The organism is Burkholderia sp. MSMB2157WGS (assembly GCF_001532755.1).
GTDB lineage: Bacteria > Pseudomonadota > Gammaproteobacteria > Burkholderiales > Burkholderiaceae > Burkholderia.
In genome coordinates, this window is record NZ_LPJG01000021.1 from 57,672 (window position 1) to 172,160 (window position 114,489).

98 protein-coding genes, 1 tRNA gene and 4 pseudogenes (1 of these 103 cut by a window edge) are annotated in these 114,489 nt (G+C 67.4%); 52 read left to right on the forward strand and 51 right to left on the reverse strand.

Translation table 11 applies throughout. The features are described 5' to 3' along the window. Positions 1-338: 338 nt before the first annotated feature. Positions 339-989, reverse strand: coding sequence for a hypothetical protein (locus tag WT53_RS32340; RefSeq protein ID WP_080747629.1), 651 nt, complete (start codon positions 987-989; stop codon positions 339-341). 784 nt (positions 990-1,773) lie between these two features. On the opposite strand from WT53_RS32340, the gene WT53_RS13780 reads away from it, so the two are divergent. The 5 genes from WT53_RS13780 to WT53_RS13800 all read left to right on the forward strand — a co-directional run bounded on the left by WT53_RS13780 (position 1,774) and on the right by WT53_RS13800 (position 6,746). Next, on the forward strand, positions 1,774-2,892 hold the full coding sequence (locus tag WT53_RS13780) for a branched-chain amino acid ABC transporter substrate-binding protein (protein WP_034204312.1): 1,119 nt from the start codon (positions 1,774-1,776) through the stop codon (positions 2,890-2,892). Positions 2,893-3,065: 173 nt separating this feature from the next. After that, positions 3,066-3,992 (forward strand): high-affinity branched-chain amino acid ABC transporter permease LivH, encoded by a 927-nt coding sequence (gene livH / locus WT53_RS13785; protein WP_034204313.1) that lies wholly within the window; start codon positions 3,066-3,068, stop codon positions 3,990-3,992. 11 nt (positions 3,993-4,003) lie between these two features. Further along, a complete protein-coding gene (locus tag WT53_RS13790; RefSeq protein ID WP_034204314.1) occupies positions 4,004-5,275 on the forward strand; it encodes a high-affinity branched-chain amino acid ABC transporter permease LivM in 1,272 nt (423 codons plus the stop codon). Further along, complete coding sequence (gene livG / locus WT53_RS13795) at positions 5,272-6,045, forward strand: high-affinity branched-chain amino acid ABC transporter ATP-binding protein LivG (protein ID WP_034204315.1); 774 nt, start codon at positions 5,272-5,274, stop codon at positions 6,043-6,045. The genes WT53_RS13790 and livG overlap by 4 nt, the downstream gene beginning before the upstream one ends. After that, positions 6,045-6,746 (forward strand): ABC transporter ATP-binding protein, encoded by a 702-nt coding sequence (locus tag WT53_RS13800; protein ID WP_011694813.1) that lies wholly within the window; start codon positions 6,045-6,047, stop codon positions 6,744-6,746. Before livG ends, WT53_RS13800 begins: the two co-directional genes overlap by 1 nt. A 99-nt stretch (positions 6,747-6,845) precedes the next feature. On the opposite strand, the gene WT53_RS13805 is transcribed toward WT53_RS13800, so the two are convergent. Beyond that, positions 6,846-7,697, reverse strand: coding sequence for a LysR substrate-binding domain-containing protein (locus tag WT53_RS13805; protein WP_060260248.1), 852 nt, complete (start codon positions 7,695-7,697; stop codon positions 6,846-6,848). A 153-nt stretch (positions 7,698-7,850) separates the two neighbouring features. Here WT53_RS13805 and WT53_RS13810 point away from each other — a divergent pair. Then, positions 7,851-8,762, forward strand: a pseudogene (locus tag WT53_RS13810) (DMT family transporter); the annotation flags it as partial. Positions 8,763-8,830: 68 nt separating this feature from the next. After that, positions 8,831-9,181 (forward strand): VOC family protein, encoded by a 351-nt coding sequence (locus tag WT53_RS13815; protein ID WP_034204317.1) that lies wholly within the window; start codon positions 8,831-8,833, stop codon positions 9,179-9,181. Positions 9,182-9,225: 44 nt separating this feature from the next. Here WT53_RS13815 and WT53_RS13820 read toward each other — a convergent pair whose 3' ends face one another. From WT53_RS13820 to WT53_RS13830, 3 genes are all read right to left on the reverse strand, one after another. After that, complete coding sequence (locus WT53_RS13820) at positions 9,226-9,633, reverse strand: DUF2000 domain-containing protein (protein WP_034204318.1); 408 nt, start codon at positions 9,631-9,633, stop codon at positions 9,226-9,228. Positions 9,634-9,677: 44 nt separating this feature from the next. Then, complete coding sequence (locus WT53_RS13825; protein WP_034204319.1) at positions 9,678-10,535, reverse strand: AraC family transcriptional regulator; 858 nt, start codon at positions 10,533-10,535, stop codon at positions 9,678-9,680. Positions 10,536-10,608: 73 nt separating this feature from the next. Then, a complete protein-coding gene (locus tag WT53_RS13830) occupies positions 10,609-11,586 on the reverse strand; it encodes an AraC family transcriptional regulator (RefSeq protein WP_060260253.1) in 978 nt (325 codons plus the stop codon). A gap of 41 nt (positions 11,587-11,627) precedes the next feature. On the opposite strand from WT53_RS13830, the gene WT53_RS13835 reads away from it, so the two are divergent. After that, positions 11,628-12,377 (forward strand): SDR family oxidoreductase, encoded by a 750-nt coding sequence (locus WT53_RS13835; protein ID WP_034204321.1) that lies wholly within the window; start codon positions 11,628-11,630, stop codon positions 12,375-12,377. A gap of 93 nt (positions 12,378-12,470) precedes the next feature. Here the strand turns inward: WT53_RS13835 and WT53_RS13840 are convergent, their stop codons facing one another. Continuing rightward, on the reverse strand, positions 12,471-13,772 hold the full coding sequence (locus WT53_RS13840; RefSeq protein ID WP_060260255.1) for an aspartate aminotransferase family protein: 1,302 nt from the start codon (positions 13,770-13,772) through the stop codon (positions 12,471-12,473). Between the two features lie 78 nt (positions 13,773-13,850). Here WT53_RS13840 and WT53_RS13845 point away from each other — a divergent pair, with 78 nt between their 5' ends. Next, entirely contained in the window at positions 13,851-14,735 is an 885-nt protein-coding gene (locus WT53_RS13845) for a LysR family transcriptional regulator (RefSeq protein ID WP_059823291.1), read from the forward strand. Positions 14,736-14,917: 182 nt separating this feature from the next. On the opposite strand, the gene WT53_RS13850 is transcribed toward WT53_RS13845, so the two are convergent. Continuing rightward, entirely contained in the window at positions 14,918-16,159 is a 1,242-nt protein-coding gene (locus WT53_RS13850) for an MFS transporter (protein WP_060260260.1), read from the reverse strand. Between the two features lie 139 nt (positions 16,160-16,298). Between WT53_RS13850 and WT53_RS13855 the strand changes: the two genes are divergently transcribed. Then, positions 16,299-17,171, forward strand: a complete 873-nt coding sequence (locus tag WT53_RS13855) for a LysR family transcriptional regulator (protein ID WP_060260263.1) — start codon at positions 16,299-16,301, stop codon at positions 17,169-17,171. A 76-nt stretch (positions 17,172-17,247) separates the two neighbouring features. On the opposite strand, the gene WT53_RS13860 is transcribed toward WT53_RS13855, so the two are convergent. Beyond that, positions 17,248-17,332: transfer RNA gene (locus WT53_RS13860), tRNA-Leu, on the reverse strand. A gap of 142 nt (positions 17,333-17,474) precedes the next feature. On the opposite strand from WT53_RS13860, the gene WT53_RS13865 reads away from it, so the two are divergent. Continuing rightward, on the forward strand, positions 17,475-18,788 hold the full coding sequence (locus WT53_RS13865) for a leucine-rich repeat-containing protein kinase family protein (RefSeq protein ID WP_060260266.1): 1,314 nt from the start codon (positions 17,475-17,477) through the stop codon (positions 18,786-18,788). A 15-nt stretch (positions 18,789-18,803) separates the two neighbouring features. On the opposite strand, the gene WT53_RS13870 is transcribed toward WT53_RS13865, so the two are convergent. From WT53_RS13870 to WT53_RS13900, 8 genes are all read right to left on the reverse strand, one after another. Further along, entirely contained in the window at positions 18,804-19,433 is a 630-nt protein-coding gene (locus WT53_RS13870; protein WP_059786092.1) for a LysE family translocator, read from the reverse strand. Positions 19,434-19,531: 98 nt separating this feature from the next. Then, positions 19,532-19,705, reverse strand: coding sequence for a hypothetical protein (locus WT53_RS33850; RefSeq protein ID WP_006486739.1), 174 nt, complete (start codon positions 19,703-19,705; stop codon positions 19,532-19,534). 32 nt (positions 19,706-19,737) lie between these two features. Continuing rightward, entirely contained in the window at positions 19,738-20,181 is a 444-nt protein-coding gene (locus WT53_RS13875) for a copper chaperone PCu(A)C (protein WP_060260270.1), read from the reverse strand. An 83-nt stretch (positions 20,182-20,264) separates the two neighbouring features. After that, positions 20,265-20,630 carry a copper resistance protein CopC gene (locus WT53_RS13880; protein WP_059786086.1) on the reverse strand — a complete coding sequence of 122 codons (366 nt, stop codon included), beginning with the start codon at positions 20,628-20,630 and terminating at the stop codon, positions 20,265-20,267. A 299-nt stretch (positions 20,631-20,929) separates the two neighbouring features. Beyond that, positions 20,930-21,307, reverse strand: coding sequence for a DUF2946 domain-containing protein (locus WT53_RS13885; RefSeq protein WP_060260273.1), 378 nt, complete (start codon positions 21,305-21,307; stop codon positions 20,930-20,932). Between the two features lie 92 nt (positions 21,308-21,399). After that, a complete protein-coding gene (locus tag WT53_RS13890) occupies positions 21,400-21,894 on the reverse strand; it encodes an SRPBCC family protein (RefSeq protein WP_060260395.1) in 495 nt (164 codons plus the stop codon). 59 nt (positions 21,895-21,953) lie between these two features. Further along, positions 21,954-22,256 (reverse strand): 2Fe-2S iron-sulfur cluster-binding protein, encoded by a 303-nt coding sequence (locus WT53_RS13895; protein WP_059502422.1) that lies wholly within the window; start codon positions 22,254-22,256, stop codon positions 21,954-21,956. Between the two features lie 82 nt (positions 22,257-22,338). Continuing rightward, positions 22,339-24,234 (reverse strand): sigma-54-dependent Fis family transcriptional regulator, encoded by a 1,896-nt coding sequence (locus WT53_RS13900; RefSeq protein ID WP_060260275.1) that lies wholly within the window; start codon positions 24,232-24,234, stop codon positions 22,339-22,341. A 185-nt stretch (positions 24,235-24,419) separates the two neighbouring features. Between WT53_RS13900 and WT53_RS13905 the strand changes: the two genes are divergently transcribed. Both WT53_RS13905 and WT53_RS13910 read left to right on the forward strand, forming a co-directional pair. Then, complete coding sequence (locus tag WT53_RS13905) at positions 24,420-24,695, forward strand: DUF2964 family protein (RefSeq protein ID WP_249189237.1); 276 nt, start codon at positions 24,420-24,422, stop codon at positions 24,693-24,695. A gap of 241 nt (positions 24,696-24,936) precedes the next feature. Next, positions 24,937-25,224, forward strand: coding sequence for a DUF1488 domain-containing protein (locus tag WT53_RS13910; protein ID WP_006480750.1), 288 nt, complete (start codon positions 24,937-24,939; stop codon positions 25,222-25,224). Positions 25,225-25,470: 246 nt separating this feature from the next. Here the strand turns inward: WT53_RS13910 and WT53_RS13915 are convergent, their stop codons facing one another. Next, positions 25,471-26,772 (reverse strand): NCS2 family permease, encoded by a 1,302-nt coding sequence (locus WT53_RS13915; protein WP_034204332.1) that lies wholly within the window; start codon positions 26,770-26,772, stop codon positions 25,471-25,473. A gap of 799 nt (positions 26,773-27,571) precedes the next feature. Here WT53_RS13915 and WT53_RS13920 point away from each other — a divergent pair. Continuing rightward, positions 27,572-27,850, forward strand: coding sequence for a hypothetical protein (locus WT53_RS13920; RefSeq protein WP_034186190.1), 279 nt, complete (start codon positions 27,572-27,574; stop codon positions 27,848-27,850). 170 nt (positions 27,851-28,020) lie between these two features. Here WT53_RS13920 and WT53_RS13925 read toward each other — a convergent pair whose 3' ends face one another. The 9 genes from WT53_RS13925 to WT53_RS13965 all read right to left on the reverse strand — a co-directional run bounded on the left by WT53_RS13925 (position 28,021) and on the right by WT53_RS13965 (position 37,631). Further along, positions 28,021-28,395, reverse strand: coding sequence for a DUF2917 domain-containing protein (locus WT53_RS13925; protein ID WP_034204333.1), 375 nt, complete (start codon positions 28,393-28,395; stop codon positions 28,021-28,023). A gap of 251 nt (positions 28,396-28,646) precedes the next feature. Continuing rightward, positions 28,647-28,934 (reverse strand): hypothetical protein, encoded by a 288-nt coding sequence (locus tag WT53_RS13930; protein WP_059502430.1) that lies wholly within the window; start codon positions 28,932-28,934, stop codon positions 28,647-28,649. Positions 28,935-29,036: 102 nt separating this feature from the next. Next, complete coding sequence (locus tag WT53_RS13935) at positions 29,037-29,942, reverse strand: metal-dependent hydrolase (protein ID WP_034204335.1); 906 nt, start codon at positions 29,940-29,942, stop codon at positions 29,037-29,039. 35 nt (positions 29,943-29,977) lie between these two features. After that, positions 29,978-31,765: an SDR family oxidoreductase gene (locus WT53_RS13940; protein ID WP_060260278.1), complete on the reverse strand. Its 1,788-nt coding sequence runs from the start codon at positions 31,763-31,765 to the stop codon at positions 29,978-29,980. Between the two features lie 43 nt (positions 31,766-31,808). Then, complete coding sequence (locus WT53_RS13945) at positions 31,809-32,708, reverse strand: M24 family metallopeptidase (RefSeq protein WP_060260281.1); 900 nt, start codon at positions 32,706-32,708, stop codon at positions 31,809-31,811. Between the two features lie 283 nt (positions 32,709-32,991). Next, positions 32,992-34,038 (reverse strand): YhcG family protein, encoded by a 1,047-nt coding sequence (locus WT53_RS13950; RefSeq protein WP_060260284.1) that lies wholly within the window; start codon positions 34,036-34,038, stop codon positions 32,992-32,994. 134 nt (positions 34,039-34,172) lie between these two features. Further along, entirely contained in the window at positions 34,173-34,946 is a 774-nt protein-coding gene (locus WT53_RS13955; RefSeq protein ID WP_060260287.1) for a slipin family protein, read from the reverse strand. Next, positions 34,943-36,475 carry a nodulation protein NfeD gene (locus tag WT53_RS13960; RefSeq protein WP_034204340.1) on the reverse strand — a complete coding sequence of 511 codons (1,533 nt, stop codon included), beginning with the start codon at positions 36,473-36,475 and terminating at the stop codon, positions 34,943-34,945. Before WT53_RS13960 ends, WT53_RS13955 begins: the two co-directional genes overlap by 4 nt. Before the next feature lie 121 nt (positions 36,476-36,596). Next, positions 36,597-37,631, reverse strand: a complete 1,035-nt coding sequence (locus WT53_RS13965) for an AraC family transcriptional regulator (RefSeq protein WP_034204341.1) — start codon at positions 37,629-37,631, stop codon at positions 36,597-36,599. A 137-nt stretch (positions 37,632-37,768) separates the two neighbouring features. On the opposite strand from WT53_RS13965, the gene WT53_RS13970 reads away from it, so the two are divergent. From WT53_RS13970 to WT53_RS13995, 6 genes are all read left to right on the forward strand, one after another. After that, positions 37,769-38,902: an acyl-CoA dehydrogenase family protein gene (locus tag WT53_RS13970; protein WP_060260290.1), complete on the forward strand. Its 1,134-nt coding sequence runs from the start codon at positions 37,769-37,771 to the stop codon at positions 38,900-38,902. 200 nt (positions 38,903-39,102) lie between these two features. Then, a complete protein-coding gene (locus WT53_RS13975; protein ID WP_060260293.1) occupies positions 39,103-40,809 on the forward strand; it encodes an AMP-binding protein in 1,707 nt (568 codons plus the stop codon). Positions 40,810-40,921: 112 nt separating this feature from the next. After that, positions 40,922-42,451 carry a CoA-acylating methylmalonate-semialdehyde dehydrogenase gene (locus WT53_RS13980; RefSeq protein ID WP_034204344.1) on the forward strand — a complete coding sequence of 510 codons (1,530 nt, stop codon included), beginning with the start codon at positions 40,922-40,924 and terminating at the stop codon, positions 42,449-42,451. A gap of 18 nt (positions 42,452-42,469) precedes the next feature. Further along, entirely contained in the window at positions 42,470-43,369 is a 900-nt protein-coding gene (gene mmsB, locus WT53_RS13985) for a 3-hydroxyisobutyrate dehydrogenase (RefSeq protein WP_034204345.1), read from the forward strand. Then, complete coding sequence (locus WT53_RS13990) at positions 43,369-44,160, forward strand: enoyl-CoA hydratase (protein ID WP_034204346.1); 792 nt, start codon at positions 43,369-43,371, stop codon at positions 44,158-44,160. The genes mmsB and WT53_RS13990 overlap by 1 nt, the downstream gene beginning before the upstream one ends. Then, positions 44,157-45,296, forward strand: coding sequence for an enoyl-CoA hydratase/isomerase family protein (locus WT53_RS13995; protein WP_034204347.1), 1,140 nt, complete (start codon positions 44,157-44,159; stop codon positions 45,294-45,296). The genes WT53_RS13990 and WT53_RS13995 overlap by 4 nt, the downstream gene beginning before the upstream one ends. 37 nt (positions 45,297-45,333) lie before the next feature. On the opposite strand, the gene WT53_RS14000 is transcribed toward WT53_RS13995, so the two are convergent. Then, positions 45,334-46,263, reverse strand: a complete 930-nt coding sequence (locus tag WT53_RS14000) for a LysR family transcriptional regulator (protein WP_034204348.1) — start codon at positions 46,261-46,263, stop codon at positions 45,334-45,336. Between the two features lie 179 nt (positions 46,264-46,442). On the opposite strand from WT53_RS14000, the gene WT53_RS14005 reads away from it, so the two are divergent. Continuing rightward, the gene (locus WT53_RS14005; protein WP_034204349.1) at positions 46,443-47,981 is read left to right on the forward strand and encodes an MFS transporter; all 1,539 of its coding nucleotides are present in this window, start codon (positions 46,443-46,445) and stop codon (positions 47,979-47,981) included. Positions 47,982-48,011: 30 nt separating this feature from the next. Here WT53_RS14005 and WT53_RS14010 read toward each other — a convergent pair whose 3' ends face one another. The 7 genes from WT53_RS14010 to WT53_RS14035 form a co-directional block, all read right to left on the reverse strand. Continuing rightward, a complete protein-coding gene (locus tag WT53_RS14010; protein ID WP_034204350.1) occupies positions 48,012-49,391 on the reverse strand; it encodes an efflux transporter outer membrane subunit in 1,380 nt (459 codons plus the stop codon). A gap of 6 nt (positions 49,392-49,397) precedes the next feature. Continuing rightward, a complete protein-coding gene (locus tag WT53_RS14015) occupies positions 49,398-51,449 on the reverse strand; it encodes a MacB family efflux pump subunit (protein WP_034204351.1) in 2,052 nt (683 codons plus the stop codon). A 2-nt stretch (positions 51,450-51,451) separates the two neighbouring features. After that, entirely contained in the window at positions 51,452-52,642 is a 1,191-nt protein-coding gene (locus tag WT53_RS14020; protein ID WP_034204352.1) for an efflux RND transporter periplasmic adaptor subunit, read from the reverse strand. 328 nt (positions 52,643-52,970) lie between these two features. After that, positions 52,971-53,729: a DsbC family protein gene (locus tag WT53_RS32365; protein WP_080747632.1), complete on the reverse strand. Its 759-nt coding sequence runs from the start codon at positions 53,727-53,729 to the stop codon at positions 52,971-52,973. Continuing rightward, complete coding sequence (locus WT53_RS14025) at positions 53,719-54,675, reverse strand: DUF3658 domain-containing protein (RefSeq protein ID WP_257127839.1); 957 nt, start codon at positions 54,673-54,675, stop codon at positions 53,719-53,721. Before WT53_RS14025 ends, WT53_RS32365 begins: the two co-directional genes overlap by 11 nt. An 881-nt stretch (positions 54,676-55,556) precedes the next feature. Beyond that, positions 55,557-56,138, reverse strand: coding sequence for an HD domain-containing protein (locus tag WT53_RS14030; RefSeq protein WP_034204353.1), 582 nt, complete (start codon positions 56,136-56,138; stop codon positions 55,557-55,559). A gap of 78 nt (positions 56,139-56,216) precedes the next feature. Continuing rightward, positions 56,217-56,783 (reverse strand): helix-turn-helix transcriptional regulator, encoded by a 567-nt coding sequence (locus tag WT53_RS14035; RefSeq protein WP_034204354.1) that lies wholly within the window; start codon positions 56,781-56,783, stop codon positions 56,217-56,219. Between the two features lie 246 nt (positions 56,784-57,029). Between WT53_RS14035 and WT53_RS14040 the strand changes: the two genes are divergently transcribed. The 3 genes from WT53_RS14040 (at position 57,030) to WT53_RS14050 (ending at position 59,958) form a co-directional block, all read left to right on the forward strand. Continuing rightward, on the forward strand, positions 57,030-58,433 hold the full coding sequence (locus WT53_RS14040; protein ID WP_034204355.1) for an HdeD family acid-resistance protein: 1,404 nt from the start codon (positions 57,030-57,032) through the stop codon (positions 58,431-58,433). A gap of 94 nt (positions 58,434-58,527) precedes the next feature. Then, positions 58,528-59,100 (forward strand): hypothetical protein, encoded by a 573-nt coding sequence (locus tag WT53_RS14045; protein WP_034204356.1) that lies wholly within the window; start codon positions 58,528-58,530, stop codon positions 59,098-59,100. 126 nt (positions 59,101-59,226) lie between these two features. After that, positions 59,227-59,958, forward strand: coding sequence for a ribonuclease T2 (locus WT53_RS14050; RefSeq protein WP_034204357.1), 732 nt, complete (start codon positions 59,227-59,229; stop codon positions 59,956-59,958). Between the two features lie 282 nt (positions 59,959-60,240). Here WT53_RS14050 and WT53_RS14055 read toward each other — a convergent pair whose 3' ends face one another. Then, the gene (locus tag WT53_RS14055) at positions 60,241-60,876 is read right to left on the reverse strand and encodes an isochorismatase family cysteine hydrolase (protein ID WP_034204358.1); all 636 of its coding nucleotides are present in this window, start codon (positions 60,874-60,876) and stop codon (positions 60,241-60,243) included. A 288-nt stretch (positions 60,877-61,164) separates the two neighbouring features. On the opposite strand from WT53_RS14055, the gene WT53_RS14060 reads away from it, so the two are divergent. Beyond that, positions 61,165-61,647: a cupin domain-containing protein gene (locus tag WT53_RS14060; RefSeq protein ID WP_034204359.1), complete on the forward strand. Its 483-nt coding sequence runs from the start codon at positions 61,165-61,167 to the stop codon at positions 61,645-61,647. A gap of 134 nt (positions 61,648-61,781) precedes the next feature. Here WT53_RS14060 and WT53_RS32370 read toward each other — a convergent pair whose 3' ends face one another. The 3 genes from WT53_RS32370 to WT53_RS14070 all read right to left on the reverse strand — a co-directional run bounded on the left by WT53_RS32370 (position 61,782) and on the right by WT53_RS14070 (position 64,199). Further along, positions 61,782-62,156 (reverse strand): cytochrome c, encoded by a 375-nt coding sequence (locus tag WT53_RS32370; RefSeq protein WP_080747633.1) that lies wholly within the window; start codon positions 62,154-62,156, stop codon positions 61,782-61,784. A gap of 190 nt (positions 62,157-62,346) precedes the next feature. Further along, positions 62,347-63,162 carry a hypothetical protein gene (locus WT53_RS14065; protein ID WP_155294364.1) on the reverse strand — a complete coding sequence of 272 codons (816 nt, stop codon included), beginning with the start codon at positions 63,160-63,162 and terminating at the stop codon, positions 62,347-62,349. A 122-nt stretch (positions 63,163-63,284) separates the two neighbouring features. Next, the gene (locus tag WT53_RS14070; RefSeq protein WP_034204361.1) at positions 63,285-64,199 is read right to left on the reverse strand and encodes a glutaminase; all 915 of its coding nucleotides are present in this window, start codon (positions 64,197-64,199) and stop codon (positions 63,285-63,287) included. A 221-nt stretch (positions 64,200-64,420) separates the two neighbouring features. Here WT53_RS14070 and WT53_RS14075 point away from each other — a divergent pair, with 221 nt between their 5' ends. Both WT53_RS14075 and WT53_RS14080 read left to right on the forward strand, forming a co-directional pair. Beyond that, positions 64,421-65,131, forward strand: coding sequence for a response regulator (locus WT53_RS14075; protein ID WP_034204362.1), 711 nt, complete (start codon positions 64,421-64,423; stop codon positions 65,129-65,131). 64 nt (positions 65,132-65,195) lie between these two features. After that, a complete protein-coding gene (locus tag WT53_RS14080) occupies positions 65,196-66,326 on the forward strand; it encodes an ATP-binding protein (RefSeq protein WP_034204363.1) in 1,131 nt (376 codons plus the stop codon). Between the two features lie 100 nt (positions 66,327-66,426). Here the strand turns inward: WT53_RS14080 and WT53_RS14085 are convergent, their stop codons facing one another. Continuing rightward, positions 66,427-68,829 carry a patatin-like phospholipase family protein gene (locus WT53_RS14085; protein ID WP_034206128.1) on the reverse strand — a complete coding sequence of 801 codons (2,403 nt, stop codon included), beginning with the start codon at positions 68,827-68,829 and terminating at the stop codon, positions 66,427-66,429. A gap of 273 nt (positions 68,830-69,102) precedes the next feature. On the opposite strand from WT53_RS14085, the gene WT53_RS14090 reads away from it, so the two are divergent. From WT53_RS14090 to WT53_RS14105, 4 genes and pseudogenes are all read left to right on the forward strand, one after another. Next, positions 69,103-70,137, forward strand: coding sequence for a rod shape-determining protein (locus WT53_RS14090; protein WP_034204364.1), 1,035 nt, complete (start codon positions 69,103-69,105; stop codon positions 70,135-70,137). Between the two features lie 94 nt (positions 70,138-70,231). After that, positions 70,232-70,589 (forward strand): annotated as a pseudogene (locus WT53_RS14095) (autotransporter outer membrane beta-barrel domain-containing protein); the annotation flags it as partial. Positions 70,590-70,747: 158 nt separating this feature from the next. Continuing rightward, complete coding sequence (locus tag WT53_RS14100) at positions 70,748-72,970, forward strand: amylo-alpha-1,6-glucosidase (RefSeq protein WP_034204366.1); 2,223 nt, start codon at positions 70,748-70,750, stop codon at positions 72,968-72,970. A 96-nt stretch (positions 72,971-73,066) separates the two neighbouring features. After that, positions 73,067-73,318: a hypothetical protein gene (locus WT53_RS14105; protein ID WP_006482135.1), complete on the forward strand. Its 252-nt coding sequence runs from the start codon at positions 73,067-73,069 to the stop codon at positions 73,316-73,318. 483 nt (positions 73,319-73,801) lie between these two features. On the opposite strand, the gene penR is transcribed toward WT53_RS14105, so the two are convergent. Beyond that, positions 73,802-74,692, reverse strand: a complete 891-nt coding sequence (penR, locus tag WT53_RS14110) for a beta-lactamase transcriptional regulator PenR (protein ID WP_034204367.1) — start codon at positions 74,690-74,692, stop codon at positions 73,802-73,804. A 135-nt stretch (positions 74,693-74,827) separates the two neighbouring features. On the opposite strand from penR, the gene blaPEN-B reads away from it, so the two are divergent. Then, the gene (gene blaPEN-B, locus WT53_RS14115) at positions 74,828-75,766 is read left to right on the forward strand and encodes a PEN-B family class A beta-lactamase (RefSeq protein ID WP_034204368.1); all 939 of its coding nucleotides are present in this window, start codon (positions 74,828-74,830) and stop codon (positions 75,764-75,766) included. Positions 75,767-76,236: 470 nt separating this feature from the next. Here blaPEN-B and WT53_RS14120 read toward each other — a convergent pair whose 3' ends face one another. The 4 genes and pseudogenes from WT53_RS14120 to WT53_RS14130 all read right to left on the reverse strand — a co-directional run bounded on the left by WT53_RS14120 (position 76,237) and on the right by WT53_RS14130 (position 79,400). Next, a complete protein-coding gene (locus WT53_RS14120; RefSeq protein ID WP_034204369.1) occupies positions 76,237-76,437 on the reverse strand; it encodes a membrane protein in 201 nt (66 codons plus the stop codon). A gap of 582 nt (positions 76,438-77,019) precedes the next feature. Beyond that, positions 77,020-77,217: pseudogene (locus WT53_RS34115) on the reverse strand (antibiotic biosynthesis monooxygenase); the annotation flags it as partial. 147 nt (positions 77,218-77,364) lie between these two features. Then, positions 77,365-78,732 carry an ATP-binding protein gene (locus WT53_RS14125; RefSeq protein WP_373558448.1) on the reverse strand — a complete coding sequence of 456 codons (1,368 nt, stop codon included), beginning with the start codon at positions 78,730-78,732 and terminating at the stop codon, positions 77,365-77,367. Between the two features lie 5 nt (positions 78,733-78,737). After that, positions 78,738-79,400: a response regulator gene (locus WT53_RS14130; protein WP_034204371.1), complete on the reverse strand. Its 663-nt coding sequence runs from the start codon at positions 79,398-79,400 to the stop codon at positions 78,738-78,740. 234 nt (positions 79,401-79,634) lie between these two features. On the opposite strand from WT53_RS14130, the gene WT53_RS14135 reads away from it, so the two are divergent. The 7 genes from WT53_RS14135 to WT53_RS14165 all read left to right on the forward strand — a co-directional run bounded on the left by WT53_RS14135 (position 79,635) and on the right by WT53_RS14165 (position 86,113). Further along, positions 79,635-79,988 carry a YgiW/YdeI family stress tolerance OB fold protein gene (locus WT53_RS14135; RefSeq protein WP_034204372.1) on the forward strand — a complete coding sequence of 118 codons (354 nt, stop codon included), beginning with the start codon at positions 79,635-79,637 and terminating at the stop codon, positions 79,986-79,988. Positions 79,989-80,042: 54 nt separating this feature from the next. Further along, positions 80,043-80,903: a MurR/RpiR family transcriptional regulator gene (locus tag WT53_RS14140; protein ID WP_034204373.1), complete on the forward strand. Its 861-nt coding sequence runs from the start codon at positions 80,043-80,045 to the stop codon at positions 80,901-80,903. Between the two features lie 54 nt (positions 80,904-80,957). After that, on the forward strand, positions 80,958-81,383 hold the full coding sequence (locus WT53_RS14145; protein WP_034204374.1) for an N-acetyltransferase: 426 nt from the start codon (positions 80,958-80,960) through the stop codon (positions 81,381-81,383). A gap of 183 nt (positions 81,384-81,566) precedes the next feature. Then, a complete protein-coding gene (locus tag WT53_RS14150) occupies positions 81,567-83,234 on the forward strand; it encodes an ankyrin repeat domain-containing protein (RefSeq protein WP_034204375.1) in 1,668 nt (555 codons plus the stop codon). Between the two features lie 145 nt (positions 83,235-83,379). Then, entirely contained in the window at positions 83,380-84,240 is an 861-nt protein-coding gene (locus tag WT53_RS14155) for an oxaloacetate decarboxylase (RefSeq protein WP_034204376.1), read from the forward strand. Between the two features lie 344 nt (positions 84,241-84,584). Beyond that, complete coding sequence (locus WT53_RS14160; protein WP_034204377.1) at positions 84,585-84,851, forward strand: YodC family protein; 267 nt, start codon at positions 84,585-84,587, stop codon at positions 84,849-84,851. Positions 84,852-84,952: 101 nt separating this feature from the next. Beyond that, positions 84,953-86,113 (forward strand): cytochrome P450, encoded by a 1,161-nt coding sequence (locus WT53_RS14165; protein ID WP_034204378.1) that lies wholly within the window; start codon positions 84,953-84,955, stop codon positions 86,111-86,113. Between the two features lie 15 nt (positions 86,114-86,128). Here WT53_RS14165 and WT53_RS14170 read toward each other — a convergent pair whose 3' ends face one another. Together WT53_RS14170 and WT53_RS14175 are read right to left on the reverse strand one after the other, a co-directional pair. Beyond that, positions 86,129-86,455 (reverse strand): superinfection immunity protein, encoded by a 327-nt coding sequence (locus tag WT53_RS14170; RefSeq protein WP_034204379.1) that lies wholly within the window; start codon positions 86,453-86,455, stop codon positions 86,129-86,131. Between the two features lie 90 nt (positions 86,456-86,545). Next, entirely contained in the window at positions 86,546-86,965 is a 420-nt protein-coding gene (locus WT53_RS14175) for a rhodanese-like domain-containing protein (protein WP_034204380.1), read from the reverse strand. Between the two features lie 114 nt (positions 86,966-87,079). Here WT53_RS14175 and ftrA point away from each other — a divergent pair, with 114 nt between their 5' ends. From ftrA to WT53_RS14200, 6 genes and pseudogenes are all read left to right on the forward strand, one after another. Beyond that, entirely contained in the window at positions 87,080-88,042 is a 963-nt protein-coding gene (gene ftrA, locus WT53_RS14180; RefSeq protein WP_034204381.1) for a transcriptional regulator FtrA, read from the forward strand. An 84-nt stretch (positions 88,043-88,126) separates the two neighbouring features. Further along, positions 88,127-88,235 (forward strand): annotated as a pseudogene (locus tag WT53_RS34310) (2-nitropropane dioxygenase); the annotation flags it as partial. A gap of 113 nt (positions 88,236-88,348) precedes the next feature. After that, positions 88,349-89,803 carry a M20 family metallopeptidase gene (locus WT53_RS14185; protein ID WP_034204382.1) on the forward strand — a complete coding sequence of 485 codons (1,455 nt, stop codon included), beginning with the start codon at positions 88,349-88,351 and terminating at the stop codon, positions 89,801-89,803. Positions 89,804-89,863: 60 nt separating this feature from the next. Then, complete coding sequence (locus WT53_RS14190) at positions 89,864-90,973, forward strand: malate/lactate/ureidoglycolate dehydrogenase (RefSeq protein WP_034204383.1); 1,110 nt, start codon at positions 89,864-89,866, stop codon at positions 90,971-90,973. After that, complete coding sequence (locus tag WT53_RS14195) at positions 90,970-91,533, forward strand: TfoX/Sxy family protein (RefSeq protein ID WP_034206129.1); 564 nt, start codon at positions 90,970-90,972, stop codon at positions 91,531-91,533. Before WT53_RS14190 ends, WT53_RS14195 begins: the two co-directional genes overlap by 4 nt. A gap of 265 nt (positions 91,534-91,798) precedes the next feature. Then, a complete protein-coding gene (locus WT53_RS14200) occupies positions 91,799-92,377 on the forward strand; it encodes an NnrU family protein (protein ID WP_034204384.1) in 579 nt (192 codons plus the stop codon). A 33-nt stretch (positions 92,378-92,410) separates the two neighbouring features. Here WT53_RS14200 and WT53_RS14205 read toward each other — a convergent pair whose 3' ends face one another. Further along, complete coding sequence (locus WT53_RS14205) at positions 92,411-93,790, reverse strand: amino acid permease (RefSeq protein WP_034204385.1); 1,380 nt, start codon at positions 93,788-93,790, stop codon at positions 92,411-92,413. Positions 93,791-94,079: 289 nt separating this feature from the next. After that, positions 94,080-94,817, reverse strand: coding sequence for a sulfite exporter TauE/SafE family protein (locus WT53_RS14210; RefSeq protein ID WP_034204386.1), 738 nt, complete (start codon positions 94,815-94,817; stop codon positions 94,080-94,082). A 1,134-nt stretch (positions 94,818-95,951) separates the two neighbouring features. On the opposite strand from WT53_RS14210, the gene WT53_RS14215 reads away from it, so the two are divergent. After that, positions 95,952-102,914, forward strand: a complete 6,963-nt coding sequence (locus WT53_RS14215; RefSeq protein WP_060260299.1) for an Ig-like domain-containing protein — start codon at positions 95,952-95,954, stop codon at positions 102,912-102,914. A gap of 168 nt (positions 102,915-103,082) precedes the next feature. On the opposite strand, the gene WT53_RS34120 is transcribed toward WT53_RS14215, so the two are convergent. Continuing rightward, positions 103,083-103,550, reverse strand: coding sequence for a hypothetical protein (locus WT53_RS34120; RefSeq protein WP_236872769.1), 468 nt, complete (start codon positions 103,548-103,550; stop codon positions 103,083-103,085). Between WT53_RS34120 and WT53_RS14220 the strand changes: the two genes are divergently transcribed. From WT53_RS14220 to WT53_RS14230, 3 genes are read left to right on the forward strand one after another with little or no spacing between them, the layout of a single operon-like run. Next, on the forward strand, positions 103,432-104,859 hold the full coding sequence (locus WT53_RS14220; RefSeq protein WP_230624870.1) for a TolC family protein: 1,428 nt from the start codon (positions 103,432-103,434) through the stop codon (positions 104,857-104,859). The two genes, WT53_RS34120 and WT53_RS14220, sit on opposite strands and share 119 nt — an antisense overlap. After that, positions 104,852-107,053, forward strand: a complete 2,202-nt coding sequence (locus tag WT53_RS14225) for a type I secretion system permease/ATPase (RefSeq protein ID WP_060260301.1) — start codon at positions 104,852-104,854, stop codon at positions 107,051-107,053. The genes WT53_RS14220 and WT53_RS14225 overlap by 8 nt, the downstream gene beginning before the upstream one ends. Continuing rightward, positions 107,050-108,222, forward strand: coding sequence for an HlyD family efflux transporter periplasmic adaptor subunit (locus tag WT53_RS14230; protein WP_059780661.1), 1,173 nt, complete (start codon positions 107,050-107,052; stop codon positions 108,220-108,222). The genes WT53_RS14225 and WT53_RS14230 overlap by 4 nt, the downstream gene beginning before the upstream one ends. Before the next feature lie 120 nt (positions 108,223-108,342). On the opposite strand, the gene WT53_RS14235 is transcribed toward WT53_RS14230, so the two are convergent. Together WT53_RS14235 and WT53_RS14240 are read right to left on the reverse strand one after the other, a co-directional pair. Continuing rightward, the gene (locus WT53_RS14235; protein ID WP_060260304.1) at positions 108,343-109,281 is read right to left on the reverse strand and encodes an NAD(P)-dependent oxidoreductase; all 939 of its coding nucleotides are present in this window, start codon (positions 109,279-109,281) and stop codon (positions 108,343-108,345) included. A 167-nt stretch (positions 109,282-109,448) separates the two neighbouring features. After that, the gene (locus tag WT53_RS14240) at positions 109,449-110,702 is read right to left on the reverse strand and encodes a LysR family transcriptional regulator (protein ID WP_034204391.1); all 1,254 of its coding nucleotides are present in this window, start codon (positions 110,700-110,702) and stop codon (positions 109,449-109,451) included. Between the two features lie 474 nt (positions 110,703-111,176). Between WT53_RS14240 and WT53_RS14245 the strand changes: the two genes are divergently transcribed. The 3 genes from WT53_RS14245 to WT53_RS14255 all read left to right on the forward strand — a co-directional run. After that, positions 111,177-111,716: a hypothetical protein gene (locus tag WT53_RS14245; protein ID WP_034204392.1), complete on the forward strand. Its 540-nt coding sequence runs from the start codon at positions 111,177-111,179 to the stop codon at positions 111,714-111,716. Positions 111,717-111,794: 78 nt separating this feature from the next. After that, on the forward strand, positions 111,795-113,099 hold the full coding sequence (locus tag WT53_RS14250) for a gallate dioxygenase (protein WP_034204393.1): 1,305 nt from the start codon (positions 111,795-111,797) through the stop codon (positions 113,097-113,099). Between the two features lie 132 nt (positions 113,100-113,231). Then, positions 113,232-114,489 carry the 5' portion of an aromatic acid/H+ symport family MFS transporter gene (locus WT53_RS14255; protein WP_034206132.1) on the forward strand. Its footprint extends 92 nt past the window's final position, so the window shows 1,258 of its 1,350 coding nt (coding positions 1-1,258); its start codon is at positions 113,232-113,234; its stop codon lies off the right edge, out of view.

Consider the following 114,489-nt stretch of genomic DNA (forward strand, 5'->3'; position numbering starts at 1 on the left):
ATTGACCGTCAAATCGTGGTTCGATCCAGGCCGTACATTGCTTCGCCCGGATCAACCTGATAGGCGAGTCGCGCGAGGCGCTGCAGATAAGATTCCAGCCAATCATGGACAACTCTATCAAAAGAGAGACACATTCTGCCAGCTTAATTGGCCGAAGATCTGACTCTGATGTGTTGGTTAATCGACAATGTTTAACTGATGATGATTGAGTGTGCGCCGTGCACGCGGAACGATGCGCTGCACGCCAACGCCGCAGGATGCGGCCGCGCTGCGCGACATCGCGCAGCGCGCCGGACAGGGTAGAGCAGCCGCAAGCGGCAGCCACCCGAAACCCCGCATCACCAAGCGATATCGCAAGACGACCGCGACGTCCCCGCACCGCCGGTAGCCGTGCATTTCGTCCCCGATCCGTTGTCGTAGAACGTCCGCGTCTCCGGTTGTGGCACCGACGGATCGAACGGATTCGGCATCCCGTGCGGACCATGCGGCGCGTCGTACGGCCGCTGAGGCGCATACGCACCACCACTCCCAACTGACCGAGAGCCGTTCGCGCGCAGGTATTCGTTCCAGTTCTGCTCGCGCTGCTCATACGCGGGCACTACGCGACCCAAACTATCGCTCCCGCCCGCGCCGAGCGCGACGCGGTTCGGAGCCGAGACAAAATCGGGTTCGTGTTTAAAAGAAGGCGGCGATGCCACGAGCGCATCGCTTGTCACCCGCACCGGCCGCGTATCCGGCGTATCGAACGGGCTTCGTTCGACAGGCGCGGCGAACTGCACGCGTCGGCGGCTCATCCGCGCCGCATGCCCATCCTCCCGAGCAGCCGCACGCCGCTCCGAGCGAAACACGTTGGCACTGGCCGACCGATCGGTCAGCGTATCGCGTCCCGAAGCACGGGCAGCAGAAACAGAGAGCGCGCACGCGATCGCGGCGGCGGAATACAGGCGGACGGGGCAATTCATGGGCGATCCGAAGCAGGCGATGTGCATTGAACAAAACGGCAGATCACTGGCTGGCTGCTGGGCGACGAGCGGGTGTCGGCGCGGCCCTGAAGCGATTGCGAGGCGCGGCGGGCGCGACTTGCACGAAGGCTGGCTGGATTGCGGAAACGAGTTCGCATTATTTCACGGATATATCAAGAAGCTTTCAGCTTGTTTAGTTTTTTAGATAAACGGAAATTTTTCCCGCCTCGCGCAGCGCCCGGTCCTGGTGCGCACGCCCACAATCATCAGTCGATTGATTTCCAGCGCCCGGGACGCCGGCAGCTCGAAAAATGCACCGGCGCGAATCCCCCATCGCTGAAAACCCCGCCCAGCAAGGAATCCGCCCCGATCCCCGTACCGAATAGCAACCCGATTGCACTCGAAGCAAACGTTCTCGCCCCGCCGAGGTTGCGCCGCAGTCGCTACCCACCCATCTCGAAAACGTACGTGTTTTCCCTCAATCGACAGGCATTTTTGACAGACGATTGAAAAACGCCCATATAATTTCGGCTGCCTTGCCAACAGCTGTCGGACCATCCCTCCGAGCCAGCGATTTGGCAAGCGGGGCAGGCGAAACGCTTGCGCAATGCAAGACGCATCACGATGTCTTTCCGAACCAGACGTCCCCTTCGGGGACTGCAAGAGCCGGGCCCCGCTACGCAACATTCCGCCGGAGTTCCGTCTTCTATGTGTCTCGGGCGTGTCCCATGTCCTCGCCCCGGGTGCTGTTCGATTGCGCAAGTCATGCCGCCTTTGCCCGTATGACTAAACAACATCGAGGAGCTCCCAGATGACGCTGTCCCGTCTTACGTCCATTTCCGTCGCCGCCGTGCTGTTCGCCGCGGGCGCCGCCGCCGCGCAAGCGGAAACCGTGAAGATCGCCATCGCTGGTCCGATGAGCGGCTCGGTCGCCCAATACGGCGACATGGTGAAGGCCGGCGCGCTGACCGCGATCGAACAGATCAACGCGGCAGGCGGTGCGGGCGGCAACAAGTTCGAAGTCGTGCTGATGGACGACGCGTGCGAACCGAAGCAGGCCGTCGCCGTCGCCAACAAGATCGTCAGCCAGAAGATCAAGTACGTGATCGGCCACGTGTGCTCGGGTTCGACGATTCCCGCGTCGGACATCTACGAGAACGAAGGCATCGTGATGGTCACGCCGTCGGCCACCGCGCCGCAGCTGACCGAAGGCAAGAAGCGTCACTTCATCTTCCGCACGATCGGTCGCGACGACCAGCAAGGCCCGGCCGCCGCGCACTACATCATCAACAACGTGAAGCCGAAGAAGGTCGCGGTCCTGCACGACAAGCAGTCGTACGGCCAGGGCATTGCGTCGTCGGTGAAGAAGGACCTCGAAGCCGCGAAGATCCCGGTCGTGCTGTTCGAAGGCATCAACGCCGGCGATTCGGACTACTCGGCGATCATCACGAAGCTGAAGTCGCAAGGCGTCGATTTCGTCTACTTCGGCGGCTACCACCCGGAAATGGGCCTGCTGATGCGCCAGGCGCGCGAGCAGGGCGTGAAGGCGACGTTCATGGGGCCTGAAGGTGTCGGCAACAAGGACGTGACGGCGATCGCCGGCCCGGCTTCGGAAGGCATGCTGGTCACGCTGCCGGCCGACTTCTCGGCCGATCCGGCCAACGCGGCGCTCGTGAAGGCGTTCGCGGACAAGAAGCGCGATCCGAACGGCCCGTTCCAGATGCCGTCGTACGCCGCGGTGAAGATCATCGCCGACGCGATCGCGGGTGCGAAGACGACCGACCCGACGAAGGTCGCCGCGTACATGCACAAGACGACGTTCGACACACCGATCGGCAAGGTCGCGTATGACGCCCAGGGCGACCTGAAGGCGTTCAAGTTCGTCGTCTACACGTGGCACAAGGACGCGACGAAGACCGCCGCCAAGTAATACGGAGTACCCGCCCCGCACACGCGCTCTGCCCGTCACCCGGGCGGAGCGCGTGCGCATTTGGCCGTTGCGCGGCCGACGGGCGGCCCGAGACGACACCGTGCGTTGCGCGCGGCCGACAGCCGTGATCCGGCGCAGGCATGCGACACAGCGCCAACGGGAGCTTCCCGCACATGACTGACTTCTTTCCTCAATTCGCCCAGCAACTGGTCAACGGCCTGACGCTGGGTGCGATCTATGCGTTGATCGCCATCGGCTACTCGATGGTCTACGGCATCATCGGCATGATCAACTTCGCCCACGGCGAGATCTACATGATCGGCGCCTACGTGGGCCTCGTGACCCTGACCGCAATCGGCATCTCCGCCGGCTATCCGCTGCCGCTCGTGCTCGGCGCCGCGCTGATCGTGTCGGTGATCGTCACGGGCCTGTACGGCTTCGCGGTCGAGCGCGTCGCGTATCGGCCGCTGCGCGGCGGCCCGCGGCTCGTGCCGCTGATCTCGGCGATCGGCATGTCGATCTTTCTGCAGAACTACGTGCAGATCGGCCAGGGCGCGCGCGACGTGTCCGTGCCGGTGCTGATCTCCGGCGCATTCGACATCCATCTCGGCGGCGACTACGACGTGACGATTCCGTATGCGCGGCTGTTGATCGTCTGCGTGACGCTCGTGCTGATGATCGCGCTCACGCTGTTCATCTCGCATTCTCGGATGGGCCGTGCGTGCCGCGCATGCGCCGAGGACATGAAGATGGCGAACCTGCTCGGCATCGACACGAACCGCGTGATCTCGTTCACGTTCGTGCTCGGCGCGATGCTGGCGGCCGTCGGCGGCGTGCTGATCGGGCTGACGATCGGCAAGCTGAATCCGTATATCGGCTTCGTCGCGGGCATCAAGGCGTTCACCGCCGCGGTGCTGGGCGGGATCGGCAGCATCCCGGGCGCGATGCTCGGCGGCGTGCTGCTGGGGCTGGCCGAAACCTTTGCCGCGGGCTACATGCCGGCCGAGTACAAGGACGTCGTCGCGTTCGGCCTGCTCGTGCTGATCCTGCTCTTCCGCCCGACCGGCCTGCTCGGCAAGTCGGACATCGAAAAGGTTTGAGGGAGACGCAGATGAGTCAAGTCATTTCCGTTCGCCGCCCGGCCGCCGATGCTTCGATCGGCCAGGCGTTGAAGAATGCGGTGGCCGCCGCGATCCTGACGGCGATCCTCACGATTCCGGTGCTCGGGCTGCAACTGAAGCTCGACGGCTACCAGGTCGTGCTGACGCCGCACTGGCGCCCGGTGTGGATCGCCGTGGCGGCGGTATTCCTGTTCCAGTTGTTCAAGCCGTGGCTGATGCGCGCGAAAGCGGCCGTGAAGCTGCCGGCGGCGCCTGCGATGGGCGCGCGGCAGCAGCGCGCGATCATCTGGGTGCTGCTCGCGGTGGGGCTCGTGTGGCCGTTCTTCGGCTCGCGCGGTGCGGTGGACGTCGCGACGCTCGCGCTGATTTACGTGATCCTAGGCCTCGGGCTGAACATCGTGGTCGGTTTCGCAGGGCTGCTCGATCTCGGCTATGTCGGGTTCTATGCGGTCGGCGGCTATACGTACGCGATGCTGAACCAGTATTTCGGGCTGTCGTTCTGGGAGTGTCTGCCGATCGCGGCGATCGCCGCGGCGACGTTCGGCTTCCTGCTCGGCTTCCCGGTGCTGCGCCTGCGCGGCGACTACCTCGCGATCGTCACGCTCGGCTTCGGCGAAATCATTCGCCTGCTCGCGAACAACCTGACGAGCCTCACCGGCGGCCCGGACGGCATCTCGAGCATTCCGAAGCCGACGGTATTCGGCTTCGAGATGGCGCGCTCGGCGAGCGTCGAAGGGGCGAAGACCTTCCATGAACTGATCGGGCTGGAATACAGCGGCGAGCACATGGTGATCTTCCTGTACCTGATCGCGCTGCTGCTGGTGGGCTTCACGCTGTTCGTGACCAGCCGCCTGATCCGCATGCCGATGGGCCGCGCGTGGGAAGCGCTGCGCGACGACGAGATCGCGTGCCGTTCGCTCGGCCTGAACCCGACACGCATCAAGCTGTCGGCGTTCACGCTCGGCGCGGCGTTCGCGGGTATCGGCGGCGCGTTCTTCGCGGCGCGTCAGGGCCTCGTGAATCCCGAATCGTTCACCTTCATCGAATCGGCGCTGATCCTCGCGATCGTCGTGCTCGGCGGGATGGGCTCGCAGCTCGGCGTGATTCTTGCGGCGATCTTGCTGACCGTGCTGCCGGAAGTCGCGCGCGGGTTCGCCGAGTACCGGATGCTGATCTTCGGTCTGGTGATGGTGTTGATGATGATGTGGCGTCCGCAGGGCCTGCTGCCCGCGAGCCGTCCCCACGTGGAGCTGCCGCAATGAGCGCGAATGCAGAACTGTTGAAGGTCGCCGGGCTGCAGATGCGCTTCGGCGGGTTGCTCGCGGTGGACGGCATCGATTTCGACGTGCGCCGCGACGAGGTGTTCGCGATCATCGGGCCGAACGGCGCGGGCAAGACCACGGTGTTCAACTGCGTCGGCGGCTTCTACAAGCCGACCGGCGGCGACGTCGTGCTCGACGGCCACGCGATCGCGGGGCTGCCGAGCCACAAGATCGCGTTGAAGGGCCTCGTGCGGACGTTCCAGAACATCCGCCTGTTCAAGTCGCTGACCGTCGTCGAGAACCTGCTCGTCGCGCAGCACCGCAAGGTGAAGGCGGGGCTGCTGCACGGGCTGTTCGCGACGCCCGCGTATCGTCACGCCGAGAAGGAAGCGCTCGAACGCGCGGCCGTGTGGCTCGACCGGATGGGGCTGACGTCGGTCGCCAACCGGCCGGCGGGCACGCTGTCGTACGGGCACCAGCGGCGCCTGGAAATCGCGCGCTGCATGATCACCGAGCCGCGCCTGTTGATGCTGGACGAGCCGGCGGCCGGTCTCAACCCGCAGGAAAAGATCGAGCTGCAGCATCTGATCGACAAGCTGCGCCGCGAGTTCGGCGTATCGGTGCTGCTGATCGAGCACGACATGAGCCTCGTGATGGGCGTGTCGGACCGCATCCTCGTGATGGAGCACGGCCGGCCGATCGTGATCGGCACGCCGGAAGCGGTCCGCAACGACCCGCGCGTGATCAAGGCGTATCTGGGGGAAGAGTGATGCTGAAGCTGGAACAGGTCCATACGCACTACGGCGCGGTCGAGGCGCTCGCGGGCGTGTCGATCGAGGTGAACAAGGGCGAGATCGTCACGCTGATCGGCAGCAACGGCGCCGGCAAGACGACGCTGATGATGACGGTATGCGGCACGCCGCGCGCGTCGTCGGGCCGCGTGCTGTTCGAAGGCAACGACATCACCGCGATGTCGACGCACCAGATCATGCGGCAGGGGATGGCGATCTCGCCCGAAGGGCGGCGCGTGTTCCCGAGCCTGACGGTGCTCGAGAACCTGAAGATGGGCGGCTTCTTCGCGAGCCGTCACGAGATCGACGACGGCATCGAGCACGTGTTCAAGCTGTTTCCGCGCCTGAAGGAACGCGCGACGCAGCGAGCCGGCACGATGTCGGGCGGCGAGCAGCAGATGCTGGCGATCGGCCGCGCGCTGATGAGCAAGCCGCGTTTGCTGCTGCTCGACGAACCGACGCTCGGCCTCGCGCCGCTCGTGATCGCGCAGATCTTCGACATCATCCGGACGATCCGCGACGAAGGCGTCACGGTGTTCCTGGTCGAGCAGAACGCGAACAAGGCGCTCGGCGTGGCCGATCGCGGCTACGTGCTCGAAACGGGGCGCGTGGTGCTGGCCGACACGGGCGCGAACCTGCTCGCGAACGACCGGATCAAGCAGGCGTATCTCGGCGGTTGACGCAGGAAAGCCGCCGGCCTGCAACGGGCCGGCGGCGGTTTGCCTGGCTGTTCGCGTCCGCTTGCAATCGCTTGCAAGACCGGTTCCCGGCCTTTTTCCCTATCCGATCCTGAACGTGCTTTTCAGCACGTCGCGCAGATGCCGCGCGGCGCGATTGCTGTCGTCGGTCAGCACCGTGACCAGGTGCGGCGGCAGATCGGGCAGCACGATGCCGGCGACGCGGCTCGTCAGGTTGCCCGACACGCGCTCATGCTCGATCAGGCCGACCGCGAGGCCGCTCGCGATGCACGCTTCGACCGCCGGCGAACTGGCGCTTTCGAGCAGCAGCCGATGTGCGATCTTCGCCTTCTTCAGTGCACTCAATGCGACGTCGCGGTACGGGCAGCCCTGTAGTTGCACCGCGATCGGCAGCGGCGCGTCGGGATCGAACTTGAACGTGCGCGCGGCGACCCACACCGGATGGGTCTTGCCGAGCAGCTCGGCGTGCGGCGGCGCTTTCGGTACCACGGCGATCGTGATGTCGAGCTGGCCGCGCGCGAACAGCTGCTGCAACTCGTCGCTGGAGCGCGCTTCGACCGTCAGTTCGAGCAGCGGCCGGTCGGCGGCGAAGCGTGGCAGGAATTCCGCCATGAAGTGCGCCGCGTAGGAATCGGGGATGCCGAGCCGCAGCTTGCCGGTCAGCATCTGCGGCGACAGCGACTCGACGAGCCGGTCGTGGCTCAGCAGAAATTCGGTGGTGTCGCTCAGCAGCTTGTGGCCGAACTGCGTAAGTTCGACCGCCTGGTTGTTCCGCGTGAATAGCCGCTGCGCGACCATCTCCTCGAGCTTCTGAATCTGCGCGGTGACCGACGACGGGCTGCGGTTCACATGAACGGCCGCATCCTTGAAGCGGCCGAGCTTCGCGACGGCGTGGAAGGTGCGCAGCAGGTCGACGTCCAGGGTACGCGGCATGATTTGGTTTTTCCGAATCGATGATTCATGTAATGTCGATTGACGGAATTATCGAGCGCCCCATATTCTCGGGTCAACGGCTCGAACCGATTCGCCCGGAGGATCTGCGCGGCCCGCGCCTGTCCCCGGCCACTTTCCGAGAATCGTCGCTCCATGCAGCTATTCCTGCTTCAACTCGTTTTCGTCCTGTCGTGGAGTTCCGGGTTCATCGGCGCCAAGCTCGGCGCGGAGACGGCCGGCGCGTTCAACCTGCTGTTCTGGCGGTTTCTGCTCGTCACGCTGTGCGTCGCGATCGTCGTCAATCGGCGGATCGGGCGCCTGACGCTCGAAAAAATCCGCTATCACGCGGTGATCGGCTTCCTGTCGCAGTTTCTTTATCTGGCCTGCGTGTACACCGCGATCCAGCATGGGCTGCCGCCGGGCATCGCGGCGATCGTCGCGGCGTTGCAGCCGCTGATCACGGCGGCGATGGCGTCGTTCGGCGGCAGCGAGCGCAGCGGAGCGCGCCAGTGGGCCGGGCTCGTCGTCGGGTTCGTCGGCGTGGGCATCGTGATCGGCGGGCAATACGCGCTGCCGGCCGGGTCGGTCGGGATCGTGATGTACCTGCTGCCGCTGGTGTCCGCGTTCGGGCTGTCGATCGCGACGATCTATCAGCGCCGCCGCGCGTTGACCGACGTGCGCAGTAACGAGGACGGGTTGGTCCTGCCGTTGTTCGTGCAGGGCTGCGTGAGCCTCGTGCTGTTCGCGGCGTGCGGGATCGCCACGGGCGACCTGCACGTGCCGACGCAGCCGAACGTGTGGGTGTCGGTCGTGTGGCTGACGGTGTTCTCGACTTTCATCGCTTATCTGTCGTTGTGGGCGCTGCTCGGGCGGATGCCGGCGACGCGCGTGGCGACGCTCGTCTATCTCGAACCGCCGGTAACGCTGATATGGGCCGCATGGATGTTCGGCGACCGGATCGACGCGACGACCTACGTCGGCATCGTCGTCGTCGCGATCGGCGTCTGGCTGGCCGGCAAGCACGGCGCGCGGCCGCGCTGCGCGGACATGAAGACGGCCGGCCGCCGACGCGCTGGTCGCGCGCGCGATTCCGGTGTAGCTTCGCGAGACTGCCCGAATCGTCAAGGAATCCGATGAAAGTCAAACGAATCGTCGCCAACGTCGACACGCGGTCCGTCGACGACGCCAAGCGCTTCTATCAGCACATCTTCGGCCTCGACCTGCTGATGGACCACGGCTGGATCGCGACCTACGGCAATGCCGAGCGGATGGACGTGCAGATCAGCTTCGCGTCGCAGGGCGGGTCGGGCACGCCGACGCCCGATCTGTCGATCGAGGTCGACGATGTCGATGAAGCGCTCGCGCGCGTTCGTGCGGCCGGCGTGCCCGTCGAATACGGCCCGACCGACGAGCCGTGGGGCGTGCGGCGGTTTTACGTGCGCGATCCGTTCGGCAAACTCGTCAACGTGCTCGCGCATCGCTGAGCGGCGACGGCGGCCGGCAGGCGGCGGGCGGGGCATGCCGGCGTTCACGCATGCAACGCCAGCCCCTTCACCGCCTTGTCGACGGCCTTCTTCGGCCCGTGCAACGCCAGGCCGACCAGATCGGGATGCTCCGCGTCCTCGGCGCGAAACGCCGCGCGGTTGGCCGCATCGTGCCCGGTCGAAAACATCGCCCGCACGTACGGCACGATCGTCAACTCGCGCGACAGCGCCTGACGGTGCGCGGCCTGCAATCCGTTCAAATCGGCGGCGAACACCAGCATCGGCTGGCCGAGCATCCGGCCGTAGCGGCGCCCGGCCGCATCCTCGTAAGGCTCGCCCAGTGCGTCCGGCGCGCCGGCCGCGACGCCCGTCGCGAGAAACGCGACCACGTTGAGTTTCTGCCACGCGGCGAGATCGTCGCGCACGATCAGCGCTACTTTGGTATCGAACATGCTTGCTCCCGGTTGGAGCATCCATGATCGGACGTCGTGCGCGATCAGTCTGGAACGTTTGTGCAGAGTTGCCGGTACGCGGCCGGCGTGATCCGGTATGCGCGGCGGAACCAGCGGCCGAGGTGGCTCTGGTCGGCGAAGCCGACGTCGGCGGCCGCCTGCGCGGGCGTACGGCCGGCGGCCAGCAGCTTGCGCGCGGCACGCAGCCGCAAGCGCACGAGGTACGCGTGCGGCGACGTGCCGAACGCGCGCTGGAACATCCGCGTGAGCCGGAACCGGTCGATGCCGGCGACGCTCGCGAGTTCGTCGAGGCCGATGTTGCCGTCCATGTGCGCGTGCAGCAGGTCGCGCACGCGCGCGATCGCAGGCGGCACGGCGCTGCTCTCCAGCGCGAGCGGGCTGCCCAGCTGGCTGCCGAGGCGCATCAGCAGGCGGTCGAGCGTCTGGTCGCGCGCGAGCCGGCCTTCGTTGTCGTGGATCGCGAAGAAGGCGTTCCGGATCGCGTCGACGAGGCCGCGATCGTCGACGAGCGTATGACCGAACGTGGCTTCGACGCTGCCGAGGCCCGGCAGGTCCAGCCGGCGCGCGGCGCGCTCGACCCACGCCTGCGGCAGGTACAGCATCCCGTACGTGAAGCCGTCGGCTTCGGGCGCGTGGCCGTCGTGCATCGCGCCCGGCTCGATCAGGATCGCGCGGCCCGGCACGCTGGTATGCAGCGACCGGTGACACTGGAAGCGTTGCACGCCCTGTTCGGTGAAGCCGACCAGCATGTCGTCGTGATCGTGCGCATCGTACGCATGGCCGTTGAAATGGGCGTGCAGGCTTTCGATGCCGGTTTCCGCATCGCGGCGCGCGACGAGCCAGTGGTCGGTCGTGCCGCCGGTCTTTGCGTCGGTCGTCATCGCGCGCCTCGCACATCGTCGTGGCGTGACGGAACGCGGTTGCAGGCGGCGGAACAGGGAAGGCGGGTGCGGTTCATGATTCGTTCGTCGCCGCCTGTTCGTCGCGTGCATATTGCGCGGGCGGCCGACCGACGTGCCGCGCGAACGCGACGCTGAAGGTGCTCGCGGAACTGTAGCCGACGCGCGCCGCAATCTCCGCGATGCGGCCTTCGTTGCGGCGGAGCAGATCCTTCGCGAGCGCCATGCGCCATGTGAGCAGGTATTCCATCGGCGCGACGCCGACCGCGCGGCTGAAGCGTTCGAAGAACGTCGAGCGCGACAGCGCGGCTTCCTTCGCGAGTTCGACGATCGTCCACGGATGCGCGGGGCGTTCGTGCATCCGGCGCAGCGCGGCCGCGAGGCGGCTGTCGGCGAGCCCGCGCACGAGCCCGGGCGACGCGTGCGTGCCGGTCGTGAACCGCATCGCCTCGATCAGCAGCACTTCCAGCAGGCGCGCCAGCACGATCTCGCGGGCGGGCCGTTGCGCGCGCGATTCGTCGCGCACCAGTTGCACGAGCGTGGTCAGCCGCGGCTCGCCGCGTACGTGCACGAAGCGGGGCAGCAGCGACACCAGCAGCGACGCATCGGGCGAACCGAAGCTGCAGTTGCCGGCCATCATTCGCATGTCGACCGGGTTCGCGGGATCGCCGATCCGGTATTCGCCGTGATCGAGCATGACCGGCGGCGCGGTGTCGACGCCCGGCGGCGGCGGTTCGAGGCTCGACATCGCGACGCCGTAGGCCGCCGGAATCAGCATGAAATCGCCGGGCAGCAGTTCGATCGGTGCGTGCCCGTCGATCGCGATCCGGCACCCGCCGTCGAGGATCGCGCAATAGAACGGCTCGCCGGCGACCGTGCGATTGATCGCCCACGGGCTCGCGCCGCGCACGTACTTCGAATGCCGCGCGCCGGGTTGCAGCAGCGTCACGACTTCGGTCAGCGGGTCGATCATCGCCGGACTCTCGCAAAAGAAAAGCGGATTGCCGATTGTAGCGAATACGGCGGCGACCATCTATCGTACGGACAAGTGCTCAACACATCCCAGGAGTTCGCATGAAGACCGTACTGATTACCGGCTGTTCTTCCGGCTTCGGCCTCGAAATCGCCCGCCATTTTCTGGCGCGCGACTGGCAGGTCGTCGCGACGATGCGTAAGCCCGACGGCGACGTGCTGCCGCCGTCGGAGCGTTTGCGCGTGCTGCCGCTCGACGTGACGAACGCGGACAGCATTCGCGTCGCGATCGATGCCGCCGGCCCGATCGACGTGCTCGTCAACAACGCGGGCTTCGGCGCGGCCGCACCGGCCGAACTCACGCCGCTCGACACGGTGCGCGCGCTGTTCGACACCAACACGATCGGCACGATCGCGGTGACGCAGGCCGTGCTGCCGCAATTTCGCGCGCGGGGCGCCGGCGTGATCGTGAACGTCACGTCGAGCGTCACGCTGAAGGTATTGCCGCTGGTCAGCGCGTATCGCGCAAGCAAGGCGGCGGTGAATGCGTTCACCGAATCGATGGCGCTCGAACTCGCGCCGTTCGGCGTGCGCGCGCACCTCGTGCTGCCGGGCCGCGCGCCCGACACGCGGTTCGCCGACAACGCACGGGCCAACATGCACGGCTTCGAGCACGAAGCGTATGCGGACTTCGCGGGCAAGGCCGTGGCGCGGATGCTCGATGCGTCCGGGCCGATCACCCATGCGCAGGACGTCGCCGAAGCCGTGTGGCGCGCGGCGACCGATCCGTCGAGCCCGATGCGTATCCCTGCCGGCGCCGATGCCGAAGCTTGGGCGGCCGAAGCCCGCTGATCGTTCCGGTGTACGAAGCATGAGCGCGTCGCGCCGGGCGGTCGAGCCGGTGCGACGGATCGCTCTGCAAAAAAACGAGGCTGTCGCGTGCCGTTACAGCGCGCGCGCGATCGCCTGCTCCAGCAGCGACAGGCCGAGATCGATCTCGTCGTCGCTGACGGTCAGCGGCGGCGCGATCCGGAACACGCCGCCCATGCCGGGCAACTGCACGATGTTCATGCTGAGCCCGAGGTTCATGCACTCGCGCGTGATCTTCGTGCCGAGCCCGTCCGCCGGCTCCTTGGTGCGGCGATCCTTGACGATTTCGACGCCGAGCAGCAGCCCGCGCCCACGCACGTCGCCGATGCAGTCGAAGCGTTCCATCAGGTCGAGCAGGCCGCGCCGCAGCCGCTCGCCCATCGTGTTCGCGCGCGCGACGAGGCCGTCGCGCTGCACGACGTCGAGCACGCGCAGGCCGACGGCTGCCGGCAGCGGGTCGGACACGTGCGTCGTATAGAACAGATAGCCGAGTTCGTGCGCGCGTTCCTCGATGGCCGCGGACGTCACGAGGGCCGCGAGCGGCAGCCCCGCGCCGAGCGTCTTCGACAGCGTCAGGATATCGGGCGTCACGCCGTCGCGCTGGCACGCGAACATCGTGCCGGTGCGACCGACGCCCGTTTGCGCTTCGTCGAGGATCAGCAGCATGCCGCGTTCCTCGCACTTGCGCTTGAGCGCGGCCATATAGCCTTCCGGCAATTCGATGATCCCGCCCGAACTGAGGATCGGCTCCGCGATGAACGCGGCGAGGTTGCCGCTCGACTGGCGATCGATCAAGTCGAACGCGTAGTCGAGTTCGGCGAGCGGGTCGTAGGCGCCGTTGCGCTCGAAGCGCGGCCGGTACGCGAACGGCGCGGGAATCGCGAACGAGCCGACCGACGCCGGGCCGACGCCCTTGCGGCCGGCGCTGTACGTGGCCGACGCGGCGGCGCCCGTCATCCCGTGCCACGACTGCGCGAACCCGACGATCTCGTACTTGCCCGTGACGAGCTTCGCCATCCGGATCGCCGCCTCGTTCGATTCCGCGCCGGTGCTGAGCAGCAGCGCGCGGTCGAGCCCGGCGGGCGTGATGTCGGCCAGGCGCGTCGCGAGATCGACGACCGGCCGCGACAGCATGCCGCTGAACAGATGGTCGAGCTTGCCCGCGTATTCGCCGATCACGGACACGATCTCCGGATGGCTGTGGCCGAGCACCGCGCTCATCTGGCCCGACGTGAAATCGAGGATCGCGCGGCCGTCGGCGTCGTAGACGAAGCTGCCTTTCGCGCGCTCGACGATCATCGGCTCGAACGTGCCGCCGTAGCGGACCAGATGCTGCCTGGCGTTGCGCCAGAAGGTTGCGTCGTCGTTCAGGGACATCGGGCGGCTCCGGGCAAAAGGGCGGGGATCGCTTGCAGTCTAGGCGCGCGTCTGGTTTGATGGAAACGAATAGTGCTAATGCAAGCTAGAAAAGGAGCTAATACCTTGGCGCTTTCGCTCGAAATCGACCTGCTGCGCTCGTTCGTCGCGATCGCCGAGGTGCGTGCGTTGAGCCGCGCGGCCGCGCGCGTGGGCCGCACGCAATCCGCGCTCAGCCAGCAGATGAAGCGGCTCGAAGCGGCCGTCGATCAGCCGCTGTTCCAGCGCACCGGCCGTGGCGTGGTGCTCACGCATCCGGGCGAGCGGCTGCTCGTGCACGCGCAGCGCATCCTGCGACTGCACGACGAGGCGATGGCCGACCTGTGCGGCACGGGGTTGTCGGGGACCATCCGGTTCGGCTGCCCGGACGATTACGCCGAGGTGTGGCTGCCGTCGCTGCTGCGGCAGTTCTCGAGCCAGCATCCGCAGGCGATCGTCGAAGTCGTCTGCGCGCCCACGCCGCGGCTCGTCGAACACCTGGAGAAGCGTGCGGTCGATCTGGCGATGATTTCCGTGCCGGACGACGGCACGACCGACGACATCGTTCGCCGCGAGCAACTGGTCTGGATCGGCTATCCGGGGCTCGAACCCGCGCATTTCGATCCGCTGCCGCTCGCGCTGTCCGACCGCGACACGCTCGATCATCTCGCGGCCCGCGACGCGCTGGACCGCGCCGGCCGCGACTATCGCGTCGCGTATGCGAGCAGCAGCCTCGCCGGGCTGATCGCGCTGGTGCGCTCGGGGCAGGCGTTCGCGGTGATGACGCAGACGGCGGTGCCGACCGACCTCGCGATCGTCAACGGCGATCCGCATTTGCCGCCGTTGCCGGCCGTGGGCATCACGCTGAGGTTCGACCGGAAGCGGCCGTCGCATCTGACGGCGGCATTCGCCGACCATATCCGGCAGACGCTGCCGTTGCTGTGACGGGCGGCGCGGATCGCTCGACCGTCGACGAGGCCGGCGCTTGCGTGCGGCCACGCCTGTTCGCCGCCGCATCGCGCACGCGGATCGCCGCCTGCATGCCCGACAGCTTCAGTTCGGTTTCCTGATATTCACTGGCCGGTTCGGAACCGGCGACGATGCCGCGATTGTCGTCGGGCGTCGCATCACGCGCGGCTCAAGCGCCGCGCCGCCAGCACTGCGATGACGAGCAGCACCGCGACATAAGCGGCGACGCTCGCCCACGCGCCGCGTTGCCAGAACGCGCCGCCGACCGAGCCGAGCACGCTCGACCCGACATAGTAGGCGAGCAGATACAGCGAGGCCGCATGCCCTTTCGCGGCGCCCGCAAGCGCGCCGACCCAGCCGCTCGCGACCGAATGGGCGACGAAGAAGCCGATCGTCACGAGCACGATGCCGACGACGATCGCGGCGAGCGAGTGCGACAGCGTCAGAGCGAGACCCACCGCGAAGACGAAGACGCCGCTGACCAGGACCGGCCCCCGCCCGAGACGATCGGCGAGCGCGCCGGCGCTCGATGACGACACCATCCCGAACAGGTACGCGCCGAAGATCAGCCCGCATGCGGTCGGGCTCAGGTTGAACGGCGCCGCCATGAGCCGGAACCCGGCGTAGTTGTAGATCGTCACGAACGCGCCCATCATCAGGAAGCCGATCGCGAACACGAACGGCAGGCGTGCATGACGCAGTTGCGCGTGCCACAGCCGCAGGTGGTGACGCAGCGTCAGGTCGGTGCGCTTCACGAAGCGTCGCGAGGCCGGCAGCAGCATCACGAACGCGAGCGCCGCGAGCAGGTCGACGACGCCGATCGACAGCATCGCCGTGCGCCACGAGAAGTGCTCCTCGAGCGCGCTCATCCCGATCCGTCCGATCATGCCGCCGAACGCGGTCCCGCCGACATAGAGCCCCATCGAGAAGCCGAGCCCGTCGGCGGCGATTTCTTCCGCGAGATAGGCCATCGCCACCGCCGGCACGCCACCCAGCGCGAAGCCTTCGAGCGCACGACAGACCAGCAGCAGGTGCCAGTTCGGCGACAGCGCGGCGAGCAGGTTGAACACCGCGGCCAACGTCATCGACACGAACATCAGCCCGCGCCGCCCGACCCGTTCGGACAGCGCGCCGGCACACAGGATCGACACCGCGAGCATCCCGGTCGACAGCGACAGCGACAGCGAACTCGACGCCGCGCCGACGTCGAACTCGCGTGCGAACGCGGGAAGCAGCGGCTGCACGCAGTACAGCAGCGAGAAAGTGGCAAAGCCGGCGAGGAAAAGCGCGAACGCGATGCGCTTGTACGCGGCCGAGCGCGGGGACACGCCGGCCGGCAGCGCATCGGGTGCGGAGGGTTGCGTGCCGGGCATGGATCGGGAAATCGAAGCGGAGGACATGAGGGCACTCGATGTGCGACGGAATACACGAATTCTTGCGCACGGTCATGTATATGTCCAATATATGAAATGAACCGCAGCAATATGTTTTAACACTGGCTGACAGGCCAGCCCGACTCACCGTGAGATCACGTCACACATGGAACTCCGGCATCTGCGCTACTTTCTGGCCGTCGCGGCCGCGTCGAATTTCACGAAGGCCGCCGAAACGCTCGGCATCGGCCAGCCGCCGTTGAGCCAGCAGATCAAGGCGCTCGAGGGCGAACTCGGCGTGGAGCTGTTCAAACGCACCGCGCGCGGCGCCGAGCTGACGCTGGCGGGCGAGGTCTTCGCGGAAGAGGCGCGCCGCGTGCTGGACGATGCCGAGCGCGCGGCGCGGGCGGCGAGGCGCGCCGCACGCGGGGAAACCGGCCATTTGCGGGTGGGCTTCACCGGCACGGCCGCGTTCAATCCGAAAGTATCGGATCTGATTCGCCGTTTTCGGGAGGCGTATGCGGATGCGGAGCTGACGTTGCAGGAAGCGACGTCGGGCGTCCTGCTGGAGGCGCTGGAGGCCGGGCGCCTCGACGTCGCGATCGTGCGGCCCGAGCGCCGCGTCGCCGCGACGCTGCGGGTAGCCGACTGGGACGAGGAGCCGATGTTCGTCGCGCTGCCCGTCGCGCACCGGCTGGCGCAGCGTCGGCGCATCGATCTGGCGGAACTTGCCGACGAGTCGTTCGTGCAGGTGCCGCGCGCGGCCGGCGCCGCGCTGTTCGACGACATCGTCGCCGCGTGCCAGGCCGCCGGGTTCGAGCCGCGCATGGGGCAACCGGCGCCGCAGATCGCGTCCGCGGTGACGCTGGTGGCGGCCGGGCTCGGCGTGTCGGTCGTGCCGAAAGCGATTACGCAGGTGCAGGTGCCCGGGGTCGTGTACCGGCCGTTCGCCGGTAACCGGTTTCGCGCCAGGCTCGCCATTGCGTCGCGCTGCGACGAGCCGTCGGCGGTGGTGCGCAATTTTCTGTTGCTGGCGTAGCCGACAACAAAAAACCCGCGAAGCCATATGCTGTCGCGGGTTTCGGATCATGCGCGGAATGCGCTGGAAGCGCATTTGGTGCCGACGGCGAGACTCGAACTCGCACAGCTTTCGCCACTACCCCCTCAAGATAGCGTGTCTACCAATTTCACCACGTCGGCACTGCAAGGGGCGCAATTCTAACGTCACATCGCGCGTTTGTGAAGGGGGTGTGACGAGGTCGTGTGCGTGCACGCGATCGATCCCGGTAGAATTCGTCCGATCGACCCGACGATCACCGCAACTGCCACCCGTTTTCTCCCCGTGATACACACCCTCGAACAGCTGCAGGCCGGACAACTGTCGGGCGCGCGGCAACTCAAGCTCGCGTGCGGACTGACCGAATTTCCGCGCGAGATCTTCGATCTGGCCGACACGCTCGAAGTGCTCGACCTGACCGGCAATGCGTTGTCGGCGCTGCCGGACGATCTGCCGCGGCTGCATCGTCTGCGCATCCTGTTCGCGTCGGGCAACCGCTTCACCGCCTTCCCCGACGTGCTCGGCGCGTGCGATCGGCTCGACATGATCGGCTTCAAGGCGAACCGGATCCGCACCGTGGCGCGCGGCGCGCTGCCGCGTGCGCTGCGCTGGCTGATCCTGACCGACAACGCCATCGACGAACTGCCGGCCGACATCGGCGACTGTGCGCGGTTGCAAAAGCTCATGCTTGCCGGCAACCGGTTGCGGACGCTGCCCGCGGAAATGGCCGCCTGCCGCGCGCTGGAACTGGTGCGCCTGTCTGCGAACCGGCTGGATGCGCTGCCCGACTGGCTGCTGCACCTGCCGCGTCTCGCATGGCTTGCGGTGGCCGGCAATCCGTTCGGCGCGGCGCCGGAGGCCGCGGCGTCTGCCGGGCCGGACGTCGCGGAGATCGACTGGGCAGCGCTTTCATGTGAACGGAAACTGGGCGAGGGCGCGTCGGGTGTCATTTATCGCGCGCAATGGCGGGCGAACGGCGATTCGCCGCGGACGGTCGCGGTCAAGCTGTTCAAGGGCGCGGTCACGAGCGACGGCCTGCCCGATTGCGAAATGGCCGCGTGCCTGCATGCCGGCCGCCATCCGCATCTGATCCCGGTGATCGGCAAGGTGCGCGGGCATCCGGACGGCACGCACGGCCTCGTGATGGAGCTGGTCGATCCCGCGCTGACGAATCTCGCCGGACCGCCGAGCTTCGCGTCGTGCACGCGCGACGTCTACGCCGCCGATGCGAGATTCGATCCGGCGCAGGCGCTGCGGATCGCGCACGGCATCGCATCGGCGGCCGGCCATCTGCACGCGCGCGGCATCATGCACGGCGATCTGTACGCGCACAACATCCTGCACGACGGCGCAGGCGGCGCGTTGCTCGGGGATTTCGGGGCGGCGTCGCCGTACGACGTGAACGAGCGCACACGCGGCGCCCGGTTCGAGCGGCTCGAAGTGCGCGCGTTCGGCTATCTGCTCGGCGAATTGCTCGAGCGATGCGAACCGCATGCCGGCGCGCTCGATGCGCTTGCGGCGGCGTGCGTGAACGAGGACGTCGATGCACGGCCGTCGTTCGACGAGATCGCGGCCGCACTGGCCGCGCGCATGCACTGACGGGATCGGGCCGGCCTACGCCTGCCGCGCGGTCAGCAGCTTGATGCCGAGCCCGACGAACAGCAGCCCGCTCGCGCGCTTGAGCGCGCGCACCGCGCGGCTCATGCCGAAGCCGCGATGCAGGCGGCGCACGCCGGCCGAATAGACGCCGTGAACGATCACGACCGTGCAGGCGATCGTCGCGTACATCACGACGAACTGCAGCGCGAGCGGGCGATCGTGCACGATGAACTGCGGCATGAACGCGGACAGGAAGATCATCGTCTTCGGATTGCTGCCCGACACGAATAGCGCTTCGCGGAACAGCTTTCGGCGATCGGGCGCGACGATCGCCGCCGCGCCGCTCGATGCGGCGGTCTTGCTATCGCCGCGCAACTGCCGGACACCCAGGACCATCAGATACGCGGCGCCGATCACCTTCATCGCGACGAACAGCGGCGGCATCGCCGCCAGCACCGCGCCGACGCCGAGCGCGACCAGCAGCACGACCACGCCCTGCGCGACGAGGTTGCCGACGATCGTCGCGACGGTGCCGTGCGTGCCGTAGCGCACCGTGTTGCGGATCACGAGCAGCACGTTGGGCCCCGGCGACAACGTCGTGGCGAGATAGGCTGCGGCAAACAGCATCCAGGTCTGAATGGACATGCGGCGCTCCGAAAGGCGGTTGCGGCGGTCGGGATGAAGCGATGATGCCACGCCAATAATGGCGCGGGCCGCCGCCGCAACCGTGCCGTCTCGGCGCGTCAGCGCGCGTCGCGCATGCAGTACGCGGGAATCGACGGCGGCGTATCGATGGCGGCAGGCCGCGTCATCCATGCGATCCATGCGGCCCATAAGCCGCAGACGATCAGTACCGCGACATTCAGCGGCGTCCGGTAGCGGACGATCAGGTCGGCGAGCGGCAGGCGGTCTTTCATGTGCGTCTCCTTCGGTCGAGGGGCAGGCGGCGTTACTGGCCGGCGTAGGTCGGCGCCTTCGCGTCGCAGGTCACGGACACGATCGAGCCGTCCGCGAAATGCAGCCGGAGCGGCACCTTCGCGCCGGGCGCGACAGCCTGGCGCGGCGCTTCCAGCATCGCGTGATAGCCCTTCGGCTTGAAGGCGACCGTGCCGTGCGCCGGCACGACGACCGAGTCGATGTGGACCATCTTCGCGGTGCTGCCGCTCGTCTGCGTTTCATGCATCATCGCCATCCCGTAGGCGGGCGTGTCGATACCGACGAGCGTCGCGGGTGCGTCGCCGTCGTTCTTCAGCGTGAAGTAGCCGGAGGACGGCACAGTCGCCGGCATCGTGCGGATCCAGCACGCATCGGCCTGCAGGGCCGGCGCGGCGAACGTAGCGGACACGTGCAGCGCCAGCGCCATGAGCAGGCCGGTCGAAATCGTGCGTTTCATCGTGTGTTCTCCTGATCGAGTGCGATGCCGAGGGCATCGATGCGAATGCGATCGGCGCGGCGCGCCGATGTGCATCGCGTGCGTTACTTCAGCGTGAATGCATAGCGGCCGTGCGTGCGATGGCCGTCGCTGGCCACCGCGATCCACGCGACCGTGTACGTGCCAGCCTTCAGATCGGCCAGTGCGACGCGCATCCGCTTCCGGTTGCCGGCGTCGACGGCCGACTTCCCGTCGACGACCGACTGCCCGTGGCTGTCGGTCACGGCGATCGAGCTGAACGCCGGCTCGAGCGCCTCGCCGAAGTCGATCGTGACTGCGTGCGGCGCGCTCGACAGCGTGGCGTCGGGGGCCGGGTCCTGCATTTTCGGGAGCGCATGCGCATGGGCGGCCTGGATGGCGACGAAGCCGAGTGCGGCGAGTGCGCCGCGAACGAAAGGGGTGGTTTTCATGGGTGGGTGAGCGAGTGACGAATCGGATGGAAAAGACGGATTCGACGGACGGCTGCGCGAGCGGCATCGATGTCGGCGACGATTGGCGCGGCCGTGCGCGGTCGGACATGCGCATGCGGGCGAATGCAGGCGCGGTCATCGCGGTCATTCGAACCGGCGGCGGCCAACCGCGCGCACGGCACGACGCCGCGCGCAGCATGGTGAGACATGATCGTCCTTCGAAACGTGACACGTCGCGCACGCGGGCGGCGTGCGCAGGCTGCGCGATGCACGACGGCATCGCGCGCGATGACGACGGATCAGGACGCGAGCGGCGGGGCGCGCGGTTGCGCGGCCGTGAGCGGCAGCGCGCGGCGCAGGCTTTCGAAGCGGGTCGCCGCGCGATGCTCGATCGCGTGCACGTGGGCCGCGAACGTCAGTTCGGGGGCGGGCAGCGCGGGAGTATGAGCAAGCAGGCTGCAGTAGCCGCATGCGTGGAGATGCGCCTGCAGGCTTTTCGTCGACGCATCGGCGGAGCGGTCGCCGGCGGCCGGCGCGGCCGAACAGTAGCCGGCCAGCAGCGCGTCGACGCGGCCCTGCGTGGTCAGCGCCTGCGAGATCGTCGGTGCGAGCGCCGTCATCAGGATGGCGAGCGTCCCGAGCAGACTGCCGATCTTCCGGAGACGACGATTCAGCATGCGATGCGCGGCGGCGGGTGGACGACGATGCCGCCGATTATGCCACGCACGTCGATGCGTCGGCCGGCCCGAACGTGCGGCGTAGCGGCGCGCTACGCGTGCAGCGCCAGATATTTCGCGATCAGCGTCATCTGCGCGGCCCAGCCCTGGTCGTTCATGGCGCGCGCCGTCGCGCGACGCGCTTCGATCAACTGGTCGAAACCCGTTTCGGTGACCGTGAGCAGCGTGCCGCCGGCCTGCGCCGTGAGCGTGAACGTGACGAGCGTCATCGGCTCGGACGCGTAATCGACGTGCGGGTCGATCGCGAACGGATGCCAGCGGAACGAGAGCAGTCGTTGCGGCTCGATGCGATCGACGACGATTTCGAACACGGTGCCCGCATAGGGCTCCTGCGCTTTCGCGACGTCCTCGTCGACGCGGGTGGGCGTGATGCGGCCGAACAGCGGCTGGCCGGCCTCGAACGGGCCGTCGAACGAGACGCCGAACCATTGCCCGAATTCGCCGGAATTGCCGACGGCTGCCCAGACGCGGTCGGGCGATGCGCCGAGTAGCGCCTGTTTCTCGATGCGATCGGTTTGCTGGATCATCGTGTTCTCCATGCAGGATCGAGCGTTGCAGGGGCGACGCGCGCGCTTGCGCGCCGCGTCTAGTCGAGCATGGCCGCGTCGGGCACGTCGAGCACGAGGTCCGACGTGGCAACGGCCACGCACGGCAGCGTATAGCCGTCCGCCTTTTCCTCGCGGCTCAGCCCCGGCCATTCGATCGTGTAGCGTACGCTGCCGCTGACGATCCGGCAAAGGCAGCTTCGGCACGTGCCGTTGCGACAGGAGCGCGGCAGCGACACGCGGGCGAACGCGGCGGCTTCGAGCACCGTCAGCGAATCGGGTGCGTCGAAGGTTGCGCCGAGCGGCTCGATGCGCACGAGGGACGGGTGTTCTGGATCGGTCATGACTGAAGCGGGCGGCGGTTCGGCGGCGACGCGCCAAGCATACCCGAACCCGCCGGCGGCCGGCGGTCGCCCGTCGTGGGCGTCAGTGCCGTCGCAGATACCGATACACGGTATTGCGGGCGAGACCGAGTTCGCGCGCGGCCGCCGATACGTTGCCGCCATGCCGCGCGAGCACCGCATCGATCATCGCGGCCTGGTGGCTTTGCAGCGTCGTGCCTTCGCGCTTGCCGGCCGGCGTGGCTGCTTCCGGCGCGGCCGCGGCGGCGTCGCAGTCGAGCCAGAAATCGTCGGGCAAATGCGCGAGCGTGATCTCGTCTTCGTCCTCGGCGAGCATGCCGGCCGTGCGCAGCACGTTGGTCATCTGCCGCAGATTGCCGGGCCAGCGGTGGCGCGCGAACGCGTCGAGCACGTCGGCCGCGAGGCGGCGCGGCATCGGCTCGCTGCGCGCGAGCCGCGCGAGGATCCGCTCGACGAGCGCCGGCAGGTCGGTGCGCGTGGCGAGCGCCGGCAGCGTGACCGCGAGCCCGTTGATCCGGTAGAACAGGTCTTCGCGGAACGTGCCGTCCGCGATCATCGCGCGCAGGTCGCGGTGCGTCGCGCAGACCACGCGCACGTCGACCGGCACCGCGCGTGCGCCGCCGAGCGGCATCACCGCGCGCTCCTGCAGCACGCGCATCAGCCGCACCTGCTGCGCGAGCGGCATGTCGCCGATTTCGTCGAGAAACAGCGTGCCGCCGTCGGCCTGCGCGATCTTGCCGGGGCTGCCGCGCTTGCGCGCGCCCGTGAACGCGCCGTCTTCATAGCCGAACAGCTCGGCCTCGATCAGCGAATCGGGCAGCGCCGCGCAGTTGACCGCGACGAACGGGCCGTCCGCGCGCGGCGACGCCTGGTGCAGCGCGCGGGCGAGCCATTCCTTGCCGGTGCCGGTCTGGCCGAGGATCAGCAGCGGCAGGTCGCGCCCGCGGATCTTCGCGACGCGCTCGAGCACGGCGGCCATGCGCGCGTCGCCGGTGTCGAGCGTCGCGAACGTGATCGCGTCGGGGTCCGGCGCCCGCACGCGCGCAGCCGGCGCGGGTGGCTTGACGGCGACGGTCGTTTTATGCGATTCGGGGAATTCGCAGCGCGCGAGCACGCGCACGCCGGTCGACAGCGTGAGGCGGAACGTGGCGCCCGGTGCGCGCGCGGCTTGCTGCGCGAGCTGGCCGAAGCGCATGCCGAACAACGCGTCGCTGGCCTGGTGCTGCAGTGCGTCGAACGACGCGCCGAGCTGGAACTGGGCGCTGCGGTTCGCGGCGATCAGCCCGCCGTCGGGGCCGAACGCGACGAGCCCCGCGAACAGCGAATCGACGCAATCCTCGTGTGCGTGAAAGCGCAGCCGCAGCGCTTCGCCGCACTGGTTCGCGAACAGGTGGTTCTCGATCAGTTGCGCGGACATCCGCACGAGCGCGAGCGTATGCGGGCTGGCGCCGCGCGGGTCGCCGCTCACGTCGAGCGTGCCGAGCGTGCGGCCGAACGGATCGGCGATCGGCGCGCACGCGCAGGTGAGGATGTGGTTCGCGCGCAGGAAATGTTCGGACCCGTGCACGACGACGGCCTGGCCCGACGCGAGCGCGGTGCCGATCGCGTTGGTGCCGCGCGCGCCTTCGGCCCACGACACGCCGTTGCACAGCGCGACGCGGTTGGCTTTCTCGATGAAGTCCGCGTCGCCGATGCTGTGCAGGATCACGCCGTCGGCGTCGGTCAGCAGCACCAGGCTTTGCGTCTCGGCGATCTGCGCGTGGAGATCCTCCATCACCGGGCGGGCATGCGAGAACAGCGTGTGGTTCGTGTCGAGCAGTTCGCGCAGCGCGACGCGCGACAGCGGCGAGAAATCGGGGCGTTCGTGCGCGCGCAGGCCGACCGCGGTCGAACGCGCATGCGCCTGCGCGAGCAGGTCGGTACGCCCCGCGGCGGCGGGCAGCACGAAGGGTTGCGGCATGGTTTGTCTCCTGTTCCCGGGGCCGTCGGGGCCGATCGGATCGGAATCGGCGGCGGAGTGCGGCTCCGCTCGCGGTGCGCCATTCGGCGCGACAGTCGTCCGTCCGGGTACGCATCATCATACAAGCGCCACGTGCGATGTGCGACCGCGAACAAAATCCCCTTGCTTTTAAGCGCCCGCCTGCAATGATGGAAATGGAGCACGCACGCGCCGTGTTCCGCACTGCAACAAGCATGCGACGCGACATGCATCCGTTCGGGAGACGCATCATGGTTCGGGCGGAACTGAGAGTCGTGCTGGCGGCCATCGCCACCTTCATCATGCTGGGCGGCATTGCCGTGGCGATCCACGGATTGCTGTTCGACCTGACCGACGCGGTGAGATACGGAGCCGCCGCGATTGCGGTGGGCGTCACGACCGCCGCGATCGCGCTCAACGTCTGGCCGACCGATCCGCACTGACGGTCGGTTTGCGAAACGGTGCCGGATGCCGCGCAGATCAGACGAAATGCGCGTCGGAACGACGCACACCGAAATTTTTGTCTCCCGCGCGAAACCGTCTAAAGTGGAATTCAACCGGCATGCATCGACCGCGCCACACCCCGCGGTCGGGGCCTCCGCCGGCGAGCCCGTGTCCATTTCGTCCGGCCGGTGGCGGACGACGGACGCGGTCATTCGTTTTCTACCGGTCGAGGCGGCTTCCATGCAGATCCATTTCACGAACGAGAAGCCTGAGTATTCGGGGCGTGACCTGATGCTGGCGTTCACGGCTCTGGTCAATGGCGAGCGCGTCCAATGTCAGATCACCGCCGAAGCGCTGGAAGACCACTTCGGCGCGGCATCGCCGCGCTTCGAGGACATGGTCGGCGCATTCGACCAGCACCGCGAGCGCATCGAGGCGGCCGCGCGGCGCCTGCTGTCGGAAACGCGCGCGCAATGCGTGACGCTGCGCAGCGGCTACGTGCGTTTCTACGAGGCCAACTGGCGCTGACGACACGACGCACGTCCGGCGGCGCGCGCCTCCGGGCGGCGCACGCGAAGACGTTGCGTTCACGTGATGCCGTTCGGCGGGGCCGGGCGGCATTTTCGTATGCGGGCCGTGCGGGATGATGGAGCGTCGATAGGAGCGTGCGCGCGGGTTCGTCAGGATCGCAGACGAATCGTGCGAAAAAACGAAAAACGCCACCCGAAGGTGGCGTTCTTTCATTTCATCGCGCAGTGCAGCGATGCGCTTCGCTTACTCGCTGCCGAGATAGAAGAAGCGGAACAGGAACACGGCCGCGATGATCCACACGATCGGCTTGACCGTGCGGCCCTGGCCCGTCAGCAGCTTGAGGCCGCCGTACGCGATGAAGCCGAACGCGACACCGTTCGCGATCGAGTACGTGAACGGCATCAGCAGCGCGGTCAGCGCAGCCGGCACGGCTTCCGTCGCGTCGTCCCACGGCACCTCGACCATCTCGCGCAGCATCAGGCACGACACGTACAGCAGCGCGGGCGCGGTCGCGTAGGCCGGCACGACGCCGGCGAGCGGCGCGATGAACAGGCACGCGAGGAACAGCACCGCGACGGTGATGGCCGTCACGCCGGTGCGGCCGCCGGCCTGCACGCCCGACGCGCTTTCGATATACGCGGTGGTCGACGATGTGCCGAGCACCGAGCCCGCGACGATCGCCGTGCTGTCGGCGAGCAGCGCCTTGTTCAGGCGGTGCATCTTGCCTTCGACGAGCAGGCCCGCGCGATTCGCGACGCCCATCAGCGTGCCCGTCGCGTCGAACAGCTCGACGAGGAAGAACACGAGGATCACGTTGATGATGCCGGTCGACAGCGCGGCGCGGATGTCGAGCTTGAACAGCGTCGCATCGATCGACGGCGGCGCGGAGAACACGCCGTGGAACTGGTTGTCGCCGAAGAAGAACGACAGGATCGTCACGCCGATGATGCCGATCAGGATCGCGCCGCGCACGCGCAGGTGGTCGAGCGTGACGATCGTGAAGAAGCCGACGATCGCGAGGATCGTCGTGGGCTTGTGCAGGTCGCCGAGCGTGACGAGCGTGGCCGGGTTGCCGACGATCACGCCCGACGTCTTCAGCGAGATGATGCCGAGGAACAGGCCGATGCCGGCGGTAATGGAAATCCGCAGCGATTTCGGAATGCCGTTGACGATCGCCTCGCGCACGCGGAACAGCGTAACGAGCAGGAACAGGCAGCCGGAAATGAACACGGCGCCGAGCGCGGCCTGCCACGTGAAGCCCATTCCCTTGACGACCGTGTACGCGAAATACGCGTTCAGGCCCATGCCGGGCGCGCAGGCGATCGGGTAGTTCGCGTACAGCCCCATGATGATCGACGCCAGCGCCGCGACGAGGCAGGTCGCGACGAACACGGATTCCTTCGGCATGCCGGCGTCGCCGAGGATCGCGGGGTTGACGAAGATGATGTAGGCCATCGTCAGGAACGTGGTGACGCCCGCGAGTATTTCGGTGCGGAAGTCGGTGCCGGCTTCAGCGAAGCCGAAATACCGCTTGATGGATTCCATGAAGGCGTTTCTCCGGTCGGGTTGTCGTGTTGATTGTTGTGCCGATTTGTTGTACAGGCAGCGCGGCCGGCTCACTGTAACCAGCCACTATTGTCCGGCTATCGGCGGATTGTAATAGCGCGGATAGCTCGGACGATATAGTTGGAGGGCACGATCGATTGCCTGCGCGCGAACGGTCGGGCAGCCCGCCCGCGCGACGAAGGCGCGCATTTTACCGGTTCGCGGGCCACGGGCCGGCAGAAATGGCTGAAACGGGGGAACGGGGGAAACGAGTGGAAGGGGCACGGGCCGGCGCACGACGCCAGCCGATGCGTGCGCAACGGCACGCCGGCAGCGCCGCACGCGGCCGGCGCGATGACATGCGACTGAAACGGGGCGCCCGCATGCTGCACGAACGCGGTGCATGCGGCGCGTGCACGCAAACGTGCGTGCGCGGCCGGTGCGTTCGCGCGGCGGCCGCGTGCGGCGGCCATTCGTCAGTCCAGGCGATTGAAGGTATCGGGCAATCGTGCGCCGAAGCCGTCCCGTCCGCAACTGTCATTTCGCGATGCGGGGGCGACTGTGGTTTCTGTGTAAAAGATTGCAAGACCCCATCGCGTAAACCGGCAAGTCTTTCTAGGATAGATACACCGCGCATGCACACGCGGCCGGTCATTGCCGACGCGGGGGAGTCGCAGTCCGTGCAGGCCAGGCGGTGAATGGCGGTCAAGGCCGTTGCGCGTTTGGGCAGGCACGGCCGGTTAGGCACGGCCGGTTGCGATTGCCCGATGCGGGTTCGTCCGTAATCACGGAGGTCAGCATGTTGAACTGGATCAGCCGCTGGGCGATGCGACACGCCCCCACGCCGGAAAAAACCGCCGCGTCGATGCTCGTGACGGCGCGCATGGAACTGTTCGCAGCCGAACAGCGCGTCATCGATGCGAAATTACAGGCGGATTACTGGCGCACACGTGTGTCATTCCTCGAAGAGGTGCAGAAGCAGGGCATCGATCCGTGGGTGACCTCGCAGGCCGCGCAACGTCCCGACGTCGATTCCACGCCCCGAAGCACGGGCCCGCGTCTCGCCGCCAGCACCTGATGCACCCGCTGCATCCCCTCGCTGCGCACGGCGCGCGATCGCGCGCGGCACGCACCGGCGTGCCGCGTCCTTCGATGCGCACCTGCGGCGCGTTGCGCCGCGGGTGCGTCCGTTTCCGGATACCGTGATTCCGCACGCCACGGTTTGCCGTTGCGCGCGCGCTCACGTCGTCAATCCCTTCTTCGCCATCGTCCGACGAGCAAACGTTGTAGTGGCGCGAGCGCGCGTCTTAGCCGCTCGCCGCGCCGCACGTAGGCCGTCGTGATCGACGCTTCGGCCGCCGCGTCATCGTCGGTGCCGAGCCAGATGCGATCGCCGCGTGCGATGCGCAGCACGTCGCCGGGGCGTACCCAGTAGTCGTCGATGCTCGGTGGGCGCGTGATCCACAGCGGCGCGCCGTGCGCACGAATTTCCGCATCGCTGGGCGCGCGCCAGGTCAGTGTCGTGCGCGGCGCGACCGCGAAGCGGATCACGACGGTCGGTAACGCGATCGTGCCGGCGTGGCGCCGATCGCGGCGTTCGAACAGCGGGCTTGCCTGGTCCATCGTCTTCTCCATTCAGTGAGCCGGACGGATGACGTGCACCAGAACAAAAAGGCCTCATCCGTTTCCGGCGAGGCCTTGTGTGACATGCGGTACTGCTCGATTGCTAACGCACAAGCGCCTCCCGTGATCCATTCTTTCGAATGTTCACCGGGCAATGATTCGCGATGGCGATGAGCTTGAACGTAGGCATGCGAACGATTCTGTTGTCGGCGCGCGGCGTTGTCAACGACTATTTTCGAGATGGGCGGCGATCACGCGTCGCGTTGCGCGAGCCCGTTCACGAGCAGTTCGGACAGCAGGCCCGTCATCCCGTTCGGGTGGTCGGCGGCGCGCGCCTTCAGCTGCTCGACGAGCTCGGCGTTGAGCTTGCACGCGAACGGCACGAGGCCCTGTTCCTGGTCGAGCTTGCGCTGTGCGCGGCGGTCCAGCTTCGCCGCTTCTTCGGCGCCCTTGCCGAAACGCGCGGAGCTCGACTGCTTCATCGCGTGCGTCAGCTTGAGCGCCTTGTTCTTTTCTAGATCGGTTTTCTTCATGGCCATCGCGGCACCTCCGGGAATTGAAGCCGCGATTGTACGCATTTCGGCGGACGCCGCCCGGCGGCGCCATCGCGCCCCCGCTTGCGACGCCGCCCGCGCATCCGCTCACGCGCCTTTCGTCGTGCCCCAGTTGCCGCCATGCGCGGCCGCCTGCGCGGCAGGGGAGCGCGCGAGGTAGGCGAGCGCCTGCTCGGTCGAGCCTTCGTGGTGCGGCGTATAGCCCGGCTTGAAATAGCGCAGCGCCGCGCCGATCACCTTCCAGAACGACGGCAGGTGCCCGCGCCGCGAACCCTGCCGCCACGCGAGCACGAAGCCCGGATAGCGGCCGGCGTCCGGATCGCGCCGGTACATGAACTTCGCGCCGGTCGTGATGTAGTAGAGCAGCAGCACGATCACGAACGCCATGTGCACGCAGCGCTCCGGATAGGTGCCGCCCATGTGCCGATAGATGTCGAACGCGACGGTGCGGTGCTCCACTTCCTCGGCGCCGTGCCAGCGCAGCAGGTCGACCATCGTCGGGTCGGCGCGGCCTTCGTCGAGGCCGTGCGCGTTGAGCACCCAGTTGCCGAGATAGCCGAAGAAATGCTCGAGCGACGCGATCACGGCCAGTTGCTGCCGCAGCCAGAAGCGCGTATGGCCGATCTTCAGCCCCAGCGGCTGCTCGCCGAGCACGCGCGTGAACAACCGGTTGAGCTTCTGCGTGAACGGCTTCGTGTCGATGCCGTGGCGCTCGTAGTAGTGCTTCAGCACGCCGCCGTGCGAGCGCGAATGCACGGCCTCCTGCCGCAGGAAGCCTTCGGCTTCGTCGCGCAGGCGTGCATCGGCGATCAGCGGCAGCGCCTTGTTGTACACGCGGCAGAACCACAGTTCGCCTTCCGGGAACAGCAGGTTCAGCGTGTTGATGATGTGCGTGCTGCCCGGATCGTTCGGCACCCAGGTGATCGGCGTATCGCTGAAGTCGAACTTCACGTGCCGGGCCTTGATCTTGTGGTAGTCGGCGGTATCGGTCATGTCGTCTCCCTGTCTCGGTGCGGCGTCGTGCGCCGTCAATGCGATGCCATGCTGACGCGGGCGATCATCCGGCCCAGCCACGGCATGAAGCGGCCGACGAAACGCATCGCGTGCGCTTCGCCGCCGACCGCCACGACGGGGCGGTTGCGCAGCACGCCGTCGACCATCGCCCGCGCGACGGTTTCGGGTTTCAGGCCGCGCATCTGGTACAGCCTGGTCGCGCGCTTGCGCAGCCGCGCTTCGTCCTGTGCGCTGGCGCCTGCGTAGTGCGTCGACGCCATGATCCCGGTCTCCGCGAAGCCGGGGCACACGGCCGTCACGCCGATGCCTTTCCCCGCGAGTTCCGCGCGCATGCATTCGCTGAGCATCAGCACCGCGGCTTTCGTCGTCGCATAGGCGGGCAGGTCGCGCGACGGGCCGAACGCGGCGGCCGACGCGGTATTGACGATGTGCCCGCCGGTGCCGCGCGCGGCCATCTGCCGAGCGAACAGCCGCGAGCCGTGGATCACGCCCCACAGGTTCACGTGCAGGATGCGCTCCCAGTCCCGCGTGCCCGTGTCGAGGATGCCGCCGGCCATGCCGATGCCCGCGTTGTTGATCACGATGTCCGCGCCGCCGAGTTCGCCGCCGACCCAGGTCGCGAGCGCTTCCATTTCGTCGGCGGACCCGACGTCGACACGTTTCGCATGCGCGTGCGCGCCGGTCAGCCCGATGAGCAGCGCGGTGCGCTCGGCGCTCGCGAGATCGATGTCGCATGCGACGACCGTCGCGCCTTCGCGCGCGAAGGCCAGCGCCGCGCAGCGGCCGATCCCGCTGCCCGCGCCGGTGACGACCGCGACCTTGCCGTCGAAGCGCCCGCTGGTTGCGCGGCGGCGCGCGTTCGCGAGCGCTGGCGGCTCGTTGCCGGACTCGACCGCGTCGATCAATTGCCCGGCGAGATCCGCGAAGCGCGCGGGATCGGCGAGCGGCAGCCAGTGGCCGGCAGCGACTTCGCGGCGGTAGTACTGCGGCACCCAGCGCGACAGGTTTTCGGACAGCGCGGGGCTCACGTATTTGTCGCCGAGCGGCACGATCGTCTGCACCGGCGCGTGCGCATGGCGCTCGCGCGGCGCGAACAGGCAGCGGATGAAGTTCGCGCGATAGAGGCGTACGCCGCGCGCGCCGTCGTCGGCCTGGGTCGGGCGCGGCGCGGCGGGCGTTTTCTCGAGCCGGCGCAGCAGGCCCGGCCACGCGCGGCCGAGCCACAGCCGCCAGCCGAGCTCGGGGATGAACGGCACGTGGAACAGATACACGTACCACGAGCGCACGAGCTGGCCGCCGAGCTTGGTCAGCGACGCGGGCGTCGGGCGCAATACGCGTTCGCGCAGCCAGTAGCCGACATGGTCGAGGCATGGCCCCGAGCACGACGTGTACGACGCGATGCGGCCGGCGAGGCGCGGATCGGTGACGAATTCCCAGCCCTGGATCGAGCCCCAGTCGTGTGCGACGAGGTGCACGGCGCGGCCCGGGCAGAGCGCATCGATCACCGCGACGAAATCGTCGGTCAGCTTCGCGAGATGGTAGTCGGCCGTGCGCTTCGGCGCGCCGGACAGGCCCGCGCCGCGTACGTCGTACGCGATCACGTAGTGCCGGCGCGCGAGTAGCGGCGCGACGTGCTGCCAGACGCTGCTGTCGTCGGGATAGCCGTGCACGAGCACGACCGGCGAGCGGGCGGGGTCGCCCCAGGTCCTGACCGCGAGCGTCAGGTCGCCGGAGGCGACCGCCGTTTCGCCGTGAACCGATTCGAACAGGGCCAGCGGCGCTTCGTCGGAAAGAGGCTGCATCGTGAGTCCGTCGTTCAGGGAGTCGGAAGGAGGGGCGGGTGGGTCAGGCGGCGGCCGGCACGTTCGCCGCGGCCTGCGCGCGCTCGGCCTGGCGGCGGCGCCAGCGGCGCACGTGCGGCAGATCGTCGTCGAGCCAGTACGCGTCGTCGTCGGTGATCACCAGCAGCTCCTCGAATTTCGCGCCGACGCCGGCGAAGCCGAGATGCGGCTCGACGGCCCACAGGCCCGGCACGGGCGCATGCTCGGAGCGGCGGTCGATCGACCACAGCGGCGACCAGCCTTGCTGCTTCGCCGCGCGGCCCTGGTCGAGCAGCAGGTTGCGCGTCGCGTTCAGTCCGAAGCGGGCGACGAAGCGCGGCTTCGACAGCTTGTGGATCTTCGCGACACGATGCGCGAGCACCTTGAACGGGTAGGCCTTGTGGCGCGGCTCGACGCCCTGGCGGCGGCACAGCGCGTCGACTTCCTGCGCGACTTCCGCCATCGACCGGCGCGCCTTCACGAGCCGCACGATCATGTCGCGATGGTCCATCAGGTCGTCCTGCAACTGCTCGAGGATCGGGTTGCGGCCGAGGCAGTGCGCGTAGCCGACATCGGCGACGATGCCGTCGAGCACCGGCGCGACGTCGAGGATCACCGGCATGTCGGTTTCGAGCTGGCGGTTGCTCGGGAAGAACGCGAGATTGAAGCCGCCCATGTGCTTGAGGCCGGAGAAGCCCTCGAACGCGGTGCGGTCGCCGAACCACGCGAACGGCTTGTGCAGCCAGTCGTGCACGCCGTTGTCCTGCAGCCATTCGGTCAGGAGGCGCGCGGCTTCCTTCTCGGTGATGCCGGGGTACAGCATCGCGCCGACGGTTTCGACGCAGCGGTACGCCAGCTGCTGGACGGCGCGGAATTGCGGCAGTTCGTCGAGATGGACTTCCGGCAGCGGGTGGTGGGCGGTCATGATGCGTCTCCATGGGTCGACCGGAGTTGGCGCATCGGCGCTTACTCGAGTCCTGTTCTTCGCGGGGTGCCGATCCGGAATGCGCGCGCCGGCATCCGCCGTCACGCGTTATTCAGTCAGCATTTAATGTGCCATTGAGCAATGTAATTATCATAGACGGTTCCGGAAAACGCGCCAGCCCCGTGGGGTGAGGATTTGTCCTAATGGAGGGGGGAAATGGAGGAGAAGCTCTAGGTATTCAGGAAGATCGGGGCATGACTCGCGGAGTGAGGATCCGTTTCCGTCACTCGTCGGGTAATTCTGGCCCCAATTCTGCTTCGATCTGATCGATCGATGGCAGACCGGATTCGAGCGATGCCGGCACATGCCGCAGGAGTTCATATTCAGCGACCCCCATCGGGTTGGTCATGCCGCGTAGCGCATACTCGGCGACGAGTCGGTTTTTCTCGCGACACAACAGCAAGCCGATCGTCGGTTGATCGTCCGGCGCTTTCAGTTCGGCGTCGACCGCAGATAAATAGAAATTGAGTTGCCCCGCGTATTCCGGGCGAAATGGCGTCGCTTTCAACTCGACCACGACGTAGCTGCGTAGTTTCAAGTGATAGAAGAGCAGATCGATGAAGAACTCGTCACCACCGACTACCAGCCGATACTGACGGCCGACAAATGCGAAACCCGCCCCGAGCTCCAGTAAAAAGCGCGTGATGTGGCGTGTGAGTGCCTGCTCGATGTCGCGTTCCTGCGCATCGTCGGTCAGCCCCAGAAAGTCGAATACGTAAGGATCCTTCAGCGCCTCGCGCGCTAGATCCGACTGAGGCGGTGGTAGCCGGACGTCGAAATTTGTTACTGCAGCTCCGGCGCGGAGATGCGCGTGCGTATCGATCTGCATTGCAAGCACGTTGCGCGACCACCCGTTTTCAAGTGACTTGCCTGCATACCAGTCGCGTGCCGCTGACTCCTTGACCTTGTCGAGAAGTGTCACGACATGGGACCAAGGCAATTGTGCAACGGCCTGTTGCACAATTGCCGGTGTCGGCCACGCCTGCGCCAATGCCCGCATATATTTGAGGTTTCGTGGAGAGAAGCCCTGCATGTCGGGGAACGCTGCTTTCAGATCCCGCGCGAGCCGGTCGATCACCTTTGCTCCCCACCCTTGGCGCTGTTGGCGCTCGAGGATGTCGTGGCCAATCTGCCAGTACAGCGAGACAAGTTCCCGATTCGCGCTGGCAACTGCTTGCTGGCGTGCGTGCGTCACCCGCTGCTTGAGCACCGCCAGCCAGTGTCGGTAGTCGTCGTCGCTCCAAGGGCCCGTTGGCAGGGAATCGATCATGCAATGATTGGCGTAGGTACGCGTTCCGGGGACATGGCCTCATTATCCCGGGCGAGCAGGGCCAAGAGCAATGCCTGCCGATCGGCAGGCTTCGATCGAGAAGCTTCCTTGTCGTCAGGACTGTTTTTTCTCTCTTACCCCTCCCGCTTCCCTCCCAACCGCTCCAGCAACGCCCCCAGCAGATCGATCGGCAGCGGGAACACGATCGTCGAATTCTTGTCCGCGGCGATCGTCGTCAACGTCTGCAGGTAGCGCAACTGCATCGCCTGCGGCTGCTGCGCGAGCCGCTGCGCGGCCTGCAGCAGCTTCTCCGACGCCTGCAATTCGCCTTCCGCGTGAATCACTTTCGCGCGCCGCTCGCGCTCGGCTTCGGCCTGCCGCGCGATCGCGCGGATCATCGTCTCGTTCAGGTCGACGTGCTTGATCTCGACCGTCGACACCTTGATCCCCCACGCGTCCGTCTGCGCGTCGAGCGTCTTCTGGATGTCGGCGTTCAGTTGCTCGCGCTCGGCCAGCAGTGCGTCGAGGTCGTGCTTGCCGAGTACCGAACGCAACGTCGTCTGCGAGAGCTGGCTCGTCGCGTCGAAGAAGTGCGCGACCTGGATCACGGCCTTCTCCGGATCGACGACACGGAAATACACGACCGCATTGACCTTCACCGACACGTTGTCGCGCGTGATCACGTCCTGCGGCGGCACGTCGAACACGACGGTGCGCAGGTCGATCCGCACGACCTGCTGGACGATCGGGATGATCAGCACGAGCCCCGGCCCCTTCACTTTCCAGAACCGGCCGAGCATGAACACGACGCCGCGCTCGTATTCGCGAAAGATGCGGATCGACGACGCGACGAGCACCACGACGAAGACGATCAGGACGCTGCTGAAGCCGAACGTGTAACCGATCATGAAGGTTCTCCCTGGGGATGGGCGGGGGCGGGCACGTCGTAGAGCGGCGCGACCGTCAGCGTCAGCCCGTGGCGGCCGGTGACGCGCACGCGGCAGCCGGCGGCCAGCGGCGTGCGGCTGGCCACGCGCCAGCGCTCGCCGTGCACGAGCGCCCAGCCGGCGGCCGACGGCGGGGCGCCGGCCGCGTCGTTCGGCTGGTCCGGATGCAGGCCGTCGTCGAGCACTTCGCCGATGCTGCCGAGCATCGCCTCGGCGCCCGTCACGACCGGGCGGCGCCGCGCGCGCAGCGCGACGCTCGACACGCCCGCGACGAGCAGCCCGCCGCCGAGCGCGAGGCTCGCGATCACGGGCCACGGAATTCCGTAGCCGGGCACGTCGGTGTCGATCAGCATCAGCGCGCCGATCGTGAACGCGACGATTCCGCCGAACCCGAGCACGCCGAAGGTCGGCAGGAATGCCTCGGCGACGAGGCAGCCGAGCCCGAGCAGCACGAGGCCGAGGCCCGCATAGCTGACCGGCAGCAACTGCATCGCGAACAGCCCGACCAGCAGGCAGATCGTGCCGGCGACGCCCGGCAGCACGAAGCCGGGGTTCGCGAATTCGAAGAAGAGGCCATAGATGCCGATGGTCAGCAGGATCAGCGCGACGTTCGGATCGGCGATGATCGCCAGGAAGCGGCTGCGCCAGTCCGGCGCGAGCATGACGAGCGGCGCGTGCGCGGTCGCGAGATGCAGCGTGCCGGCGGTGGTCGTCGCGGCGCGGCCGTCGAGCTGACGCGCGAGATCGGCCGGATCCTGCGCGATCAGGTCGACGACGTGCTGCATGCGCGCCTCGTTCGCCGACAGGCTCACGGCCTCGCGCACCGCGCGCTCGGCCCATTGCGCATTGCGCCCGCGCAACTGCGCGAGGCCGCGGATGTACGCGGACGCGTCCTGCATCGCCTTGCGGATCTCGGTCGATTGCGTGTCGGTCGGCAGCGCGGCGGCCGTGGCGGACGCGCCCGATGCGCCCGATGCACCGGGTGGCGCACCCGGCGGCGCGGCGCCGCCGATGCCGAACTGCACGGGCGACGCCGCGCCGAGATTGGTGCCGGGCGCCATCGCCGCGAAGTGGCTCGCATAGACGATGTAGGTGCCCGCGCTCGCCGCCCGCGCGCCGCCCGGCGCGACGAACGCGGCGACCGGCACCGGCGAGCCGAGGATGGCCTTGATGATCTGCCGCATCGACGTATCGAGGCCGCCGGGCGTGTCGAGCTGCAGGATCGCGAGCGGCGCGTGCTCGCGGGCCGCGCGCTCGAGCGAACGCACGATGAAATCGGCACTGGCCGGGCCGATCGCGCCATTGACGGGAATCACGACGACCGGACGCGCGGCCGGCGCGTCGGCCGATGGCGGTGCGGCGAGCGCGGCGCATACGACGAGCAGCGCCGCGAACAGCGCGGCGCGCGCGACCCGCGCGGACAGCGGGTGACGGGGGCGGCCGTCGGGCGCGGCAGAGGCCGGCGGCGGCCCATGACGGTGAAAGCGCATCGGGACGTCCGGGCGGCGCACGACCGCGTGCCGTCCGGCTTGCGGAAAGGGCGTGGGCCCGATACCTGAAGATTAGGCGGTTTCGGCGGAAAGCGCGAAGGTGCGGCCGCGCCGGCCGGATTCAGCTGGCGCCGCCGCCGCGCGCGAGCACTTCGTCGCGATAGTCGGCCGGACTGCGTCCGCTCCATTTGCGGAACGCGCGGTAGAACGCGCTCGGCTCCGCGAATCCGGTCGCGGCCGCGACGTCGGCGATCGTGCGTGCGGGGTCGGCCAGCGCCTCGAACGCGAGATCGCGCCGCAGCGTGTCCTTGATCGACTGGTACGCGTGGCCTTCCTGGTGCAGCTTGCGGCGCAGCGTGGCCTCGGCCACGTGCAGCCGCGCGGCCATCCCGCCCGCGCCCGGCCACGCGGCGGGCGGCATCCCGCGCAGCACCGCGCGCACGCGCTGCGCGAGCGCGTTCGGGTTGCGGTACTTGACGATGAAGCTGGCCGGCGCGTTGCGCAGAAACGTTTTCAGCGTCTTCGCGTTCTGCACGACCGGCAGCGTCGCGAATTCGGGATCGAAATCGACATACGAATCGGGCTCGTTGAAACGCATGTCGTCGCAGAACATCGACGGATATTCGTGATCGGCGGGCGGCGTGTCGCAACGGAAGCTCGCATGCAGCAGCGGAATGCGCCGGCCGATCAGCCAGCAGGTGAGGCCGTAGACGATGATGAAATAGGTCGCGTACGTGAACATCGCGGGCGTCGCGCCGTTGTTGCGGTGCACGAAACGCAGCCGCACGCGTTGCGGGTTTGCGTCGAGCTCCGCGTGCAAGTCGTCGAGCACGCAGTGCATGAAGTTCACCGCGCGCGCCATCGCGTGCAGCCCGTCGCGCGCGGACAGCGCGGCCTGGCTCATCGCGATGAAGCTGCCGCTGCGCATCGGGTGACGATCCTGCCCGAAAAACTCGTCGTCGAGCGTGCGCGCGATCGCGTTCCACAACGCGCCATATTGCTGCGCGGACACGCGTGCGCGCGGCTGCTCGAGCAGCGCAGGCGCGATGCCGGCCTGCGCGAGCAGCGGCTCGGCCGCGACGCCGCGCCGCGTGGCCAGCGCGACGCTGTACGCGACGAGGCCGATCGCGACGGTTCCCTTGTCTTCCTGCTTCATCGGTGTCGCCGGTATGGCAAAAACGCTCAGTGTAAATGAGCGACGCGAGCATCGAACAGTCGCGCGTGCTTGCCTACACTTGTTGCATCGAAACGCAAGGACGGTCGCGCCCGGCGGCCGCGGGAGACTGCAGCACCATGGACGAGCTTTACACCGAAGACCAGCGGATGATCCGCGATGCCGCGCGCGCTTTTGCCACCGAGGTGCTGGCGCCGAGCGCCGCGCAGTGGGACCGCGACGCGCACCTGCCCGACGCGATCGTCGCGCAGCTCGGCGAACTGGGCCTGCTCGGGATGATCGTGCCGCAGGAGCTGGGCGGCTCGTATACGGATTACGTGGCCTACGCGCTGGCGATGGAGGAAGTGGCGGCCGGCGACGCCGCGTGCGCGACGATGATGAGCGTGCACAACTCGGTCGGCTGCGGGCCGATCCTCGGCTTCGGCACGCCCGCGCAGAAGGATCGCTGGCTGGCCGACATGGCGGCCGGCCGCGTGATCGGCGCATTCTGCCTGACCGAGCCGCAGGCCGGCTCCGAGGCGAACAACCTGCGCACGCGCGCCGAGTTGCGCGATGGCAAGTGGGTGCTGAACGGCGCGAAGCAGTTCGTGACCAATGGCCAGCGCGCGGGCGTCGCGATCGTTTTTGCCATGACCGATCCGGAAGCCGGCAAGCGCGGCATTTCCGCGTTCCTGGTGCCGACCGACACGCCGGGCTTCATCGTCGGCAAGCCCGAGAAGAAGATGGGCATCCGCGCGTCCGACACCTGCCCGATCACGTTCGAGAACTGCGCGATTCCCGAGGAAAACCTGCTCGGCAATCGCGGCGAAGGGCTGAAGATCGCGTTGTCGAACCTCGAAGGCGGGCGCATCGGCATCGCCGCGCAGGCGCTCGGCATCGCGCGCGCCGCATTCGACAAGGCGCGCCGCTATGCGGGCGAGCGCGTGCAGTTCGGCAAGCCGATCGCCGAGCATCAGGCGATCCAGCAGAAGCTCGCCGACATGGCCGTGCAGATCAACGCCGCGCGCCTGCTCGTGCATCACGCGGCGAAGCTGCGCACGGCCGGGCTGCCGTGCCTGTCGGAAGCGTCGCAGGCGAAGCTGTTCGCGTCCGAGATGGCGGAGCGCGTGTGCTCGGACGCGATCCAGATTCACGGCGGCTACGGCTATCTGGTCGATTACGAAGTCGAGCGTCATTATCGCGACGCGCGCATCACGCAGATTTACGAAGGCACCAGCGAAGTGCAGCGGATGGTGATCGCGCGACAGCTTTGAGTCGCGGCGCGCGCTCATCCGGGGTGTCACGCAGTCGAACAAACGGTCGAACAAGCAGGCATACAACGCAAGCACGAGGGCGGCGCGGCGAACACGGCACGCAACGACGTGACCGTGCGCCGTGCAACACGGAGCCGGGCAGGTGCTGCAGCACGTGCGCCGGTTGACCGCTGGGCATGGAGACTGGACGGAGACGACACATGACGGTACAGGCATTCCTGGACGCACGCGATTTTCTGCTGCGCCATCGCACCGACTACGACACCGCGTACCGCGAGTTCGAATGGCCGGTGCTCGACGCGTTCAACTGGGCGCTCGATTACTTCGACCCGATGGCGCGCGGCAACGACGAGCCCGCGCTGTGGATCGTCGATGCGGCGACCGGCACGGGCGATCCGTATTCGTTCGCGCAGATGTCCGAGCGTTCGTCGCGGATCGCGAACTGGCTGCGCTCGATCGGCGTCGTGCGCGGCGACCGCATCCTGCTGATGCTGCCCAACCGCGTCGAGCTGTGGGACGCGATGCTGGCCGCGATGAAGCTCGGCGCGATCGTGCTGCCCGCCACGACGCAACTGTCGCCCGACGACGTGCGCGACCGCGTGCGCATCGGCGGCGCGAAATACGCGATCGTCGACGAGAACGAAACCGCGAAGTTCGAGCAGCCCGATCTCGGCCTCGCGCAAAAGATCGTCGCCGGCGCGCCGCGCGCGGGCTGGCTCGCGATGAACGACGGCTATGCGGCGAGCGCCGCGTTCGAGCCGGACGCCGTCACGCACGCGAACGATCCGATGCTGCTGTACTTCACGTCGGGCACGACGTCCAAGCCGAAGCTCGTCGAGCATACGCACCGCACCTATCCGGTCGGCCATCTGTCGACGATGTACTGGGTCGGCCTGCAGCCGGGCGACATCCACTGGAACATCAGCTCGCCCGGCTGGGCGAAGCATGCGTGGAGCTGCTTCTTCGCGCCGTGGAATGCGCAGGCGTGCGTGTTCGCGTTCAACTATGCGCGCTTCGAGCCGAAGGTCGTGCTCGATGCGCTCGTCAAATACCGGGTGACCACGCTGTGCGCGCCGCCGACCGTGTGGCGCATGCTCGTGCAGCAGCCGCTCGCGTCGTTCGACGTGAAGCTGCGCGAGATCGTCGGCGCGGGCGAGCCGCTGAATCCCGAGATCATCGAGCGCGTGAAGAAGGCGTGGAACATCTCGATCCGCGACGGCTACGGCCAGACCGAGACGACCTGCCTGATCGGCAACTCGCCGGGTCAGCCGGTGGTCGCGGGCTCGATGGGCCGGCCGCTGCCCGGCTACCGGATCGCGCTGCTCGATCCGGACGGCGCGCCCGTCAGCGAAGGCGAGGTCGCGCTGCCGCTCGGCGATGGCGCCGCGCGCCCGGTCGGGCTGATGAACGGCTATGCGAACAATCCCGACGCGACGGCCCATGCGATGCGCGACGGCCACTACCGCACGTCGGACATCGCGATGCGTCGCGACGACGGCTACTACGTGTACGTCGGCCGCGCGGACGACGTGTTCAAGTCGTCCGACTACCGGCTCAGCCCGTTCGAACTCGAGAGCGTGCTGATCGAGCATCCGGCGATCGCCGAGGCGGCCGTCGTGCCGAGCCCGGACCCGGTACGGCTGTCGGTGCCGAAGACGTTCGTCACGCTGCGCCAGGGCTACGAGGAAAGCCCCGCGCTCGCGCTGGAGATCTTCCGTTTCTCGCGCGAGAAGCTCGCGCCGTACAAGCGCATCCGCCGCCTGCAATTCGCGGAGCTGCCGAAGACGATCTCGGGGAAGATCCGCCGCGTCGAACTGCGCCGCCGCGAGATCGAGCGCGGCGACGACGCGACCGCGCGCATGCCCGGCGAATACTGGGAAGAGGATTTCGCCGCCGAACTGAAATGACCGGCCGCGGGCCGCGCGCGCCGCATGCCGCGGCGGCCGCCCGCAGCCGAATCGAACCGGTCGCGCGGCGGCATGCCGCCACGCCGCGACCCACTGCAAGGAGAGTGCTCTGATGAACGCGAATCCGACGCCCCGTACGGGGCAAGACGTGCCGACGGTCAAGCTGCTGATCGACGGCGCTTTCGTCGAGTCCGCCACCGACGAGTGGCGCGACGTCGTCAACCCGGCGACGCAGCAGGTGCTCGCGCGCGTGCCGTTCGCGACCGTCGCGGAGGTCGACGCGGCCGTGCAGGCCGCGCACGCCGCGTATGCGACGTGGAAGAACACGCCGATCGCCGCGCGCATGCGCATCATGCTGAAGTTCCAGGATCTGGTGCGCGCGAACCAACAGCGCATCGCGAAGACGCTGACGGCCGAGCAGGGCAAGACGATTCCCGACGCCGAAGGCGACATCTTCCGCGGCCTCGAGGTGGTCGAGCACGCATGCTCGATCGGCACGCTGCAACTGGGCGAATTCGCCGAGAACGTCGCGGGCGGCGTCGACACCTACACGCTGCGCCAGCCGCTCGGCGTGTGCGCGGGCATCACGCCGTTCAATTTCCCCGCGATGATTCCGCTGTGGATGTTCCCGATGGCGATCGTGTGCGGCAACACGTTCGTGCTGAAGCCGTCGGAGCAGGACCCGATGTCGACGATGGAACTCGTCGAACTCGCGCTCGAGGCCGGCATACCGAAAGGCGTGCTGAACGTCGTGCACGGCGGCAAGGAAGTCGTCGACGCGATCTGCACGCATCCGCTCGTGAAGGCGATCTCGTTCGTCGGTTCGACGGCGGTCGGCACGCACGTCTACAACCTCGGCGGCCAGCACGGCAAGCGCGTGCAGTCGATGATGGGCGCGAAGAACCACGCGATCGTGCTGCCCGACGCGAACCGCGAGCAGGCGATCAACGCGCTCGTCGGCGCGGGCTTCGGCGCGGCCGGCCAGCGCTGCATGGCGACCTCCGTCGCGGTGCTGGTGGGCAAGGCGCGCGAGTGGCTGCCCGACATCGTCGCGAAGGCGAAGGCGCTGAAGGTCAATGCAGGTGCCGAAGCGGGCACCGACGTCGGCCCGGTCGTGTCGCGCGGCGCGAAGGCGCGGATCCTGACGCTGATCGACGCGGGCATCAAGGAAGGCGCGAAGCTCGAACTCGACGGTCGCGACGTGAAGGTGCCCGGCTACGAGGACGGCAACTTCATCGGCCCGACGATCTTCTCCGGCGTGACGACCGACATGTCGATCTACACGCATGAAATCTTCGGGCCCGTGCTGGTCGTGATGGCGGTCGACACGCTCGACGACGCGATCGCGCTCGTCAACGCGAACCCGATGGGCAACGGCGTGGGCATCTTCACGCAGAGCGGCGCGGCGGCGCGCAAGTTCCAGAGCGAGATCGACGTCGGCCAGGTCGGCATCAACATCCCGATTCCGGTGCCGGTGCCGTTCTTCAGCTTCACCGGTTCGCGCGGCTCGAAGCTCGGCGATCTCGGCCCGTACGGCAAGCAGGTCGTGCAGTTCTACACGCAGACCAAGACGGTCACCGCGCGCTGGTTCGACGACGACACGACGGCCGGCCCGGTGAATACGACGATCCGGCTGCATTGAGCGGTGGAGGAAACGAACATGAAAATCGGATTCATCGGCCTCGGCCACATGGGCGCGCCGATGGCGCTGAACCTGCTGAAAGCCGGCCATGACGTGCACGCGTTCGACCTGAGCGCCGACGCGTTGCGCGCGCTGCAGGACGCCGGCGCGCAGGCGGCCGCGTCGCCGCGCGATGCGGCGGCGGGCGCGACGTTCGTGATCACGATGCTGCCGGCCGCGCCGCACGTGCGCTCGGTGCTGTCCGGCGAGAACGGCGTGCTGGCCGGCCTCGGCGCGGGCGCGACGGTGATCGATTCGAGCACGATCGACCCGGCGAGCGCGCAGGCGTTCGGCGCGCTGGTGCGCGAGCACGGCGGCGCGTTCGTCGATGCGCCGGTGTCGGGCGGCACAGGCGGCGCGGCGGCCGGCACGCTGACCTTCATGGTCGGCGGCAGCGATGCGGATTTCGAGCGCGTGAAGCCCGTGCTCGCCGGCATGGGCAAGAACATCGTCCACTGCGGCGCGACGGGCATGGGGCAGGTCGCGAAGGTCTGCAACAACCTCGTGCTCGGCATCTCGATGGCGGCGGTGTCGGAGGCGATGTCGCTCGGCGTCGCGCTCGGCATCGACCCGAAGGTGTTGGCCGGCATCGTCAACACGTCGACGGGCCGCTGCTGGAGTTCGGACACCTACAACCCGTATCCGGGCGTGATCGAGACCGCGCCGGCGTCGCGCGGCTACTCCGGCGGCTTCGGCACCGACCTGATGCTGAAGGATCTCGGCCTCGCGAACGATGCGGCGAAGCAGGCGCGCCAGCCCGTCTATCTCGGCGCGCTCGCGCAGCAGCTGTACCAGACGATGAGCAGCCGCGGCGACGGCCAGCTCGATTTCTCGGCGGTGATCCGCCTGTACCAACCGGCCACGAAGAAGGACGCGTGATGATCGAACTGGACTACGTCGACGACGGCGCGATCGCGTGCGCGACGCTCAAGCGTCCGCCCGCGAATGCCTTTACCGCCGACGGGCTGCAGCAGTTGCAGGCCACCGTCGCCGAACTGAATGCGAACCCGCGCGTGCGCGCGCTGGTGATCACCGGCGACGGCCCGAAGTTCTTCAGCGCGGGCGCCGATCTCAACACGTTCGCCGACGGCGACCGCGCGGTCGCGCGCGCGATGGCGTCGCGCTTCGGCGCGGCGTTCGAGGCGCTGCACGATGCGCGCGTCGTGACGATCGCGGCGATCAACGGCTATGCGATGGGCGGCGGCCTCGAATGCGCGCTCGCGTGCGACCTGCGGATCGCGGAGGCGCATGCGCAGATGGCGCTGCCCGAACCGTCGGTCGGCCTGCTGCCGTGCGGGCTCGGCACGCAGACGCTGCCCTGGCTCGTCGGCGAAGGCTGGGCGAAGAAGATCATCCTGACCGGCGCGCGCGTCGATGCGGCCACCGCGCTGCGGATCGGCCTCGTCGAGGACGTGGTGGAAAGCGGCGCCGCGCGCGACGCGGCGCTCGCGCTGGCGCGCAACGTCGCACGGCAAAGCCCGCATGCGGTCGGCTACAGCAAGGAGCTGATCGGCCTCGCCCGCCGCGGCGTGCCGCGCGGCGCGGCGCTCGCGGTCGAGCGCGAGCGCTTCGTCGACCTGTTCGACACGGCCGATCCGCGCGAAGGCGTGGCGGCGTTCCTCGGCAAGCGCGCGCCGCAGTGGCGCACCGATGGGGAGTCGCAACGATGAGCACGCCGGTGACGAATCACGACGCATTCGCGGAGCATGCACCCGAGGTGCTGTATCGCGTGGTGAACCGCGTGGCGCTGATCACGCTGAACCGGACGGCCGCGCTCAACGCGCTGTCGTACGCGATGATCGGCGAGCTGAGCGCGCTGTTCGAGCGCTGCCGCCACGACGACCAGATCGTCGCGGTCGTGCTGCGCGGCGCGGGCGAGAAGGGCTTCTGCGCGGGCGGCGACGTGCGCGCGCTGTACAGGATGGTCGCGCAGCGCGAGACCTGGCTGCCGTTCTTCGTCGACGAATACCGGCTCGACTACGCGATCCACACGTTCCCGAAGCCGGTGGTCGCGCTGATGGACGGCGTGACGATGGGCGGCGGCATGGGGCTCGCGCAGGGCGCGGCGCTGCGTGTCGCGACCGAGCGCAGCAAGATCGCGATGCCGGAAACGCGCATCGGCCTCGTGCCCGACGTGGGGGCGACGCATTTCCTGTCGCGCATGCCGGCCGAACTCGAACTGTACGTGGGGCTGACCGGCGCGATGCTGTCGGGCGCCGACGCGCTGAGCGCGAAGCTCGCGGACCTGTGCGTGCCGTCCGCGTGGCTCGACACGTTCGAGACGCGCATCGAAAGCGTGAAATGGGATGGCGATGCGCTGCCGTTGTTGCGCAAGGTGTTCGAGCCGCCGTGCAACGTGGTGCCGCATGCGGCGCTCGACGGCCAGATGCCGTGGATCGTCCGCCACTTCGACAAGCGCTCGACCGTCGAGCGGATCGTCGCGACGCTCACGCAGGACCTGGCGCGCGACGAGCTGGCGCGCGAGCACCGTCAATGGTTGCAGGCGACGCTCGATGCGCTCGCGAGCCATTCGCCGACGATGCTCGCCGTGACGCGAGAGGCGCTGCTGCGCGGCCGGCAGATGACGCTCGCGGAATCGTTCCGGATGGAGCTCGGCATCGTGGCGCGCGCGATCGAGGAAGGCGACTTCTGCGAAGGCGTGCGCGCGCATCTCGTCGACAAGGATCGCAAGCCGCGCTGGGCGCCCGCGTCGCTCGTCGAGTTGCGCGCCGAGCGCGTGCGGCATTTCCTGACGTCGCCGTGGAAGCTGTTCGCGCATCCGCTCGCCGATCTCGGCGCGGCGTGATGCGCATGCGCCGACGCGCCGTGCGGCGCGTCGGCTTTCACGCGTCTCGTCGCGCTTCGTCCGCGCGCTCGATCATCGGCGGAATCGCCTGCGCGAGCGCATCGATCACGCAGCGCGTCTTGCGCGGCAGGTAGCGCGTCTTCGGCCAGATCGCGTGAATGTCCCCTTCGCAGACGAAGCAGCGATCCAGCACGACCACCATCTCCCCGCGCTTCACGTAATGGTCGAGCAGCCAGCTCGGCAGCCACGCGATCCCGAATCCCGACGCACCGGCCGCGGCGATCGCCTGCACGTCGTCGAAACTCAGTTGATGCGGCATGTCGATCCGCACCGTCGAGCCGTCCGGCGCGCGCAAGTCCCACGGCTGCACCACGCCCGACCGCGAATAGGCGATCGTCCGGTGGTGCTTCAGGTCGTCGAGCGTCTTCGGCGTTCCGTAGCGCGCGAGATACGACGGCGCCGCGCCGAGGCTGCCGTATTGCGTGCCGAGCCGCCGCACCGCGAGGCTCGTGCTGTCCGCGAGCGTACCGATCCGCACCGCGAGGTCGATCCCTTCCTCGACGAGATCGACGAAGCGGTCGGTGATCGACACGTCGATCCGCAGGTGCGGGTAAGTGCGCGCGAGGTCGAGCACGATCGGCGTCACGCAGTGGTGCCCGAACGCGAGCGGCACGCTCAGCCGCAGCTTGCCGCGCGCTTCGTGGCGGCCGCAGTCGAGATCGGCTTCCGCCGCTTCGAGTTCGGCCAGCGCGCGCACGCAGCGGTCGTAGTACGCCTGGCCGTCGTCGGTCAGGCTCTGGCTGCGCGTCGTGCGCTGCAGCAGCCGTGCGCCGAGCCGCTTCTCGAGCCGCGCGATCGCCTTGCCGACCGCGGACCGCGTCATGTCGAGCCGCTCCGCGGCCAGCGCGAAGCTGCCCGATTCCACGACCTGGACGAAGGTCGTTACGCCGTCGAGTCTGTCGGTCATGGCGGGTGTGAGTCGATTGGGTCCTGAGATTCCCCAGTGCATGGAAATGGATGCGTCAATGGGGAGGTGAATTCTCACTATAGTACCGATTCCCGTTCAGCGTGCGTCGCCGGCCGCACGCGGCGAATCCTACTGACCTGGAGGCGCGCGGCCCGTCGTCGGGCCGCCGCGCAATACGCATGACGCTATCCGACTCTCGCAGGAATGCGGTCGCGCTCGCGGCCGTCTGTCTCACGTCGCTGATGTTCGGCCTCGAAATCTCGAGCGTGCCGGTGATCCTGCCGACGCTCGAACACGTGCTGCATGGCGATTTCAACGGCATGCAGTGGATCATGAACGCGTACACGATCGCGTGTACGACGGTGCTGATGGCGGCCGGTACGCTCGCGGACCGGTTCGGCCGCAAGCGCGTGTACGTGGTCGGCACCGTGCTGTTCGGCGCGACGTCGTTGCTGTGCGGGCTCGCGCCGAACGTGCCGGTGCTCGTCGCGGGCCGGCTGTTGCAGGGCGCGAGCGGCGGCGCGATGCTGATCTGCCAGATCGCCGTGCTGTCGCACCAGTTCCGCGAAGGGCGCGAGCGCGGTCGTGCATTCGGGATCTGGGGGATCGTGTTCGGCATCGGGCTCGGGTTCGGGCCGATCGTCGGCGGCGCGATCGTCGCGCTGGCGAGCTGGCCGTGGGTGTTCCTCGTGCATGCGCCGCTCGCGGCGGTCGCGCTCGCGCTGATCGGCGGCGCGGTGCGCGAATCGCGCGATCCGCATGCGGGCTCGCTCGACGTCGCGGGCATCGTCACGTTGTCGCTCGCGGTGCTCGGTCTCGCGTTCTACATCACCCAAAGTGCCGAACTCGGATTGACGAGTAGGACCGGCCTCGGCGTGCTCGGCGCGACCGTGCTCGCGCTGGCCGGCTTCGTCGCCGCGGAGCGCGGCAGCGCGCGGCCGATGTTCGACTTCTCGGTGTTCCGGATTCGCGCGTTCACCGGCGCGATCTTCGGCTCGATGGGGATGAACTTCAGCTTCTGGCCGTTCATGATCTACCTGCCGATCTGGTTCCAGGTCGCGCTCGGCTACGACAGCGTGACGGCCGGCCTCGCGTTGCTCGCGTACACGCTGCCGACGCTGATCGCACCGCCGTTCGGCGAACGGCTCGCCCTGCGCTACGGCCCGGGCGTCGTGATTCCGGGCGGCCTGTTCACGATCGCGGCCGGTTTCGTGCTGATGCGGCTGGGCAGCGCGGCCGATCATGCGAGCTGGCTGACGATGCTGCCGGGCTGCGCGATCGCCGGCATCGGGCTCGGGTTGACCAATACGCCCGTCACCAACACGACGACGGGCGCGGTGCCGAGTGCGCGGGCCGGGATGGCGTCGGGCATCGACATGAGCGCGCGGATGATCTCGCTCGCGCTGAACATCGCGGCGATGGGCTTCGTGCTGGTGGCGGGGATCGTCGCGAGCCTGAAGCGCGGGCCGGCCGGCGCGATCGGCGATGCGGCGCTGCGCCGGCTCGCGCAGGAAATCGCGTCGGGTCGCACCGACGGGCTGCAGGCCGTCGCGCCGGCGCTCGCGCAGGCCGACCCGACCGGCGCGGCGCTGCACGCTGCGCTCGTGCATGGGTTCGGCTGGGTGATGGTGTACGGCGCGGCGGGCGTGGCCGTGCTCGCGACCGCGAGCATGGTGGCGTTCGCGCCGGCGCGGCGCGGGGCGGCCGTGTGCGAATGACGCGGCCGGCGGTCGGCACAGGACGGCCGGTCAGGACGTCCCGCCGCCGAGCGCGCGGTAGAGCTTCATCTGGTTGTTGAGCCGGTTCAGGCGCGTCAGTTCGTCGGCGCTCTGCGCGCTCCTCAGGACCTGCTGCTGGTCGAGCCACGGTTGCACGGCGGTCGCGCCGGCCGCGAAGCGCGCGGCGGCCAGCCGCTCGGCGCGCTGCGCCTGGGCGAGCGACAGCGCACGCTGTTCGGCCTCGCGTTCGAGCTGCACGCGTGCGGACAGCGCGTTCTCGACTTCCGCGAGCGCCGTATGGAGCCGCTGGCGGAACCCGACCACCGCTTCCTCGTACTGCGACTTCGACACCTTGATCTGCAACTGCATCGTGTTCCACTGGATAAACGGCAGCGCGAGGCCGAGCCCGAGCGTGCCGACCGGGTTCGTCAGCACGCGCTCGAGGCTCGTGCTCGTCGTGCCGGCGCTGCCGGTCAGCGTGAAGGTCGGGTAGAAGCTCGTGCGCGTCGCGTCGACCTGCGCGAGCGACTCGCGCAGCCGGAATTCCGCCGCACGCAGGTCGGGACGCCGGCCGAGCAGGCTAGCGGGCAGGCCGGCCGCCACGTCGGGCGGCGGGGCGTCGGGCAGCGCGGCCGGCTCGGCGGCGAGCTGCTGCGGCGGCCGGTCGAACAGGATCGCGAGCGCGTGCCGGTTCTCGGTGCGCTGCTGGATCAGTTGCGTTTGCGCCGCGCGTTGCGCGGCGAGGCTCTGCTCGGCCTGCGCGAGATCGAGCCCCGACACGGCGCCGGCCGTGTGTCGCGACCGGACGAGCGCGAGCGTGCGCACCGCATACGCGATGTTCGCGTCGCCGAGCGCGATCTGCCGGTTCAGATAGCCGATCTGCCAGTACAGCGCCGCGGTCGTGCCGATCAGCGACAGTCGCGCGGCTTCGAGATCGGCGGCCGTCGCGTCGGCTTCCCAGTGCGCGGCATCGCGCAGCGCGGCCAGCCTGCCCCACAGGTCGATTTCGTAGCTGAGCGAACCGGCGAGGCCGCTCGACCGGCTCGTTCGGTGGGTATCGAGCGTGCGCGACACGGCGCCGTTCGCGCCGAGCGTCACGTTGGGCGTCAGGTTCGTATCGACGAGCCCTGCCTGCAACCGTGCGCGATACACGCGGATCGCCGCGATCGCGAGATCGCCGTTGGCGCGCAGCGCGTCGTCGATGAGCGCATCGAGTTGCGGATCGCCGAAGCTGCGCCACCAGTCGCGCGCGGCGGCCGGCGCGTCGACCGCGACCGGCGCGGCCCAGTTCGCGGGCATCGCGACGGCCGGCAGCGGATCGTGGCGCACGCCCGCGCAGCCGGCGAGCAGCGCGGCCGCGCACGCGAATGCGCCGAGACGGTGAAGCGGGGACGAATGCGTGATGGCCATGTTTCGTCAGTCGCGCGCGAGCGCATCGATCGGATCGAGCCGCGACGCGTTGCGCGCGGGCATGAACCCGAAAATCACACCGGTGAGCGTCGAGCACACGAACGCGGTCGCGATCGCGCCGGCCGAGAACACCATCTTCCACTGCGCGACGAACATCGAGAACAGCGCGCCGAGCCCGAACGACAGCGCGATGCCGATCGTGCCGCCGAGCAGGCACACGAGCACGGCCTCGACCAGGAACTGCTGCAGGATGTCGGACTGGCGCGCGCCGACCGCCATCCGGATGCCGATCTCGCGCGTACGCTCGGTGACCGACACCAGCATGATGTTCATCACGCCGATCCCGCCGACGACGAGCGAGATCACCGCGATCAGCGAGAGCAGCAGCGTCAGCGACTGGCCGGTCTTCTCGACGGTCTTGACCACGCTGTCCATGTTGTACGTGAAGAAGTCCTTGCGGCCGTGGCGCTGGATCATCAGTTTCTCGAGGCTTTTCTCGGCGGCGGCGCTCGGCTGCCCGTCGCGCACGCGCACGGTGATGCTGTCGAGATAGCGCTGGCCGAACAGGCGCCCGCTCGCGGTCGTGTACGGCACCCACACGTTCAGGCTCTTCACGCTGCCGAACGCGCTTTTCTTGTCGGCGGTCACGCCGATCACGACGCACGGCACGTTGTCGACGAGGATCACTTCGCCGACCGGATTGCGCGCCGCGCCGAACAGCTTGCGGCGCGTGTTCTGGTCGATCACGACTACCTGCGCCTGGCGGCGCACCGCGTCGTCGTCGAACGCGACGCCAAGCGCGAAGCGCATCCCGCGCGCCTGGAAGTAGCGCTCGCCGACGCCGCTGACGAGCGCATTCACGTTGATGTTGCGATAACGCAGCAGCAGCGTGCGCGACGTCTCGGGTGTCGCGCTGTCGATGTACGGCTGCTCCGCCAACGCGGCGACGTCGTCGGGCACGAGCGTCTGGATCGCATCCGCGCGGCTGTCGCCCCAGTCGGTGCCCGGATAAAGACTGATCGTATTGGTGCCGATGCTGCCGATCTCGTCGAGCATGTAACGCTTCGCGCCTTCGCCGACCGCGACGATCGACACGACCGACGTGATGCCGATGATGATGCCGAGCATCGTCAGCAGCGTGCGCAGCCGGTGCGACACGAGCGCGATCCAGGCCATCCGGCACGCCTCGCCGAAGCGGCCGGTGCCGGCGGCGAAGCGTCGGGTGCGCGGGGCGGGAGCGGCGTCGGGGGCGGTTTCGGTTTCGGCGGCCGGCGAGGCATCCGCGGAAGCCGGTGCGGACCGCCCGTCGGGTGCCGCTTCGGCCGTTGCGGCTGCTCCGACGCCGGATTCCGCGAGCGCTTCCGCGTAGTGGCGGTTCGGCCGGTCGGCGACGATCTCGCCGTCGCTGATTTCGATGATGCGCCGCGCATGGCGCGCCACGGCCTTGTCGTGCGTGACGATCACGATCGTATGACCGAGCGCGTTCAGTTCGTGCAGGATGCGGATCACGTCCTGGCCGCTTTTCGTGTCGAGCGCGCCGGTCGGTTCGTCCGCGAGGATCACCTGGCCGCCGTTCATCAGCGCGCGTGCAATGCTCACGCGCTGCTGCTGGCCGCCGGACAGTTGCCCGGGCCGGTGATGCGCGCGATCGGCGAGCCCGAGGCGCGCGAGCAATGCGCGGGCGCGGGCGTGCCGCTCGGCGCGCGGGGTGCCCGCATAGATCGCCGGCATTTCGAGGTTCGCGACCGCGTCGACGTGCGGCAGCAGGTGATAGCGCTGGAACACGAAGCCGAAGTGCTCGCGGCGCAACTGCGCGAGCTCGTCGCTGTCGAGCATGTGCGTGTCGCGTCCGCCGACCGTGTACGTGCCTTCGCTCGGATGATCGAGGCAGCCGAGGATGTTCATCAGCGTCGACTTGCCGGACCCCGACGCGCCGACGATCGCGACGATCTCGCCCGCGTCGATCGACAGGCTGACGTTGTTCAGGACGACGACGTCCTTGTCGCCGGCCGGAAAGCGTCGCGTGACGGCGGCGAGTTTCAGCAGAGGCTGGCTCATCGTTACACCACGTCCGACAAGGGCGCGCGCTCGTCCGCCGACGCTTCGCCGATCACGACCCGCTCGCCGTCCTTCAGGCCGGCCAGCACCTCGACGCGCACGTTGTTGTTGATGCCGATGCGGATGTGGCGCGTTTCGGTGCTGCCGTCGGCGCGCAGCACGCGTACCGCGACGGTGCCGTCCTTGCGCTTCTCGCCGAGCGCGGCGGCCGGAATGATCAGCGCGTTGCGCGCGTTGCCGAGCACGATGTTGACTTGGGCGGTCATCGCGATGCGCAGCCGGTGCTCGGGATTCGGCACGTCGAACAGGGCGTTGTAGAACACCGCGCTGTTGGGTTTCGCGCTGCCGCCCGCGCCGCCGCCGAGCGTGCTTTGCGCGTCGGCGTAGTTCTGCGGCGCCGGTTCGATCGCGCGCAGCTTGCCGTAATGACGCTTGTCCGGTTCGCCGAGGATCGTGAAATAGGCGGTCTGGCCGGCGCTCACGCGAATCACGTCGGCTTCCGATACCTGCGCCTTCACGGTCATCGTGTCGAGATTCGCGAGCTTCAGGATCACCGGCGCCTGCTGCTGCGCGATCACGGTCTGGCCTTCCTGCGTGACGATCGCGACGACCTCGCCGTCGATCGGCGCGACGATGCGCGTGTAGCCGAGGTTGGCCTGCGCGGTCTCGATCTGGATGCGGGCCGAACGGATCTGCGCGGCGAGCGATGCGAGGGTGGCGCGCTGCACGTCGAGCGCCGCGCGCGCGGCCTCGAACGCTTCGCGCGACGTCGCATCGTCGGGCAGCATCGCCTGCTGGCGACGGAACGCGAGCTCGGCCTGTGTCAGTTGCGCGGCGGTCGATTGCTGCTGCGCCCGCAGGCTTTCTTCGCTGGCGCGTGCCTGGCGCAGCGCGTTTTCCGAGATCACGGGATCGATTTCGGCGAGCCACTGGCCCTTCGTGACCTTGTCGCCGAGCTTGACCTTCAGCGTCTTCAACTGCCCCGACACCTGCGCGCCGACGTCCACCTGCTTGAACGCCTGCAGCGCGCCGGTCGCGAGCACCGCGTTCTCGAGATCGCCGCGCGTGACGGGCGCGGACAGGTACTGCGGATGTTTGTCGGGCGTGGCGATCGTTATTGCTACGACGGCAGTGGCAATGGCTGCACCGCTGATGACCAGTATGGTGAGCCGGCGGCGGATCTTCTTATTCATGAGAATACGGCGTTGATGAGTCGGGCGTCGGCGGCGTGGATGGCTAATCGGGATGGTCCTGCAATCGTGGCATGCAGTGCAGATCGATAGAGGAGTCGGATGGATACGGCGCGGCGATGCTGGTTCGAGTCAGGCGGCCATGATAATCGAGGTAGTTTCGTGAATCCGTGTAGGAATTGTGCTGAATTGTGCCGGAAGTTCTGCGGCGTATCTGTCGACTTTGTCTGTGTTTCAATTCATGGAGTGACAGGTCAATACAAGGATGCGGAGAGGATCGTCACCCGGATTCGATCCGTGCTACCGTGATCGCGGAATGCCCCTTCAAACTTCAGGGGCGGGGTGGGGTTCTAAGCTCCACGCGGTTATTGCGATCAATCTTGTCAGCCAAATCTTTCCCGGAAATAAATCCCGCGACTCTTTCTCCGGAAGGCAGGAACGTGGTGGGCGTTCCCCTGATATTGAGCTTCTTTCCCAGCGAAAGGAGTTCTTTCGTGATGGTGGGCTGGCAACGCTTGCGGGGGGCGGTGGTTTTCCCTCTTTCGATCCATTGCTTCCATGCTTGGAGTCGATTGTCGGCGCACAGAATGATTTCAGATTTGGTGACGGAGTCGGTAGAAAGAACTGGGTACAGGAAAATGTATACGGTCACGTTGGGGATCTTGCCTAGCTCGGGACTCATTTTCTTGCAAAACGAGCAGTTCGGATCGAAGAATGTAGCGATCACGCGCTCTCCGGTTCCATTTTTATGTTTGATGGCATATTGGAATGGAAGGTCATTGATGTTTATGCTGTTAATCTTATTGAGTTGTGTTTCTGTTATGTTTTCCTGACTATTGGTGTCGAACAGGTTGCCGATGATAACGTGCGATGCCGATGAATTGCTGTAGAAAATTCGTGAATTTGCGGTGACCTCATATAGTCCGTCGATTTTTGACGGGATAACTTGCTCTATCTTCAGTTCGGGCAGTTTGGCTTGCAATTCCCGTTGCAAGTTCGCTTCTACATCGGCGGAAGCTGCTTCGGTGTGCGCTGTGGCGAGCGCAAGTGTAAAGAGTGATGTTGGAAGGAGATTTATATTATTCGGCATGGCGTATGGAGTCTGAAATTTGCATGGCTGATGAACGGAGATGCCAGGAACTCGCAATCCGTATCTGTGTTTGTGTGATGCTGACTTCGGCTTGCTTCTCGATGATGCCACTCAAGAAGAATTTCTCGAGTCGATGATAGAGGAAAATGTCTCCCGGAAAATCACGTCTTTCCGATTGGATTATTTCTATTATGCGCAATACTACTATCGGTGTGGGCTCCCACTTCCTGGCTATGGAGTTGATGATGTATGCGTCGAAATCCGTTGATCGGAATGATTGAATTTTTCCAATTCCGTTGACCATTCTGAAATCGGCGTTTTCCTCGACGAGGGAGCTCCATTCTGTGATATAGGAACTGACGTCGATCGATTTTATTTCAACTGCATTGTCGAGAAGCTTGGTGAGATCGAGGAAGTTCTCCGCAGCAGGGTGGGCACTCTCTTTCGGGATCGAAATCAACAGGAAATCCCGTGGAGGATCATGGCTTATCCAGTGCATGAAATTCGCATATTCGATTGATGATAATGGATTTACCCATGCACACACTTTGATCAACTCGTTGGTGGGGATGATAGGGGTGTCGATGGTCAAGTCGCTTGGGATATATCCGAAATTATCGTAAAACCACGCCGACAGGGTCGAGACGTCGCGTTCTTTGAGAGGGCCGAGGTGCCAGTTTCCGCCAATAAGAACATGTGACCCCATCAACCTCCCTTCCGAAATTGCAGATGCGATGACATTGGATGTGATGTCCGAGAATGATGCATGGATCATATTTTGGTGATCTTTGTTTCGGAGCATTGGTACGCCTTGATCTTGGGTAGAAATTTCAACCTCGTCGCGAGCGAACGACGGATTTTTGTGCGGTTGAGCGCTATCGACACAACTACTCGCGACGAAGCACGTCACTGTCGTTATACGGCGCAACCGCTGATCATCGGCCACCATCCATTCGAGCGATTGCAGTTATTCAAGCAATCTGCGCATCGTGTCATGCCAGCCGTGCTGCCGGGTCTGCTACCGTATCGCTGAATGCACATTGTGTAGAAAACGGAGCAACTTGTGAATGCTCGTTGATTGGAAGTGTTCGGACCTTCGAGGATTTTGCTCGCAAGGCCGTCGGCTGCAGCACTGCCAGGATGAAGCAAGGCAATGACGATGCCAAAGGTGACTGCAGCCAATCTGGTGGCCTTCCGAGTGGAGAAACTTTGTTTGGAATGCATCGAAACCTCCTTTGTGACGGGTTGAGGAAAGATAGCGATTGTTTGATGTCGTGGATATAGCTTTGAGATTTATTAGAAAATTTCAATTTAGTATTCCTGTGTTTTTATAGGTTAATTTTTATGGTGTTGTTTTTTCAAGGATTTATTTTTTAGAGATAATCAAATTGTTGCCGATTGTCATTTTTGTTAAATTTGTCAAATCGGACTGGTCGACGTTTTCCGATTGCAATGAGGGTTGATTCGGAATCCTCGCGAGCGGCAGGGCCAAGGGTTTCGCTTATCCGGGCAGGAAATTGGAGCGCCGCTGGAGAATGGCGTGGATGGTGTGTCCAGTCCGGCAAAAGCAGCGGGCGGACTGCCCGGATGGAGGCGAAGGCATTGAACAGATGGCCTTCGCGTGGGGCGCACGGTAGAGAAGGCGGGCAGATATGTAGCCCGTCCGTGCCGGTACCGAATGCGACGCGCGGCGGCTTTGCCCGTCGTGTCAGTCGGAAATGGCTTCTGGGTGGAGAGGTTCGCGCGCCGCTAGTGACCAGGGACGCACCGAACAGTCGGCGACGGGTACGGCAACAGGGTGTCTTGTGCTACCGCCGTGCCGCGCGCTTACGCGCGGCATCCACCCGCGTCGATCCTGCGCTGCGTGTCGGCATCGACGATCTCGCGGATCGCGCGGAACAGCGGCGCGGCGTCGGTGTGGCGACGCCCGTAGCCGAGATTGAACGCATAGTCGAAATCGGGCGGATTGCTGCCCTGGTTGTGCTGCAGGATCGTTTCGAGCTTGTCGAGCGCCTTCGCCGCGCGGGCTTCCGGCGAGGCGGCTGCCTCGTATTCATCCCATAGCGCGACGATTTCGTCGCGCACCGCGCGGTCGAGCGACGCGGTCAGCGTCAGCAGGTCGTCGCGTTCGTGCGCGCTCTTGTCGGGGTGTGCGTTCTGCTCGACCGCGGGGATGTCGCCGTGCAGCGCCTCGCCGAGGTCGTGGACGACGCACAGTTTCAGCAGCTTCAGCGTGTCGACGCCCGGCAGCGCGTCGGCGAACACGAGCGCCATCAGGCACAGCCGCCAACTGTGCTCGGCCGTGCTTTCGGGGCGCCCGGCCGACGTGTAGCCGCTGCGCAGCACGTCCTTCAGGCGTTCGGCTTCGCGCAGGAAAGCGAGCCGCGCGTGGATCGTATCGGGATTCATGGTCGGCGTCCTTGCGATGAGCCGTCAAGCGTACGCCGGCCGGCCGCGCTTCGTCCACGCATGAAATATGCGTGAACGTCAGTGCGCGTCGAGCGTTTCCACGAGCCGCACGGCTGAGCCGTCCGACAACGTCATCCGTGTCCACCGGCACCGGCTGCCGCGAATCGGCACGACGCGCGACGCATTCGCGCCGGTGTCGAACTCGACGCTCGGCGGGCCCGCGCGGTCGTGCCAGCCGAGCGGGGCGAGCGCGGCTTCCATGCGAACGATTTCCGGCGTCGCGTAGCGCCACAGCGACGTGTCGAGCAGCGTCGAAAGCGGCTGCGAGAACTCGGCCGCGCGCGCCGGCGAGCTGGCAAGCAGACGGTGCGTGAGATCGCACACGAGATGCATGCGGCCCGCGCTGCCGGCGATCAGCCGCGCGAGTGCGTGGTCGCCGGCGGAATCGAGGCGCGCGGCGAGCAGCCGTTCGGCCGTCGCGCGCTCGTCGGGCGACATCTGCTGGAGGCCGGCCTCCCAGCGCGAGATCGTCGATTGCGCGACGCCGAACAGCTCGGCCGCATGGTTTTGCTTCACGCGGTGCAGCGCGCGCCAGCGTTTGAGTTGCGGGCCGAGCGAGGACGGATGAAGCGGTGAGGCATTCATGACGATGCTCCTGTGACAGCACTTGCGGTGCGCGCCCCGGCGGAATCGTTTTCGCGAGGCTTTCAACCGGTCTCACCATATCTTATTATTCGGCCAGAGCGGCGCGTGCCGGCTGCCATCGATCGTGTGGACGACACGACGCGCCGGCAACGGTGACCGCCTTCCGGCCGGTGCGTCGCCCGACGCGCGGCCGCAACGGCAGGGAGCGCGAGGCCGCGCGTTTCCCGAAAAAGATACGAGGGCGCAATGGTACGACTGGTGTTGCTGCTGCTGGGCATCGAATATCTGCGAACCCGCTGGCGCGGGCTGACCGTGCTCGGCTGGCTGTGGGTCGTCGCGGGCGTCGGCATTTTCGTCGATGCGCTCGACGGCGCGCTGCATTTTCCGATCGAACTGTTCGCATGGCTGTTCCTGATCGAGGGACTCGCGACGCTCGCGGTGGCCGGCAGCGGGGTCGGCGGGCAGCGCATCCTGCGCTACGTGAAGGGCATCGCGGTCGTGGTGGCCGCGGGGCTCGTGTTTGCCGGCCATCATCACGGCCATTTCCTGCTGTCGATGATCTTCGGCACGCTGTTTCTCGTCGACGGGCTGTTGCAATGCACGTCCGCATGGATGGTGCGCTATCGCCGCTGGCACGTCGCGTTCGCGTGGGGCGTCGTCGAGATCCTGCTGGCGATCTTCTTCTTCCAGCCGTACCCGACGCACTACGCGGGCACCGTGCCGTACTGCCTCGGCCTGTTGCTGACGTTCGGCGGGATGCACATGCTGAGCCTTGCCGCACGCGTGCGGCGGCTGACACGCAACCCGGCGTTCGCGACGTCGCCCGCGCCGGCGCTGGCGCCGGATCTCGACGATGCGCCGGACCTGCCGCAGTTCGCGCAATCCGAATGGGACGGCCCGCCGGCCGACGGCGAGCGGGCGCTCACCGTGCACGTGTGGACGCCGACCGGCACGTCGAAGGCCGAAGCGCAGCGTTATCCGGTGATCGACCGCTACATCGCGGCGGTGGATGTCAACGGCGTGATCTCGACCGGCCATGCGGCGCTGGAGTCGCCGGAGGGCATCTATATCAGCCTGTATCCGGCCGTCGAAATCGATCGTTCTCCGGACGAATTCACGCGCATCCTGCGTGCGACGCGCGAGAACGACGTGCCGGGCCTGTTCCAGCCCGACTATGCGACCGAGTCGAAAGCGTGGTGTCCGTCGACGGTGCGCGTGCGCATCCGCAACTACGATCCGGCCAAGCTCGATGCGTTCTGGTCGTCGTACCGGCAGAACACGACGTACAACCTCACGCACCGCAACTGCTCGAGCTCCGTGTCGAATGCGCTCGAAGCCGCGCTCGACGGCGCGGTGTGGCGGCTGAAGGGCGCGCGGGCCGGGTGGGGCGCGTTCGTGCGGCTGCTGCTCACGCCCGAGCTGTGGGTGGCCGCGCAGATCCGCAAGCGTGCGGTGACGATGGCGTGGACGCCCGGGCTCACGCTCGACTATGCGCGCGCGCTCAGCATGCTCGCCGATCCGCGTCCGTTCGCGTGGTGGAAGGTGGCGCGCTCGGCCGTGAGCGCGATCATGGCGTCGCGCCGCGCGTGGCGCGAGCAGGACAGCGCGGCGCTGTCGCCCGGCGGATCGGAGGCGGCGTCGATGAAGTGAAACGCGTGGCGCCGGACGCAGGCCCGGCGTCACGAGGCGCGCCTTCGCGCGGCGCCGCGATATCGCCTGCCATCAGCCCCCACGGACGACGACAATGAACAACACGAAGGCGTTCCGCATCCTGATTCCCGCCGCGCTGACGCTGGCGAGCGCCGGCCTCGCGCAGGCGGACACGGACGAAGTGCCGCGCATGAGCAACGACGTGTACCGGACGTCGGTGTCGTTCTGCTCGAACGTCGCGGCCGCCGAGAAGATCGCGTGCCAGGGCGACATGATCGCCGCGGGCAGCCGGATCGTCGCGGCGATCGGCGGCCTGCCGCCGGCTTCCGCCACGACGATCGACGAAGGCGCGCGCAACAAGCTGCCGCCGGAAGAGCGCAAGGGGCTCGCGTCCGTCGAGCCGGCCGCGATCGACACGGACGACGATCTGGCCGGCCTCGCCGGCATGGTGCGCCTCTGCGACGTGTACGAGCCCGAACCGGCGTCGCGTGCGCGGCACCACGCGGCGCTGAAGCAGAAGGCGCCCGACGCCGCGCCGCGTGTCGAGGCGTTGCTGGCCGATGCGTCGACGGCGGCGCGCCAGCGCGTCAGCATCGGCGTGTGGCAGATTCTCGCGCTCGAGGGCCCCGAAGCGTCGGCGCGCGCGTGCACGCAGCTCGGCACGTGAGCGATCGCGCATTCTTTCGTCCACCTTCACATTCGTGCCATGTTGCTTCGGCAACAATCGCGGGCAGACATTCGACAACCTTGCGGCGCATCCCGCGACCGCAAGCCCTTTCCGAGGAAACACGCCATGCTCAAGACGCTCGCCCGCGCCGCTGCCGCACTCGCCGTCGCTTCCGTTTCACTGCACGCCGCCGCGCAGACCAGCTACGACTACCTGTTGCTCGCCGCGTCGTGGGAGCCGGGTTTCTGCGCGTCGCACGACACACCGGAATGCACGAACCTCGCCGGCTCGTATGCGGCGACGAGCCTGTCGCTGCACGGGCTGTGGCCGAACCGCTACGACGGCAATCAGCCGTTCTATTGCGGCGTGCCGCAGAGCGACATCGACCTCGACAACGCGCACCAGTGGTGCAGCATGGACGCATACCCGATCAGCAGCGCGACCCGCAACACGCTGTCGACGTACATGCCGGGCGTCGCATCGTGTCTCGACAAGCACGAATGGTTCAAGCACGGCACGTGTTCGAATTCGGCGACGCCCGATGCTTACTGGAATCAGGCGTCGGGCATGATCAGCCGGTTGGGCAACACGTCGTTCAACGCGTTCCTGCAAGCGAACGCGGGCAAGACGGTCACGCGTAACCAGTTGCTGTCGGCGTTCGAAGGCGCGTTCGGCAGCAACACGCGCAGCGCGGTGTCGCTGAAGTGCACGAAGACGAACGGCGTGAGCTACTTCACCGAAGCCTGGATCGCGGTGAAGACGAATGCGACCGCGCAGTTTCCGAGCGCGGCATCGCTCGTGACGGACGGCAATACGCAGGGCACGTGCCCGACGTCGGGTGTGTTCATCGCGAAGTGACGGGGCGCGGCTGACGTGCGCGATATCGCGCACGTCGCGGGCGGTCGGGGCTGCGGCGGGACGGGCGGTATGGGCATTCGAGCATGTCGCGCGTGCCGTTGATGGCACGCATGCAGATTCGTCGGTCGGCAACGTACAACCGCTGCCCGCGTCGGGCGGCTGCGCTCAACGCGCCGCGGACGGCACGCCGAACCACCGCGTGGCCGTCGGCACGTCCGTCAGCGCAGCCTCGAGCCCGCCGTCGGATGCATGGTGTCGAACGGCGGTGCGACGAGTCCGTCGTCACGCCAGCAGCCGCAGCGCATCCGCGAGCGACAGGACCGTCGTGCGCGATTCGAACGCGGTGGCGAACAGATGCTCGTGGACGATCGGGTCCGGGTCGTAGCAGCAATCCTTGACCGTGTAGAGGCCGAAATCGGCGTCGCTCGCGTGGGCGATCGACGACAGCATCACGCCGGTCGAGGCGATGCCGACCATGATCAGCGAATCGACGCCCTGTGCGACGAGCCGCGCCTGCAGATCGGTGCCGAAGAATACGCTCGCGCGATGGGCGACGATCAGCGGTTCGTCGGGCTGCCTGGCCAGTTCGGGACACGGGGCGTCGTCGATGAAGAGGCCGAGCTGCTTGATACCCTGGCCGTTCTTGTTGCGCGGGCTGACTTCCGGATAGCCGGGGCTGAAGCGCAGATTCGCGAACCAGACGCCGACGCCGGCGGCTCGCGCCGCGTCGCAGAGACGGCGCGTGTTGGCGAGCAGCTCGGGCGCGACCGACGGGAAGAGCCCGAGGATATCGGTCTGGTAATGCATGACCAGCAGCGCGGTTTTGGATGGCACGATGGGCGGGATCGGCGCGGAGGAGCTGCTGCCGGCGTCCGCGCGGGCAGGGGTTGCGATTGCTGATGCGTTGTCCGGATTCATGCGTGGGGTTCTCCAGTAATCGCTTCGGAATGTCGGAAAATCGGTGGTGCGGTATATGTCGCGAGTCACGTCGGCACCAGCGTGCCCCGTACCGGCGGAAATATAAGTTCTGGTGCGATTCCTTCGGAATGAACCGTGCGGGCGCCGCGCAGCCGCCAACGGCCGGGATCGGCAAAACGGCCACGCGCGACGGTCGCAGCCCAACATCCGAAATGCCGCGCCACGAACGCATTTTTGTCGTTTCCGCAAGCCGCTATCATGGACGTTCCTCTTAAAGGAGAACACCCGATGAGCCGGCCGGATTTCATCAAGCACTGGACTGAACTCGAAGAACCGGATGCGCATTCCTATCGCGGCGATACCGAGCCAATGGCGCTCGATGCGCCGCTTTCGGCCGCACTCGGCATCACGCGTATCGGGATCCATCATGTCAGACTTCTGCCCGGACGGCGGACATCATATCCGCACGCCGAAAGTACCGAGCAGGAGTTCGTGTACGTGCTCGAAGGCAAGCCCGATGTATGGATCGACGGCGTACTTCACCCCATTGCCGAGGGCGATTCCGTCGCGTTTCCGGCAGGTACCGGAATTTGTCACACCTTCATCAACAATACGAAGGATGAAGTCAGATTGATGGTGATCGGCGAACGTCCTCGCGACGACAACCGTATCCGGTACCCGCTCAACGAAGCGTACGAACTGACCCGCGCGGACCGATGGGTGGACTGGCCCACCCGGCCGCTCGGAGACCATAACGGGATGCCGGACTGATGCTCACGCGTGAGCGTCAGCCGACGACCTGTCAGCCACGATATCCCGGCGAGCGACCGCCGTACTGTGCGGGTTCGGCCCGTCGATGCAACGAATGGATGAATCGCTCGGCCGATCCATCTCGGGTCACCGCGCTATTTCTTTGAAATCAATTCAGTCATATATTGATTCAGATCGCGAAAATCTTTAACCGTCCATGAATGTGGGGGCAGCTTTATGCCATTTTCACGCAAGGTTTTCGGAATCAGATCTCCGTTTGGGCGAAGTATGATGGATGAAACGATAACGCCCGGATAATCACTAAGCCGTTTTTTGAAAGCGGGTGTCGTAAGATCGGGCGTAGGCGGACTGCTTTTATTGGCCAACGGTCCCGTTCCTCGGGCGTCTGCTCCATGGCACATGGCGCATCTCGCCAGGAAGATCTTTTTCCCGTTGTCACTATCCGCAAAGGCTGCGGGTGTTTGAGAAAACAATGAAATTCCTAGTGAAGCGATGAGCAATATTTTCATTTTTTAATTTCTTGTATGAGCCTTCGGAAGGGTATGTCGATATTTGCATGTCGCCATTGCGCCAAATGAGACGCGCTCAATTTCACCACCTCAAAAATCGACCGCCCCGTATAAGGCGTCAACCGTTCCAGCGCCAGCGTGTCGGCACTCCGGCAATATGAGCCACGTACGGGTACCGCTCACCGCCTCCTCAATATCTGCCAGACAGCTTGAGACTGCCGTCCTGTTTCCTCGATACCATAACCTCTTCCCCACGGCGTAGTTCGTGTTCACCCACACGTTGGTTCACGGCCAGAATGCAGGTGAATCGATCGAAAGTGTCGAATTCAAATGGCCCTGCGTCGCATTCAATACCGAAAATTTTCCGCGGGCGGGGTAGCTCTCCCGAAATCGGCGCTGCGACAGCGCCGTCGACAGCGACCGCCTTGACATGGGTTCCGGCAGGGAGATCGAGTTCATGATCTTGAAGCCCAGAGGCCAGCGTGCAGTCCACGGTGTCCACAAGGTTGACGTATTCGGGGGGAGTGCGCTCCTGATTGTGCGTAAATGGGCCGGGTGCGCACTCGATCCCGGCGAACGATGCCGGCTTCGCAAGCGTTCCCGATGCAAGGTAGCGCGTCTTGTTGTCGACACGAAACACGGCGAAGTCTCCACTCACGGTGAGCCCGAGAAGCGGCGTGTTCGGCGGGACGGTCCCGCTTCGGACCGAGTGTGGCGCGTAGTCGTCCAGGACAACCGTCGAGCCTGGCGGGAACGTCATTCCGTCGAATACCGTTGCCCGTGTGAGGTGGTGGGTGTACCAGGCGCTTATTGCGTGGTCATAGCCGTCGGCAATTGCACGATTGTTGAAAAGCGTGACAACCTGCACGAACACCAGGCAACCGAGAAAGACCGCGCCGCATCTCCAGGCCTTATGCTTGCGAACGCGACCGTTCAACCCGAAGGCCACGACGATTAGCGTGATCGGTACGGTGACTGCAAGCGTCAAAAAAAGCAGGATCGCCAATGCCGATATCCCGTACAACGCCATTATCGAGTCTCCGTTTGATCAGCTTCTGCCGCGAACCATGTTGACGTGCTGCCGATATCGCCCATTGCGCCGGGTGAGGCGAGGCTAACTTCGCCGCCTCAAAAAATCGACCTGCCCGTATAAGTCGTCAACCATTCCAAAGCCAGCGTCCCCGCCAACGAATTCCCGTTCGCATCCAGCCCCGGCGCCCACACGCACACCGCCATCTCCCCGGGCAGCACCGCGACGATCCCGCCGCCGACGCCGCTCTTCGCCGGCAGCCCGACCCGATACACGAAATCGCCGGCCGCATCGTACGTCCCGCAGGTCAGCATCAGCGCCGACAGCCGCTTCGCGGAACTCGAATCGACGATGCGCTCGCCGGTCGCCGGCGCGACGCCGCCGTTCGCAAGAAACAGCGCGGCGCTGGCGAGCTCGACGCAGTTCATCGTGATCGCGCACTGGCGGCAATACGCGTCGATCACCGTGTCGGGCGGCATCTGCATGTTGCCGAAGCTCGCCATGAAATGCGCCATCGCGCGGTTGCGCTCCGCGTGCTGCAACTCCGACAGCGCGACGCGCGAGTCGTAGTCGATGTCGTTCGCGCCGATCAGCCGTCGCACGAATTCGACGAGCGCCGTCTCGGCCTTCACGAAGCGGCGGCACAGCACGTCGGTGACGACCAGTGCGCCCGCGTTGATGAACGGGTTGCGCGGCTTGCCGCGCTCGCTTTCGAGCTGGACCAGCGAATTGAACGCGGTACCGGACGGCTCGCGGCCGACCCGTTCCCACAGCGCGTCGCCCAGCAACTGGAACGCGAGCGTGCACGCGAACAGCTTCGAGATGCTCTGGATCGAGAAGCGCTCGTGCGCATCGCCAACGGTGTAAACGTTTCCGTCGAGCGTCACGACGGCCATCCCGAACTTGTCGGCGGGCACTTTCGCGAGTTCGGGAATGTAGTCGGCCACCCGTCCCTGGCCAATCCAGGGGGCGAGTTCGGCGTGGATGCGTTCGAGGATCGTCTGGTAATTCATCGCGTCAGGCAGGGTAGAGGCAGGCCGGATTCCGGCGAGCCCGTATGGAACCGTCCCGGCGCCGATTCGTCAAGCGCGGCCGAAATCGCGCCCTTATTTTCAAGACCGGCAAACAGGCGAGCGGCGGGCGCAGTATCATGCGGTACGTTTCGGCCGCTGGCCGGCGTCCGGCACCGGCCGGCGCCGCCGCCGCGGCTTCTCCGATGATCCGAACGCCGCCCATGTCTTTTCGCATCCTGCTCGTCGAAGACGACACCCGCCTGTCCACGCTGATCGCCGGCTACCTGCGCAAGAACGACTACGAAGTCGACACTGTGCTGCATGGTGACGCCGCGGTGCCGGCGATCCTGTCCATTCGTCCCGATCTCGTCATCCTCGACGTGAACCTGCCGGGCAAGGACGGCTTCGAAATCTGCCGCGAGGCGCGCAAGCAGTACGACGGCGTGATCATCATGGTGACGGCGCGCGACGAGCCGTTCGACGAGCTGCTCGGCCTCGAATTCGGCGCGGACGACTACGTGCACAAGCCGGTGGAGCCGCGCATCCTGCTCGCGCGGATCAAGGCGCAACTGCGCCGCGCGCCCGTGCGCGCGGCCGAGAGCGCCGCGCCGCAACCGGAGCGCTACGCGTTCGGCAAGTTCTCGATCGACCGCACCGACCGCACCGTCGTGCTGCCCGACGGCAGCACGCCCGACCTGACGTCGGCCGAATTCGACCTGCTGTGGGCGCTCGTGTGTCATGCGGGCGAAGTCGTCAGCCGCGACGATCTGATGCTGCAGCTGCGCGGCGTCGAATTCGACGGTCTCGACCGCACGATCGACGGGCGCATCTCGAAGCTGCGCCGCAAGCTGCGCGACGACGCGAGCAACCCGCAGCGGATCAAGACGATCCGCAGCAAGGGTTATCAATTCAGCAAGCACGCGTGGGAATGACGCCGCCGTCGCGCGACGCCGTCACGTTCCGCGCGGACATTCCGCCCGCCGGCCGGGAGCCGCGATGATCCGACGAACCCGTTCTCGCCCCGATGCGCCGCCGCTGCCGACGCTGCGCTACGTCAAATGGCGCTGGCTGCATTTCCGTCGCGCGTGGACCGACACGCGCGCCGACCGCATTCCGAGCTGGTCGCGCCTGTACGTGCGCACCTACGTGCATCTGCTCGGCCTCGTCTTGCTGACCGCGCTGGTGCCCGCGCTCGCGTTGTCCGTCGAATTGTCGCCGCAGGTCGTGTGGCATGCGTTCGACTCGCTGCCGGGCGACATCTGGATCGTGCTGGCGTTCGTGTTCACGGCGCCCGCGCTCGCCGCGTACCGGTGGATGCGGCCGGTGTGGTCGGATCTGGTGATGGTGCGCGAGCGCGCGATCGACTTCACCGGCGGGCGCTTCAACACGCGCGCGCGCGAATCGCACAGCGTGATCATCGGCCCGCTCGCGCGCACGCTGAATGCGCTCGCGATGCGCATGGAGCGGCTGATCGCCGCGCAGCGCGATCTGACGAACGGGATCTCGCATGAGCTGCGCACGCCGCTCGCGCGCGTGCGCTTCGCGCTCGAAATGCTGCGCGAACCGGGTTCGGCGGCCGAATACCAGGGCGCGCTCGAGAGCATCGCGCAGGACGTGACCGAGCTCGAGGAGCTGATCGACATGAGCCTCACGTATGCCCGGCTCGAATACAGCTCGTTGCAGTCGAACCTCGAGATGACCGCGCCGGTCGCGTGGTTCGAGCATCAGGTGAACGACGCGCAACTGCTGTATCCGGATCGCACGATCGAGTCGCGCATCGCGATCGGGCCGGATCTGCGCGTGAAGATGGATCGGCGGCTGATGTCGTATGCGATGCGCAACCTGTTGCGCAACGCGAGCAAGTACGCGAAATCGCGGATCGTCGTCGGGATCTCGCTCTTGCACGGCAACATCGGGATCTTCGTCGAGGACGACGGTCCAGGGGTGCCCGAGAGCGAGCGCGAACGGATCTTCGACGCGTTCGTGCGCCTCGACCGTCGCACCGGCGGCTACGGGCTCGGCCTGTCGATCACGCGACAGGTGCTCCACGCGCACAACGGCCGGATCGCGGTCGTCGATCCGGTCGAGCTCGGCGGCGCGCGGTTCGAGATCAGCTGGCCGGTCTAGCGCGCTGCGCGCGGGGCCGATCGACGGCAATCGCGAAGACGCAGGCTGCCGGCGGGCGCACGCGCGCCACGGACGCCGCCGAAGCGGCATCCGCGCAGGCTCAGTAGGTGCGGCCGAGCTGCAGGTAGAAGTTGCGTCGGCCGCCGGGCGCGAGCGCCACGCCGATGTAGACGGGCCCGAACGCGGTCGACAGGCTCGTGAAGAATGTGTAGCTCTGCTTGAGCGAGCCGCCGCCGATCTGCTGGCCGCTGGACCAGACGTTGCCGACTTCCGCGCTGGCGCCCACCGACAGCGCCTTGATCGGCGATGCATTGAACGTCATCAGCTGGTTCATGTACGTGATCTGCCCGTACGCCAGCTCGTTGCCGTTCAACTGATCGGCCGCATAGGCGGACAGATGCTGGAAGCCGCCGAGCGTGAAGTTGAACGCGTTGATCAGGTTGGTGCCGCCGATGCTTTTGCCGCCTTCGATCGTCGCGCTGACGCTGTGTCGGCCGAACTGCTGCGCAATCATCGCCTTGCCGTAGATCTCGGTATAGGGCGCGTTGTTGATCCCGTCGTCGAATTCCTGCGCCGAGCCGCCGTTGCGCGACACGAGCGAGCGGTCGACCCGCAGTTCGCCGAAATAGCCCTTGCGCGGGAACATCGGATCGTCGAGCTGATCGATCACGAGCCGCGCCCGCGCGACCAGCGCTTGGGACGTGAAGCTCGGCCACAGCAGCGTCTGGCCGCTGCCGTCGTCGAACGGCACGTTGTAGGTCGGCGAGCCGTGCCCGGTCACGTAACCGACGCCGATCCGGAAATCGCCGAGCCGCGCGATCGGCAGGCCCAGATCGATTCCCGCGCGTGCCGTCTGCATCAGGTACTGCGTGATCTTCACGTCGCCGGAGTTGTCGTACAGGTTCGCATAGCGACGCTGGTATTCGGCGTACGGCGACAGGTACACGCCGTACGCGGTCGACAGCGGCTGGCGCAATTCGACGCGTGCCGACTGCAGGTCGCTGCCGATCGTCGTGTCCGCGCGGAATTCCAGCCCCGATTCGGTGAGCCACGGCCGCCGGTAGCCGACGTGCAGGCGGAAGCCGCCTTCGTCGGTCGAACTGCTCGACATGCCGAGCCCGAACAGCAGGAAGTTGGGCCCCCAGTACTTCTCGCGCGCGTTGATCTCGAGCACGTTGTCGTCGCCGCGGCTCACGATCTGCTGCGTGACGCTCTCGAAGTTGCCGCCGGTCGTGAGTCCGAGCAGATCCTGGCTGACGGTCTTCGGATCGTAGATGTCGCCGGGTTTCACGTGCAGCGCGTTGCTGACGACGCGCTTCGGCACGCCGCCGCTCGTCTTGATGTCGATGCGCGTGATCCGGATCGGCGGCGGCAGCGGCTGCGCGTGCGCGGACTGGTAGGCCGCGTACTGTTCCGGCGTGAGCGCGAAACGCCGCAGTTTCGGCAGCGCCGCGGTCGCGGCGGCTTCGCCGGCGGCAATCGCCTGCTTCGCGTTCTGGAAATCGGTGAACGCGAGCGAGCCGAGGTCCGGCGTGAGCAGCACGTCTTGCGCGTCGAGTTGCTTGCGCTGCGCGGTCACGTTCTGGCGGATCAGGATGCCGACCATTTGCTGCATCACGTCGGCAGGCGACGCGAGCGCGTCGAGCGGGCGCAGTTGCGAGCCGATGTCGACGGCGATCACGACGTTCGCGCCCATCTGGCGCGCGGTGTCGACGGGCAGGTTGCTGACGAGCCCGCCGTCCACCAGCGCGCGCCCGTTGATCTCGGCCGGTGCGAACAGGCCCGGCATCGCCATGCTCGCGCGAATCGCGAGCGGCAGCGAGCCGTGGTCGAGCACGACCATCTGGCCCGTCTGCAGGTCGGTCGCGACCGCGCGGTACGGGATCGGCAGGTGGTCGAACGGCTGGTTGGTCGGCACGGCGGCCGTCCAGTCCGCGAGCAGCGCCTGCAGCCGGTTGCCCTGTACGAGGCCGACCGGCGCCTTGACGCCTTTCTTGCCGAAGCCGAGCGTCAGCCCATTGATGTACAGGCGTTCGTCTTCCCGGCTGGTTTGCGGCAGGTCGGCACGGTCCGTCACGTCGAACGCGATATCCGCCAGATTGACCTCCGACAGCCGCTTCTGCATCTCGTCGGCCGCCATCCCGCTCGCGTACAGGCCGCCGACCACGGCGCCCATGCTGGTGCCCGCGATGCAGTCGATCGGAATCCGGTTGTCCGCCAGCACTTTCAGGACACCGAGGTGTGCGTAGCCGCGCGCGCCGCCGCCGGACAGCACGAGGCCGATCGACGGCCGGCCGGCCGGGCCGCCGTCGGCCGTGCAGCTGTGCGCCGACGCGGCAGGTGCGGCAGGTGCGGCGGCCGGCGCGTCGGCGGCAGCGGTCCGGGCAGCGGCGGCTTCGGTGGCCGGCAGCGGTTGCGCGGCGACCGTGCAGCACCAGAAGGCAACGAGCGTCGTGCAGAGCGGGCGCACCGGCGCCCAGCGGAAGAAAACGGTCGCTGTCATGGCGAACATACCTGGCGTGATCGTGCGTCTGAGGCCTGCCGGGAGCAGGCAAGACCGAGAGATTACCGTGTTTTACAGGCCCGACGCGAGAGGCCGTTGCGTAGCCGGACGTACCCGAAACGCCACATTCGGCAATTTCGTCGCGAAAAAATCATGGGAATTGCCTAAAGTATCGGAACGATTTGCCGCTAAGCTCGTGATGGGACGGCATGGACGCGCGGCAAAACGTGCGGCGCGGCTGTCCCGGCCCGTTCCCTCACAAAGGTTTGAAATATGTCGACTCCGCTGTTCGGAAAGTTGTTTGCGCAACCCGTTGCGATCGACCTGGGAACGGCAAGTACGCGGATCTATACGCACGAACGCGGCGTGGTGCTGAACCAGCCGTCGGTCGTCTGCTTCCGCAAGGGCGGCGCAACCGACGCGCGGCCGACGCTCGAGGCCGTCGGCGAGCTCGCGAAGGCATTGCTCGGCCGCGAACCGGGGCATCTCGAATCCGTGCGGCCCATGCGGCACGGCGTGATCGCGGACGCGCACGCGGCCGAACAGATGATCCGCAGCTTCATCGACATGTCGCGCACGCGCTCGCGCTTCGGCCGTCGCGTCGAGGTCACGTTGTGCGTGCCGTCCGACGCGACGGCCGTCGAGCGCCGCGCGATCCGCGAGGCCGCGTTCGCGGCCGGCGTATCGGAGGTCGAACTGATCGAGGAATCGCTCGCGGCCGGGCTCGGCGCGGGTTTGCCGGTGACCGAGGCGGTCGGCTCGATGGTCATCGACATCGGCGGCGGGACGACCGAAGTCGCCGTCATCGCGCTCGGCGGCATCGTGTACCGCGAGGCGATTCGCGTCGGCGGCAACCAGTTCGACGCGGCGATCGTCAACCATATCCGCAACCTGTATGGCGTGCTGCTCGGCGAGCAGACGGCGGAGCACGTGAAGAAGACGATCGGCTCGGCCACCAGCGCGGTGCCGCGCACGTCGACCCGCGCCGTCGGCCGCGGCATCGGCGACGGCCTGCCGCGTTCGGTCGAGCTGTCCAATCACGACGTCGCGGACGCGCTGGCCGCGCCGCTCAAGCAGGTGATCGGCGCGGTGAAGTCGGTGCTGGAAAACGCGCCGGCCGAACTCGTGACCGATATCGCGAATCGCGGTGTGGTGCTCACCGGCGGCGGCGCGCTGCTCGCCGGGCTCGAACGCCTGCTGTACGACGAGACCGGGCTGGTCGCGCGGATCGCCGATGAGCCGGCCACCTGTGCGGTGCGCGGCGCCGGCGAGGCGATGGGGCGGCTCGCGATGTGCCCGGCCGATTGAGCCGGGGCGGTGCCGGTCGGGCGCCGCGGTGCAGGCTTCACATTCTTTCAGTCTCCCTGTTGCCGGCCCTCGTGGCCGGCATCATCCATTGCACGGACGGGCGCGGGTGCTGCGCGCCGGCGGCGAGACGACCCGCGTCGGCGTCTCGACGCTCCGGCTGCGCGCGGCGTCGCCGCTCGGTTCGATCGCGAGCGGCACGTTCACCGCGCGCGGCACCGTCGGTTGGCGGCATGCGTGCGGCAACGTGCGGCCGTCGTCGGCGTTCACGTTCGCGGACGGCGGCACGTCGTTCCGGCTGTCGGGCGTGCCGATTGCTCGCGACGGCGCGGTGCTCGAAGCCGACATCGACGCGAACGTCACGCAACGCCTGACGCTCGGCCTCGCGTTACGGCGGCCGGTATGACACTGGCGTGCGCAACAACGCGATCCTCGGCAAGATCCTGCGGCCATTCCGACCGGCAACCGATGTGCCTGTACGCGACGCCATGCGCCGTTGCTTCGTCGCATCCCGTCGCGGCCGTTTCGGCGCTGCGCACGTGCGCCGTTCTGGCCTATCCTGTGCGAAACACGCGACGCGCGCCGCGCGTTGCGCCTCGACACAGGAGCATCGATGCCGAATCACGCCGAAGCCACGACGACGCAGGCGCCGCAAGTCGCGCCGATTGCCCCGACCACCGCGTCGGGTCCCGCTTTCATCGCGCCCGAAGCCGATCCGCAGGCGATCGCGCGCAACAACCAGTACGTACTGAAATCCGGCGACGCGTTCGTGGTCAGCGACGCGCTCGGCGACATCGGCGGGCATGACGACGGCCTGTTCGTCGACGACATGCGCGTGCTGTCGACCTGGCGCCTGACGTTCGGCGGCCGTGCGCCGTCGCTGCTGTCGGGCGCGACCAGCGCCGACAACGCGTCGTTCACCGCGCACCTGACGAACCGCCCGCTGCCGCCGCTCGGCGGCCACGAGACACCCGAGGGCGTGATCCACATCGAGCGGATGCGCGTGCTGGCGGGCGACGTGCTGTACGAAGCGCTGACGCTGACGAACTACGGCGCGAGCGAAGCCGAGGTGCCGCTGTCGCTGTCGTTCGCGGCCGATTTCAAGGACATGTTCGAAGTGCGCGGCACGCAGCGGCCGAAGCGCGGCACGGTGGGCGTGCCGCGCGTCGACGCGGGCGCGGTGCGGCTGCGCTACGACGGCCTCGACCGCGTGGAGCGCAACGTGACCGTGCATTTCTCGCCGGCGCCCGACGCGCTGTCGGTCGATCGCGCGGACTACACGCTGACGATCGCCGCGCAGGCGTGCGTGTCGATCTACCTGACCGTCGACGCGACGCTCGGGCCCGCGCAGGGCGAAGGGCCCGGATGCGGCCGCGTCGCGCTGCGCACGGCGCTCGTCGGCGTGCATCGCGAGATGCGGGCGCGGCGCGAGTCGATGGCGCGCGTGAACACCGGCAATCCGCTGTTCGACGCATGGCTCGATCGTTCGCTCGCGGATCTCGGGCTGCTCACCACGCAGCTCGACACGGGGCCGTACCCGTATGCGGGCATCCCGTGGTTCTCGACGCCGTTCGGCCGCGACGCGATCATCACGTCGCTGCAGATGCTGTGGCTGCAGCCGTCGCTCGCACGCGGCGTGCTGCGTTTTCTCGCCGAGCATCAGGCGCGCGAGACCTCCGCGTTCCGCGACGCGGAGCCCGGCAAGATCATGCACGAGTTCCGCCGCAGCGAGATGGCCGCGACGGGCGAGGTGCCGTTCGCGCTGTACTACGGCGGCGTCGATACGACCCCGCTGTTCATCGTGCTCGCCGGCGCCTATGTCGAGCGCACCGGCGACGATGCGCTGATCGACGAGCTGTGGCCCGCGCTCGAGCGCGCCGCGCAATGGGTGATCGACAAGTGCGACCGCAATCCGTACGGACTGCTCGATTATCAGCGCACGTCGGAGCGCGGCCTCGCGAACCAGGGCTGGAAGGACAGCCACGATTCGGTGTTCCACGCGGACGGCCGTTTCCCGGACGGGCCGATCGCGCTCGTCGAAGTGCAGGCCTATGCATGCGCGGCGCTCGACGCGATGTCGGCGTGCTCGCACCGGCGCGGCCATGCGGCCGACGCGACGCGCTACGCGTTGCGCGCGAAGACGCTGCGCGAGCAGGTCGACGCGCTGTTCTGGATGCCGGAAGGCAATTTCTACGGGATCGCGCTCGACGGCCATGGCGACCTGTGCCGTGTGTTCGCGTCGAACGCGGGCCATCTGCTTGCATTCGGGCTGCCCGACGCCGAGCGCGGTGCGGCGGTCGCCGGCGTGCTCGGCTCGGCGCTGTTCCAGACGGGGTGGGGCATCCGCACGCTCGCGGCCGGACAGCCGCGTTTCAACCCGATGGCCTATCACAACGGCTCGGTGTGGCCGCACGACAATGCGCTCATCGCGCGCGGCCTCGCGCGCTACGGCGACAAGACGGCGGCGGTGAATCTGCTGCGCGCGCTGTTCGAGGCGGCGGTGAGCTTCGAGATGCGCTTGCCGGAACTGTTCTGCGGATTCCCGCGCCGGCGCGGCGAACCGCCGACCGCGTATCCGGTGGCCTGCCTGCCGCAGGCGTGGGCGGCCGGCGCGCCGTTCATGATGCTGCAGGCGTGCCTCGGCGTGAGCATCGACGCGTCGCGCCATGAGGTGCGCGTCGAGCGTCCGGCATTGCCCGAAGGCGTCGACTGGCTGCGGATCGATGCGCTGCGCGTCGGCGACGAAACCGTGTCGCTGACGTTCCGCCGCGTCGACGGCCAGGTCGTCGCCGCAGCCGAGCAGCCGGGCCGCGTGAAGGTGGTCGCGGTGCTGTAGCGGCGTGCCGCGCGAACGTTGCGCGATGTCGCGCCACGTTCGCGCGCGGCGGCATAGAATCGTGACATGACCCCTGAACGATGGCGGAGGTAGACGATGACGACCGACAATCGGCCCGACGACGGCGAGCACAAGCTCGAGAATCTGGAAGCGGCGGTCGACCACCTGCACAAGTCGATCGAATCGCAGAGCATCGCGGTCGGCGCGGCGAAGGGCATCCTGTTCAGCCTGATCGAAACGCTCGGCGCACTGATCGGCGACCCCGACCTGCCCGAGCATGCGCGTTCGGGCTACGAAGCGCTGCGCGACAAGGCGAGCGAATTGCGCGGCGGCCTCGACCGCCATTGACGCACGGGCGGCGCAGGCGCTGCCCGATTCGGCAGACGCAGCACAAAACCCCGTGCGCTCAATCAGTTAGGTGCCCGATACGCAGGATATCCACAAGCTTGCCAACACAATCTGTGGAGAACCGCCCGGCCATCGGCCGGGTGCGCCGCGCGTGCGCGGCGTGCGGTTCGACAATCTTTGCGGTGCCACACCATTGACCGGCCAAGGTCCGTGAACTGAATCCCCTTCTGTATCAAGATGTTACGCGCCCGATCTGGCGGATATCCACAGGCTTGCCAACAAAATCTGTGGACAACTCGCAATCGATTGCGTCGCAGGCGTTGAGGATCCGGCCGGAATGCGACGGGTGCGCGAAGCCCGTGCGCAAAGGCTGCCCGCGCCGCGCATCGGCGCACGAATGCGTGCGCGATCAAAGGCTTAGGCCCCGGATACCCAGGATATCCACATCCTTGCCAACACATTCTGTGGACAAGCGCGGCCGCGTTATTCGATGGGTGCCGCGCCGGCCGCTTCCGCCACGATCCAGTCGCGAAAGAGCGTCATCGCGGGCGTCAGCGGTTTCGACTTCAGCGACGTGAGCCAGTAGCCGCCCGCGCGCACGTCGATGTCGAACGGCCGCGCGAGCTGGCCGAGTTGCAGTTCGCGCGCGAACATGCAGGCGGGCGCGAGCGCGACGCCCGCACCTTGTATCGCGGCCTCGACCATCAGCCGTGACGAGTCGAACACCGGCCCGTTGACGGCCCACGGCTCGAGCTGCGCGGCGTCGAACCAGCCGAGCCATTCGTCGGTGCGGTACGAGCGCAGCAGCGTTTCGTTCGCGAGGTCGGCCGGCTGCGCGAGACGCCGCGCAATGTCCGGCGTGCAGAGCGCGGTGAGCGGCGCATCGAGCAGTTGCTCGTTGCGCGTCGCCGGCCAATTGCCGACGCCGAAGCGGATCGCGAAATCGAGGCCCTCGGCGGCGAGGTCGACGACGTTGTTGTTGGTCCGCAGCCGCAGCTCGACGAACGGGTGCGTGTCGCCGAACTGCTTCAGTCGCGGCATTAGCCAGCCTAGGGCAAAGGTGCCGACGACGCCGAGCGTCAGCACCTCGTGGAAGCGCCCGCCGTCGAACTGCTTGAGCACCGTCTCGATGCGGCTGAACGCGTCGCTCAGCACCGGCAGCAATGCGCGCCCCTCGTCGGTCAGCCCGAGACCGCGCGGCAGCCGCGTGAACAACGTGCAGCCGAGCCGCTCCTCCAGCGAGCGCACCTGCTGGCTGACCGCGGCCTGGGTCACGCTCAGCTCGAGGCCGGCGCGCGTGAAATTCAGGTGGCGCGCCGACGATTCGAACGCGCGCAACGCATTGAGCGGGAGATGAGGGCGGAGTTTTGTCATAAGTATTTCTTTTGTCAGCGCTCAATTATCGTTGCTTGTCAGGCAACCGTAAAGTCTCGATAGTGCTGTCTCGGCGGCCGGCCGTTTTCGACACGCAACACCGTTTTGCCGCCATTCCACCACGAGACAACCGACATGACCTACTCAACGAAACGTCGAACCCTGTTGCTGGCCGCCGCGACGGCGCCGCTCGTTCTCACCGTCACCGCGTGCGCGTCGCGGCAGGCTGCGGCGCCGGACCCAGCCGCGGCGGCAGCGGCGGCTGCTGCGGACGCCATCGCGCCCGTCGCGGCGGCGACGACGCTCGCCGATCTCGAGCGCGACGCGGGCGGCCGTCTCGGCGTGTGCGCGATCGACACGGCGAGCGGCCGCGTCATCGAGCATCGCGCGGGCGAGCGCTTCCCGTTCTGCAGTACGTTCAAGGCGATGCTGAGTGCGGCGGTGCTCGCGCGGAGCGTCGAGCGGCCGGGCCTGCTGCAACAGCGCGTGACGTACACCCAGGCCGACCTCGTCAATTATTCGCCGGTGTCGGAGAAGCATGTCGGCGCGGGCATGACGGTCGCCGCGCTGTGCGAGGCCGCGATCCAGTACAGCGACAACTCGGCCGCGAACCTGCTGATGAAGCTGATCGGCGGCCCGTCGGCGGTAACGGCCTACGCGCGTTCGATCGGCGACGACATGTTCCGTCTCGATCGATGGGAGACCGAACTGAATACCGCGCTGCCGGGCGACCCGCGCGACACGACGACGCCCGCCGCGATGGCCGCCAGCATGCGCGTGCTGACGCTCGGCGACGCACTGCCGGCGGCGCAGCGTGCGCAGCTCGTCGCGTGGCTGCGCGGCAACAAGGTCGGCGACAAGCGAATTCGCGCGGGCGTGCCCGCCGGATGGACGGTCGGCGACAAGACCGGTACCGGCGATTACGGGACGACCAACGATGCGGGCGTCATCTGGCCGACGTCGCGCGCGCCGATCGTGCTGGCCGTGTACTACACGCAGACGCGAGCCGATGCACGGGCGAAGGACGACGTGATCGCGTCGGTCGCGCGCATCGTCGCGCGGACGTTCGGTTGAGCGGCGTGGCACGGCGCGCGTGGCGAGGGCCGCGGGCGCGCCGTGCCGCAGTCGTGACCCGCGCAATCAAACGTTGTGGGATCAACGACTTAGGTCGCGCATGCTCAGGATATCCACATGCTTGCCAACAAAAATTGTGGACAAGCCCGCGCGCCGCGGCGCCCGGCGCGACGCGCGCCGTCGTGCCGCATTTGAAGCGACGCGAACAAAGTCTTTCGGATCAAGCGCTTGGTCGCGGTATGCGCAGGCTATCCACACGCTTGCCAACACAATCTGTGGACAAGCACGGCAGCCGGCGCGTCACGTGCCGGCGCGGCCTGCAACGAGCGATCGGGTGTCGTCGTGCCGTTTTCGAGGCGGCGCGGACAAAGTCTTTCGGATCAAGTGCTTGATCGCGGTATGCGCAGGCTATCCACATGCTTGCCAACACAATCTGTGGACAAGCTCGCGCGCGGCCGCGACCGTAACGCTCAGGGCTGCCGATCGTCGACGGCGGGCCAGCGCGCGAACGCGAACACCCACAACATGATGAAGTTCAGCACCGGGACGAACATCGTCAGGATCCACCAGCCCGAATGCTCGGTGCGCCGCACGATGCGGACGTACGGATAGACGACGATGGCGACGAGCACGAGCGAGACGAGCAATTGCCACGCGGCGAAGTGTTCCATGGTCTTCCTCGGAGTGAGGTGTCGCGATACGGTGCCGGCGGCACGACCGGCCCGGGGCGCCGACGCGCATGGCCGACGATGCGCGGCCCGCGTGCGGCTTGCGTGATCTTGATGCGCGGCGGGCACGGGCGTCAAGGCATCGGCAGGGCGCTGCGCGGGCGCCCGATCGTCCTTGTTCGCGCATGCCGATGCCGCGCGTTGCCGAAACCGTGACGCGCGGCACGAATCGCAGGCCGATCAACGGGTTAGCGCAGGCTTGCGCAGGATATCCACAAGCTTGCCAACAAAATTTGTGGGTAAGTGGCGCAGCGCCGGTCCGGCATGCGTGCGGGGGTGTCGACGCCCATCTGACGTACATCGGGACGGACATCGTCGTGGCATCGTGATGCGATGTGCGGCGAAGCGGTGAAGGCGATGGCCATTGTCCGGGCCTTGTCTGCATCACGCGTGCCAAAGTCCATCGGATCAAGGGTTTAGCGCCGCGGTGCGCAGGATATCCACAAGCTTGCCAACATTTTCTGTGGAGAAGTCCGCATTCGCGATTCGGCCGATGCCACGCGCTGCCACGCTTCGCACGCCGGCTCACGCTGCGGAGATACCGGCCACGCCGACCTTCTGGAACAGGCGCGGGCAGGCGACGGCGGACGACGGACAGGCCGACGGCTTCGCGTCGAATCCCGGACCGCGTAGTTCAGGTAGGTCGGGCTTTTGCCGAGCGCGCGATGAAGCTGCGTCGAGATGACGCTTCATGAATTCCGCGTCGGCTTGCCAGACGGCGACGACAACCAACGCGGGCGCGCGCTTGCCCCGGTCCGGCGCATTTGCCGCGCACGCACGACAAACCCTTACCGATCAAGGGCTTGCTGCCGTTGCTGAAAGGTTGTCCACACGCTTGCCAACATAATCTGTGGACAAGCCGCCCGCGTATCAGCTCGGCTGCGGGAAGCGCACCGTGACGGTCAGCCCGCGCCCGCCGTGCGTAGTCCCGAGCGCGACGGTCGCGCGATGCTGTTCGGCAATCCGCTTGACGATCGACAACCCGAGCCCGCTGCCCGACGACGTGGCGGCTTGCGCGCCTTCGCCGCGATAGAAGCGTTCCCACACGTCCGCGCGTTCGGCCTCCGGGATGCCGGGGCCGTCGTCGGCGACTTCGAGTATGGGCGTCGCGCCGTCCATGCGCGCCGACACGTCGACGCGCGCGCCTTCGCCCGCATAGCGGATCGCGTTGTCGACGAGATTGTTCAGCAGCACGCGCAACGTGTCGGCATTGCCCGCCGTCGTCACGGGTGCACCGACGATCGCACCGAGATCGATCCGGTGCGCGTCGGCGACGCGCGCGCGGTCCGACACCACCGAGCGGCACAGCGCGGCGAGATCGACCGGCGCCGACGCGTCGGCAGCCGCCTGCGCGTCGGGCTCGAGGCGTGCGAGCGTCAGCAACTGTTCGGCGAGGTGGCCGAGGCGCGTCGTGCCCGCATGGATCTGCGCGAGGATGTGCTCGCGTTCCTCGGCAGTCGCCGCACGTTGCAGCAATTGCGACTGGATCGACAGCCCCATGATCGGCGTGCGCAGCTCGTGCGCGGCATCGGCGATGAAGTGCCGCTGCAACGTGAACGAGCGGTCGAGGCGGGCGAGCAGGTCGTTGATGGCCTCGGCAAGCGGGCGGACCTCGTTCGGCATCGATGCGACGTCGACCGGCTCGAGGTTGTTCGCATTCCTGCGTTTCAGGCCGGACGCGATTGCCCGCAACGGCCGCAACCCCGCGCCGATGCCGAACCACAGGCCGAGCGCGAGCAGCGGCAGCATCGAGAACACGGGCCACAGCAGGTGGACGGCGATGCCCGCGATCGCCTCCCAGCGCGCATGCCGCGCCTGCGCGAGCCGGATCGTCGTGCCGCCGCGCTCGGTCACATAGGTGCGCCACGGCTGGCCGCCGACGTCGACGCTCGCGATGCCTTGCTGCGCGGGCGGCGGCAGCTTCGAGTCGCGGTCGGTCGAATACACGAGCGCGCCGTTGCGCCATACCTGCAACAGCACCGCATCGGGGTCGCTCGCTTCGAAGCCGTGCTTGCCGGTGGCGTGGTTGCTGAACGACAGCTCGCCGTTCGGGCCGACGACGATCTGTTTCGACATGCTGCGCATCTGGTCGTCGAGCAGATCGTCGAGTTCGCGCAGCGCGCCCCAGTAGGTGCCGGCGCTCGCGACCAGGCCGATTACGCACGCGGCCGGCAGCAGCCACGTCAGCAGGCGCCGCCGCAACGACGCGTTGCGCCAGCGCGCGACCGTGCGTTGCATGCGCGTCACGTGCCGTCACCGATCCGGTAGCCGACGCCGCGCACCGTGCGGATCATGTCGTGACCGAGTTTCTTGCGCAGGTTGTGGATATGCACCTGCACCGCGTTGCTCTCGATTTCCTCGCCCCAGCTGTACAGCCGTTCCTCGAACTGTTCGCGCGAAATCACCGCGCCCGGTTCGCGCATCAGCTCGTGCAGCAGCACGAATTCCTTCGGCGACAGCGGCACTTCGTCGTCGTCGAGCCAGACGAGGTGCTTGACGGGATCGAGCCGCAGCGGGCCGATCGCGAGCGTCGTCTGCGCGCGGCCTGCATGGCGGCGGCTGACCGCGCGAATGCGGGCGAGCAGCTCGTCGAGCGCGAACGGCTTGACGAGATAGTCGTCCGCGCCGCTGTCGAGGCCCGCGATGCGGTCGGGCACGCCGTCGCGCGCGGTGATGATGATCGCGGGCAGGTTTTCGTCGCGGCGGCGCAGCGCCGCGAGCACCGACAGGCCGTCGCGGTTCGGCAGCCCGAGATCGAGCAGCAGCAGCCCGTAGCCGGTCGCACGCAGCGCGAGCGACGCGGCGTCGCCGTCCTTCACCCAGTCGACCGCGAAGCCTTCCTGTTTGAGGCCCTGTTCGAGCCCGCTGCCGATCAGCGGATCGTCCTCGACGAGCAGTACGCGCATGGATTCGTGTCTCTCCAACGGGGGCGCCGCGGCGCCCGGGGTTCTCATGATAAGCGCACGCGTCTTAGGCCGAGCTTAAATGCGCGCGGTGCGCGGCCCGCGTTCGTACTAGTCCAAATGCGGCACCGTGTCGCTCCGGGATGCCCTTCAGGTTTGCTTAATCTTACGATCCGTAAGCTGGCGCCGTCGCGTTCAACGGAGCGCGGCGCCACATCGAAGAAGAGGACCGAGATCATGAAACACCTGGCCAGAATCCTGGCGGTCGCGCTCGTCGCGCTGCCTGCCGCCGTCTACGCGCAATACACGGGGCCGTCCGCGCTGACCACGACGACCGTGAAGGCGCTGCTCGCCAACGGCCGCGACGACCAGCACGTGCAGTTGCAGGGGCGCATCGTCAAGCACGTCGGCGGCGAGGATTACGAGTTCGCCGACGCGACCGGCACGATCCGCGTCGAGATCGACCCCAAGCTGTGGGCCGCGGGCCAGCCCGTCAGCGACAAGAACGAAGTGAAGCTGACCGGCGAATTCGAGCGCAAATGGTCGGGCCGCGTGAAGGTCGACGCCGATCACGTCGAAGTGCTGCGCTGACGGTGGGCGCGGGGCCGGTGATACCATGGGCGACCGGTTTCCGTTCCCACCAAGATGGCCGCCAATTTCGACGAACTCGCGTCCCGGATCCGGGCGCAATTTTCCGAGCTGAGCCCGCAATTCCAGGCGGGCGCCGCCTTCCTGCTCGATCATCCCGACGAAGTCGCCACGTCGTCGATGCGCAAGGTCGCGCAGCGCGCGCAGGTGCAGCCTGCGTCGCTCGTGCGGCTCGCGCAGCAATTCGGCTTTCCCGGCTGGAACGAGCTGCGCGACCTGTGCGTCGCGCGCGTGCGCACGCGTCCCGAACCGCTCACGCAGCGTGCGCGCTCGCTCGTGCGGCCCGACGCGAAGGCGTCGCTCGCGCACGATCTGCTCGCCGCGCAGCAGCACAACCTGTCGGCGACCGCCGCGCAGAACGAGCACGCGCTTGCGGATGCGGCGAGGCTGATCCGCAAGGCGTCGCACGTGCACGTGGCGGGTTTTCGCTCGTGCTACCCGGTCGCGTTCGGTTTCGTCTATGGCTACCGGCTGTTTCGTCCGACCGTGTCGTTGCTCAACGGCGTCGCCGGTTCCCTCGAAATGGAGTTGCGCACGATCGCGAAGCAGAACGTGACCGTGATCGTCAGCTTCGCACCGTATTCGGCCGAAGCGACGCGCGTCGCGCAGGCCGCGAAGGCGCAGGGCAGCCGGATCGTCGCGATTACCGACAGCGCGGTGTCGCCGATCGCGCTGCACGCGGACGCGCAACTGATCTTCACGCACGACAGCCCGTCGTTCTTTCCGTCGCTGGTGGCCGCGCATGCGATGGCCGAGGCGCTGGTCGCGCAGTTGCTGGCGCTCGAAGGCAGCGATGCGATCGCGGCGCTCGAGCGGACCGAAGCGGAACTGCACGCGAAGGGCGCGTACGTCGTTTGACGGGCGTGGCATGCACGGTTTCCGCCCACTTTCATCCACGACCCCACGCAACCGATGACGTTGACCTATGCCGTGACCGATGCGGGCGACCCGGAGGTGCGCAAGCAGATCGTCGCGCCGCTCATCCGCTTCAACGAAAGCCAGGCCGGCCCGGTCGACTCCCGGCCGCTGGCCGTGATCGTGACCGACGAGACCGGCGCGGTGGTCGGCGGCCTGTGGGGCGGCACGGCGTTCGGCTGGCTGCATGTCGACCTGCTCGTGGTGCCCGAAGCCGCGCGCGGCCAAGGCGCCGGCACGCGCATCATGGATCTGGCCGAACAGGAGGCCGTCGCGCGCGGCTGCCACGGTGCGTGGCTCGACACGTTCGACTTCCAGGCGCGGCCGTTCTACGAGAAGCGCGGCTATGTCCGCTTCGGCGAGCTCCACGATTACCCGGTCGGGCACACCCGCATCTTTCTGACGAAGAAACTCGCGGGCTGAGCGGCGCCGCGCCGCACGATTGACGACGCCGGCGGCCGTCGCCTACGATACCGGCCAGCGATGCAGGTCGCTTCCGGGTCCGCGGAAAGGGTTCAACCCACCTGTCGCTGCAAATCCAGTCTTCCCCCATCCTTTGTGCTGGCGGTATTGCGGACCTTCGGCCATCCACGCACGAGGATCCGCATGAAAAAGCTGCCTTCCAACGCCCATCCCGATCATCTGAAAAAGCAGGCCAAGGCATTGTTGCGCCTGTACCGGCAGGGCGACGCCGAGGCCGTCGCGCGCTTCGTCCGGTCCCTGCCGGCGGCCGCGAATCGCACGCATGACGAGGCGCTCGCGCTCGGGCTCCGCCTGCACGACGCGCAGTCCTGCATCGCGCGCGAGTACGGTTTTGCTTCATGGGCCGATCTCGGCGTGTTCGTCGAAACGCATGCGCTCGCGCGGCAACCGCGGTCGTCGTTGATTCGCCGCTGGCTCGACCTCGCGTACGGCGCCGACGTGACCGGCGGCTCCGACGCGGCCCGGCCGCGCGTCGCCGCGCAATTGCTGCGCGATCGTCCCGATCTCGTATCGGCGGACCCGGCGGTCGCGTGCGCGTCGGGCGATCTCGACGCGGTGAAGGCGGCGCTGGCCGCCGATCCCGGCTGGATCGCGCGCGCCGGCGGTGCGCTGAAGTTGCCGCCGCTCGTCGCCGTCACGCATTCGCAGCTCGGCCAGCTTCCCGAATTCGCGGCCCGGCTGCGTGCGTGCGCGCGCTATCTGCTCGACGCGGGCGCCGATCCGAACCAGCGGATCGGCAACCGGACGCCGCCGGCCTCGCTTGCGGAGCCCGACGAGTCGGCGCCGCTGTCGGCGCTGTATGGCGCCGCCGGCGTCAATCGAGATCCGGCGCTCACCGCGATGCTGCTGGAAGCCGGCGCCGATCCGAACGACGGCGAATCGCTGTATCACTCGGTGGAGAACCCGGCATGCACGCGCCTGCTGCTCGAGCACGGCGCACGGGTGAGCGGGACGAATGCGTTGCGGCGGGCGCTCGACGTGCCGGACGCTGCCGCGCTCGAGTGCCTGCTCGCGCATGGCGGCGACCCGAACGAGCCGGCCGGCGACGGGCCGACGAAGATGTGGGGTGCGCCGTTGCTGCGCGCGATCGCCGTGCGTTGCACGGCGCGCCATGTCGCCGCGCTGCTGGCGGCCGGCGCCGATCCCCGCGCGCGGACTGCCGCGGGCGTGAGCGCGTACCGGCTCGCGATGCAGACCGGGTTGTCCGACGTCGCGGCGCTGTTGCGCGCGGCCGGCGCGGAGGAGGCGCTCGACGCACACGACGCGTTCGTGGCGGCCTGCGCGCGCGCCGATGCCGACGAAGCGCGGCGCATCCAGGCGCGTCATCGCGAGCTGCCCGGTGCGCTGTCCGAGGACCGGCTGCGGCTGCTGCCGGACGCCGCCGCGTGGGGTTCGCGCGATGCGGTGAAGGTGATGGTCGAACTGGGCTGGCCGATCGCCGCGCGCGGCGGCGACTGGGACGCGAGTGCGCTGAACCACGCGGTGTTCCGCGGCGATGCCGAACTGCTGGCGTTCCTGCTCGCGCACGGCGCAAGCTGGCGCGACCTGCACGGCTTCGGCAGCGATGCGCTCGGTACGTTGTCCTGGGCGTCCGTCAACGAGCCGGAGGGCGTCGGCGATCCCGACTGGGAAGCGTGCGCGCGCGTGCTGGTCGCGCACGGCGTGCCGCCGGCGGTGCGCGATCCGTCGAATCCGGATGGCGTGCTGATCGACGGTCGCGCGATGCGATTCTCCGAGGCGGTCACCGACGTGTTGCTCGGCGTCGACGTCGGGCTGTCCGCATCGACGTGAACCGACGCGGGCGGCCGTGCGTGGCGGCCTGCATTCGGCATCGGCGCGTTTATCCTGTTGCGCGACGACATTTCGGCGAACGCTGAAACGTCGCGTGCACGACCGGCGTATGCTCACTCGTCAATACCTTCCCCCGGAGTTCGCGATGACCCGTTCCGACCTGCAAGCCCGCCACGCCGAAGCCTTCCGCGCGCTGCACACGCGCCCCGGCGCGTTCATCATCCCGAACCCGTGGGACGCCGGCACCGCGCGCCTGCTCGCGATGGCCGGTTTCGAGGCGCTCGCCACGACGAGCGCCGGCTACGCGTTTTCGAAAGGGCGACCCGACAACGCGATCGACCGCGACGCGATGCTCGCTCACATCGCCGATCTCGTCGCCGCGGGCGGCCTGCCCGTGAGCGCCGATCTCGAGAACGGCTTCGGCGACGCACCCGACACGGTGGCCGAAACGATCCGGCTGGCGGCCGAGGCGGGCGCGGTCGGCGGCTCGATCGAGGACGCGACCGGCCGCGCCGATACGCCGATCTACGCGCGCGACGCGTCGGTGGAGCGGATCGCGGCGGCCGTCGACGCGGCGCGTGCGCTGCCGTTTCCGTTCACGTTGACCGCGCGCTGCGAAAACTACCTGCACGGGCGGCGCGACCTCGACGACACGATCGCGCGGCTCGTCGCCTATCGCGACGCCGGCGCCGACGTGCTGTATGCGCCCGGCATCACCGACGCCGACGAGATCGCGGCGGTGACCCGGGCGGTCGGCGCGCCCGTCAATGTCGTCATGGGTCTGCAGGGCGGGTTGCTGAGCGTCGACGAGCTGGCGGCGCTCGGCGTGAAGCGCGTCAGCGTCGGCGGCGCGCTGGCGCGGGCCGCGCTCGGCGCATTCCTGCGCGCGGCGACGGAGATGAGGCGCGACGGCACGTTCACCTTTACCCGGACGGCCGTACCGGGGCGCGATATCAACCGCTGGTTTGCTGCACCGGATAATTCGCCGATTTTGTTCGACGAATGAGCCCCAATAAAAAATGGAATCGTTTACGGCGTAGCATTGATTGACAATAATCAACCGGTTTCGCGTCGGAATTAATCGTCGGTGACGGCGCAAAAATCGTCGTCTATTCTCCGCATTCCGTTCGATCGGTCGCAATCGGCGTGCAAGCCGCGCGGGCGCTGACGCTCGGCGGGTCGTCATGCGCGACGATCCCGCGCATTGTTGCAGGTTCCCGCTCAGCGCGTTGCCGTGCGCGGGAGTTGCCGGATGATTATTTGATTGATAATCTGCGGCACGTTCCAATGGCCGGTGAGTGGGCCGCCGGGAATATCAATATATTCAATATATAAAAAGCTGAGAGAGCGATGACGATCCGAGAAAATCACCGCGTCCGGTTTCGCGTGGGCGATGTCGTGACGCTGAAAACGGGCGGGCCGCGCATGACCGTCACGTATGCCGGGCCGGTCGTGTTCGACGACGGCGACTGGTTGATCTGCCAGTGGTTCGACGAAAGCGGCGAGTTCCGGCAGGAAATGTTCCATCACGACACGGTGGTGCCCGAGCCGCGAGCGATTTCGGCCGGGCGGGTACGACTGCGCATGCAGTCGCACCGCGACCGGTCGGCGGCCTGACGCCGGCCGGCCGCTGCGATGCCGCGGCGCGCGGCGTCCGTGCGACGACATTTCACGTCACCCCGAAACATGCGACGGCGCGCTGCGCCGATACTGGACGCATGAACCCGATCGATCCCATTGCAGCGGTCACGCACCGCGATCCCTATCCCTATTACGCAGCGCTCGTCGACGGGCCGCCGCTCGCGTTCGACGCCACGCTCGGCCTGTGGGTCGCGAGCCGCGCGGCGGCCGTGACGGCCGTGCTCGGCGATCCGGCCTGCCGTGTGCGCCCGCTGGACGCGCCGGTGCCGCCCGCATTGCGCGGCACGACGGCCGGCGCGTTGTTCGGCGAGCTGGTGCGCATGAACGACGGCGCGTCGCGACACGATGTGCCGAAGCAGGCGTTGCGCGCGGCGTTCGTGCCGATCGACACGGATGCGCTGCGCGATCGCGCCGAGGCGCTTGCCGCGCGGCGACTGCCGGCGCCCGGCGATGCCGACGCGCTGAACGCATGGTGCATGACGGTGCCGGTGTGCGCGGTCGCCGATCTGCTCGGCTTCGACGAAACGCAGCTCGACGACATCGCGGCGCGGGTCGTCGAGTTCGTCGCCGCGCTGTCGCCGCTGTCGGATGCTGCGGCGCTGGCGCGCGCGAGCGACGCTGCGCGGCAACTGCTCGACCGGATGACGGAACGCGTCGCGCAGTCGCATGCGGAGGACGGCACGCTGGTCGCCGCCGTGCAGCAGGCGGCACGGGCGTCGGGCTGGCAGGCGAGCGGCGCGCGGGTCGCGAATCTCGTCGGATTGCTGTCGCAGACGTGCGAAGCGACCGCCGCATGGCTCGGCAATGCGCTCGTGGCATGGAACGGCGAAGCAGGCGCGATGCCGGACGCCGCCGCGCTCGACGCATTCGTCGCCGAGGTCGGGCGTTTCGATTCGCCGGTGCAGAACACGCGCCGCTTCGTCGCGGCGCGCACGACGATCGAAGGCGTGAGCGTCGAGGCCGGCGATGCGATCCTCGTCGTGCTGGCGGCGGCGAACCGCGATCCAGCCGTGCATCGCGATCCGCACCGGCTGATGCCCGGCCGCACGACGGGGCCGAATTTCGGCTTCGGCACGGGGCCGCATGGGTGTCCGGGCGAGCGGATCGCACGGGCGGTGACGGCGGGGGCGTTCGCGGCGCGGTTGCGCGCGGGCGGCTGGCCGCCGCGCGATGCACTGAAGTGGGATTACCGCGCGTCGACCAACGTCAGGATGCCGAAGTTCGACGCGATACGGTGAAGGGGAAAGAAGGGCTCAACGGCAACCTTGCTTTTCCGCCCATTGCTCCTGGGCGGCGACGCGGCGTTGCACGCGTTCGACGAGGCCGGTCGAGAAGGTCCGCATGCTGACGCCGCGGCGCTTCGCGAGGATCGTTTGCGCGACGTCGGTGCGCGGGTTCGGCTGGCACGCCCAGTACAGCGTCATCAGCCAGCCGATGCCCGTCCACCCGAACAGTGCGTTGAACATCGCGATCGTCAGCTTGTCGTGCCGGGCGCGCCGGTCCGCAATGACGGCCGGCAGGAAATAGAGCGCGATCGCTGCGACTGAACCGGCCACTTGAATCAGGACTGCATCATGCATGGTGCTGCTCCGTCCGAACTGCAATGAGGCTGATTGTCGCGCTTTTTCCGTTTATGTGCCGGCAATTGATTGTTGCGCTTTCGGTGACGATCAGGCGGCTTCGGCGTCCGTCGGCTGCACTTCGTTGCTCAGCGCGAAACCTTCGTCGAGCCAGCCCGTCACGCCGCCGATCATCAGCTTGACCGGGCGGCCGAGGCGCGCGAGCCGGATCGCCGCACGTGCGGCGCCGTTGCAGTGCGGCCCCGCGCAATAGACGACGAAAAGCGTGCCGGCCGGGTAACCGGCGAGCTTGCTTTCGACGATCTTGCGGTGCGGCAGGTTGCGCGCGCCGGGCACGTGGCCGGCGGCGAACTGCTCGGGGCCGCGCACGTCGAGCAGCACGAAATCGGGCGCGCCGGACGCCAGTGCGTCGTGCACGTCCCAGCAATCGGTCTCGAAGCGCAGCGATGCCTCGAAATGCGCGAGGGCGGCGAGACTGTCGGCGGCGGGGACGTCGGTGACGTAGGACATGGTGAGGCTCTCCTGGTTGAACGGGCACGGAACGCGCCGCAATGGAGGGCAGTATCGCGGTTCGGCGCACGTCGCGGCAGTGGCGCGATCGACAAGTTCCGGTAACATCGCGCCATGCACAATCATCTCGTCGTCGCACTCGCCTACGATCGCCTCTGCACGTTCGAATTCGGCTGCGTGGTCGAACTGTTCGCGCTCGAGCGCCCCGAGCTGGGCGTCGACTGGTATCGCTTCGCGGTATGCGCGAGCGAGCCGGGGCCCGTGCGCGCGGCGGGCGGCATTACCGTCGCCGCGCCCTACCGGCTCGCGACGCTCGATCGCGCGGATACGATCGTGATTCCGGGCTGGCGCGATCCGGACGAGCTGCCGCCCGAGCCGTTGCTGAAGAAGCTGCGGGCCGCGCACCGGCGCGGCGCACGGCTCTGCTCGATCTGTTCGGGCGTGTTCGTGCTGGCGGCGGCCGGCGTGCTCGACGGCCTCACCGTGACGACGCATTGGCGGTATGCGGAACGCCTGCAGGCGCGTTATCCGGCGCTGCGCGTGAATCCGGATGCGCTGTACGTCGACGAAGGGCAGATCGTCACGTCGGCCGGCTCGGCGGCGGGGCTCGACATGCTGCTGCATCTCGTGCGCCGCGATCATGGCGGTGCGATCGCGAACCGCGTCGCGCAGCGCCTCGTGCTGCCGCCGCATCGCGACGGCGGGCAGGCGCAGTTCGTGCCGCGTCCGGTCGCACCGGGCGGCACCGACCGGCTCGCGAAGCTGATCGACTGGATGCGCGCGCATGCGGCCGAGCCGCACACGCTGGCATCGCTCGCCGCGCAGGCCGCGATGAGCACGCGCACGTTGCAGCGTCGGTTCGCGGACGCGACGGGGATGTCGCCGCTCGCGTGGCTGATCCGCGAACGCGTGAACGTCGCGAAGGACATGCTCGAAGCGCAGCCCGCGTTGCCGCTTGCGCAGGTCGCGGCGCGCGCGGGGTTCGGATCCGAGGAATCGCTGCGCCGGCATTTCCGGCGCGTCGCGGCGACGAGCCCGGCCGCGTACCGGCGCGGGATGGACCGCGGCGGCACGTAGCAGGCGCCGGGCGGGCGCGCTTGCTGCGCGACGATGAAAAGCGCAACCGGTGGCGACGGACACGCATTCCGATAAAAGAGGCCGATGCCGCCTTCCCGTTCGTCGTCGATCCAGGCGCCGATGGCCGGCTCGTCGAGCCCGCGCGATTGCCGTGTGCGAAGCCGGCGGGCTCGGTTCGCTCGCCTGCGCGGCCGGCCTGCGCGACGCGTTTCCGAAGGCGGTCTGAACGGCGCGGAAGGGGGCGCCGGCAGGGGAGCATCGGCGTATGATCTGGATTTTCGTCAGCCCTATCCAGGCATCCCCACCATGACCTCCGTCGACACCACCCCCGTCCTCGACCATGACAAGCTCGTGACCTTCATCGAGCGCAAGTGGAACGATGAAATCCTCCACGCCCTGACCGACTACATCGCGATTCCGGCGAAGAGCCCCGCATTCGACCCCGACTGGGCGAAGCGCGGTTATCTCGAGCGCGTCGTCACCGATGCCGCGCAGTGGGCCGAACGGCAGCCCGTGAAGGGCCTGAAGCTCGAGATCGTGCGCTTGCCCGGCCGCACGCCGGTGATTTTCTTCGAGACGCCCGCGACGCGTTCGGGCAGCACCGACACGATCCTGCTGTACGGCCACCTCGACAAGCAGCCCGAATTCGACGGCTGGCGCGCGGATCTCGGCCCGTGGACGCCGAAGTTCGAGAACGGCAAGCTGTACGGCCGCGGCGGCGCGGACGACGGCTATGCGATCTACGCGAGCCTCGCGGCGCTCGGCGCGCTCGACGAGCAGGGCATCGAGCGGCCGCGCTGCGTCGGTCTGATCGAGACCTGCGAGGAGTCGGGCAGCTACGACCTGCTGCCGTACGTCGACGCATTGCGCGACCGGCTCGGCCAGGTATCGCTCGTCGTGTGCCTCGATTCGGGCGCCGGCAACTACGACCAGATGTGGCTGACCACGTCGCTGCGCGGCCTCGTGTCCGGCGACCTGCAGGTCGAGGTGCTGGAAGAAGGCGTCCATTCGGGCGTCTACGGCGGCATCGCGCCGTCGAGCTTCCGCGTGATGCGCCAGTTGTTCGAACGTCTCGAAGACGCGAAGAACGGCAACCTGCTGCCGGGCGCGTTTCATTGCGAGATTCCGTCGAGCCGCGTGCGCGAAGCCGAAGCGGCCGCCGCGATTCTCGGCGATACGGTATGGAAGGGGCTGCCGTGGGCGTGCGGCGCGGACGGCAAACCCGTGCTGCCGACCACGACCGATCCGCGCGAGGCGCTGCTGAATTCGACGTGGCGCCCGTCGCTGTCGGTGACCGGGGCGGCCGGCATGCCGGCGCTCGCCGATGCGGGCAACGTGCTGCGCCCGCGCACCGCGTTCAAGCTGTCGCTGCGGCTGCCGCCGCTCGTCGACGCCGCGCAGGCCGTGCAGCAGCTGAAGGCATTGCTCGAACTCGATCCGCCGTACAACGCGAAGGTCACGTTCAAGCCGGACGCGGGCGCCGCGACCGGCTGGAGCGCGCCGGATCTCGCGCCGTGGCTCGCGTCGTCGCTCGACGCCGCGTCGCGCCGCCACTTCGGCGCCGACTGCGCGTACATGGGCCTGGGCGGCACGATCCCGCTGATGAACGTGCTGCAGGAGGGCTTCCCCGCAGCGCAATTCATGGTGTGCGGCGTGCTCGGCCCGAAGTCGAACGCGCACGGCCCGAACGAGTTCCTGCACGTGCCGTACGCGAAGAAGCTCACGGCGGCAGTGGCCGACGTGATCGCGACCGCGCGCTGATCGTCGCGATATCCGACGTGTCGATTGCCCGACCCGAACCGATTTGATGGAGTGTTGCCGATGACCGCACTGCCGACGCCCGATACCGAACCGCTGCGCATGCGCGCCGAACCGCTGCATGCGTTCGTCGCGGCGCTCTGGGAACGGGCCGGCAGTCACTCGCGCGAGGCGACGCTCGTCGCCGATCACCTGGTCGGCGCGAATCTCGCGGGCCACGATTCGCACGGCGTCGGGATGATCCCGAACTACGTCGCGTCGTGGCGGGAAGGGCAGTTGCAACTGAACGGGCACGCGTCGATCGTCCGCGACGGCGGCGCGGTGCTGACGATCGACGGCGGCCGCGGCTTCGGCCAAGTGATCGCGTTCGAGGCGATGGTCGAAGGAATCGAGCGCGCGCGGCGCATGGGCGTTTGCGCGATCGGGCTGCGCGACGTCCATCACCTCGGCCGCATCGGGCACTGGGCCGAGCAATGCGCGCGCTCGGGGCTCGTGTCGTTCCATTTCGTCAACGTGCCGGGCGACCTGCTGGTCGCGCCGCTGCACGGCACCGATCCGCGTTTCGGCACGAACCCGTTCTGCGCCGCGTATCCGCGGGCGGGCAAGCCGCCGCTGTTGCTCGATTTCGCGACGAGCGCGATCGCGTACGGCAAGACGCGTGTCGCCTACAACCAAGGTAAGCGCGTGCCGGCCGGCGCGCTGATCGACCATCGCGGCCAGCCGACCGACGACCCGGCCGTGATGCACGAGCAGCCGTTCGGCGCATTGCTCCCGTTCGGGCTGCACAAGGGGTATGGGCTCGCGGCGATGTGCGAGATCTTCGGCGGCGCACTCGTGGGCGGGCATACGACGTACGGCGATACGCTGCAGAAGACGAGCGCGATCGTCAACGGGATGCTGTCGGTGCTGATCGATCCGCAAGCGTTCGACGCGGCCGACGCCGAACGCGAAGCCGATGCCTTCGTCGCGTGGGCGAAGGCGTCGCCGCGAGCCGGCGATGCACCGGTGCAGGTGCCCGGCGAGCCGGAAGAGGCGAGCCGCGCCGTACGCGGCACGGCCGGCATTCCGGTCGACCGCGCGACGTGGCGGCAGATCCGCGAGAGCGCGGCGGCCGTCGGTTTCGACGCGGCCGAGCTCGATGCATGGACGCAGCGCTGCGAGGCGTCCGCATGAGCTGGCAGGCGGAGAAGGCGCACGGCGAGGAAATCGCGTATCAGCTTGCGCCGCTCGGTACGGTCGCCGTCGCACGGTTCTTCAGCGGTGCGGCCTTGCGGCTCGACGGCGTGATGTTCGGCTTCATGTCGCGCGGGTCGCTGTTCCTGCGCGTCGACGATGTGAACCGCCCGGCGTTCGTCGCGGCGGGGATGGGGCCGTTCTCGTATGCGCGGCCCACGCGCACCGTCGCGCTCGAGGGCTATTACGAAACGCCGGCCGACGTGCTCGAGGATGCGGGCGCGCTGTTCGACTGGTGCCGCAGCGCATATCGCGCGGCGCTGCTGGCCGGGCCGCCGAAGCGCAAGGCGAGGGGGGCGTCGAAGACGGTATCCGCGGCAGGAGCGAAAGCCGCGCCGAAAGCTGCAGCGAAGCCCGCATCGAAACCGGCGTCGAAAAAGGTGTCCGGTCCAGCGGCGAAATCCGCATCGAAGCCGGCGTCGGCGCGGAAAGCGGAACCGGCCTTGAAATCGTCACGGGCGCAGGCCGCGAAGCCTGCGGCGAAGCGCAAGCAGACGTAGTACCGACCGCGCGGCGCGACAGCCGCGCGATTTTTCGTTTTCCTTTCTTTCGGGCATACCCGCACGACCCGGCGCACGCATGCACCGAGCTTGACGCACCGCACATCGTGCAGGCTTCACAACGACGGCCCCGGCGTTTATGATCGGCGCGGGTTGCGCCCGTGCCTCGCGCGACCTGCGCCGGCCTCGCCGCCGGCCCCGCGAACGGCGCACCGGACGCCGCGCGGAACGCTTCCCCACTCATCATTCCAGACGGAGACAGCCGATGCTCGTCCTGATTCTCGGTTTAGCGATCTTCCTCGGTGTGCATTCGATCCGGATCTTCGCCGACGGCTGGCGGTCCGCGACGATCGAGCGGATCGGCGAGCGGGGCTGGAAGGGCGGTTACGCGATCGCGTCGATCGTCGGCTTCGCGCTGATCATCTGGGGGTACGGGATTGCCCGCACGAGCGCGACGTTGTTGTGGGTGTCGCCGGTCGGCGTGCGCCACCTGACGGGCATGCTGACCGCGGTCGCGTTCGTGCTGATCGCCGCGTCGTACGTGCCGCGCAACCGGATCAAGACGCTCGTCGGGCATCCGATGCTGGCCGGCGTGATGGTCTGGGCGGTGGCGCACCTGCTCGTGAACGGCACCGTGCACGCGGTCGTGCTGTTCGGTGCGTTCTTCGTGTGGTCGATCGTCGATTTTGTCGTGTCGCGTGCGCGGGATCGCCGCGACGGTGTCCGCTATCCGGCCGGCCGACTGGCCGGCGACGTCGCGGCTGTTGCCGCCGGGCTCGTCGCCTGGGCCGTGTTCGCGCTGTTCCTGCACGGCCCGCTGATCGGCGTGCGGCCGTTCGGCTGAACGGAACGCGCGCGCCGGTCGGCGTCCCGCTCGTCAGCGGCTCTTCGCGCCGGCTGCCTGCCCGAATGACGGCTGCTTGCGCCGCAAGAAGTACGCCGCGACGATCGCGAGCGCCGTCAGCACCGTGAACCAGAACTGGAAGCGCGAATCCGGATTGAACGCCTGCGACCCCAGCACGGCGACGAGCGCCAGCAGCGCGACCCAGTTCGACACCGGATAGAACCACGCGCGGAACGCCGTCGGGTCGCGTTGCTCGTGCCGCGTCTGCCGGCGCATCGCGAAGTGCGCGACGACGATGAAGATCCACACGATCATCACGAACGCGCCGCTGCTCTTCGCGAGCATCAGGAACAGATCGCCGCCGCTCACGAAGTGAATGCCGAGGATCGACACGCAGATGGCGAGGCACAGCACGAGCGCGTTCATCGGCACGCCCTTCGCGTTGGTGCGGCCGAACATCGCCGGCGCGTGGCCGCGCTGGCTCAGCGAGAACAGCATGCGCGAGTTCGAGAACAGGAACGAGTTCATCACGGACATGAACGACACGAACAGCACGATCTTCATCGCGACGGCCGCCGCCGTGAAGCCCGCCATGCCGAACAGCGACACGTACGGCGATTTCAGGTTGACCTTGTCGGTCCACGGCATGCACAGGATCAGGATCGACACCGAGCCGACGTAGAACACCATCACGCGCACGATCACGCTCTTGATCGCGCGGATCACGTTCCTGCGCGGGTTTTCCGATTCGCCCGCGGCCACGGCCGCGATCTCGCTGCCACCGAGCGAGAAGATCACCACCATCACGCCGGCGAGCACGGGCGAGATGCCGTTCGGCATGAAGCCGCCGTGATCGGTCAGGTTCACGAGCCCCGGTGCGGGAATGCGCGGCTGGAAGCCGAGCAGGATCGATGCGCCGAGCGCCATGAAGACGATGATCGTCGCGACCTTCGCGAACGACAGCCAGTATTCGGCTTCGCCGAACGAGCGCACCGAGTAGGCGTTGCTCGCGATCAGCGTGACGAGCATGAACAGCGCGCCGCCCCACACAGGCAGCCACGGCAGGAAATCGTGGAGGATCGCGCCGAGCAGGATCGCTTCGACGGTGATCGTCATCATCGATTTGAACCAGTACAGCCAGCCGACCGCGAAGCCGGCCCATTCGCCGAGATAGCTGCTCGCGTACGTGGAGAACGAGCCGCTGTCGGGATTGCGGGACGCCATTTCGCCGAGCATGAACATGACCAGCGTGACGATCACGCCGCCGATCAGGTACGACAGGATCGCCGCGGGGCCGGCCGTTGCGATGATCGCGCCGGAGCCGACGAACAGGCCCGCGCCGATCACGCCACCGAGCGCGATCATCGTGATGTGCCGTTGCTTGAGGCTTTGCCTCAACGAGTTGTGCTGCATCTCCTACCTCTAGTTATTGTTGGCCGGGAACGTATCGGACGGCGCGTCGGCAAGCGTTCTGCCGCACGGGCGCCGATGTCGAGGGAGCGTGGGGTGACGCGATGTGCCGGACCGCCGGCGGTGAATCGAAATGGCGGCCGCGGTGTGCCGGTCGGCGCCCGCGAGAGGGCGACGATCGCGACAACCCGGATTGTGGTCGGGCACCGTCGCGACGGCAAACGAGATATGCGAAAGACGTCTTGCGGTTTGCTCATCAATTTCCGCGATCGCGGCAGGGACGAGTGTGGGCTCAGATCGGTTTGACGAACAACCCGACGGTCAGCAGCGCGCCGATGCAGACGATCGCGATCCGCAGCACGCGTTCGTTCACGCGATGCAGCGCCCACGCGCCGAGCAGGCCGCCGACGATCGCGCCGCCGCCGAGCGCGATCGCCGCGCGCCAGTGCAGGTGCGGCGACGTGAGGAACAGCACGACCGCCGACGCGTTCATCACGCCCGCCAGCGCGTTCTTGGTCGACATCGCGCGGCGAGGCGGCAGGCCGGCCATCGTCAGCGCGGCCATCATCAGGAACCCGACGCCGCCGCCGAAGTAGCCGCCGTAGACCGCGATCAGGAACTGCGCGACCCCGGTCGCGACGGGGCCGAGATGTTGCGCGCCAGTGTCCGGTTTGCGGAAGAAACTGCCCCATGCGAACACGATCGTCGCGAACAGCACGAGCCACGGCACCAACTGCGAGAAGATCGACGACGGCGTTTTCAGCAGCAGCAGGCCGCCGAGCGCGCCGCCGGCCACGCTGATCGCGAACAGTGCACGAAACGGCAGCTTGCCCACGCCGCTCACCATGTTCCGGCTTGCCCAGCCCGTCGTGACCTGGCCGGGGAACAGTGCGACCGTCGACGTGATGTTGGCCGCGAGCGGCGACATTCCCGACACGATCAACGCGGGCAGCGTGACGAACGAACCGCCGCCCGCGAGCGCGTTCTGGAGGCCGGCCCACAGGCCGGCGACGATGACGAGAGCGAGCACGATCGATTGATCCGGGATATCGGGCTTGAACCGACGACGGCCAAGCCCGCCGCGTGAGGATGCACGATGGTAATTCAGGACCGCCGTCCACGCACGCGTGTCGGCGCGATGCCGGCGATGGCCGGTGCGCGGACCGCATGCGCGTCGATTATTTGTAGCGAGGATTCAATTCCGCCAAAACCTCATTATTTGTTTCCTTTTTGGATCGGCTGAGGTGGTTCGGCGAGGCTTATTTTCGGTGTGAATGAATATCGTTACGGCGAAGGCCGAATTGAAACCAGGTTCTCGGCGGAAACAGGTGTCGGGTTCGGAGGCGCCGTGGATGTCTATGGGTTTTCCGGAAAATCCTTTTTGCCGACGAGGTTTATAGCTGGATGCGATGCGTCGGGATACGCAGTCTCAATGCAGTTGCATACCGGAATGTGCTCGCTCTTTCATTCCGCTGAAGTGGGCACGGGCCCAAGCGGGCCGGGCTTTTCGAGATAACCCTGTCGCGATGAATCATTGTCTTGGCAACGAATTCGTCGAATCAATCCTGCAAATTGTTCATCTTTTTATGATGAGAGAAAAATATATGCGCGAAAGACTGAAAATATTTGTAAAAGCTCCAACGGAGTGCAATGATGTACGTGAAAGACCGGTGTAATCTAAATGCAGGCACGAGCGGTAACATAAAAGAGAGTAATGGTGCACCGCGACAATTCGCTCTGATCAAGCGAATCGTTGGCTATTCGCGATAAAAGGAAATAACTAATATGGCGAGGGCGGTAGAGATGCAGATCCAATATCAAACAAAAAATCGCCGTACGGAGAAAATCCGCGGCACGAGGGCCATCAGACACTTACGTCCGGCGGGGTGGCGCGCCGTGTCGGGCCATTGCCTGGCACGTAGGGCGAACGGCTGTTCCGGCCGTCTGGACTCGCCCCTGATTCCATAGCAGCCCCGGCTCCTTTCTTCCTTTTCCGTTATAGACCGCCTCGGGTGGGCTAGCGGCTCGTTGCGTCCCGCGCGAGCCGGATACCCGATTCGCAGCGGCGCGAAATCGCGTCGTGCCCCGTCGCGCCCGTTTGGTTGAACGTTTGCCCGTCGGCGACGGGCCAGGTTTGTCATCCCTATCTACAAGGAGTCGGGCAATGGTTTCCTCGTCGGTATTGAGCAATCACGTCGATGTTCCGGTCGCCAATGGTTCGCAGGTCGTCGCGTCGCCCGGTGGTCCAGCCAATTTCCTGCTGGCGGCTCACAAGGAGGACGTGGCCAACTACGCGCGTTCCGGGAACGACCTGATCGTCGAATTCAAGGACGGCCGAACGGTGCGCGTGCAGGCGTTCTTCGAAAACGGCGCGGATTATCACAATCTCGTCTTCGTCCAGGACGACGGGCGGTTTCTCGTGCAGTTCGGCCCCGGATTGCAGGCGACCGGCGACGGAATCGTCGATTCGGCGCTCGTCTATGCGCCGATCGGCGACGGGTTGTCGACCGGTGCCCTGCTCGGAATACTCGGCGGCGTCGCCGCGGCCGGCGGCATTGCGGCGGCCGCGGCCAGCGGCGGCGGGGATGGTGGCAGTAGCGGTAGCGGCGGCGGAACGCCGACCGGACCGGCGCGACCGACGATCGACTCGATCGATGGGCAGTCGGTTGGCGGCAACGGCAATGTCGTCACGGGGCGCGCGTCGCCGACGATCGCGGGTTCGGGTGCTCAGCCGAACGCGACGGTGACGATCCAGATCGATGGTCAGACGGTCGGTACGGTGACCGCGGACGCGAACGGGCACTGGTCGTACACGCCCGGTACGTTGCCCGACGGCGCCCATCAGATCACCGTGACGCAGACCGACAGTAGCGGCAATACGAGCGAGCTGGGCACGGTCGGGATCGTGGTGGATACGGTCGTGCCGGAAGCGCCTGCGATTACGGCCGTCAACGACGATGCGCAACATCCGGTTGCGATCGGCGGTGCGACGAACGATACGACGCCGACGTTGAGCGGTACCGCGGAAGCGGGTAGCAGGGTGAGCGTCTATGACGGCACGACGCTGCTGGGGACGACGACGGCGGATTCGTCCGGGAAGTGGACGTTCACGCCGAGCACGGGTTTGGGAGAGGGCGCGCACTCGATCACGGTGACTGCAACGGATACGGCGGGCAACGTGAGCGCGCCGAGCGCGGCATTCGGCTTGACGATCGATACGACGGCGCCGGCGGCGCCGACGGTGAACGCGACGGACGGTACGTCGCTGTCGGGGACGGCGGAAGCGGGCGCGACGGTCAACATCGATACGAATGGCGACGGCACGCCGGACGCCACTGTGACGGCCGATCCGAGCGGTGCATGGACGTATACGCCGTCGACCCCGCTGCCGGTCGGCACGGTGATTGGGGTGACGGTTACAGATGCGGCAGGCAATACGGGTCCGTCTGCATCGGTAACGGTGACGGGTGACGTGACGGCACCTGCGGCACCGGTCGTTGTTAGCGTCACGGACGACGTCGGTTCGATCGCCGGCGTGCTGACGACTGGCGCAACGACGGACGACACGACGCCGACACTCGCTGGAACAGCAGAAGCGGGTAGTACGATCAATGTATACGACGGCACGACGCTGCTGGGCACGACGACGGCAGATCCGTCCGGAAACTGGACGTTTACGCCGACTACTGGTTTGGGAGAGGGCGCACACGCAATCACGGTGACTGCAACGGATACGGCAGGCAACGTGAGCGCGCCGAGTGCGGCCTTTGACTTGACGATCGATACGACGGCGCCGGCGATTCCGACAGTGAACGCGACGGACGGTACGTCGCTGTCGGGCACTGCCGAGGCGGGCGCAACGGTCAACATCGACACGAACGGCGACGGTACACCGGATGCCACGGTGACGGCCGATCCGAGCGGCGCGTGGACGTATACGCCGTCGACCCCGCTGCCGGTCGGCACGGTGATTGGGGTGACGGTTACAGATGCGGCAGGCAACACGGGGCCGTCGGCTTCGGTAACGGTGTCGGGGGATACGACGGCGCCTGCGGCCCCGGTCATCGGCACTGTGACGGACGACGTAGGTTCCGTTGTTGGCGCGATCGCTTCTGGAAGCAGTACGGATGATGCGACACCGACATTGAGCGGTACCGCGGAAGCGGGTAGCACGATCAATGTGTATGACGGCACGACACTGCTGGGTACCACGACGGCAGATCCGTCCGGAAACTGGACGTTCACGCCGACCACTGGTTTGGGAGAGGGCGCACACGCAATCACGGTGACTGCAACGGACACGGCAGGCAACGTGAGCCCTCCGAGTGCGACCTTTGACCTGACGATCGATACGACGGCGCCGGCGATTCCGACGGTGAACGCGACGGACGGTACGTCGCTGTCGGGCACGGCGGAAGCGGGCGCAACGGTCAACATCGACACGAATGGCGACGGCACACCGGATGCCACCGTGACGGCCGATCCGAGCGGCGCGTGGACGTATACGCCGTCGACCCCGCTGCCGGTCGGCACGGTGATTGGGGTGACGGTTACAGATGCGGCAGGCAATACGGGTCCGTCTGCATCGGTAACGGTTGCAGACCTGACGGCACCGGCTGCACCAGTCGTTGTTAGCGTCACGGACGACGTGGGTTCGGTTGCCGGCCTGCTGACGACTGGCGCAACGACGGACGACACGACGCCGACACTCGCTGGCACGGCAGAAGCGGGTAGCACGATCAATGTGTACGACGGCACGACATTGCTGGGCACCACGACGGCAGACCCATCCGGAAACTGGACGTTCACGCCGAGCACGGCACTGGGTGAAGGTGCACACAGCCTGAGCGTCACCGCAACGGACACCGCAGGCAACGTCAGCGCGCCGAGCACGGCATTCAACCTGACGGTCGACACGACGGCGCCGGCGATTCCGACGGTGAACGCAACAGATGGTACGTCGCTGTCGGGCACGGCCGAGGCAGGCGCAACGGTCAACATCGACACGAATGGCGACGGCACGCCGGACGCGACGGTGACGGCCGATCCGAGCGGCGCGTGGACGTACACCCCGTCGACCCCGCTGCCGGTTGGGACGGTGATTGGTGTGACGGTCACCGACGCAGCAGGCAATACGGGTCCGTCTGCATCGGTGACGGTGACGGGCGACACGACGGCGCCTGCGGCACCGGTCGTCGTTAGTGTCACGGACGACGTGGGTTCCGTTGTTGGTGCGATTACTTCTGGTGGTGCTACTGATGATGCGACACCGACATTGAGCGGTACGGCAGAAGCCGGCAGCACGGTGAGCGTCTATGACGGCACGACGCTGCTGGGCACCACGACGGCAGACCCATCCGGAAACTGGACGTTCACGCCGACCACGGCGCTGGGTGAAGGCGCGCACAGCCTGAGCGTCACCGCAACGGACACCGCAGGCAACGTCAGCGCGCCGAGCACGGCATTCAACCTGACGGTCGACACGACGGCGCCGGCGATTCCGACGGTGAACGCAACGGACGGTACGTCGCTGTCGGGCACGGCCGAGGCAGGCGCAACGGTCAACATCGACACGAATGGCGACGGCACGCCGGACGCGACGGTGACGGCCGATCCGAGCGGCGCGTGGACGTACACGCCATCGACTCCGTTGCCGGTTGGCACGGTGATCGGCGTGACGGCCACTGACGCGGCAGGCAATACGGGTCCGTCTGCATCGGTGACGGTGACGGGCGACACGACGGCGCCTGCGGCACCGATCATCGGCACCGTGACGGACGATGTGGGTTCCGTTGTTGGTGCGATCGTCTCTGGTGGTACCACTGATGATGCGACGCCGACATTGAGCGGTACGGCAGAAGCCGGCAGCACGGTGAGCGTCTACGACGGCACGACGCTGCTGGGTACCACAACAGCGGACCCCTCCGGAAATTGGACCTTCACGCCGACGACGGCACTGGGTGAAGGCGTCCATAGTCTGACCGTCACCGCAACCGATACTGCAGGCAACGTCAGCGCGCCGAGCACGGCATTCACCCTGACGGTCGACACGACGGCTCCTGCACTGCCGACGGTGAACGCAACGGACGGTACGTCGCTGTCGGGCACGGCGGAAGCGGGCGCAACGGTCAATATCGATACGAACGGCGACGGCACGCCGGATGCAACCGTGACGGCCGACCCGAGCGGCGCATGGACGTATACGCCGTCGACCCCGCTGCCGGTCGGCACGGTGATCGGCGTGACGGCCACCGATGCAGCGGGCAATACGGGTCCGTCCGCATCGGTAACGGTGACGGGCGACACGACGGCGCCTGCGGCACCGATCATCGGCACTGTGACGGACGATGTGGGTTCCGTTCTTGGTGCGATCGTATCCGGCGCCAGTATTGATGACGCAACGCCTACGCTTGCTGGCACGGCGGAAGCGGGCAGCACGGTGAGTGTCTACGACGGCACGACGCTGCTGGGTACCACAACAGCGGACCCTTCCGGAAACTGGACCTTCACGCCGAGCACGGGTTTGGGAGAGGGTGCACATGCGATCACGGTGACTGCAACGGATACGGCAGGCAACGTGAGTGCTCCGAGCGCATCGTTCGCGATCACAGTCGATACGACAGCACCGGCGATTCCGACGGTGAACGCAACGGACGGAACGTCGCTGTCGGGCACGGCCGAAGCAGGCGCAACGGTCAATATCGATACGAACGGCGACGGCACGCCGGATGCAACCGTGACGGCGGACCCGAGCGGCGCGTGGACGTACACCCCGTCAACCCCGCTGCCGGTCGGCACGGTGATTGGCGTGACGGCCACCGACGCGGCAGGCAATACGGGTCCGTCTGCATCGGTGACGGTGACGGGCGACACGACGGCGCCTGCGGCACCGATCGTGGTTAGCATCACGGACGATGTGGGTTCCGTTGTTGGCGCGATCGTTTCCGGCGGCAGTACGGATGACGCAACGCCTACTCTTGCTGGCACGGCAGAAGCGGGCAGCACGGTGAGCGTCTATGACGGCACGACGCTGCTGGGCACGACGACGGCGGATCCGTCTGGAAACTGGACGTTCACGCCGACCACGGCACTGGGTGAAGGTGCACACAGCCTGAGCGTCACCGCAACGGACACCGCAGGCAACGTCAGCGCGCCGAGCACGGCATTCAACCTGACGGTGGACACGACGGCGCCGGCGATTCCGACGGTGAACGCGACGGACGGTACATCGCTGTCGGGTACAGCCGAAGCGGGCGCAACGGTCAACATCGACACGAACGGCGACGGCACGCCGGACGCCACCGTGACGGCCGATCCGAGCGGTGCATGGACGTACACGCCATCGACCCCGCTGCCGATCGGCACGGTGATCGGCGTGACCGCGACCGACGCGGCAGGCAACACCGGCCCGTCCGCATCGGTCACGGTTGCAGACCTGACGGCACCGGCTGCACCGATCATCGCCACCGTCACGGACGACGTCGGTTCGATCGTCGGACTCTTGACGACTGGTGCTACGACGGACGACACGACCCCGACGCTTGCCGGCACGGCAGAAGCCGGCAGCACGGTGAGCGTCTATGACGGCACGCTGCTGCTGGGCACGACGACGGCAGACCCGTCCGGAAACTGGACGTTCACGCCGACCACCGGCCTAGGTGAAGGCGCACACAGCCTGACCGTCACAGCAACGGACACGGCAGGCAACGTCAGCGCGCCGAGCGCGTCGTTCGCGGTCACGGTCGATACGACCGCCCCGACCGCGACGGCCACGCTCACGACCCTGACCGACAACACCGGCGTGCCCAACGACTGGATCACCGGCGACACGACCCCAACGTTGGGCGGCACGCTGAACGCGGCGCTCGGCGCGGGCGAGGTCGTCCAGGTCAGCCTCGACGGCGGCGCACACTGGACCAACGCGACCGTCAGCGGCACGAACTGGACCTGGTATACGCAGGGCGTGTTGTCCGCGGCCGACTACACGGCGACGGTGCGCGTCGTCGATGCGGCGGGCAACCTCGGCCCGACGACCTCGCAGCTCTTCACGATCGATCCGAATGTCGCACCGGTCGTGTCGGCGCAGTCGTCGGGGAACCTGCTCGGGATCATCGGCGCGAATCTGCTCAACCTGATCGATTTCAGCACGCAGCAGGCGTTCTCCGCATCGGACTACAACAACAACCTCGATCACGTGACACTGCACTACGGCGGATTGATCGGCCTCGGCGCGCTGCAGTTCAACGCGAACCAGGCGCTGGCGAACGAGTTGGGGCTGCACTTCAACGTCGTCAACAACCCCGGGATCCTCGGCTTGATCGGGCCGTCGTCCGACCTGACGATCACGGCGGCCGACGGCGGCACGATCGACAACCTGAAGCTCAACGAGTTTCTCGGTTCGATCACGCTGAACGGCGGGCTGATCAGTATCAGCGCGCTCGACAGCGTGACGATCTCCGCGACCGACAAGACGGGCCTGTCGGCGTCGGCCACGGCCGGTCAGTTGCTGAATGCGAACCTGCTCGGCTCGACGCAGTCGACGTCGATCATCGAGGGTACGTCGGGCAGCGACACCGTCACCGGCACGTCCGGCAACGACCGCCTGTACGGCTACGGCGGCGACGACGTGCTGAACGGCGGCGACGGCAACGACCTGCTGCGCGGCGGTGCCGGCAACGACACGCTCAACGGCGGCAACGGCAACGACATCCTGATCGGCGGCGCCGGTAACGACACGCTGACGGGCGGCGCCGGCACCGACGTGTTCCTGTGGGAAGTCGTCGGCGCGGACAACACCGGCGGCAACGGCCAGGACGTCATCACCGACTTCCAGCTGGCCAGCGGCCCGAACGATATGAGCGGCGACAAGATCGATCTGTCGAAGCTGCTGGTCGGTTACACGGCCGATGCGGACGGCCCCGCGCACTACGTGGACGGCGTGCCCACGATCGATGCGGGTGACACGATCGGGCAGTTCCTGTCGGTGACGAACGTCGGCGCCGATACGGTGATCAGTATCGACCGCGACGGCGCCGGGACGGCGTTCGGTTCCGAAACCCTCGTCACGCTGAACAACGTGACGACCAACCTGGAGACCCTGCTCGCGAACCAGCAGATCATCGTCTGACCGCAGCGCAACGGGGAGGCCGGCCTGCCTCTCCGACACGGCGAGCCCCGTCGCATCGCGACGCGGGCTTGCCCGACGCATATCCATCCCCGCGGCAAGCGGGGTCTGCTTTGCCGGACGGCTCGCCGCCGGCGTCCCGATGATGCTCAAGACAACCGCTCGTTTCAGCTACACCTTGCGTCGCGCCGTTTGCGCGGTGCGTGCCGTTTTCCATCCAGGCCATGTGTTGTTCGCGATCGCGTTGCTCGACACCGCAGCGGCGGCGTTCGCGTCGTCGTCGCCGCTGCCGAGCGGCCGGTTGACCGATTCGTTCGAGACCGCGGCGCGCGCACCGGCCGACACGGTCCATGCGGCCGCGGCGCCGTCAGCGCATTCATCGCCACCCGCGCCACCCGCGCCGCCCAGGCCGGCCGCTGCGCCAGTGCGGACGGCGATGGCGACGGCGTCGTTCGTGCCGCTGCCGGCCGGCATGCCCGCTGCCGCACCGCGCCGGCATGTGGCGCCGCCGTTGCCGCCCGTGGACCCGGCGCGGCGCATCGTCCTCGCGAACCTGTCCCGCGCGATGGCGCCGATCGATCCGCAAGCGCCGGTTTCGCCGCTGCATGACGGGATGACGGCAGGGGTGACGACGATCACGCCGGACAGACCGGACGCGTTCGATGTCCCCGCTGCCGGCCGCGTCGAGGATGCCGAGGATGCCGCCGGCGACTCGGGCGAGACGCTGCGCATCGCGCTCGATCGTCTGACGCTGCGCGACGCGGTCGGCGTCGCGATCGCGCGCCATCCCGACATCGGCCGCGCGCATGCGGAAGTGGCGCAAAGCGTATCGGAGGTCGAGGTCGCGAAGGCGGCCTGGTACCCGAAGATCGACTACGGCGTGCGTCCCGGCTATGGCGGCAGCTTCGGCAGCAACGGCAACCGTACCGGCACGCGCGCATCGATCGGCGTGTCGCAGTTGCTGTACGACTTCGGCCGCACGTCGGGCCGGATTTCCGCGGCGGACGCGACGCGCAGCCAGAAGCAGTATCAGCTGGCCGACACGATCGAGACGGTCGCGTACCAGACGGCGTCGACGTTCGTCGAACTGGCCGCCAGCCAGGACGTCGTCGCCGCCGCGCGGCGCCAGGTCGTCGCGCTGAGCGACACGCGCACGAAGATCCTCGATCGCGTGCGGGCCGGACTATCGGTTTCGTCGGACCGCAACCTGGTCGAACTGGCGATCCTGCATGCGCAGGCGGAAGTGCTGAAGGCCAACACGCGTTTCGACGTCGCCGCCGCGAAGCTCACCGAACTGATCGGCGCGCGCCCGCGGCGCGTGGCGAATCTCGGCGGCACGGTGGATTTCGTCGGCGATCTCGGCTATGCCGGCGGCGACATCGAGCGCACGCCGTCGGTGCTTGCCGCGGCGGCGGCCGTCGATGCGGCCGATGCGCGCGTGCGGGTCGCGCAGTCGGAGCGCTTCCCGTCGATCGGTATCGGCGCGAGCCGTTCGATATCGAGCGGCCGGCCGAACGCCACCAACGACACGTGGATCGGTTTCGCGGTGAGCGGCAATTACTCGCTGGGCGGCCTGGCGAAACACCAGATCGCGGCCGCCGAAGCCGAACTGCGCGCGAACCGCGAAAGCCTCGAGAACCGGCGGCTCGTCACGCGTAGCGCGCTCAAGTCGGCGGAGATCGAAGCGTCGGGCGCCGCGGCGCGCCTGAACAGCTACGAGAAGGTGACCGCGCTGTCGCGGGCGTCGCGCGACCTGTACTGGCAGGAATACATCCTGAACAAGCGTACGTTGACCGATGTCGTGAATCCGGAGCGCGACATCTTCGAATCGGAAGTCGAGTCGATCAACGCACTCGCCGACGGCGCGATTGCGCGCATCAAGGCATACGTGGCAGTCGGCAAGTTCGTCGAATTGCTGCGCGAACACGAGGGGAGTCGTCATGAATGATGCGTTTCGCGCCGGCCGCGATGCCGGCGCCGACGTCGCACGCTGGGCCGACCCGCTGATTTTCGCGGCGCGGCATCTCGGCCTGGCCGTTTCGCCGGAGCAGGTGCGCGGCGCGGCATCGTGGGCGAGCGTCGCGGACCCGGACGCGGCCGTCGTCGAAGTCGCCGCGTCCGCAGGCCTGGCCGCGCAGTTCGTCGCATTGCCGCCGGCGCGGCTCACGCCGGCGATGCTGCCGGCGCTCGCCGTGTTCGACGATGCGCATGTCGGTGTGATCGTGTCGGTCGCGGCGGGGCGGGCGGTCGTTCAGTTCGTCTTCGACGGCAAGCCGCTCGAACGCGCGATCGAGCTGGACGCGCCGCCGCCGGCGTGGCCGGCCCGCGTGCTGATCGTCCATGAGCGGGTCGCGCGGCGTGACGAGCGCGTCGACGGCTACCTGTCCGTCAAACCCGACACCTGGCTGCACGATCTGTTCTCGGCGCAATGGAAGGTGTTGCTCGATCTCGGCGCCGGCTCGCTGTTCGGCAATCTGCTCGCGATCGCGACGTCGCTGTTCGCGATGCAGGTGTGGGACCGCGTGGTCCCGGCGCGGGCGACGCATACGCTGTGGGTGCTGGCGTCGGGTGTCGTGCTCGCGCTCGCGCTGGAACTGCTGCTGCGTACCGCGCGCGTGTCGATTGCCGATCATTTCGGCAAGCAGGCGGACCTCAAGCTGTCCGCGATGTTCTTCGCGCGCGTGCTCGACATCCGCAACGACGCGCGGCCGCGCTCGCCGGGCACGCTGGTCGCCCAGCTTCGGGACCTCGAACAGCTGCGCGAGCTGTTGACGTCGAGCACGATGGGCGTGCTGATCGACATCCCGTTCGTCGTCACGTTCCTGTTCATCATCTGGCTGCTCGGCGGGCCGCTCGCGTTCGTGCCGCTCGCGGCGATCCCGCTGCTGATCCTGCCGGGCGTGCTTGCACAGATCCCGCTGGCGAAGCTGTCGAACCGGGGGCTCGAGGAATCGGCGCTGCGCAACGCGATCCTGATGGAAGCGATCTATCGCGCCGAAGACATCAAGGCGTTGCAGGCGGAGCCGCGATTCCGGCAGCTGTGGGCGCATACGAATCGCGTGAATGCCGATATCGGCTTGCAGCAGCGCCGCCTGGCGGGCTTGCTGGTCAATCTCGCGCAGACGGTGCAGCAGCTTGCCTACGCCGGCGTGCTGGTTGCCGGCGTGTACGGCATCCTGGACTCGAGCCTGTCGTTCGGCGCCGTGCTCGCCTGTTCGATCCTGACGAGCCGCACGATCGCGCCGCTGGGGCAGATTCCTGCCGTGCTGTCGCGCATCCAGAACGTACGGGCGGGCAAGAAGGGGCTCGACAACCTGCTCGCGCTGCCGGTCGACCACGATCCGGCGGTCGATGCGTATCACAAGCCGGCGCTCGTCGGCCGATATCGCTTCGAGCAGGTCGGATACAGCTTCGATCCGCAGGAAAAACCCGTGCTCAGTATTCCGAATCTGTCGATCGAGCCCGGCGAGCGGGTCGCGATTCTCGGCCGGGTCGGCGCGGGAAAGTCGACGCTGCTGAGGCTGTTCGGCGGGCTCGCGACGCCGGTGCAGGGGCGCATCCTGTTCAACGACACGCCGATGCCGCTGATCGACGTCGCCGATGTCCGCCGCGACGTCGGGATGCTGCTGCAGGAATCGAGCCTCTTCTACGGCACGCTGCGAGAGAACCTGCTGATCGCGAATCCGCTCGCCAGCGACGACGCGATGCTCGCCGCGATGAAGGTCGCGTGCGCGGACCAGTTGCTGCTGCGGCAGCCGCACGGCCTCGACATGAAGCTGCGCGAAAGCGGCCTTGGCCTGTCCGGCGGCCAGAAGCAGGCGCTGATGCTGGCCCGCGTGATTCTGCGCTCGCCGAACGTGTTGCTGCTCGACGAGCCGACCGCCTCGCTCGACGAGGCGACCGAGCGGGCGATCGTCGAGCGCCTGCAGCAATGGCTGGGCAATCGCACGTTGATCGTGGCGACGCATCGTTATCCGGTGCTGTCGATCGTCGATCGCATCATCGTGCTCGATGGCGGACGCGTGGTGCGCGACGGTCCGAAAGACGAGGTGCTGGCCGCGTTGCGCGGCGCCGGCACGCCGGCGCCGGCGGCCGGCGGCTCGCGTCCGGTGGCGGCGCAGATGGCGGGAGAGGCGCAATGAGCGATTTTCCGTGGTCGGCGCACCGCGTGCGCGAAGCGGCACCCGCCCGGCGGATGCTGTGGCTGATCGTCGCCGCGCTGACGATCTTCCTCGTGTGGTCCGTGTTCGCGAACCTCGACGAAGTCGCGGTCGGCGAAGCCAAGGTCACGCCGGCATCGAAAGGGCAGGTCATCCAGAGTCTCGAAGGCGGCATCCTGCTGGAGCTGGCGGTGCGCGAGGGCGACGTCGTCGACGCGGGCCAGCGGCTCGCGACGCTCGATCCGGTGCTCGCGCGCGCGTCGATGGAGGAAACGCTCGAGCGGATCACCGCATTGCAGGGCCGCGCCGCGCGGCTGTATGCGGAGATGAACGACCTGCCCGGCATCGACTTCCCGGCGGAACTCGCGAACGAGAAGGCCGTGACCGCGCGCGAGCGTCAGCTGTTCGTCGCGAACCGGCGCGCGTTTCGCGAAAACGTCGCCAACCTGCGCGAACAGTTGCGCCTCGCCGAGGACGAGCTTCGGATTGCGTTGCCGCTGCTGAAAACCGGCGCGACCAACGAGGTGGAAGTGCTCCGGCTGCGTCAGAAGGCCGCCGAATTCTCGACGAAGCTCGCGGCGGCGCAGAGCGAGTACTACGTCGCGCTGAAAGCCGACTACTCGAAGACGATGGCCGATCTCGAACCGTTGCTCAAGGTTCGCGAAGGCCGTGCCGATCAATTGCGACGAACCGTGATTCGTGCGCCGGCGCGCGGCATCGTGAAGGACATCCGCGTGTCGACGGTCGGCGGCGTGATTCCGCCGGGCGGCATGCTGATGGAAATCGTGCCGCTCGACGACCAGTTGCTGATCGAGGCGCGCCTCAGCCCTCGCGACATCGCGTTCGTTCATCCGGGGCAGGAGGCGACCGTGAAGATCACGGCGTTCGAATCGTCGATCTACGGCTCGCTGCCGGCGAAGGTCGAGCGGATTTCGCCCGACACGATCGAAGACCAGGTCGACCGGCGTGTGTACTACTACCGCGTCTACGTGCTCACGCAGCATGCGTATCTGGAAACCCGCGACGGCAAGCGGCATCCGATCCTGCCGGGCATGGTCGCGACCGCCGAGATCCGCACCGGGCGCCGCACCGTGTTCGACTACCTCGTCAAGCCGCTGAACCGGGCCGCCGAGGCGTTGCGCGAACGCTAGTGCGCCGGGCGCGGCAGGATCATGCGGGCGGCGCCGAATCGCTGCCAGCGGTGGGCGTAACCCGGGTCCCGTTGGCTTGCCCCAGCGCGTTGAACCCGAGCGATGCCACGCTGCCGCCGGTCAGTCATCGCGACCGGCGCCGTACCTGGGCGGTGTCGGCGCCGACACCGGCCGATTACCCAGCCGGTCGAGCACCGCCTTCCAGTCGAACGGCAGCAGCGCGTGGTAGTCGAGCCCGCGGGCGGCCATCTTGTCGATGAATCCGTCCTGCACGCGAGCGCATGCTTCGCTCATCTCCGGCGCAACGCCGCCTTCGCGCAGCGTGTCGCACACTTCGCGCATCTCGGCCGCGCGCCGGCGGCCATGCTCGGCGACGCGGCTGATCAGGTAGCCGGGCAGGTCGGGCCGCGTCGCGAACGTGTCGAAGGTCTGCCGCAGCGACGCGAGCACCAGCGCGTCCGCACCATACGCGCGGGCCGCGCTCAGGCATTCGACGGTGAGCGCCTCGATCCCCTTGATCATCACGCTGCGGCACATTTTCGCGGCCGATGCGGCGCCGACGCGTGTCGACACGGCCTGTGCAGCGAAGCCGAGCGTGGTCAGCTCGCGTGCGATCGCGTCGGCCGACGGACCGGCCAGCAGCATCGGCACTGCGAGGCCGTGCGGCGGCACGGGCGCCATCACCGCCGCTTCGACGTAATGGCCGCCGGCGGCTTCGATCAGCTGCTGGCCGTGCTGCTTCAGTGCCGGCGATACCGAGTTGAGGTCGATGAACGTCTGGTCCGCCCGGATGTGCGCGGCGACCGCGGCGGCGACTTCCGCGTCGGACGATGCCGTCACGGCCGACACGATCCATTGCGCGTCGCGGATCGCGGCGGCAACCGTCGACGCGGCTTCGACATGCACGCGCGTAGCCTTGTCGCGCATCGCGCTCGCGGTCCTTGCATCGTCGAGCTGCCGGTCGTACATCGTCACGCGGACGTTGCGCGCGGCGAGTGCGCCTCCGAGCAGGCTGCCCGCTTCGCCGAAGCCGATGAACGCTATCGTCGGGTCGATCATGCGTGTCGCTCCTGATGAAGGTGATGCGCGGGCTGGCCGTCCGGTATCGCGACGCGTGATGGCAGCGTCGCGCTTCGGCCGGCAGCCGCAGGGTATATCGATCGAATTGTGCGGCAACGCATGTGGCGGGCGCGATGCGAATCCGGCGCGGCAGCCATGCGCTTTCGTTATCGCGCAGCGGCCGTAGCGTGCGGCGTGCGCGCGACTTCGGTCGCGACCACACGGATCGCATCGATCAACGCGCGTGCCGCCGGCGACGGTGGGCTGCCGGTGCGTGTCATCAGGCCAATGTCGCGGGCCGTTTCGCGCATCGGCACGTCGAGCACGGCCAGCAACCCCGCGTCGCATTCGTAGCGCAGTTGCTGCGCGGACAGCACCGCGAGCATGTCGCTATGCAGCAGCAGGCCGCGAATCACCGCGAGATCGGCACTTTCGACCGTCGGCATCGGCGGCTTGAGTTTCATGCGCCGGAACAGCGATTCGAACAGCCCGCGCGCGGGCGAGTGGCTGCGCGGCAGGATCCATTGCGCGCCGGCGAGGCTCGCGAGCCCGAGGTTCCGGACGCCGGCGAGCGGATGATCGTGCCGCGCGAGCACGACGAGGTTCTCGGACATCAGCCGCTCGTTTTCGAGGTCGCTCGCCGGATCGCTCGTGCGCAACGCACCGAGGATGAAGTCGACGTCGCCCGCGCGCACGCCGGCAACGAGCGCCTCGTAGGCGCTTTCGTCGGTGATCACGCGCACCTTCGGAAAGCGCGTGACGACGCGCGCGACCGCTTCGGGCAGTATCAGCGTGCGGCCGAGCGGCAGCGCACCGACGGTCACGATGCCCTGGATGCTGCCGTGCAGCGCGGCGACGTCGTCCGCGACGTGCCGCAGTTCGTTCAGCGCGCGCCGCACGTGCAGCAGGAACGTCTCGCCGTCGGCCGTCAGCAGCAGGCCGCGCGGATGTCGATGGAACAGCGCGAAACCCGCGCCGCTCTCGAGAATCCTGATCGCGCTGCTGACGGCCGGCTGCGTGACGCCGAGCGCACGCGCGGCGCTCGGCATGTGCCGGTGCCGTGCGAGCGTCGAGAACAGCTGGAGCCGCCGCGTGTTGAGCAGGTACGCGGGCAGACCGCTGTCGGGTGACGCGCGGCGGCGCGACTGGCGCAGCGCACACCAGTTCGCGAGCGCGCCAAGTTCGGCGATCACGCGCTCGCCGCGCTTGAGCACCGCACGACCGACCGGCGTTGCGAGCATGCCGGACGGCTTGCGATCGAACAACGCCGCGCCGACGGCCGTTTCGAGTTCCTGCACCGCGCGCGTGACGGCCGACTGCGCGCGAAAGAGCGTCGCGGCGGCGCGGCTCACGCTGCCCGTCTCGGCAACGCGCCGCACCGCGTACAGGCAGGCAAGATTCGGAAGTTCGGTGTTGTCCATGGGCGTTCGGGCAGTGTGCGTCGCCGGCGGCGGCACGCGCGACATGCGTGCCGCCGTACGGCCCGCGCAGGCGATGCAGCGGGTTGAACGACTTTACCGGAACGGTGGCCGCGCAGCTTGCGTCGTGCTTGTCGATCCATCTGTTTTATTTATCGGCTGCGAATCGCCGGGCGACCGGTTGCGGCGCATGCGCCGCCGAACGCCGACGCGCGCGCGCCATATCCGGCGGGCTTCCGAGCCATCGGAGGCGCGGTTCGCATGCAGGTTGAAAGCCTGCCGGATAGGCGGCCTCCCCAAAATATAAGGGTTTACCCTGACTGTGTTGCATCGCCTGCGCCTGAGTAATTTCAATCCCGGGCGCCGCAAGCACGCGGTTGCCGGCACATCGGACCGCCATCTGATTCATTGTTCGTCCGATCACGAAAAGGGGCTGGCGTGCGGCGCGGCACCTGCAACTACGAGCGAGGCAGCGTAATGGGACGACAGCACATCATTGGAGCCGGCGCATCGGCGGGCGCATCGGCGCGCAGCACGCGGCTGTCGGACACGATCCGCGCGGGCATTCGCGGCGGCTTCGCGGGCGCGGTGCTGATCTGGGTTTACGAGGCGCTCGTGTGGGTCGGCGCGCAGCACCTGATGCCGCTCGCCGGCATCCCGCGCAACGCGACGGGGCTCGTGTTCGGCAAGGCCGCACAGGACGCGCTCGGCATCGGCGCATACTTCATCGGCACGGCGATCCATTTCGTGTTCGCGCTGTCGTGGGGCATCGTGTTCGCGGCGATCTGGCCGTGGTTCCGCCGGCGCGGCTTCGAGGCGACGTTCGTCGCGCTGTTCTTCGCGATCGTCGCATGGATCGTGATGCACGCGCTGATCATGATCGCGTCGAGCAATCATCCGGACTATTTCGACCCGAACGTGATCATCGGCGGGTTCATGTCGCATTTCGTATTCGCCGTTCCGCTCGCGCTGGTCGTCAAGCGCAGCCTTGCGATGCAGCCGGACGGCCGCGCGTAGCGAGCGAACGCGCACACATTCAATCGGCAACGGCCGGCACGGCCGGACCGCATCAGAGCATCACGAAGGAGCATTGGCATGGCACGGATTATCGGAGGCGTCGCGGCCTCCCACACGCCCACGATCGGGTTCGCGTTCGACAAGAACAAGCGCGACGATCCGGTCTGGGCGCCGATCTTCGAAAACTTCGCGCCGCTGGCCGCGTGGCTCGCCGACAAGCGTCCCGACGTGCTGCTGTTCATCTACAACGACCACGTGACGTCGTTCTTCTTCGATCACTACTCGGCGTTCTCGCTCGGCGTCGGGCCGCAGTGGCATCCGGCGGATGAAGGCGGCGGCGCGCGCGACCTGCCGCCGGTCGCCGGCCATCCTGCACTCGCCGCGCATATCGGCCAGTCGCTGATGGCCGACGAGTTCGACATGTCGTTCTTCCAGAACAAGCCGCTCGACCATGGCTGCTTTTCGCCGCTGTCGGTGCTGTGTCCGCACCGCCCCGACTGGCCGGTACAACTCGTGCCGCTGCAGATGGGCGTGCTGCAGTTGCCGGTGCCGTCCGCGCGCCGCTTCTACCGGCTCGGCCAGGCGCTGCGCCGTGCGATCGAAAGCTTTCCGGAGGACCTGCGCGTCGCGATCGTCGCGACCGGAGGACTGTCGCATCAGGTGCATGGCGAGCGTTCGGGCTTCAACAATCCCGAATGGGACGCGCGTTTCCTCGATCTGCTCGAGCGCGACCCCGAGCGCCTGGCTGGCATGCCGCTCGGCGAATACGCGGCGCTCGGCGGCTTCGAAGGCGCCGAGGTCGTGATGTGGCTCACGATGCGCGGCGCGTTGCCGGCGGGCGTCGTGTGCCGGCACCGCGGCTACTACCTGCCCTCGATGACGGGGATTGCGACGGCCGTCTACGAGCCGGCGGACACCGACGTCGACGAGGCGGCGGCCGAGCGTCACCGGCAACGGATCGCGGCCGAACTCGCCGGCGTCGAGCAACTGCCCGGCACCTATCCGTTCACGATCGAGCGGGCCGTGCGTGCGTACCGGATCAACGACTATCTGCACCGGATGATCGAGCCCGCGCATCGCGCGCAGTTCGTGAGCGACCCCGAAGCGAGCTTTGCCGCGGCGGACCTCAGCACGGAGGAGCGCGACCTGATCCGCCGGCGCGACTGGCTCGGCCTGCTGCGCTACGGCGTGATCTTCTTCCTGCTCGAAAAGCTCGGCGCGGTGACGGGCGTATCGAACCTGCATATCTACGCGGCAATGCGCGGCGAATCGCTGGAGGATTTCCAGCGCACGCGCAACGCGCCGGGCGCGCTGTACTCGGTGGCTGGCAAGAGCGCCGGGCCGCTCGGCTGGGACGGCGCGGACACGCCGGGCAACACGTAACGCAGGACGAAGGCGCCCGGGATCGCGGCGCCTGCGGGACCGGGAGGCCGACACGCCGGAAGTGTGCCAAACCATATAAATAGGATGACGAATCGATAGGTCGATCGTCGCCAAGGAGACAGGAGAGTCATGATGGCAAGTGGAAAGACAATCGACATCAAGTCGTTCATCGACGAGCGGCCGGTGTCGCGTTACCAGTGGCTGCTGGTCGTGCTGTGCTGCCTCGTCGTGATCGCCGACGGGATGGACGTCGCGATCATGGGATTCGTTGCGCCGTCGGTGATTCGCGACTGGGCGATCTCGCGGCCGGAGTTCGGCCTCGTGATGAGCGCGGCGCCGATCGGACTCGTGATCGGCGCGCTGCTGGCCGGCCCGAGCGCCGACCGGTTCGGGCGCAAGCGCGTGCTGATCGCGTCGGTGTTCCTGTTCGGCGTGTTCACGATCTTGACCGCGCACGCGCACTCGCCGTTCGAGATGGCGATGCTGCGGCTGCTGACCGGCATCGGTCTTGGCGCGGCGATGCCGAACACGACGACGCTGTTGTCGGAGTACGCACCGCAGCGGATGCGCGCGCTGATGATCACCGTGATGTTTACCGGCTTCAACCTCGGCTCGGCGCTGATCGGTTTCGTTGCCGGCTGGCTGATTCCGCTGCACGGCTGGCGCTCCGTGCTGCTGTTCGGCGGCGCGCTGCCGCTGCTGCTGATTCCGCTGCAGTTGTGGCTGCTGCCCGAATCGGCGCGGCTGCTGGCCGTGCACGGCGCGCCGTCGCAGCGCATCGGCGCGCTGCTGAACCGCGTGTGCGGCGGTCGATTCAGCGGCGACGAGACGTTCGTGTCGAACGAGCCGCCGCTGCCGACGCGCAAGCCGATCGGCGTGCTGTTCTCGCAAGGCTACGGCCGCGTGACGCTGTCGTTGTGGATCACCTATTTCATGGGTCTGCTGGTGATCTATCTGCTGACCGGCTGGCTGCCGACGCTGATCAAGGACGCGGGCCTGTCCGTCAGCACGGCCGCGAACGTGACGGCGATGTTCCAGATTGGCGGCACGATCGGCGCGATCGGGGTGGGCTGGCTGATGGATCGCGTACGGCCGGCGCCGGTGATCGGTATCGCGTATCTCGGCGGCGGGCTGTGCGTGGCCTTGCTCGCATGGGCCGGTGCGTTGTCGTCGTCGCTCGCGCTGCTCGTGTTCGCGGCCGGCTTCTGCATGAGCGGCGCGCAGACCGGGCTGAACGCGTATGCGCCCGGTCGCTATCCGACGGTTGCACGCGCAACTGGCGTGAGCTGGATGCTCGGAATGGGCCGCTTCGGCAGCATCTTCGGCTCGGCGATCGGCGGCGCGCTGCTCGGTTTCGGCTGGAAGTTCGACGCGATCCTGTCGATGCTCG

Excerpts from the sequence above, each read along its gene's own strand:
- WT53_RS32340 (WP_080747629.1), bottom strand. The coding sequence starts at position 989 with ATGCACATCGCCTGCTTCGGATCGCCCATGAATTGCCCCGTCCGCCTG.
- WT53_RS13780 (WP_034204312.1), top strand. The coding sequence starts at position 1,774 with ATGACGCTGTCCCGTCTTACGTCCATTTCCGTCGCCGCCGTGCTGTTC.
- livH (WP_034204313.1), top strand. The coding sequence starts at position 3,066 with ATGACTGACTTCTTTCCTCAATTCGCCCAGCAACTGGTCAACGGCCTG.
- WT53_RS13790 (WP_034204314.1), top strand. The coding sequence starts at position 4,004 with ATGAGTCAAGTCATTTCCGTTCGCCGCCCGGCCGCCGATGCTTCGATC.
- livG (WP_034204315.1), top strand. The coding sequence starts at position 5,272 with ATGAGCGCGAATGCAGAACTGTTGAAGGTCGCCGGGCTGCAGATGCGC.
- WT53_RS13800 (WP_011694813.1), top strand. The coding sequence starts at position 6,045 with ATGCTGAAGCTGGAACAGGTCCATACGCACTACGGCGCGGTCGAGGCG.
- WT53_RS13805 (WP_060260248.1), bottom strand. The coding sequence starts at position 7,697 with ATGCCGCGTACCCTGGACGTCGACCTGCTGCGCACCTTCCACGCCGTC.
- WT53_RS13815 (WP_034204317.1), top strand. The coding sequence starts at position 8,831 with ATGAAAGTCAAACGAATCGTCGCCAACGTCGACACGCGGTCCGTCGAC.
- WT53_RS13820 (WP_034204318.1), bottom strand. The coding sequence starts at position 9,633 with ATGTTCGATACCAAAGTAGCGCTGATCGTGCGCGACGATCTCGCCGCG.
- WT53_RS13825 (WP_034204319.1), bottom strand. The coding sequence starts at position 10,535 with ATGACGACCGACGCAAAGACCGGCGGCACGACCGACCACTGGCTCGTC.
- WT53_RS13830 (WP_060260253.1), bottom strand. The coding sequence starts at position 11,586 with ATGGTCGCCGCCGTATTCGCTACAATCGGCAATCCGCTTTTCTTTTGC.
- WT53_RS13835 (WP_034204321.1), top strand. The coding sequence starts at position 11,628 with ATGAAGACCGTACTGATTACCGGCTGTTCTTCCGGCTTCGGCCTCGAA.
- WT53_RS13840 (WP_060260255.1), bottom strand. The coding sequence starts at position 13,772 with ATGTCCCTGAACGACGACGCAACCTTCTGGCGCAACGCCAGGCAGCAT.
- WT53_RS13845 (WP_059823291.1), top strand. The coding sequence starts at position 13,851 with ATGCAAGCTAGAAAAGGAGCTAATACCTTGGCGCTTTCGCTCGAAATC.
- WT53_RS13850 (WP_060260260.1), bottom strand. The coding sequence starts at position 16,159 with ATGTCCTCCGCTTCGATTTCCCGATCCATGCCCGGCACGCAACCCTCC.
- WT53_RS13855 (WP_060260263.1), top strand. The coding sequence starts at position 16,299 with ATGGAACTCCGGCATCTGCGCTACTTTCTGGCCGTCGCGGCCGCGTCG.
- WT53_RS13870 (WP_059786092.1), bottom strand. The coding sequence starts at position 19,433 with ATGTCCATTCAGACCTGGATGCTGTTTGCCGCAGCCTATCTCGCCACG.
- WT53_RS33850 (WP_006486739.1), bottom strand. The coding sequence starts at position 19,705 with ATGAAAGACCGCCTGCCGCTCGCCGACCTGATCGTCCGCTACCGGACG.
- WT53_RS13875 (WP_060260270.1), bottom strand. The coding sequence starts at position 20,181 with ATGAAACGCACGATTTCGACCGGCCTGCTCATGGCGCTGGCGCTGCAC.
- WT53_RS13880 (WP_059786086.1), bottom strand. The coding sequence starts at position 20,630 with ATGAAAACCACCCCTTTCGTTCGCGGCGCACTCGCCGCACTCGGCTTC.
- WT53_RS13885 (WP_060260273.1), bottom strand. The coding sequence starts at position 21,307 with ATGCTGAATCGTCGTCTCCGGAAGATCGGCAGTCTGCTCGGGACGCTC.
- WT53_RS13890 (WP_060260395.1), bottom strand. The coding sequence starts at position 21,894 with ATGATCCAGCAAACCGATCGCATCGAGAAACAGGCGCTACTCGGCGCA.
- WT53_RS13895 (WP_059502422.1), bottom strand. The coding sequence starts at position 22,256 with ATGACCGATCCAGAACACCCGTCCCTCGTGCGCATCGAGCCGCTCGGC.
- WT53_RS13900 (WP_060260275.1), bottom strand. The coding sequence starts at position 24,234 with ATGCCGCAACCCTTCGTGCTGCCCGCCGCCGCGGGGCGTACCGACCTG.
- WT53_RS13905 (WP_249189237.1), top strand. The coding sequence starts at position 24,420 with ATGATGGAAATGGAGCACGCACGCGCCGTGTTCCGCACTGCAACAAGC.
- WT53_RS13910 (WP_006480750.1), top strand. The coding sequence starts at position 24,937 with ATGCAGATCCATTTCACGAACGAGAAGCCTGAGTATTCGGGGCGTGAC.
- WT53_RS13915 (WP_034204332.1), bottom strand. The coding sequence starts at position 26,772 with ATGGAATCCATCAAGCGGTATTTCGGCTTCGCTGAAGCCGGCACCGAC.
- WT53_RS13920 (WP_034186190.1), top strand. The coding sequence starts at position 27,572 with ATGTTGAACTGGATCAGCCGCTGGGCGATGCGACACGCCCCCACGCCG.
- WT53_RS13925 (WP_034204333.1), bottom strand. The coding sequence starts at position 28,395 with ATGGACCAGGCAAGCCCGCTGTTCGAACGCCGCGATCGGCGCCACGCC.
- WT53_RS13930 (WP_059502430.1), bottom strand. The coding sequence starts at position 28,934 with ATGGCCATGAAGAAAACCGATCTAGAAAAGAACAAGGCGCTCAAGCTG.
- WT53_RS13935 (WP_034204335.1), bottom strand. The coding sequence starts at position 29,942 with ATGACCGATACCGCCGACTACCACAAGATCAAGGCCCGGCACGTGAAG.
- WT53_RS13940 (WP_060260278.1), bottom strand. The coding sequence starts at position 31,765 with ATGCAGCCTCTTTCCGACGAAGCGCCGCTGGCCCTGTTCGAATCGGTT.
- WT53_RS13945 (WP_060260281.1), bottom strand. The coding sequence starts at position 32,708 with ATGACCGCCCACCACCCGCTGCCGGAAGTCCATCTCGACGAACTGCCG.
- WT53_RS13950 (WP_060260284.1), bottom strand. The coding sequence starts at position 34,038 with ATGATCGATTCCCTGCCAACGGGCCCTTGGAGCGACGACGACTACCGA.
- WT53_RS13955 (WP_060260287.1), bottom strand. The coding sequence starts at position 34,946 with ATGATCGGTTACACGTTCGGCTTCAGCAGCGTCCTGATCGTCTTCGTC.
- WT53_RS13960 (WP_034204340.1), bottom strand. The coding sequence starts at position 36,475 with ATGCGCTTTCACCGTCATGGGCCGCCGCCGGCCTCTGCCGCGCCCGAC.
- WT53_RS13965 (WP_034204341.1), bottom strand. The coding sequence starts at position 37,631 with ATGAAGCAGGAAGACAAGGGAACCGTCGCGATCGGCCTCGTCGCGTAC.
- WT53_RS13970 (WP_060260290.1), top strand. The coding sequence starts at position 37,769 with ATGGACGAGCTTTACACCGAAGACCAGCGGATGATCCGCGATGCCGCG.
- WT53_RS13975 (WP_060260293.1), top strand. The coding sequence starts at position 39,103 with ATGACGGTACAGGCATTCCTGGACGCACGCGATTTTCTGCTGCGCCAT.
- WT53_RS13980 (WP_034204344.1), top strand. The coding sequence starts at position 40,922 with ATGAACGCGAATCCGACGCCCCGTACGGGGCAAGACGTGCCGACGGTC.
- mmsB (WP_034204345.1), top strand. The coding sequence starts at position 42,470 with ATGAAAATCGGATTCATCGGCCTCGGCCACATGGGCGCGCCGATGGCG.
- WT53_RS13990 (WP_034204346.1), top strand. The coding sequence starts at position 43,369 with ATGATCGAACTGGACTACGTCGACGACGGCGCGATCGCGTGCGCGACG.
- WT53_RS13995 (WP_034204347.1), top strand. The coding sequence starts at position 44,157 with ATGAGCACGCCGGTGACGAATCACGACGCATTCGCGGAGCATGCACCC.
- WT53_RS14000 (WP_034204348.1), bottom strand. The coding sequence starts at position 46,263 with ATGACCGACAGACTCGACGGCGTAACGACCTTCGTCCAGGTCGTGGAA.
- WT53_RS14005 (WP_034204349.1), top strand. The coding sequence starts at position 46,443 with ATGACGCTATCCGACTCTCGCAGGAATGCGGTCGCGCTCGCGGCCGTC.
- WT53_RS14010 (WP_034204350.1), bottom strand. The coding sequence starts at position 49,391 with ATGGCCATCACGCATTCGTCCCCGCTTCACCGTCTCGGCGCATTCGCG.
- WT53_RS14015 (WP_034204351.1), bottom strand. The coding sequence starts at position 51,449 with ATGAGCCAGCCTCTGCTGAAACTCGCCGCCGTCACGCGACGCTTTCCG.
- WT53_RS14020 (WP_034204352.1), bottom strand. The coding sequence starts at position 52,642 with ATGAATAAGAAGATCCGCCGCCGGCTCACCATACTGGTCATCAGCGGT.
- WT53_RS32365 (WP_080747632.1), bottom strand. The coding sequence starts at position 53,729 with ATGCCGAATAATATAAATCTCCTTCCAACATCACTCTTTACACTTGCG.
- WT53_RS14030 (WP_034204353.1), bottom strand. The coding sequence starts at position 56,138 with ATGAATCCCGATACGATCCACGCGCGGCTCGCTTTCCTGCGCGAAGCC.
- WT53_RS14035 (WP_034204354.1), bottom strand. The coding sequence starts at position 56,783 with ATGAATGCCTCACCGCTTCATCCGTCCTCGCTCGGCCCGCAACTCAAA.
- WT53_RS14040 (WP_034204355.1), top strand. The coding sequence starts at position 57,030 with ATGGTACGACTGGTGTTGCTGCTGCTGGGCATCGAATATCTGCGAACC.
- WT53_RS14045 (WP_034204356.1), top strand. The coding sequence starts at position 58,528 with ATGAACAACACGAAGGCGTTCCGCATCCTGATTCCCGCCGCGCTGACG.
- WT53_RS14050 (WP_034204357.1), top strand. The coding sequence starts at position 59,227 with ATGCTCAAGACGCTCGCCCGCGCCGCTGCCGCACTCGCCGTCGCTTCC.
- WT53_RS14055 (WP_034204358.1), bottom strand. The coding sequence starts at position 60,876 with ATGAATCCGGACAACGCATCAGCAATCGCAACCCCTGCCCGCGCGGAC.
- WT53_RS14060 (WP_034204359.1), top strand. The coding sequence starts at position 61,165 with ATGAGCCGGCCGGATTTCATCAAGCACTGGACTGAACTCGAAGAACCG.
- WT53_RS32370 (WP_080747633.1), bottom strand. The coding sequence starts at position 62,156 with ATGAAAATATTGCTCATCGCTTCACTAGGAATTTCATTGTTTTCTCAA.
- WT53_RS14070 (WP_034204361.1), bottom strand. The coding sequence starts at position 64,199 with ATGAATTACCAGACGATCCTCGAACGCATCCACGCCGAACTCGCCCCC.
- WT53_RS14075 (WP_034204362.1), top strand. The coding sequence starts at position 64,421 with ATGTCTTTTCGCATCCTGCTCGTCGAAGACGACACCCGCCTGTCCACG.
- WT53_RS14080 (WP_034204363.1), top strand. The coding sequence starts at position 65,196 with ATGATCCGACGAACCCGTTCTCGCCCCGATGCGCCGCCGCTGCCGACG.
- WT53_RS14085 (WP_034206128.1), bottom strand. The coding sequence starts at position 68,829 with ATGACAGCGACCGTTTTCTTCCGCTGGGCGCCGGTGCGCCCGCTCTGC.
- WT53_RS14090 (WP_034204364.1), top strand. The coding sequence starts at position 69,103 with ATGTCGACTCCGCTGTTCGGAAAGTTGTTTGCGCAACCCGTTGCGATC.
- WT53_RS14100 (WP_034204366.1), top strand. The coding sequence starts at position 70,748 with ATGCCGAATCACGCCGAAGCCACGACGACGCAGGCGCCGCAAGTCGCG.
- WT53_RS14105 (WP_006482135.1), top strand. The coding sequence starts at position 73,067 with ATGACGACCGACAATCGGCCCGACGACGGCGAGCACAAGCTCGAGAAT.
- penR (WP_034204367.1), bottom strand. The coding sequence starts at position 74,692 with ATGACAAAACTCCGCCCTCATCTCCCGCTCAATGCGTTGCGCGCGTTC.
- blaPEN-B (WP_034204368.1), top strand. The coding sequence starts at position 74,828 with ATGACCTACTCAACGAAACGTCGAACCCTGTTGCTGGCCGCCGCGACG.
- WT53_RS14120 (WP_034204369.1), bottom strand. The coding sequence starts at position 76,437 with ATGGAACACTTCGCCGCGTGGCAATTGCTCGTCTCGCTCGTGCTCGTC.
- WT53_RS14125 (WP_373558448.1), bottom strand. The coding sequence starts at position 78,732 with ATGCAACGCACGGTCGCGCGCTGGCGCAACGCGTCGTTGCGGCGGCGC.
- WT53_RS14130 (WP_034204371.1), bottom strand. The coding sequence starts at position 79,400 with ATGCGCGTACTGCTCGTCGAGGACGATCCGCTGATCGGCAGCGGGCTC.
- WT53_RS14135 (WP_034204372.1), top strand. The coding sequence starts at position 79,635 with ATGAAACACCTGGCCAGAATCCTGGCGGTCGCGCTCGTCGCGCTGCCT.
- WT53_RS14140 (WP_034204373.1), top strand. The coding sequence starts at position 80,043 with ATGGCCGCCAATTTCGACGAACTCGCGTCCCGGATCCGGGCGCAATTT.
- WT53_RS14145 (WP_034204374.1), top strand. The coding sequence starts at position 80,958 with ATGACGTTGACCTATGCCGTGACCGATGCGGGCGACCCGGAGGTGCGC.
- WT53_RS14150 (WP_034204375.1), top strand. The coding sequence starts at position 81,567 with ATGAAAAAGCTGCCTTCCAACGCCCATCCCGATCATCTGAAAAAGCAG.
- WT53_RS14155 (WP_034204376.1), top strand. The coding sequence starts at position 83,380 with ATGACCCGTTCCGACCTGCAAGCCCGCCACGCCGAAGCCTTCCGCGCG.
- WT53_RS14160 (WP_034204377.1), top strand. The coding sequence starts at position 84,585 with ATGACGATCCGAGAAAATCACCGCGTCCGGTTTCGCGTGGGCGATGTC.
- WT53_RS14165 (WP_034204378.1), top strand. The coding sequence starts at position 84,953 with ATGAACCCGATCGATCCCATTGCAGCGGTCACGCACCGCGATCCCTAT.
- WT53_RS14170 (WP_034204379.1), bottom strand. The coding sequence starts at position 86,455 with ATGCATGATGCAGTCCTGATTCAAGTGGCCGGTTCAGTCGCAGCGATC.
- WT53_RS14175 (WP_034204380.1), bottom strand. The coding sequence starts at position 86,965 with ATGTCCTACGTCACCGACGTCCCCGCCGCCGACAGTCTCGCCGCCCTC.
- ftrA (WP_034204381.1), top strand. The coding sequence starts at position 87,080 with ATGCACAATCATCTCGTCGTCGCACTCGCCTACGATCGCCTCTGCACG.
- WT53_RS14185 (WP_034204382.1), top strand. The coding sequence starts at position 88,349 with ATGACCTCCGTCGACACCACCCCCGTCCTCGACCATGACAAGCTCGTG.
- WT53_RS14190 (WP_034204383.1), top strand. The coding sequence starts at position 89,864 with ATGACCGCACTGCCGACGCCCGATACCGAACCGCTGCGCATGCGCGCC.
- WT53_RS14195 (WP_034206129.1), top strand. The coding sequence starts at position 90,970 with ATGAGCTGGCAGGCGGAGAAGGCGCACGGCGAGGAAATCGCGTATCAG.
- WT53_RS14200 (WP_034204384.1), top strand. The coding sequence starts at position 91,799 with ATGCTCGTCCTGATTCTCGGTTTAGCGATCTTCCTCGGTGTGCATTCG.
- WT53_RS14205 (WP_034204385.1), bottom strand. The coding sequence starts at position 93,790 with ATGCAGCACAACTCGTTGAGGCAAAGCCTCAAGCAACGGCACATCACG.
- WT53_RS14215 (WP_060260299.1), top strand. The coding sequence starts at position 95,952 with ATGGTTTCCTCGTCGGTATTGAGCAATCACGTCGATGTTCCGGTCGCC.
- WT53_RS14225 (WP_060260301.1), top strand. The coding sequence starts at position 104,852 with ATGAATGATGCGTTTCGCGCCGGCCGCGATGCCGGCGCCGACGTCGCA.
- WT53_RS14230 (WP_059780661.1), top strand. The coding sequence starts at position 107,050 with ATGAGCGATTTTCCGTGGTCGGCGCACCGCGTGCGCGAAGCGGCACCC.
- WT53_RS14235 (WP_060260304.1), bottom strand. The coding sequence starts at position 109,281 with ATGATCGACCCGACGATAGCGTTCATCGGCTTCGGCGAAGCGGGCAGC.
- WT53_RS14240 (WP_034204391.1), bottom strand. The coding sequence starts at position 110,702 with ATGGACAACACCGAACTTCCGAATCTTGCCTGCCTGTACGCGGTGCGG.
- WT53_RS14245 (WP_034204392.1), top strand. The coding sequence starts at position 111,177 with ATGGGACGACAGCACATCATTGGAGCCGGCGCATCGGCGGGCGCATCG.
- WT53_RS14250 (WP_034204393.1), top strand. The coding sequence starts at position 111,795 with ATGGCACGGATTATCGGAGGCGTCGCGGCCTCCCACACGCCCACGATC.